Here is a 115,343-nt window from a genome sequence, read left to right on the forward strand (position 1 = left end):
ATGCTTCGTTCCGACCTGATCGTGACCGATGTAGTATACAGCCCGGCTAAATCCAAGCTGATGGAACAAGCCGAATCCGTAGGCGCAACCGCCATTAACGGTCTTGGAATGATGCTGTGGCAGGGTGCACTTGCTTTCGAGCTGTGGACAGGCCAGGAAATGCCAGTCTCTTATATTAAAGAACAGCTTTTTGCTGACAAGCTGTAAACATAGAGCTACTAACAAACGCATCAAGCAATGAATTCCTTCTATTATATACTCATTTATGTACTCAAAAGACTATGCTCGGCGAATGAACACTCTGCCATGCATAGTCTTTTTATTAATCCTTATACGGATCGAACTCATTCGCCCCAGCCATGCATACCCCAATAGGCTTCAGTTCATGCATAACTTCCACGGTCTCGGAATGAGCGTCCAGCACCTCGCGCAGCTTGCGGTAAACGAACGGGCTTTCATCCGTACCCGCTCCGCGCAGCTCGACACCATAGTTCTGAACGGCCTCCTTCATCTGCAAGTCCGTAATCTGCCCGCCGCTGCGCGTACGGGTTTTCCAGTTCATTTTACCGGCTGCCTGCGTACGGCTCATAATGCGTCCTGCACCATGAACTGTACTATAGTAGGAATCGCGATTTTCTACCGTATCCTTCCCACGTACAATCACCGAAATATCGCCCATGCTTCCGCCAATAAAACCCGTTTGACCAGGAGCCGAGGGAGTAGCACCTTTGCGGACTACAATCGTGTCACGTCCATCATGCTGCTCTTTCCAAGCGTAATTATGGTGATTATGCACGGCAAAGTCCGCTTCGGTGCCCATTATACCAAGCACCTGATCTATCACATAATCCCGTCCCGCATAAGCATAACGTCCGGCAAGCCGCATCACACGGTAGTACATATCCCCCAACTCACTATTCATGTCCAGCAGCACTGGCGGTTGATCCATATGCTCTCCCGGCGCTTTTCCGAGAAACTCCCGTCCTGCCGCCAAATTTAGAAATCCGCTTGCTGTTTTGTGCCCAAAGCCCCGGCTTCCAAAATGATTCGCAATCCAGACCTGACCTGTCGCTTCCTCCACAAATACATCAACAAAATGATTGCCGCTCCCCACCGTACCCAACTGGTCTCTTGCCAAGGATTTCAGCTTGTCATGCTCCTGTTTCCCAATCGCAGCATATACCGCCCAATCCGGGTCATCGAACAGCTCATGGTCTACCTGAACCGCATTTATACGGCCTACGCCAAAGGAAATATGACGTGCAATCTCATCCATAATGGATGAAATACGTGGCAAAATATCTGCTGCGGACAGCTTGGTCCTAACCGCCTTGTTTCCGCATCCGATATCATACCCGACACCCGAAGGTGAAATTTGTCCGTCATATACCATCACGCCACCAATCGGCTGACTGTAGCCTTTATGATGATCCGCCATCAGCAGCGCTTGAATCACATTACCTTTCTCGGCACAAGTACGGGCTTGAGATAACGCTCCTGAATCGGGTACTCCCCACACGCGCACTCCGTTGATTTCTTGATAAGCCATCGTTTCAGCCTCCTATATTTTGCTTGGAAATTTCTAGCCACTTATCCGTCCCTCAGTTATACTATTGCAACATATACTTTTAAACGTAGAACCTGTTAATAGCATTATGTACGTTTTACCAGCTTCCGAACAGGGCGTAAGTATTACAAGCACAGCAGCAGACGTCCCATAAAAAATGAAAAAGGATACCCAAGCAGCCAACAAGACTGTAGGATATCCTTTTATACTATTCATATAGATCGCTCTGCTTTACATCATCGATGATGCTTATTGTGCCGCTGAATGCGTACGTTTAAAATCTTCTTTTACCGCGGCCAGCAGCGCTTCATCTACCAGGAGCTGCAACCCCGATAAGGCTAACGCCTTCGCGCCAGTCACTAAGGCTTCCTCTCCCTTGGCAGAGCCAGCCGCTTCCCGAAATTCCACCGTATGTGCGATCAGATCATCCGGTCCGATTTTAATGTAGGCATGCGCAGTCGGAATGACATGGCTCACATTACCCGCATCCGTCGAGCCGATTCCGCCACGGGGTCCACGATCCAATTGTTCCCCTAGCGCTTCCAGCTCCCGGCCTACAACTTCATCCAGCGTATCGTTCAGAATGAAATCACGCACTTCATTTTGAAAACGTTCAATCTTCACAGTAGCCCCTGTTGCCAATGCAGCAGCTTCTGCGATATTGCGAACCTTCGCGGAAACCTCCTCCGTGCGCTGCCAAGTGCTTGCCCGAATGAAAAAGCGCGCCGATGCGTAATCCGGGATAATATTGGGCGCGTCTCCCCCATGCGTAATAATGCCGTGAATCCGTACATCGGTGGGAAGCTGCTGACGCAAGGCATTGATGCCGCTGAACAATTGAAGAACCGCATCCAGCGCATTAATCCCCTCCTCCGGTGATCCGGCTGCATGAGCCGCTTTGCCGTAAAAATGAAAGTCCAGCGGGTCAACCGCCAGGCTTGGCGAAGTCAGCCGGGTTACACCAGACGGATGAACCATCAGCGCAGCGTCAATCCCTTCGAACAGCCCATGCTTTACAAAGCTTCCCTTCGCACTGCCATTAGGCCCACCTTCCTCTGCCGGAGTGCCGAATACATACACCTCGCCTCCCGTCTCGTCAATCACCTGCGCCAAAGCGATGGCGGCAGCCGTACTCGCCGTCCCGATAATGTTATGACCGCAAGCATGGCCCAGGCCAGGCAACGCATCATATTCCGCCAGGTATCCGATTTTAGGACCTTGTCGGGTCGAAGCCTTACGAGCAACAAATCCCGTTTCGTGACCCGCTACGTTACGAGTTATCTCAAAACCCGCCTGCTGCAAAATATCCGTCAGTACCTTGGAAGCTTGAAATTCCTGATTGCCGATTTCAGGATTAGCATGAATAAACCGACTTGTCTCCGTATAGAGCGTCCGGGAACCCTCGATTTGTTCTATAATCCGCTGCTTGTGTGTATCCACCGTATTCGTTGCACTCATCGCAATCTCTCCTCTTTTTTAGAATAATATGCTTTCAATCCTATTTTTCAAATGCCCTTACTTCTTTTGCGCTTTGACATCCGCCACCAGCTTATCCAATGTAGCCTGTAGCTCCTCGGCAGACTGGTCTACCACTACGTTGGCTCCTTTGGAATCCTGTTTTACAGCCTCCGCGACCTCCGGATCATGGTACAAATCCACAATCGTTTGGTAGGTTGCATTGTCCTTATCCTCTGCACGGGCGGCAAATACGTTAACATAAGGCTTCGCTTCCTCGCTACTTGCATCATCCTTGTAAATGGACGCGTCCAGCTTGAGCCCAGCATCTGTAGCGACACCGCTATTCACAGCCGAAGCTGCTACATCAGACAACACACGCGGCGTCTGCTGGGCGACGACAGGAACGATCTCCAGCTTTTTCGGATTGCCTTCAATCTCATCCGTGGTTGGATACAAGCCTGCACCCTTCTTCAATTCAATCAGCCCGGCAGACTGGAGCAGTTTCAAAGCACGTCCCTGATTGGAGGGATCATCCGGTATAGCAATTTTGGAGCCGTCAGGAAGTTCCGATACATTTTTGAATTTTTCGGAGTACAGCGCCATCGGAGCAATGACCGTTGCACCAATGGGAACAATGTTCAGATCATTTTCCACGTTGAACTGACTGAGGAAAGCCAAGTGCTGAAAGGAGTTCAAATCCACCTCTTTATTGGCAAGCGCCTTGTTGGGCAACGTGTAATCCGAAAAGCTGATTAGCTCGATTTCAATATTTTTAGCCTCTGCTTTCTTCTTAAGCACATCCCAATATGTGTCTTCCGACCCGGAAACCCCGATTTTAACATGCACCTTGTCATTTGCACCTGAGCCTGAACCGTTAGCCGAGCACGCAGAAAGAAGAGATACACTAAGGATAGCGAGCAAACCCAAGCGAATTATTTTTTTCATATCCATTTCCCCTTTAATCGTTATGTATGATGCCTGTTTTCAAATCAGCGTCGTAAAAATTTACGTGACAGGTAGTTCCCCGCATACTGGGCAATCTGTACAAAAATGATCAGCAAAACAATCGTGACAATCATTACCGAGGTATCGAACCGTTGATAACCATAGGTCATCGCCAGATTCCCCAGACCTCCCCCGCCCACGGTGCCCGCCATGGCAGAGAAGTCAATCAATGCCACTGTAATAAACGTCAGCCCGAGAATTAAAGGTCCCAACGCTTCCCGAATCAGCACACCCGTGATGATCTGATAAGGAGTCGCCCCCAACGCCTTGGCTGCTTCAATCATCCCCGGATCAATGGAAACCAGATTATTTTCCACAATCCTCGCTACAGCAAAGGCCGCTACAATGGTCATGGGGAAAATAGCCGCCGAGGTTCCAATGGTGGTCCCCATGACTAAGCGCGTAAACGGGCTAATCGCGACCAAGAAAATAATAAACGGAATCGGCCGGATGATATTAATCAGCAAATTCAAAAGCATAAATACAAATTTGTTTTCAAACAGGCTCCCTTTGCGTGTCACATACAACAACAAACCAATGGCAAGCCCCAAAATACTGGCGAAAACCAGCGTGACGACAACCATCAGAAGCGTTTCTCCTGTAGCCTCCACCACCTTCAGCCAAAATGTATCCCAATTAACTCTCATGATCGACGACCTCCCTGACTTCCACCGTCGTTCGCAGTTCTTCCACGACCTTATCAACCTCGTCTTCGGCCCCGATCAACTCCACAATGAGGCTGCCGAACAGTGCTCCCTGTAGCTCATTAATGCTGCCGTATACGATGTTGTAATCCAGATTGTATTTGCGTGTAGCCCTCGATAGCACGGGCTCACTTGTCGCCCCATCCCGAAAAATAAGTCTGTACAGTCGTCCGGCGTGGTGCTCCCGAATCTTCCTCAGCAGCTTGGGTGAAAGCTGATCATTCAGCACTGAGCGAATAAAATTTCTCGTCGTTTTCGTCTGTGGATTGGCGAATACATCGAACACATTGCCCTGTTCTATCACCCTGCCATTCTCCATCACCGCGACACGGTCACAGATACTACGGATCACGTTCATTTCATGGGTAATGAGTAAGATCGTAATCTGATACTCCTCATTGACTTTTTTCAGCAGCTTTAATATATCTTCTGTCGTCTCTGGGTCGAGCGCCGAGGTCGCTTCATCACATATCAGAATATCCGGCGAATTTGCCAGCGCTCTGGCAATGCCAACCCGTTGCTTTTGACCGCCAGATAGCTGCTCTGGATACGAATCTGCCTTATCCTCCAGCCCTACAAATTGCAGTAGTTCCTTAACACGAGCATCAATCTGCACCTTTGGCAGTTTAGCCAGCTTCAGTGGATAAGCCAAATTCCCATACACGGTACGCGAATTGAATAAATTAAAAGTCTGGAACACCATCCCGATCCGCCTTCTTAAATCCCTTAGCTCCTTGGGGCGTATCCGGGTAATATCCTGATCATTCACGACAATTCGCCCCTCTGAGGGACGCTCCAGCAAATTTACAAGCCGTAACAACGTGCTTTTACCTGCTCCACTGAAGCCAATGACGCCGAAAATCTCTCCTTTTCCAACGGATAACGTAACGTTTTCCAAAGCACTTACCTTTCGATTGGGCAAAGAAAATATTTTGCTGACCTGTTCAAACTTAATCAAACCTGCTTACCTCCTTACATTTGCACCTCTGCGTTCCCACTTTTTTTAGTAATCCGGTTGAAATAATCGGAATTATAGCCTAAAAAAAGCTCCCTTGGCTCCGTTTATACCGAAGGTGGGATTATTTAACTATATACCGTATGGTTAACACCTTAAGACAAGAAGGAGAATCTGTCAATAAAAATGAATACATCCTTCATCCTCCTGTGATCACAGCCGCTTACACTTTTGGGCATACAAAACCAAATAAGGCCGACCGGATGTTTGCAAAGTTTGCAAAACCGGCAGCCCTGTTCACTGTTTAAGAGTATCGTTAAATCACTAACCAACTAACGTGCAGTCGTATCTTTCAAATCCGCTTCAAAGCGAAGGCCGATCTGCTGTCTTGCATCCTCCATCACTTCGGCGACTGCGAGTGAACATTCCAGTGAGTTAATGGAGCTATTGCGTTCTCCGCTTTTAATCAGATCAATAAACTCCTGAATTTCATAATACATCGGTTCGCGCGTCTGTGCTTTCGTCAAATCCTCAATTGTGCCGTCCCGATAATGAATTTTCACCTCATACGGTTGGCTAATTTTATCAATCACCATCGTTCCATTTTCACCCTGAATTTCGGCAGGTAAATATGAATCGGTAATTTTGGAATGCATCACGACGGCATCCATATCCGGATATCGCATAGCGATGCTGCCTTCCCCATCTACACCAGAGGACAGGAGCACACCAACCGCGCGAACTTCCTCCGGTTTGCCGAACAATGCCACCATAGGATACAGGCAATAAACCCCAAGGTCCATCAATGAGCCATTCGAAAAAGCCGGATTAAAGGCATTCAACACTTTTCCTTGCTTAAAAGCATCAAAACGTGATGAATATTGACAATAACTTGCAAAATAACGCCTAACACGGCCTATTTTATACATATGGTCTTTAACAATTTTAAAGTTTGGCATAAGCGTAGATTTAATGGCCTCCATTAGCAAAACATCATTGTTGCGCGCAGCCTCAATCATGCTCTGCACCTCCGTTGCATTGGAGGCAAACGGCTTCTCACACAGTACGTGCTTTCCGTGATTCATACACACAATCGCCTGCTCCGCATGCAAGGAGTTGGGACTGGCAATGTATACGGCATCCACCTGATCACTTGCAGCCATTTGCGCCAAGTCTGTAAATACCTCCGGATGGCTGTTGTTCTTGGCAGCAAAAGCTTTGCCTTTATCCTCTGTTCGTGAGTATACCGCCGTCAGTGCAAATTCGTCCGTCTCTACCGCAGCTTGAATAAACCTCTCCGTTATCCAGTTGGTTCCAACAATACCAAAACGTATCACAGTATCCCATCCTTCCCCGTGAGTAATTTACATTTAAAATATGTATCCATTCTCGCATTCTAGCCTAAGCTTGTCCACTATACAGTTGAGCATACTTCGTCCTTAGAGATAATCTATTCGACAAAAAAAGACTGCGGTCATCAGCCAAATTCATTCTGATTGTACCACAGTCCTTGTATGTTTATTGGGTTTTATACCTCTATTTTTTAGAAATCACCTTGCCTACCTCTACCAAAATGGCATCCATGGAAGCTGGGTCATGCACGTCATATTCATCAATGTTCAGACGCAGCACAGGACAGGCATCGAACTCGTTGATCCAATTGGAATACCTGCGATACATTTGCTCCCAATAAGATCGCTCTGTCTGGATCTCCATTTCACGACCGCGCTCCTCGATCCGGCTCAGTATGGATGGCAAGCTGCCTTCCAGATAGACCAGTACATCCGGGTGCGGGAAAAATGGCGTCATCACCATCGCCTCAAACAGACTGGTATACGTTTCATAATCCGTAGGGTTCATCGTCCCCTGATCGGCATGCATTTTCGCAAAAATTCCTGTGTCCTCATAAATCGAACGGTCTTGCACAAAGCCTCCACCGGACAAGAAGATGTTTTTTTGCTCCTTGAAGCGCTCGGCCAGAAAATAAATTTGCAGATGAAAGCTCCATCTTTCGAAATCATGATAAAACTTCTCCAGATATGGATTATGATCTACCTTCTCCAGTGAGGTTTTAAAGCCAAGGCGTTCAGCCAGAGCCCCCGTCAGCGTGGATTTACCCACACCTACCGTACCCGCTACCGTAATCAGGGCATTCGCAGGGATGTTGTAATTATTCATTGTATAAGCTCCTTTACATCGGAAACAATCAGTTCAAATTGTGCTCGGTTTTCTACAAAATCAATCTCATTCCCGTTAACGGTCAATATCTTGGGAAAAGGAGCCTGTTTGGCGAGAAATTGTATGCCTTTATCATAATCGAAAATAAGTTGCTCCAGATAGGCCGGGTCCATCTCCTGTTCAAAGGAGCGCGCCCGTTTGCGAATTCTGCCCAGCAACGTATCCAGATCGGCTTTAATGTAAATGATCACGTCCGGCTTAGGCATATCGTCGGTGAGCAGATGATAGATTTGGCGATATTTTTCAAGCTTCACACCCTTTAGGGTCCGCTCAGCAAAAATGAGGTTTTTATAAATATGATAGTCGGAAATAACAGGCTGTGCCTTCTCGATATATTGCAGGCCGGTATCCTCCAGTTGCTTGTACCGATTGCAGAGAAAGAACATTTCCAGTTGGAAGCTCCACTCATCTATATTTTGATAAAATTTATCGAGAAACGGGTTCTCCTCGACAATCTCTTTAATAATCGGCATATGCAGCTCCGTTGAAAGCATCGAAGCCAAAGTCGTTTTTCCTGCTCCGATCGGCCCTTCAACAGCTATAAATGGGGCTTGTTTCATGTGGTTCCGTTCCTCCTTGTACTTCGGTCCATCCCATGGATAGCTATCCTATTGTATCACAAGGAAGTAGGCTAAAGGCATATACTTTCTCCTATGTATCCTCCAATAAAACAACAAAACAGAGAGGCTATGTCTTCCTTCATAGCTACCCTGTTTCTCCTAGGACATTTCTGTCTCCCGCTTATTTAAACCACCCTTTTTCATTAAAGCGCGTAATCGCCTCAATCCGGTTGCTGACACCCAGCTTATCCAGAATGACTGAAATGTAATTGCGCACCGTCCCTGTCGTCAGGTACAGCTCACCGGCAATCTCTTTGGTGTTCTTCCCGTCAGCAATGAGCGCCAAGACGGTCTTCTCACGCTCGGTCAGCGGGTTAACTTCGGCATAAGCATCATCGACCAGCTCTGGAGCATAAATGCGACGGCCTGCCATAATACTTCGAATCGAAGAAGCCAGTTCTTCACTGGGACTGTCCTTGAGCAGATAACCGTGCGTGCCTGCCTTGATGGCCCGTTCAAAATATCCGGGACGGGCAAACGTGGTCAGGATCAGCACCTTGCAATTCAAGCCCTTAAGTTCCTCAGCCGCATCCAATCCGCTCTTGATTGGCATTTCGATATCCATGATGCATATATCCGGCTGATGCAGCTTGACCAGCTCTAAAGCCTCTTCCCCGTTGCTTGCTTTTCCGACTACTTTCATGTCCTCTTCCAAGTCCAGCAGGGAGGCCAAAGCACCCAGCAGCATACGCTGGTCTTCCGCAATGACGATTCGAATCATGGCCCCACCTCCTCATTTGGCTTTTCAGTGATATTCGGCACTTTTATGATCAGGGCCGTTCCCTGATCTGAACGCAGTTCCATACACCCGTTCACAAATTCCAGCCGTTCCTTCATCCCTTTCAGACCATTCCCCCGAAAGGCTGCATTTTCTCCCGTAACGCCGACTCCATTGTCCTGAATCCGAAGGGTCAGCTCCTTACGAGACGGCTCAATGGCAATGGAGCAGGCTGTAGCGCCACTGTGCTTAACCACATTGGTCACCGCCTCTTTCATGCACATACTGAGCACATTCTCGTTCATTAAGGACGTATGCTCCAGCTTCGGATCGCCCTCCAAGGTGAATTCAATGTGAGCAGCCTTTAAAATCTGCCGAATACGCAGTAATTCATCCTCTAATCGCATACCTCGCATCTGAGTGACCATTTCCCGCACTTCTTTTAACGCACTTCTCGCCGTAAGACGAACATCGTTAATTTCAGCGTGAGCCCGCTCCGGGTACTGATCCATCAGCTTGCCAGCCAAATCACTTTTCAGTCCGATGAGTGACAGCTTTTGACCGAGAGTATCATGCAGGTCGCGCGCAATTCTTTGCCGCTCCTCCAGCTTAATCAATTCCGATATTTTCTTATTGGCATCCTCCAATTGCACTTGAAGCCGATCACTTTTATTTCGGTTAAAAGTGGTTATCGGAATCAAGATTACACCAAGCAGATTCAGCAGAATAAAAGGAAGCTGCTTAATAAAAACAGGATCTTGAGCTACGAAGCCGTAATTGATCAATCCAATGGTACAGACCATCAGAACAATATACAGTGTAGTGAATGCGGCCTTGCTTTTGATATTACCAATCAGAAAAGCGATAAATATCGAGAAATACATATAGCTGAATAACAGCGTCATGGTTATGGATATCGCAATCTGTACACTGGTCCAGAAGTAGATCAGCCAGCCTTGAGAGACAAAAGCCAGTACATAACAAGCAAAAAACACTAAAATAATGGCGATACCCAGCACAATATGGCTTGTAGATGAGGAGCTAAAATAATAGAAGGGCAGGATATAAAAGACAACCCATACATAAGGGTTAAGTCCCGTATTTCTTTGGAAAATCTGATACCATTTTTGCATCCTGCCCACCCTTTATCATTTCACTAATTCAGCTTATATCCCTTATCTTATCATACCGTGTTTCGTACAAAGTTATTTTCTTTCCGTGCTCACAACAGGTGTAGGGACGGGTTTCGTAACGGCAGCACGTTTGCTGAGCAACGGCTTCACTTGTTTAAAGGTCAAAAAGGTTTTCGTGCTTTCATCCCAAAGCCGGAACTTCAGAGATTGCAGACTTGTGCTCACCGTGATAGTCGTCGCTTTTTGAAGCTGTGGGGTTGCATCATGCGCCTTCTCCAAATTGTAATTCGGTACTTTCGGACTCAAATGATGAACATGATGGAAGCCGATATTACCTGTAATCCATTGCAACACCTTAGGAAGCTTATAATAAGAGCTGCCTTCTACAGCTGCATTAATATAGCTCCACTCTTCATCATGCTCAAAATACGAATCCTCAAACTGATGCTGTACATAGAACAACCAGATTCCCAGCACACCTGATACAAAAAAAATAGGTGCCTGTATCAAAACAAAATTCTGCCATCCGATGGCCCAGCACAACAGAGCGTACAATACGACGAGGGATACATTCGTCAAATAGGTGTTCATTTTTTCCTTGCGTTTTGCCTTCTTTGTGTTAAAGCGATAGGAAATCAAAAAAGTGTAGATCGGACCGAGTCCGAACATACCCCCTGGACTTCGGTATACACGATAAGCCAGTCGTGTCCATGCGGAAGCTTCTACATACTCTTCCACCGTAAGCACCCACATATCACCTGTGCCCCGTTTGTCCAGATTACTGCTGGTTGCATGGTGAATCGCGTGGCTATTTTTCCATTGTTCATACGGGCAAAGTGTTATAATACCTGTAATCGTGCCCACAATGTCATTCAGTTTGCGACTTTTGAAGAACGATTGATGACCACAATCATGAAAAATGATAAATGCTCGTATAACAAATCCGGAAGTAATAATAGTAATCGGAAGAGTCAGCCAATACGATACCGACAGACTAAGATAAGCGGCATACCATAGCAGGATCAGTGGACCCAGGGTATTAATGAGTTGCAGAACGCTGGATTTCGTGTTTATTTTCTCATAGGGAGCCATGTTTTTTTTCAATTGGGCTAATGGGAGTTGTGTCATACTTAATGTTGATCCTCCTTTAAAATGACGCCCGTATCTTGATCTCGTCAGGCGTACATGTTGATCTAACCTCAGTATAAGGGGATACCTGTGTTCGCTGTAGTCATAAACGTCATTTCGGGAATATGACATTTGTCATATAGACAAATAACATGACCTCTTTGCCAAATGTTCACGGCTTTCTTTTCGGAAGATTATTTGCTAAAATATAAGATATATAACGCTGTATGTGACTGGCGAAGTCAGTGGAATCAACCACGAGGGAGCATACAATGAAAGCGTGCCGTTCGCCTGGGAGAAGTATTTGCAGAGGATTCGTCTGTCGTGACGACCTTGTGCAAATACTTTTTTTCGTTTTAAAAGACCATAACACCCTGTTGATTCCATCATGCGATAAATTTAGAGGAGGTTCGAACTATGGCTATCATTATGAAATCCAAAGAAGCAGCTGAGCAAGTGTATGCAACGATCCGTACCAAGGTAGAACAAATGAAACAGCAAGGGCATCGCCCTCATTTGGCAACACTGTTGGTAGAAGGCGATCCTGCCTCTGCCTACTACGCCCGGACCAAGCAGAAAATAGCGGAGAAGCTGGGCATCTCCTTTCATCTTCATACCTTTGACCGCCATGTAAGCGAAGCCGAACTCCTTCACCTGATTGGCAGCCTGAATGAAGCCTCCCATATACATGGTATTATGCTGGAATTGCCTCTTCCCCAGCATCTATCCGCCTCCGTCATTAAACAATCCATCGCCCCGTACAAGGATATTGATGGAATTACCCCAGGTAACAAGCTGGCTACCGTTACAGGTGAAGCCGGATTGTATCCCGCTACGCCTCAAGCCTGTATTGAGCTGCTCAAGCATTACGGTCACACGTTGGCAGGCAAAAATGTCACCCTTGTCGGCATAGGACAGACGGTGGGACTCCCCCTTTTTCACATGCTGCAAAGAGAAAATGCCACCGTTACCGCCTGTCATGCAGGCACCCGTGATATTGCAGAGCATTTGAGTCATGCGGACATTGCTTTCGTGGCAGTCGGTTGCCCTGATGTGATTACGCAGGATATGGTCCATCCCGGCCTGATTCTGGTGGATGCAGGAATTAACGAGACGCTGGGGGGAAAAATAGTGGGGGATGCCGCTTCGGACGTTGGGGAAAAGGTACATGCGATTTCTCCGGTTCCCGGCGGTGTCGGCACATTAACGACTGCCATCTTGTACAAAAATCTGCTCAAAGCGATTGATCTGCAACAATACTCCCGAGAGGTGGTTTATTCATGAGTGAACTGTCGTGGAATGATTCCATTCGACATTTTCTGAAAGAAGCTGGAAGCGCAGCGCCTACCCCCGGCGGAGGAAGTGTATCCGCACTGGCAGCGGCACTGGGCGTGGCTATGACCTCCATGACCGCCAACCTTTCCCAAGGAGAAAAATACGCGCATGTTCATGGTCAAATCACTGAAGTGATTCATAGCATGGAAAATCTGTCTGCGCGCTGTGAGGAACTGATGACCGCAGATATTCAATCCTTTGAACAATACATGACCGCATTGCGCTTGCCCAAAGAAACAGACGAAGAAAAACGCTATCGCACCCATTCCCTACAGACCGCGGTGATCGCCGCCATTGAGGTGCCGATGCGTTTGCTGGAAGTATGCCGGGACGGAATGCAGCGTGCCTACAGTATTGTGGAACTGTCCAACAAAAATGTCATTTCTGATCTCGGCATAGGCGCGATCCTGTTCGAGGCTGCCGCCCAATCCGCCCTGCTCACCGTTGAAATTAACCTTGCTTCACTGAAAGATTTGGATGCCAAACACGCCTATGAAGCGAAAACGGCTGCACTCATCGATGAAATTGGACAAATCAAAGCTCAAACCTTATTGATCGTGCGCAGCCGAATAACAGGCTAAAAAAACAACCTCCAAATCCACTCTAAGCGTGGGTTTCTGGAGGTTGTTTTATTCGAATAGATGTGTTTTGGAAAACTTTTCTATAAATTCTTCGTCTATTGATAAGGAGATATTCCCCAAGGCGTTATTTTCACCTTATATACATTGATGAAGAAATGAGGAAAAACGCATGAAAAGACGTACTCTGTTAATCAGTATGATCGCGTTGTTATTGTTCAGTTCCAGTGCATGAATCGACGTCCCGTATTCGCTCCTATGATTCCGGGAGTCTGATTCAATCCGATGGGAGCTTGTGGTTATGGGGCTATAATCAATCCGTACCGACTCGTGTAGAGGATAAGCCAAACGCTGTAAGAACATTTTCGAATATAATCCAGGAAGGCGATCTGGTATTTACCTTACAAGATCATTCCGCCTGGTATGTGCCAAGAAACAACATTTCTGAATCCGTGAAATTCATTCCTCTGGAAGGACTACAAAACATCATAGACGTGCGTATTATGAATGATCATGTACTCGCCCTAAGCGCCGAAGGAACCGTATCATCTGCTGATCGAATCGAGAATGATAGCAACTTTGGCCCTTTTCAAACTCTTTCCAGCATCGACGAGGTTACAGAATTGGATAGTTACTATGAAGAAAGACCGCAATATGAGGAACGCTGGATCTTCTTGAAGAAGGATGGAAGTGTATGGAAAAATACAAGGTCCTTGCAGGGCTTTGAGCCTGTTCCATCATTAAAGGATATTACTGCTATCTCCAAAAACATAGCCTTAAAGAAAGACGGTACTGTATGGACATGGCCCAAGGTATTTGAAAAAAATGCTACCCCATCCGAAGCTTTATCTGCATCGCAGATTCAAGCCTTATCGGACATCAAAACAATTAAGACCAATGGGAGTTCCAATCTCGCGATTGATCGACAAGGACGGTTATGGTTCTGGGGTGAAACGGTCACAGGTTACTCGGATAGTACAACCTATCACAACGAAAATAACCCTGTATTGTTAACAGGTATAAAGGATGTCAAAGACGTCTTTATCGTTGAACGCTCTATCCTTGCACTGACGACAGGCGGGAATGTATATGAAGCGTCCTTGGAAGGTGAGAAATTATCGTCCACTGTCCCTTTTAAATTACTCGCCAAAAATATTCAAAGCATCCAGGCCGGATTACGGCATGTGATCATGCAAAAAACAGACGGCACCCTATGGGGCTGGGGGGTCAACAAACATACGCAGCTTGGCATAGGGGATTATGAATTTCTCTACAGTACGCCGGTTCCGGTACAAAAGCCGATTCTCGTTCGTCTCAATGATACACCTGTCCCCCTAAGTAACGGTGTCATTACCCGCAACGGGCAGGCGTTTATTCCCCTTCGTTCTGTTTTTGACAAGCTGGGGGCCGAGGTCACTTATGATTTTAACAGCAAAATAGCGGAAATTAATCAGTCCAAGACAGGAGCCAATCCCGTCTCTCTGCAAATTAATCTTAAAAACGGGCAGACAACGTTGAACGGTAACGTTGTGAAACTCACCAATCCTCCCTTCACGGTGAACGGTATTGGTTATCTTCCACTGAGGCTGATCAGCGAAACGCTGGGGGCCAAGGTAGATTGGATGCAAAAAGAAGATACTATCGTCATTACGACGAAATAAGAAAATTGATATGTCGAATGTGCTGCAAACAAAACCAGACCCAGCAATTTAAATTTAAAAAAGAACCAGTCGAAATATGATTCATGTTTTGACTGGTTCTTTTATGGCTTTGCTAAGGTCTGTATTACAAGCTACATTCTCCATCCGTTTTGGTTGACGCTCGCAATTTCTTTAAAGCTTTCGTCACTTTCCAGGGGGCATGACAATTCGTTACAGCGCAGAATCTTTCCATCTTTAAATTCAAAAATAGCAATAAGCTCGACCCGCCCCTGTTTTCCATCTTTTTTATAATATCCACGGTATACCGTAAAGTAGCGCTTTGTAGCTCATCATCATACAAAAAGTCATAAAACGGTGAAATCATGATATTGCCGATCAGCTTTTGTAATGTAGCAATATGCTGGGCAAATTCCTCCATATTCGTAGTGACTCCATCCGTAACCTGGATATACTCGGGTGCAAAATAATCAGGAATTTTTCTACCTTTAACCTCACAACAATGTCATTATACATATGGGTTAGAAATACTTTTGCCTCTGCTCTGTTCATTCTGCTCACTCCAAGTTTTATAGTAGTTGGGACCATGCATTAAGAAACCGAATGACTACGTCTAATTCTTCTTCAGAAAAAGCATCAAATAATTGATTGTATCGTTCCTTTAATTGTTGGTGCATCCGATCATGTACAGCAGCTAACTTCCTACCTTCATCCGTTACGTTATAATATAATTCTTTATGATTGTCCGATTTTTTCGACGTGAGTACTAAATGATGTTCAATAAGAATATTCACGGCTTTGGTGACCGCTGGCTTGGATATATTCAGTTCAGCAGCCAATGATGCATTATTCATGCCTCCCTGACTACTATTGATCAGAGAGAGAATATGAAGCTGGGTAGTCGTCCATCTTCGATTCTCCTTATTTACTTCTTCCGTCAAAGTATCTAACAAAGCTTGACGTTTCTGAACACTTCTTTCTCTTGCCAGCAGAAAATGCTGAACGGCTTCAAATGTCTGTTCTTGCTTTATATGATTCATAGTTCCACTCCTTTTTTGTTAACCGGTTAATAATTTAAGTTTACTGGTTAACAAAATAACTGTCAATAGCCCATTCGTAACCTCTACATATCCCCTAATAGATCAGGTAAATCTTTATAATTTACAGCGAGCCAGTCCATTTCTTTAGCGAATCTGTATGACTGATCAAGCAATATCCAACTGTGTATAGTCATAATCTAGGCGGTCAAAATCTAGAATTGCACTTAGCTTATCATCGTTGAATAGAACATTGTCCGTCCAAAGGTCACGATGGACCCAACCGGGTGGAAGTGCATCCATCATCTCGGCATGTATCATTTCTGTTGCCTTACGCTAGGTTTCGATATCAGCATATAGCTCTTTTTTATCAGCTTCCTCCGCTTATTTCGATACTGAATCCCAAAAGGCTAAACGTTCCTTACGGCTGGGGAGCACAAATTTCGGGGTGTTTTTGCTCCCTAGCGTCCCGTCGTTTAACCAGAAAAGTCTCCTTGTTCGTGGTGATTTTCCATTTTAGATTTAACCCAACCTCGTTGGATGGGAACAGATTTCAATTATATTTAAATCGAAAAATCGATGAAATGCTTCCATTAGATCTGAATGATTTCAACAAAAAAAAGCACCTCACTTCCGGCCATAATTCCCAAGTAGTGAAGTGCTTATCAGTGGATCATACACTTATTGTTTAGCTTTATTCTCTTTTTCTCTTTCAATCAGCATATCCACGATCATATCAATCTGTCCGTTAATGGCGATCGGATCATAGCGATAGTACGTATCAAAATCGTTAAAGAACACTCTATTGTTCTTCACCGCAGGAAGGTTCCCCCACACAGCTGACGATTTCAGTTGCTTGAGCGCGTCTCCCTTTTTCTCCGGGTCATAGGTTGTCAGGAACATATAATCTGCGGCGTACTGTGGCAATACCTCCAGCGAAAGCTGTACGGTTTGTTCCTTGGAGTTTACCGTTTTCTTCGGCATGTTCAACTTAAGCGCATTGTATACGGCTTGTCCGCCCCGGCCTGCATTGTCTCCAAATATCCAAAGGGCGTTCTTGTCCGTTAGCTCATACAAACCAAAGGTAGCCTTTTCGTCAATAACTCCTTTAAGTCGTGCGCGGCCTTCCGCAGCCTTTTTATCAAATGCGGCAATAAATTGTGCGGCCTTCTCTTTTTCTCCGGTAATATCACCAAACAGCTTGACCGTATCATAAATGTTAGTCGTAGTGCCATACGGAATATACAAGGTCGGGGCGATCTTAGATAAAGCCTCATAGTTTGTATCCTTCATCACCACAATCAGATCGGGTTTGAGTTCCAGCGTCTTCTCCAAATTGGTCGGGTCACCCACTTCTTTGGTCCCCTTTTCCTTGAGCAAATCAGTTATGAAAGGATTTTGAAAGGCCGTCGGCTCCACACCCACCACATTAGCCCCTACGGACAGTAATTCTCCGCCGTAAAAATCCGTCACAATACGCTGCGGTTTGGCCGGAATTTGAATCTCCCCTTTGACCGTTTTAAAGCTTCGCATCTGACCGTCTGTCGTATCAGCGTTTTTCTCTCCAGTGGAAGCTGACTCTTGCTTATCTCCTGAAGATGAAGCGGAATGATTACCATTGCTGTTTCCGCCGCAAGCGCTAATGAATACAGACAATACGAGCATCATAGCAGCCAAAATAAAAAACGATTTTTTCTTCAACATATTAGCCCCCTATGTATTGTAAAAATGATCTTTTCAATTGCATGATAATGATTATCAATATCGTAAGAAATATATCAGGCAGCCTCCCTGCTGTCAACTTAAAATCGAAGTTTCAAAAAAGAGGGGAACTGGAGAATACCTGACCAAATCATCCGATGAGTGGTTCAGCCTTATGAATCATTTGATTCCAGTCTCTCACTGGATTTATGCAAAATACTCTTATAGATAAACCGCAAAAGGCCCTACGGTATATGCTCTAGCATACGATCGTAAGTGCCTTTTGTGCGTACCTGTATTGAAAGATGAACATCCTCTACAAGCTGGGCTTGGATGGCTCCATGCAGCTTTCTGATGAACGATGCTTGGTTTTATATTCTTCTCCCCAATCCTTCATTAAGTTAATAATCGGAGTCAGAGTTCTTCCAAATTCGGTTAGAGAATATTCGACTTTGGGAGGAACCTGCTGATAGACTTCACGGTGAACTACACCATCCTCTTCCAACTCGCGTAACTGGAGCGTCAGCATGCGCTGAGTGATCCCCGGACAGATTCGCCGAAACTCACTAAACCGCTTGGTTCCATACATTAGATGATATAAGAGTATCCCTTTCCATTTGCCTCCAATCACATCCAGTGTGTACTCCACCGGGCAGGCCTGATCCTTTCCATCGGGACATTCTCCAAAGCCGCCTTTCCGATTTCGCATAGGTATTTTTCCCCCTTGGTATCATTTTGTATACTACAGCACATTAATGTGCGTACTTCTAAAACAGTCCTGTATATTCTAATATTAAGCATGCCACTTGGTAAGCGTCAAATTCAATAAAAATTCACAAGGAGTGAGTAAACTATGGACACCGTAACAACAACTAAAAATCAAATCTTATCTGCATATGAGTTCAGACATGCTACCAAAGAATTTGACAGCCATAAGAAAATCAGCGATTCGGACTTCGATTTTATTCTTGAAACAGGTCGTTTATCCCCCAGCTCGTTCGGCTTTGAACCCTGGAGGTTCGTTGTCGTCCAAAGTAACGCCATGCGTGAGAAGCTGCTCCCGTACTCTTGGGGAGCCAAAAAACAGCTACCTACAGCGAGCCATTTTGTACTCATTCTCTCCAGACTGCCTAAAGACATGTTGGCCTCATCCGACTATATCAAGGGTGTAATGGAAAACGTACAGCAATTGCCTGCTGAAGTGGCTCAAGGCAAAGCAAAGGTATATGACGCCTTCCTGAAATCGGATTTTGGGCTGGAGGAAAATGAAAGAGCGATGTTCGAGTGGGGTTGCCGACAAACCTACATCGCACTGGGCAATATGATGACAGCGGCAGCTCAAATCGGAATTGACTCCTGTCCGATCGAAGGTTTTAATAAAAACAAAATTGAACAAATTCTTTCCGAAGAAGGCATCATGGATGCCGAGCATTTCGGCATTTCCTGCATGGTGGCTTTTGGATACCGTCTGAATGAGCTGCGTGGAAAAACTCGGCGACCTGCGGATCAAGTTATTGAATGGGTATAACTAAAGGACGAGAAGACCAAAAAGAACCGAAAGCGATATGCTCTCGGTTCTTCGATTCTTCGGTTCTTGTTCTTACTGATAGTTCACTTCTTCTGCGAAGTAAATCTCCTTCAAACGATCCTTAACGCGCTGAATTTCCTCTGCTGTTAACGGAGCCGTAGGCTTTAGCTTGAAGTTTCTTCCGGTGACATAGCTTACATCCGTGTTCCTATCCAGGTTGAATGGTGTTTTTGGAACCGGATTTCGGGTATAGTCGGTAAAATCAATAATGGACCATGCCATATCTCCATCCTCCTTGGATAAAATGATCCGCTGTGAAGCATTTTCAGTCCACAAGTAACGCAGATTGGCCGGTGAATTATTGGAGTCCATAACTGCCTTAATGCCGGAACCCCTAAACATGAGCGAAAATTCCGTATGATCATTATTCGATCCAGCTAACGATTCATAAATCTGTTTCAGCCCATCCACTCCCACAATCTCGACCTCACGGTCAGCAGGGAAGTGATTCACAAAGTTCTCCCATATTTGAGACATGTTATGGTTTTTGGCAAGCCAGTTGATGTCCAAAATAATAGACATGTAGTTTACCGTATTTAAACGTTGATACGGGTTATCTAAATATTGCTGTGCTATATACAGTTGTGGTGCCGCATCCGTTTCAGTCACATATGGGTCACCTGGATGGAGAGTCCAGCGTGAGGAATCCTTTGTATAGCGTGATCCAATGGGATCAATCGTAATCGAGTTCATAAACACGATACCGCTATTATTTGTAAGCCCCTGTGCTGGAACAATCGGATTATCCTTATTGGACCAGTAAGGCATCAAAGGTGAACCTTCACCATACATGCTGTTCACATTATACTGTGTAGCCGACCACCCCATCGCTGAAGTGATCTTAAAATGATCTTTAAGCCATTGGGCCTGCTCAGGGTTCACCGTAAAACTGGTCAGTGATTTAGGCAGATACTTCCGGTATTGGTCTGTATCCATGCTTTCAAACACTGAAGGTGATCCCAACGAACCGGATTGGTGCAGCTCATTGAGTGCATTATAACGATACATATACAACCACTCGTTCATCCGTGCTTCCCATTCAGGGAGTTCGTACAGATTATTCGGATACCCGTCCAAAATCCCAACTTCATCACCATACTGATCCACATATTCCAAAACCTTTTTAAGCTGCGGGCGATTCGTTTCTACAAAAACAAATCTATTTTCCATGGCCCAGGTCACTTTTAAGTTGGGGCCAAAGTGATCCATCAGCAATTGACGAGCCTGCTCAATTTGCTCTACCGTGGTCGTACTGCCCGCATCTTGTCCCTGTAGCATCATCGAGACAGCAAAATATTGCTTTTTGCGCTCTCCCGGTACTACAGTTAACTCGGCATCGGATATGAAGTGAATTCCCTGAGATGGTGATTCAACCTCGATCTTGAATGGAATGACAGAGTTCACTGCTGGAATCAGATGCAGACTGGCAATATGCCCATCCTCGTCAAATATCCCCCTAGAATCCTCTATCCGAAGCTTCAAGTCTGACGGCAACAAACCTGGCGGTATGACCTCTCCCTTTGCATTGTGAAATACATAGGGCATACTCCAGGCTACAGGGTCTAGAGTAGTGGCCTGTGAAATGGTGTACGTCGCCAAGTATACGGACCTGATTACACTCGGGTCCTCTACTGGAGGAGTCTTCCCTTTCACGATCAGCTTGGTCTGTGCTTTAAGTACCCGATAGGGTTTGGCAATTGTGACTTCTATCTCTACAGGAATGTAACCATCAGCAGCAGGAATATTTTCGGAACGCGCGATTTTCCCTTGTTCATCAAAAACACCTAATGTATCACTAAATGTGTAAGTGACACTTGTGACGCTGACATCGGGAATGCTTACCAAGCGTCCTTCATTGTATAGCTGAAAGGACAGCTGATACGCAGGATACGTTTCCGGTTGATTTACCAACTCCGGCGCCTTGATTACAACCTCATCCACTACAAAATCCGAAGAATGATCCGGTGGAATCACCGGTGGTTTCGGTTTCGGTCCTGGTGGCGGCGTTACTGGCGGTATTACTGGTGGTCTAGGACTAGGATCTGATGGTCTAACTGGCGGTTCCGGCTTCGGCTCTGTTGGTGTTATCGGCGAGTCCGGTGGATCCGGCCTTGGACTATGGCTTCTGGGCTCTTCGATTTCCGGATTCGCCCGCTGATGGCTAATTTCAGGCGCCAAGTCTACCACTACCTTCTTCGATTCTGGTAGGCTGATCGGCTGATTTGTCGTTGCTGCTACACTTCCTAATGACTCCAGCAAACGCTTGGCACGTTCTCTCAGATCGTCACCGCCTAGCCATATCCGATAAGCAACCAGTGTAGCATCTTGCCGTCTCACAGACTCTTTGGGGTGGAAATAGTGATTTGTATCCCCTTCCATCAGTTCCAACCGTTCCATCAGCCATACGCTCGTTTGTGCATAGTCTGATATATCAGACTGATCCACAAAACTGGATATACTGGAAGCGCGGGTATCTTCAGAAACACCGAAATACCTGGCATACCAAACTGCCATATCCTGGCGAGTCATATTGTGCTTTGCACCGAATAACTGATCACTAATTCCTTTGGTAATGTTCTCTTCCTGCAGGGTCTGCACATAAGATAGAGCCCACGGCGACACATCTGTAAAAGGAACAACACTTCTGGTGTTCGACGTTCGTTTTACGGTTTTAGCAAAGATACTCGCCCACTCCTGCCGCGAAATAAAATCTATGGGCCGGAAGCTGCCATCGTGATAACCAGTAACAACCCCTTGAGCAGCCATGGCTTCAATCGCATCAGCAGCGTAGGAATGCTCAATATCGTTAAAGGCCCTGTCTGCAAAAACAGGTACAGTATGTACGCAGAACAACCAAACAGCTAGTAAACCAGCCATGTACAGCCTAATTTGTTGTAACTCCTTTTTACATTTCATAAGATTCTAGAGCATTTCCCCTCCTTTATGATGTAATACCAGATCACTTCCCCATGTACTCCTGTTCATTTGTGAAAATTTTCTCTTTTGTTTTCAAACGAATTTTCATAACAATTGACACCAAACTGTATATACTTGAATTATCGGAATAATCTCCCTAGGTTTGAATAAAGACTGTAAAAAAAGTCGCTTTAGGTATGCTGAATTATCCTTTAAATCGTCATTATTTTAAAGCCATATATCCCGATCATTTAAAATGGTTTTCATTGGAAATCAAATTTTCACCCCTTTTCTTCCATCACTGTATGTTCTCATTGCCAGCGTAGAAATAAAAAAGATAACAATGTATATAATCCCAGATGGGTATACACTCTGTTATCTCTACTATTGCAGATCACTCTCACTTACTTATTTGCTCGTTATTTGGATCACGTATTAGCCATTCTATATCATCTGGGCTATTCTTTTGTAGCAGCACCTTGATAAACATAATAGTAACCCTCTGAAATCCCATCTTGCGGATAAGCTGCAGGATCTTCGCTTGTTACTTGACCTACAAGCTCCCGATTTATAAACGTGTGAGATCCTTCCTCTATTAGCGCTTCAGCAGACATACCACTGATAGGTCTTACTGTACTGGACCAGAATGTAACTAAATATATATCGTCAGGATTAAATTGAAAGCGTCCTTCACTTGGCGTCCCCTCATAAAACAGCTCAGACAAAGAAGTAGCTTCTGACCCTCTCATAAAAATTCGAATATCACTAGTTCCATTCCATCTATGAGGAATTCCACCTCTGGGATTGATATACTCTACAACCTCAGGCTCCTGATCGCGAAGAAAATCAGTAACTGTAAATTTGTAAACCGCATCCGTTATGCTTTCGGTTACAACTCCAGTTGTTTTCCCCGTTTTATAGCCGCTGAAATCTCCATACACATTTGGGGTTTGGCTTAAAGCGGCAAAAAACCTTTCCTGATCCATATATTCTACTCTTCCAGGTACTGCAGTCAATCTATATGTCTTCACCTCAGTACCCTTGTACTTGTCCCAAGTATATTCTGTGGTAGCTGCGTAAGATACCCCGCCGTTCCAGCCCAATGATGCTACTACTAGCAAGGCTAACATCAAGAGCAATGACCATTTTTTCAACATCTTCCCCTTAACCCCTCTCCATTTGCACTCCAATTATTTAATAAAATTATAGCTTCTCTAAAATTCTATTAACAGTTAAAATTTAGAAGAAAGTATAGATAATTTATGTCCTTTGTAAATTGGCTAGACCTAAACAAAATTAGTACTTTCTTTCTATTTCTCTTTGGTTTATTATTCATTAGTATGTATTATTATTCATTTATATGGAGGATACCTATGAACCTTAAAATGATTGAAGAGCTATCCTTGAACAACTGGCAGCCCCTGTCCACTTTGCTTTACGATGGATGGATTTTGCGCTTTGCAGATGGTTATACCAAACGTGCCAACTCGATTAACCCGATTCATTATTCAACCTTTGACCTCGATCATAAAATTGAAGAGTGTGAGAACTTATTTTCAGATCGTAACTTGCCCGCAACCTATAAAATCACTCCCTTTATCCATCCTGAGCATTTAGATCGCATTTTAGAGGAAAAGGGCTATTCCCTCATTGACCCAACAAGTGTTCAAACCTTGAAGCTGGATAACCTAAGCAGCCCCCAACTAAATTCGGTGAAAATAGATGAACATATGAATGAAGAATGGTTAGCGCATTTTTGCAGACTCAATCATGTGAAAGATCATCATAAGGGCATCATGGAACGCATGTTATCTAATATCATAACGAAGAAAGGGTTTATCTCGCTTTATGACAACAATCAAGTTATTGCTTGCGGTCTTGGAATTATAGAAAGAGAGTATCTAGGTTTATACGATATTGTGACCGATTTAAATTACAGAAATCAGGGCTTCGGGGAACAAATGATATTACATTTGCTCCAATGGGGACAAGAACACGGGGCCAGATACAGCTATTTAGCCGTTGTAGCCGATAATAAACCTGCACAACGGCTTTATGCCAAACTAGGATACTCGGAAGTTTATACGTATTGGTATAGGGTTAAAGCTTGAGCCGTTTTTCTGTTTCCGAAGTAAGCTGCTTTTACCTTGGCAAAAGAAAAACCGAGCGAACTCAGTACGTAACCTGAATCTCGCTCGGTCATGATCTCTGCATTTTAGCAGCCGTCTATTTCTTATCTAATTCTTCAATTCTCTGCCGCTTTCCTATGCCAAAGACAAAATAGCCGGCAATGACGATCGCCATGAATGATGCTCCGACAATCAATGGCGTGCGCGTGTCTGGATTGAACCACATTCCAACGATCACCAGGGATAAGAAGATAATGGTGATGTAGTTGCTAATCGGGAAAAAACGAGACTTGAAGGGATGATCTTCCATTTCGTTCTTCCACTTTTTCCTGAATTTAAATTGGCTGATCGCCATTGCAAACCACGGTACCATGCCTGGAAGGACACTGGCGCTATAAATATACAGGAACAGCTTGGAATCAGGGATTAAGTAATTAAACAGCACTCCCACCAGCAGCAAGGAAATGGTCGCAATAATACTGTTTCTGGGAACACCGCTTTCGGATACTTTCCCAAAGAACTTGGGGGCCTGTCCGTTTTTAGACAATGTATATAACATTCTTCCCGCACTGTAAATCCCGCTGTTGCAGCCTGACATCGCAGCTGTGAGAACAACAAAATTGATAATGCCCGCAGCGGCAACAATCCCTACTTTGGCAAAGGTCAGAACGAAAGGACTGCCGATCTCGCCAATTTGATTCCATGGATAGATCGTAACAATGACAAAGATCGCACCCACGTAAAAAATCAGAATACGCCAGATAATATTCTTAATGGCCTTTCGCAGCGTCATTTTCGGATTTTCTGCTTCACCCGCCGTAATGCCCACCATCTCTATACCTTGATAAGCGGCCGTTACAATACAGAGCGCAAATAGAAAACCTTTTAAACCACCTGCAAAAAAACCGCCATGGCTGTACAGATTGGAGAGACCAATCGGTTGCCCGCCGTTCCCCAGGCCAAAGAAGATCATACCCGTGCCAATAATCAGCATAAAGATAATGGCGACAATCTTAATCATGGCAAACCAAAATTCAAATTCTCCATAAAATTTCACAGCCGCCAAATTGGCTAACGCAATAATGATGACACCTGCCAAGGCTGGCAGCCATTGCGGAATGTCAGGGAACCAATAGCCCACGTACACCCCAATCGCAGTAACCTCCGCCATCCCTACAGTAACCCATAAAAACCAATAGCTCCAAGCGGTCAAAAAACCGGCCAAAGGGCTAATATATTTATGTGCAAAAGTAGCGAATGAACCTGTCACCGGTTCGAGAATCAGCATTTCTCCCATCATCCGCATGACAAAAAACATAATAATCCCGGCTAAGAGATAGGCCAACAGCACAGAAGGCCCCGCCCATTTTATCGTACTTGCTGACCCCATAAACAAGCCAACGCCAATGGTGCCTCCAAGCGCAATCAGCTCAACATGCCGTGGCTTTAGCCCTCTCGTTAATTGTTTCGATTCCAAAAGAACGCTCCCCTTCGTATATGTTCATCATCAAACTGAAAGATATGGAAAACAGCCCCTATCCCAAAAAGGATATCGAGATATCGGTCTGCCGTGATGCTGATTTTGCCAATACAGAGCTACTTCATCATCCGAGTGCGTACAAGGAAATCACGTCCAAATATGAATCAAGCCTTGCTGTTCCTGAGTCCGACCCTGTAGCAATGAAAGAATTGTATGACAAAAAAAACGGAAAATCAACACTTGTTAATTAACCAATGGTTAAAGAATAATGGTAAAAAATAGAGGACCAAATTTGTCGTTGCGACAGCTTATTCACTATGACCACGCTTAGAGCTAATATATTTCACGGAAACGTGTTTATCAACGACAAACTTCAATATTGCTCCATCAAAAATGATCATTTTCCTACAATTTATCTACAAATAATTCTTAGTTGCTTTCTTTGCATTCCTGATATGTATTTCATAGCTTGCTCAAAAAGTATTCTTTTAACGTTATAGAAAAGAAATTTTATTGGTTTGTATCTTTCACATACTTGAGCAATTCTCCAGGCTGGCAATCCAGCGCAGCACAAATACGGTCAAGTGTATCCAATGTAATGGATTTAACGTCAGCCCCACAGTCAGACACCCACTGACTTATCGTATTGGAACGTATCCCTGATTTTTTCGCCAAAGCATACATTGACATTATTAACTCCAATACCAACTGTTCGTTTCCCAGCCTCCGCAGGCATTCGTCAGATGTAAAGAAGTTTCATATATGCGAGTAATCATACGCTGAATATTCTTGCTCAGTAGCTTGTCGAACAGGTCATCAGTTATATTTTATTTGCACCATAACCACCAAAAAAAAGACCTTAGCAAAGATAACTCCTTATCCCTGTTAAGATCTTGTCTTTGTTAAGGTCTTGTCTTTGTTAAGGTCTTGTCTTAAACTGTAACGGTCCTGACATTATCTTGTGGATAACGAAGCCCATTTTTGCTCCAGCCACTGATCAAACTCAGCACCCTTGTCACCTTCATAGACGTCGTAGATGTCGACCCTCATCTTGTGCAGCTTCTCGCGAAAATCGTTATAGGTATGGTCGGCTGGCAGGCTTTTTTTAATCCGTACCAGGATCTTCGTCAGGCCCTTTACAAGCTCACCCTCTTTGCGCACAGGTGGCTGTACATTCTCGCCCCATTCCTGAAGCTTGCGGTAAGCGGCTTGCTGAACGGCATATACCGTATCATTATTCAATCGGTGTGTCAGCACGTCAATCGTCTGCTGGTTCTTCCATGCACCCAGATCATTTACCGCAGCTAGACGCGCTTTCCAATCGGAGGTTCGGTTTACAGCTACTTTAAGCTGCTCATATACTTCTGCAAATTCCTGCTGAGTTTCGTTGTTTTCCAAAATAATCTCATCCTTTTCTATAACTGAGTCAATCTATATTCGATCCTGTAGCGGTTCCACCATTAGAACACTTTGTTCACCTGTTCTTCGACCCTGTGGCTTTACTAAAAAAATCACTACATTTGCTGTTCATCATGATTGCCGTTTGTTAAATATAACATACTTGCAGGTCTTCTTCATATCTCGAACCATCTTCTTTATTTACGAACTTACATGGAAAGTTAAATTGAGCTTTTGATGCTCCGGCTCTCTTGCTTTTAGTTAGAGTAGTACTAGCTTTAATAAAAACTTATGTTCGTATACAATGAATGGGTTGGAAAATATATTCCACATGAAAAGAGGAGATTCATATGACAGATTTTTCATTACAGTTTTATGATTTTAACGTATGGGCAAATGAACAAATTTTCAAGCGATTAAAAGAGCTGCCCAAGGATGCTTATCGTCAAGAAGTTCAAAGTGTGTTTTCATCGTTATCGAATGTATTGGCCCATGTTTATCTTTCCGATCTGGGGTGGATAGAAGTTTTTTCTGGTAAAAGTATGAACCATGCATTGACGTTAGCTGAACAACTAAAAGAACAAACAGAGTCAAAAGGATTAGAGGAAATGGAGACCATGTTTTTTGAGTTATCCGAGCGATTCAAATCGTTCCTGAACCAAAAAGGAAATATAGACAAGCCTCTTGTCATTGAGAATCCTTCTGCCGACCTCATGAAAACAAGGGTATCCGAAATTGTCCCTCACATTGTGAATCATGGAACATATCACCGTGGTAATATCTCAGCCATGTTACGACAAATGGGTTACGCTTCTGTGTCAACAGATTATGGACTTTTCTTATATTTAAAAACAAGGGTTTAGCGTATATTTCCGTGCGTAATTTGACTGGCCTTCGAGTATGGAAAAACCGCCATTCGAAACTACAAAATACTCATACCCCCATATTTCACTTGACTTTTATTGCTCTACGTTCAGCAGATCAATCTGTAATGGAAAAGTTTGAGTCCATTCTTTCGCAAATTCAGAACAGCGTTAATGCAATACATCATGAATTCTCATACCAAAGAACAAGCAGTACGTGGACGATGTGGCTTTGATTCGGGCTATTCAAGACCCCGGCGAGGCAACAAGGGAATTGTTTAAATGTAAGGACAATAACATATTGAGATTGAATTTCGTCCCCAACGAACCCCTCTACTGGATCGGCTACACTCTTATACCAAGCGAGCGATGCTCTCCACATGCCTTGTGGCGGTGATCATGATGCCGTATGAAGCTGGTAGTCCCTTGACGACACGGTATTTTTCGAAGGGTTGCTTTTTCAATCCTAAAATTTTGAAGTTTCTATTTTCGCCAACTATTTGGCACCAGCATTTCTATTACGTCATTTAAGCAGATAGTCACTTTTAACACTTATTATCAAAAAAAGTTATTGCATTTATTCTCTACTAAAGCTTTTGGCCTCCAAAAGGATCCAATTGTCCTCATCTGGCGGCAAGGCCAATTTATATGTCGGATTCGCTGCTCCCAGCTGCAAAAAACCATTTCCAAAATCTAATTCCACATGAACAATTATTTTATTTCCATTTCATCAGGATATTCAGTAATATCCTTAACCCTTGCATTGAAAACAGTTTTATAGAACTCTATTGCCTCAGAAGGATTCTTCACTGTTTCAGTCATTGTTACTCCTCCTTTAAATGATCATAACATATCAATTTTATGCTTATATCTTCATTGGATTGAATTCATCAACTCATAGAAATATTTGGAATCCTGAGTCTTATTAAGACTGTACCAGGCATCTAATGTTTTTGAAGAAAACACACCCAGAGCTCTTAAGACGTGTACAGAAAATTCCAACGGAGCTGTTCCAGATGCAGTGATCAGTTTTCCATCCGTTACAGCAGACTCCATTTTGTAATACTTTTCGCCCGTGTAAGTGGGACAGATCATTTTAAGGTATTCCAGATCATTGCTTGTATGCCAACGTGAATTCAGCAATCCTGTCTGGGCAAGTCCCATTGTAGCACCACAAATCGCTGCAACCAATATACCTTCCTTTAAACACCTCTCAACGATTTTTAAGATGGGTTGGTGAATTGTTTCTGTCCATGTATCTCCACCGGGTAAAATCAATGTATCCGCGCTTTCAATGCAGCAATCATCCAGTTTGATGTCAGGCAGTATTTTCAATCCGCCCATTGTAGTTACAGGAGTCTTTTCAATTCCCACGGTAACTATTTTTGATGGGGCCAGCCCCTTTTTATAATATCTTCCCGAGTTCAGTTCGGCAGTTAAGTAACCTATTTCCCAATCTGACATTGTGTCAAACACATAAAGATATACCGTATTATTCATTTGCACGTTCTCCTTATTTTACAATTCATCAAGTGATACCAACCATCCATCGGTAATCAATGATTATCATCATTATAAAATAGCTTCACTGACATCTGCTGTCAGTGAAGCTATTAAAGTTGATAATATTCCATTAGCTCCGACGCAACAGCAACAAGTTTTTCCTTCAAACTCTGTGGTTCGATTACTTGAATGGATTTCCCGTAGGATAGGAGAAAATAAGGGACATACGTATGAATTGATTTTTCCTCAAGCAAAAAGATTGCTTGATTGGATGTCCGCTCTTTCAGATGATGCCCCAAAAACCAATGCAGGCATAAGTCATCCAATGCCTCTGTCCTGCCTTCGATAATTAAAGAAATTAAACCGTCCTTGCCCACTAAATCAGGTAACAGATTTTGCATAAAAAATTCACGAGCCGAAAAAGCCTCGGGACGCTTAAATATGATTTGAGTACGCTTGGTCTGTAAAATCCGATCTGCCCGAAAGCTACGGATCTCATTTCTTAAGTGACAAAATGCAACAGTATACCATTTATTGTTCCAGTAGACCATTCCATAGGGATCTATCACCCTATTCTTGGGTTGTTCTTCATGGCTTGAGCGATAATCCATTTCTACAGAGGATTCGTTTGCTACAGCCTGCTCCAATTCTGCCAATACCGGCTGAAGAGAAGGGTCTCCCATGCGGTTAATAACTTCAAATCCGGCTAAATGACGGCTAAGTATACTTTCCTGCTCCTGATTCGAATACATTTTCAATTTTGATGTCGCATTGCCTAATGCCTCACTCAAAGGGTATCCAGCTTCTTTTGCAAAAACAGCAGCATGAAGGAGGCCACTGAAAAAGTCTCCCAGCTCACCAAAAGAGACAGTTCCTCATTTTTTTGAAGAGTCTGTCTCTTTTTTTCGGTATAATTGAAGTATCTTATCCAAGGTTGGTGATCCCTGTGCTCCCGAAACAGCAGAGCTTTTTGTTGAGTCCGTATACAGAACTTTACGATGTACTCATCCCCAAAGATCATATGTTGCGGAGAATGGACGAACTGGTGGACTTTAGCTTTGTGTATGAGGAACTGCATGACAACTATTGTCATGACAACGGACGTACAGCTGTAGATCCGGTTCGGATGTTTAAATATTTGCTACTCAAGTCCATCTTTGACTTGTCTGACATCGACCTGGTTGAGCGCTCAAAAACGGATTTGTCATTCAAGTTTTTTCTGCATATGGCTCCAGAAGAAGCTGTCATTGATCCCAGTCTACTCACCAAGTTTCGCAAATTACGACTCAAAGGTATGAAGTTGTTAGATTTGCTCATCGGCAAAACGGTGGAAATCGCCATCGAAAAAGGCGTTATTCACAGTAAATCTATTATTGTGGACGCAACTCATACCCAAGCCCGCTACACTCAAAAAACACCGCAAGCCGTGCTACGGGAACGTTCCAAGCGTCTCAGAAAGGCCATCTACACGCTGGATGAATCCATGAAAAGTAAGTTTCCCGCCAAACCCGCCACGGATGTCCTAGAAGATGAAATCCAGTATAGCCAGCAACTGGTCGCTGTGATTGAACAGGATGGGCGATTTACCGGACTGCCGAAGGTTACAGAACCGTTGAATTTATTGAAAGAAACCGTCACCGACGATGTGGAGCATCTGCAAACGTCTGCGGATCCCGATGCCAAAATGGGTCACAAAAGTGTGGACTTCTCGTTTTTTGGTTACAAAACCCACATCGCTATGAGTGAAGAGCGAATCATAACAGCGGCAACAATTACCACCGGGGAAAAACACGACGGCAAGCAACTCCAAACCTTGATTGAAAAAAGTAAGGCGGTAGGAATGAAAGTGGAAACGGTGATTGGAGATGCAGCCTATTCAGAAAAAGATAACCTCGCCTACAGTGCGCAAGAAAACATCCAACTGGTCGCAAAACTACATCCTTTGATTACTCAGGGAAACCGAAAGAAGGAAGACGAATTTGAGTTCAATAAAGATGCAGGGATGTATGTGTGCAAGGCTGGTCATCTGGCAACTCGCCGGGCGCGGCAGGGGAAAAAAGGCCGAGGAGAAAACCAAACCGACACCTATTACTTTGACGTAGAAACATGCAAGCGATGCCTTCTTCGGGAAGGCTGCTACAAGGACGGGGCAAAAAGCAAGACGTATTCTGTAAGTATAAAAAGCGACGAACATCTGGCTCAAGCCGTATTTCAGGAGAGTGAGGTCTTTAAGACCAAGGCCAAAGAGCGATACAAAATTGAAGCCAAGAACAGTGAACTCAAGCACAGACACGGGTATGATGTGGCATCCTCCTCGGGTCTGATTGGCATGGAAATGCAAGGAGCGATGGCGATTTTCGCGGTGAATCTGAAGCGGATCTTGAAGTTAATGAGCTAAAAAGAGGAGCACTCGTAGACATGAGGAAGCAAAAAAAAGACGACATCTCATTCAAAAACAAAGGAATGAATGTCGTCTTTTTAATGGATTCTCTTTCAGCTATCTGTAAGAACCATGTTTTTCAGTGACCTCGCATGAAGGAGTGCCTTTTTTTCCTCAATATCAAATAGCAGAGGTGCTCTGATAAAATTATTCAGCAAGCTATACCCACCATTATGACCTGTGTCGGATATTATAGGCACTCCACTGGCACATAGTGCATCAATATACCGATAAACTGTCCTTATATTTATTTCTAACTTTTCGGATATTTGTTTTGCAGTCATTTTTACACCCGAATTCAGCATCCATAGAATCGCCAGCATATTATCGTTTTTTGGCATAACATGAACCCTCATCTTTCATTAAACCTCAATATTTTATAAATATCTTTGTGCCAGAAGTGACCGCAGCCTCACCCAAAGTTTTCTTCGGGATGCCAGAAGGCAAGCAGCATAAAGTGGAACGAGATGTATTTTATCGGGTACGGAAAACGTTCCATGAGCTGGATGCGGAAAAGCCCGGAGAACAACGTGCTGACTCGTATGTCACCTATATGATTGAAAGTCTGCAATACTACGCTCTAGGTGACCTTATCACGTTATCCATTGGACAAGGCAAAGAGTTGGTCGTCGTTCGGGCAGTGACACGGTTAGAGGATGGCTTACTGCGTACCCTTTATGATCTCCAAGCGGAACAGAATATTCGCTATGCCCGTTATGAAAACGATCAGGCCACCGGGATTTCGCTGACAGGAACGGTGCTGAAGGTACAGCAAGATTTTGTGCAGCTTCAACTCGACATCGATCCGAAGCAAGATCCTGTCAAAGCCTGCTGGTTTCCCGTAGCCGCCCGTTATGTTGCGGAAGAACATACTGGCTGGTACGATATGCCTGAAATCGGGGAACAAGTGGAACTGTATTTGCCTACAAATCGCGAACAGGATGCCTATGTGACGGATTCGCTCCGACAACAACGTCACGCAAATGGACAGCCGAATGTGAAGGGTATGGCAGCATGTGCAAGGTAGCGGCGTAGAAATGTCTGAGCAAGAATTGACCCTGTCCACCTCGGATGGATTTTCTATTACACTGCACGAGGATACGGGCATCACCATCAACAGTCCGGGGGATGTACAGGTTCAGGGTGGTCACGTGAAGCTCGATGCAGGTGAGGAACTTTCGCTCAAGGCTGGAACGGCGCTGTATCTAAAAGGCGGAGCCAGCAGTATGGTACTGGATGGTGAGACGGATACCAAAGCTCCAGTGATTTATCAGGAAGGTACAGTGAAGGCACCTGTTTTCGTGGCTGACCTCCCTCCTGTGCCGGAACCCCCATTGATGAGTATCAAAGCATTTGAAGCAGCTCAGTCAGCAGCCAAGGATTCATCTAGCAGCCAAGCCTCACCCCCTAAAGCAAAAGTCACCAGTCCAGCAGAGCTTCAGAAGGCTAATGCTTTGATGGGGACAGTATCCAAGCTATTAGGTTCCATTCCGGTGATGGGGAAAGTGGCTAGTGTAATGTTAAATACAGTTGGTGGACCCGCAGGTAAAGTAGCAGCAACTGTTTTGCAAGCAACTGCATCGATCCCAGTTCGGAGCAAAGGAACACCTACGACTGGAGGAAACAGCAAGGGGAGCGGAGTTCATCCGTTAAAATACTTGGCTGGTTTAGCCCTTCAAGGACTGATTAGTCAATACGAGCATGAGCAAGCGAGACAAGCCTATTATAGCAAGTGGATTTTAGGAAAAGCATATACAAGTGCGCGTCATATAGCGCATTCCGGTGGCCCACTGGAACTGGTTCAAAACCTGCTGAAAGAGTCAAATGCTATGGTACATGCGTATCAGCAGATTCCTGTAGATCTGAGACAACGTTGGAGGGCCAAGCACGATAGCTACATGGCAGCTGAAAAAGCAAAAGTATCCTATAATTTTGATGAGTATGATAAAAAATTTATGGGTACTATGTGGGTCCTCAGTAAAAATGGAGTTACCGATCAGAAAGCTGCACAAGCTTCTCTTGCCTATAACGAAGCTATCAAAAATGGAGAAATCAAATTACATCACGAACCAGAAAATGTGGATATTTTCGTAGAACAAATTAAAGCAGCAAGTTCCTCTTTTCATACTGTTGAACATGTTGATTTGTCTTATCAGAGTTAATTCAACAAATTTGAATGTAATTCCTTCTTTTCCCTATAAGTAGTAGCTATATGGCCATCATCAAAAAAAGGGAACAGCCAACTATCGACCATTCCCCATATGTATCAGCTTCCCCTTCCAATTCAGCCTCGTAAAACAATTAGATATCCTCAATCACCTTCTGAATCAACTCATTGTCCTCTTGAGCCTCCTTATCCCCTAGCACATTTACCTTTTCGGCTTGCATGCCTTTTAGAAATCGAATTACCATCTTCACTTTTGCCTTACCCAATTGGATCACCCTTTCGGTTTAGTCAGCACATGATACCTCTGACCTTGCCGACTCAGCAACAACTTCATGATAGCCAAATCGCTTACCTTCCCGATCTCCAGAATCAACCCGTCTTCGTCAATTAAAATCGTCATCATTTTTTCAACGTCTTTTTTCGCATCACCATAAATCACATTGCAGTTCTTAAATGCATAACCTGTCTTCATCGTTTCTCCCTCCTGTTTACGCTCATACTATTTAATAATGAATTATACATTCATTTTTGAGAAAAAAAAATATGGGGACTGCCTTGATGCAAAAAAAAAATGATGGACCGTCCCGCAAATAATCATCCCTACTTGTCGACAATTATTCATTCAAGCTTTTTAGTCCATGCAGCCTGTATAGACTAAGTGCTTCAAAAATCCGTTTCCGGCTATCGGCGCTCATATCCCTCTTCAATAAATCCAAAGTCATATTGATGACATTATTGGCAATGATGTTCAGCAAAATCATATTTTCATCGGTTCCGATTTCATACCTTTTATAAGTATTTTTCAAATAGGGCTTCTTGGTTTCGATCATCAGATCGATCAGTTCGTTTTTTGCATTGCTGTAAATCGTCCCTTTATTTTTTTCGAAAATAATGACGATCTGCATGCTATATTGAGTTAATAGGTTGATTTGCTCCTGAACAATGGCCGATTTTTTTTCGTTATGGGTTTCTTCAAAAAAAGTCTGGTTATCGATATGAATGCTTTCCACTAACACATTCTTCAAATAATCCACTAAAGACGGCGGAACAACCGAAAAAAATAACTCCTTTTTATTTTTAAAATAAGTATAAATATTTCCTACAGAAATTTGGATTTCATCCGCAATATCGCTCATTTTGGCATCTACAAAGCCTTTTCGAAAAAATACCTTTAAAGCGGCTGACTCAATTTCTTTTTTCACTTCATCTTTTTTCGCCTGTATAATGAGCACCCTCATTCAATAATGAATAATTCATTCATTTTTAGTGTAGTTCAGTGGCTTAGAATTGTCAAACCGGAGCAAGACAACAGAAACTTTGAAGTTACGATAGGTGATGGTTGCATTGAATAGCCGAATATAAAAAAACAGGGAAAAGACATGATGGAAGCGGGCTTGTCCCATTTTCCATTCAACCTATTCCCCGATTTTTTTCAAGTCTTAATCATGTCTTCAGCACGAGTTTGTCACAAATGCCCTAATGTTAGTTTGTTACACCATCTCTAACCAACAAAGCATTTATTTTCATAATGTACTACGCCGCAGTTCATAAAAATACTGCACAATTGGATGCTTTAACTTCATCTTCTCGGTCATATTTAATATTCGCTTTTTTCCAACTCGTCTGTCCACTAAAGCTAGAATATTCAATAAGATATCATTACTCTCTAAGCTTTCCTCTATAGAAATAGATAAAAACTTATTAGCAACAACGATAAAATTTGATTTACTTAATGAGGCCTGTGCTGACAAAAGATCCTTTGCATATTCTGATATTTTTCTACTTCTTGCAATTACTTTTAGACGATCCTCCGGAACGATCCCCTTGGTATCTTTTCTGATCGCTTCAATTTCTTCATTGTTGATAGGCACTTGGATATCTGGATCATTCTTAATTTCCTGCTCCGACTGATACCACCTGATTGGGCTAGTTATATCACTCATATTGAGTATGTTCTTTTTATCTACGGCAATATAACAAATTCCCGATTTATCAAGTAAATAACGGTAACTGGTTGCCCGGTATTCGACCCTTCCATATAACGCAGGACAGAGGAAACTCTCCAGCTGTTGCTTCAATTTGCTCCAGGACATGTATCCTCCTATGTTCTCAAAGCCTACTACCAGTATTTGCGGTTGTCAGGCTTTCTTTTTGAAAGATGAGACAGTTTATTTGAATAACTTTGTATCCTACATTCATTAACTTCATAAACTGCTTGAGTTCCTTCTTCAATCGGACAATACTCTCCACTGTACTACCACTTGCCTGTAAAGACTGCAAGTGCTTCTCTGACTGCTTTATTGCTTGCGCCGCCTTGGACTCTACCCGCCCCATGACTTTCTTCTCACTGAGGGATTCAGCCATGTTACGAATATCATCCAGATTACGCTTTTGAGTTCTTTTTCCTTGACGCTATGCTGACTGCAAACGTGCTTACCATGCTTATAGTAGTTGCCGTATACATAGCCCTTTCGATAGGACTAGCAATACCTAACTTATCAGATTACAAAATTACCGGGGTGTATAACCAATTAAATATATCTTTAGCCTCACGCTGTTCCCAAGCGAAAGTTTAAAAAAGAGCCAAGAAATATCCTTGACCCTTTTCCATCAATTCTACACATTAATACCCAATATTTTCAACTGTTCATTGATCTTAGCTTCAAGATCAGCGATTTCTTGTTTATCTTGCTCTAATAGCTTACTCACTTCGGCAAGGTCAATGGTTTGTTCTTCTTTAGACGTATCCACGTAGCGAGGAATATTTAAGTTAAACTCGTTTTCTTTGATTTCTTCAAGTGATGCCACGTGAGCATATTTATCAACATCCACACGATTTCGGTACGTTTCGATAATCTTATTGATGTTTTTATCAGTAAGTTTGTTTTGATTTTTACCTTTTTCAAACTCATTACTTGCATCGATAAACAAGATGTCTTTTGTTTTACGATTTTTCTTGAATACTAAGATAGTAGTTGGGATGGATACGCCATAAAACAAGTTGGCAGGTAACCCTATAACTGTATCAAGATAGTTTTTCTCAATGATCGTTTGGCGAATCGCACCTTCTGCTGCACCACGGAACAAGACACCATGCGGTAATACAATCGCCATGGTGCCAGTATCATTCAGATGATACAAGCTGTGTAAAATGAATGCATAATCCGCCTTAGTTCTAGGAGCGAGTTTACCATATTCCCTGAAACGTGGATCTTTGAGTTTCGTTTCGCTATTGTCCCAATGAGCAGAATAAGGAGGATTCGCAACCACGGCATCAAATGAGCGTGGGTGGTCAGTTCCTTTTGCATCTGGTCCATCAGGCCAATCGCTTTCAAGTGTGTTAGCATTAGAGAGAGTCATGTTGTTAAATGAAACACCATGCATCATCAGATTCATACGAGCCAAGTTGTAGGTTGTCGTATTCTTTTCTTGACCATAAAATTTAATCGCCCCTGGTTTATCTCCACCAGGAAGCTCACCTTGAACTGTTAACAGCAATGACCCAGATCCACAAGTCGGGTCATATACCGAAAAAGTATGTTCCGATTCTTCTAGACCGTCTGTTACGATTTTAGCCAAAACTTTAGAAACTTCATGAGGTGTGTAGAACTCTCCACCTTTTTTACCTGAACTTGCTGCAAATAGACCGATGAGGTATTCATAGATGGCGCCTAGAATATCTTTGTTGTCTACACCTTTGTAATCAATGCCATTCACAAGCTTTACAATTCGATTAAGTGATTTCGCACGTTCATTGGTAGAAGAACCTAGACGCGAATCTCCAAGATTGACGTCGTTAAATACGCCACGAAAATCTTTCGCAGCTTCTTTGTTTAATTCAGCATTCTTATTGAAATTATCAAAAATAGTTTGATAATCACTTGGAATCACCATGCTATTTTCAATCTTTTGAACTAAAGATTCCCAAGTATCAAGCGGTGCAATGGCATAGCCTAAACTTGAAGAAATATCTTCTAAGTAGTCATTCAAATCGTCACCGTTCGCTTGTTCTAAATAGGCTTTATTAATTGATTCACCAACGGCAACATCAATCACATTATTTTTAACTAAATACTGTTCTTGATGTTCTGACAGATAACGATAAAACATAAAGGCTAAAATGTAGTTCTTGTATTCAGCGGCATCCATGCTTCCACGAAGCTCATTTGCCATCGCCCACAGTTTTGTTGTAATCGTTTGTAGATTATTGCTCATATTGTTATTTTCCTCCTAGATAAACATCTGTTGTAGTAGTGCTTTCTTCTGCTCTTGCAAGTGTTCCAGCTTACGCTGATGAAGGGTGATGAGGTGGTCTAACTCTTTGAAAAAGCCCCCAATTCTAATTTGCTCTTCTTTATTAGTAGGGAAATAAAATTCAAAGCTATCAACTTCTTTTGAGGAAATATTCGGTTGCGCACCAGCTACTAATACAGATTTAAGTTGATTAGTAAAAAGTTGAGAGCGCGTAATTATAGAAATAAAAGTGTAATCAATAATGTTCAAATCAGAAAAATAACCTACTCGTTGATTTTGATACATTTTTTTGTTGTTACTATTCTTTAATATAGAAACTTTTCCTGTAGTCGCTCCAGACATTGCTAACAGAGCCGCTCCATCTGGCAAAGTATATTTACTGTCATTTAATTGCTCTTCGTAATAAGCATACTCACCCCCAACTTCTTCGTTAAAAAGAATATTAGAAATTTTTATAATTGGAACACCACTTTCTTTAAAGCATGAACTTTGAAAAGCATATCCACCTCGAAGGGGGGAAACCTCTCCCAACGTACGCTGTTCCCAAGCGTCATTGAATCCAGGGAAACGAACTTCAGGAAATTCTTCGCCATTTTTCGGGAACATTTCTTGAAGCAATCCAGTCTTTAAGTTTTTAAATTTATTTAACATACTCTGATGAAGGGTAATAATATTATCTAATCCCCTGAAAAATTCACTTATTTTCACTTGTTCCTTGAGAGTTGGCTCAGAGATAATAATATTATTTAAAATTTCCTGGCTAACATTAAATCGTGTGCTCCCACCAGCTTTACGTTCAATCTGATTTCTGTGGGTATGGTTTAATGAAAGCTCAATAAAATAAGCATCATAGCTACTTTTCTTTTTTCCTCGAATTGAAAAACCACTGTAAAGTGCATATTCCTCTTGCAAATAAGCCTTTGCCCATCCCACTTCTTCACGAATTTCAGAAGAACGAACAAAAACTAAATCTCCTTTTTCTACTTTGTTTTTTTGTTCTATTTTGTTATCAACTTTAACAGAACCCTTAATTTTCTCGTAAGTTAACAACTCTTTTGAAAGTATATCCATTACGCTAATCATTTTTCTTCCTTTACCATAACTTTGCTTTGGAGCATTTATACCATTAGAAAAAAACATCAAGTCAGATAGCTTTCGCTGTTCCCAAGTATCAGTGAATCCAGGAAATCTTATTTTAGGTACATTTTCTTTGTGTTCGCTCATTTCTGCTCTCCCTGTATGGTCTTAATGACTCGATCAAAATCAGAAACTATTCTTCGATGTTTGTTGAATTCTTTATACTCGCCAATAGCCTTTTCCTTAGCTGCACTTTGTGAAATGCGTCCATTTCCATCCAAGATTTCATAGCGATTAATGGCATCTAAGTTGTAATACTTCACTGGCTTTGTTTGTGTTTTTACTTCCATTGCTCCGTGTTGAGTGGTATGTGCAATCTCTGCACTAACCACCTTTTCATCGGCATCATACATTAAAGAATGTATTCCGTTCATTTTGAACTCCAATCTACGTACTTTGTTGAACAGTTTCGACCCATTTACCTTTCTGCCAATTCATCCGCTAGTTCGTAAATCGCGTCGCGCAAACCGTTTCGATATTTCATTTTAGGTAAGGACTGTACTTCTTCATCATGAGCAAGTGTCTTATAGTCAGAACTGGCTTGAGCGATAATGTCACGAATTTGACCCGTATCATCCAAATCTTGCAAGCCGTAGCGATGGCGACTAAACAACTCCCGCATTTGAGCACTTGTGATAATATCCGTAATTCCCCACTTCACTCGGAAGTCAAGAAACATTCTATCGAGGCTAACATTGTTCGCTTGCTGGATAATATGTTCACTGTCACTCAGCTTCACAGGATACTTGAAGTCAGAGCCTGCAGGTGGGAAGTGACCTTTAATAATTGCAACAGCTGCATTCATAATTTTAGTCGCATAATTACGATCATCCAACCCATTGGCAAATTGATTAATTTTTTCTTGTGTCTCTTTAGCTTCTTCATCTTTGCCTTCGTGAACTCGGTTTAATAATTGTTCCACGAGTTCAGTAAGATAATCATAGTCTACTTTAACATCCTTCACATGTGTCATCCGCAGTTCGATTTGATAGATAGGGATTTTCTTCTCTTTAGCAATATGTGACTTCAATTCATTGGTTAAGACGGTTGTCAACATGACTTCTTGCTCTGAAGTCATTCCCAGCTTCTCTACTAACTCATCAGGATCATCATAGTTAAATCCAACTTTTTCACCATCAACTTCATCGGGATCATATTGCTTTAATTTTGCCATTCCTCTGTTATATTCACGGAGCAAATCGAGCATCTCGTCCTTTTTCTTTTCAGATGGTGGCAACTGTTGAAAATCAGTCGTTAAGCTACCTAGCTTCCCAACCACTTCTTTCACTCCATTAAATACATCTTCAAATGGTTTGGCAATGATACCATCTTTCTGATTAGATTCACGTTGTTCTTCTTCAGACAAAATGGCTGAGTCCTTATTGGCATAAACAGCAAGCGCTTTATTCATCAACTTCTCATTTTGCGCAGGCCATCGGTAATTTACCACACGTCCCCATGGTTTCTCTTGCATATCTGCAATACGGTTCGTTCTTGAATAGGCTTGAATTAACCCAGCACCTTTCAAGGTTCTATCCACATAAAGCGTATTAAGTTCAGGTGCATCAAAACCAGTTAATAATTGATCAACCACGATAACCAAATCCAGAAAATTTCGATCGGCGGCCGATTTATTTAAGCGTGAAGTCACGTCTTGCGTATAGCCAGAAATATCATCCATTCCAAAAGATGTGTCAAATTCAGCATTATAAGCTGTAATGGCATGGTACAAACCTTGATTGGCGGCAAGCATACCGTCATTGTTTGAAGTGTTTTGACTAAATGTCACCGCAACTTTTAACCGTTGTCCGCTATTCTTCTTATTTTCTTCGTTGACACGTTGAAACTCATTAAAATACATCATTGCCATTGGCGTACTTGCTTTACCACCACCCACGTGAGTTGTAAACAAAGCATTATACTTTCCTTCATTAGAACGATTACGCCAATTTCCAAAAATGTCTTGTACTACCAATTTGATGTGATCCGGATTTTCATCGTAGAAACTTGGTTCAACAGCATCATCCATATCTTCCTGGGAGAGATTGTTGATTTTCTCTTGAATTCGTTCTTCGTTCCATTTTGGATAACGTTCACGGTAGAACGCAGGAAGATATTGTTCTTTCATTTGTTTTTCGTCAATTGTTGTCTCAAAATCCACCTTGAATCCTAACACATTACGGTCAGCAATCGCTTCACGAATGGTATAGGCATGTAATAGTGGACCAAAAATATCTTCTGTTCGAAGTCCAGTGGTAGTTTCATCAAACATCGGTGTTCCCGTATAGCCCACCCAAGCGGATTTCTTAAAAGCTTTTTGGATATTCTTGAATGAGTCACCGCCTGTTGAACGATGGGCTTCGTCCACGATAAAAACGATATTTTTATCTGGAGCTTTAAAGGTTTTGCGTTTCACCAAAGTATCTAGTTTTTGAACAGAAGTAACAATGATACTATTGTCTTTACTTTTAAGCTTACGACTCAAATCAGTCGTATTGTCTGTGTTTTGAACGCTACCAAATGTGTCTTCTGTCGCATCAGGGTCATAGGCTTCGTAATTTTCATTGGTTTGCTTAGTTAAAGCAATTCTATCCACAACAAAGACAACCTTGTCCACTTTCGGCATACGACTTGCAAGCCATGCCGTTTTGAAGCTTGTGATTGTTTTACCGGATCCAGTCGTGTGCCAGATATAACCAATTTTATTGGTGCCAAGCTCAAAATCTGAACGTTTCAAGCCCTCGATCACATTTTGTGTCGCATACACTTGATACGGACGCATCACTTTCAACATTTGTTTGTTCTTTGTTCCGTCCAAAATCATGTAGTTGGTAGCCATTTGATGCGCCATTGGAATCGAAAGCATAGAGTCAGCAAATTCTTTCCAGTTACGCACGACGGTATTGTCACTCTTGCGTTGCCAGTTAAAAGCAAAATCCTTATTAAATTTATCTGCCGTAGTATTTGCCATATACTTCACATTGTTCGGTGTAATTGCCACCAGAATTTGCAATGTGGAGAAAATATCACGATACTGATGTTCATCAGCATATTGATTCATTTGATTGAGCGCTTCATCGACATTACGGGTGTCACGCTTTTCTTCAATTTGAATAATTGGCAGACCATTAATCAGAAGAGTCGTGTCAAAATATCGAGTTTGCTTTCCTGTGATGGCTGCTGGTCGTTTAATTTGGTTGACCACTTGATAAACGGTATCTCCAGCCCCTATTTGTTTTTGATCAAAAACAGTAAGAAACACATGTCGTCCATCGTCTAAATCAATTTCGATTTGCGACACCCCATTCAAACCATACAAGAACTGCCCCGCTTCATAAGGGGTCTGAATATCAGAGATAATTTTCTTAACTTGATTAAATTCCACAACACTTAAAGGATGGTCAAGCGTGTTCTGATTGTGTTGTTCCAAGATCGCCTTGAAGTTATCCCAGAGTTGTTCTGTCGTTTTAATATTTGGTTCATATTTCCACAGTTTAGTTTTCACTATGTAATCAACATTTGATTCTTTGACAACAAAGTTGCCTATCCCTTCAAGATGTTCTGTTTTTGTAATTGTGCCACTCGTCAGGTATTGAATTAATTCTGTTTCAAATTGATTCTCGGTCATTTATTGATTGCCCCCCTAAGCTTTTCTAATACTATGGTAGTTTCCAAATTTGCCGCTCTAGTTCTTAATGCTTCCAACCGTAATTGGTTGAAATAAAGCTCACCGATCATCCGCTGTCTGTCTATTGTTGGCAAATCCGGCAACTCAAGTTCTTTCACTTGTTTCAGCGTGTATTTTAGAACTTGAGACCCCTGTAACCCCATTTGAAACTGTTTCTTAATTAGTTTATCTTCATTAAGTAAGTAAACAAGATATTTTGAATCGACCTTTTCATCAGTTACTAACTTAACGTAGTTTTGCGTGTATAGATATCCCTGATGCTTCACACCAACTATAGTAGATTTTCCCGATATCAGACTAAAAACAATATCACCTTGACATAGCGTACTGACCTTATCCAAAGTTCGTACTTGTTTGCTGTCACTACCATTAGAATCAATACCAACCAAATCATCTTCAATATCTTGTTGTCCATAATAGGTGTAAAGTGGTGCTTTATCATCAAACACTTCTATAATCCTAAATTGCGGTGAACCACTCACGAACTCTACTACGTTTTCTAATCTTCTCATTAAAATTCGTGCCTTTCTAAAATTAACTTTTATTATTTTATTTTATAAGATTGTTTTTGAAAATGCAAGCGATAATTTTATTAATTTTAAAAAATTACGTTTTTTTATGTAGAAATCATAGTGATAGTGTGATAGTAAATTTTATATAGAAAAAGTTGCCTACCCTCTTAAAGAGCAAACAACTTTTTGTTTTCGTATCCAATATTAAATTACTTGAAAGTGCTTTAAGGCATTCTTAATCATATCTACCTTATTGGTATCATGTGTTTTGCGGGAGAGCGATACAACCGCCTCCACAAGTCTCTACCTGTAGTGACAATTGTTGCTCCGTTGCTGTATACGCCAATACATCTCAACTATTAGTTTTCCCTGACCAATAGTGAACAGCACTCCACATGCCTTGTGAATGAAAATAATATATGTTCCCGCACTCAACCCTAAAGCCTTTTTTGAATGCAGGAACATATTCAAGTTGCTCTTAATCCCTCGTACATCAATGCTTCCCATCTCGATATATCACTACCACGCACTCCACATGTGTCGAGACCGCGAAAGGGATATATTCCTTTTTATTATATATATTACCTATACTATCAAAAGCTACTCCTTCCCACAACACCCCCTTTTCTCAGATAATGCCCGTTCTCCCTTCACTTCTATCAATCCCGCTAATTCCATATGAGCCTGTATTAATTTACCCGAATCCATAATCACAATTAAATTAGCTCAGTTCTTGACTTTGAAAGATAATTGCTCAAAATTACTTTCAGCTTTCCCTCCTCCCATATCTCCTGCTTCCAGTATTACACATTGAAAATTACCCAACGAATGGGTCATTCTGTAAACTAAATCTCTCTTTTAACCGATAAATACATATGCTGGACTGTTATTTAAATATCACATCTCGTAACTTTATACCTACAAACTCAGTGATACATATGGGTCTTGACTCAAAGTTGTATTCATCCATTTCTTCTATTCGTCAGACTCGAATTAAAATTGCTGCACTTTACTTTTGTAATCAGCCATCACATCTAGAAAGGAGTCATGAACTCACTTGAGCCTATTATCAGATGGGATCGGATATGAAAGCCTACGCTTTTATGGTCCCTTTCAGCCGCAACACATCGATCAACTTCAAATAACACGTACCATTAATGATCATACCTTTTTACATATCCGTGGTATGCTCTCCGAAGAACAGGGAGCCGCATGCATCGGACAAAATATGGAGCAAGAGCCGATTGTGATTCGTCAGTTGGATGATCAGGGACAATCGCTGAGAAGGCTGTTCCACGGGATTGTTACGCGTATGTCTGTGAATTGTACACGGGGAGTATATACCTTTGAACTGGAGGCTGCTTCCCATTCTTATCAAATGGATATCAAGCTGAAAAAACGTTCCTATCAGGATATTCACCGTACCTATGATGATCTGGTCACCTCGATGGTTCGTAAATATGAGTATGGAGACGCCATTGATACCGTAACTAATTATGCCAAACTGGATACTTTTGTTTTACAATATGAGGAGACGGATTGGGCTTTTTTAAAGCGTCTTGCTTCCCGCTTTGGCTCCGTACTTGTGCCAGAGGTAACCGCAGCCTCACCCAAAGTTTTTTTCGGGATGCCAGAAGGCAAACAGCACAAAGTGGAACGAGATGTATTTTATCGGGTACGGAAAACGTTTCATGAACTGGATGCCGAAAAGCCGGGAGAACGTGCTGGCTCGTATGTCACCTATACAATTGAAAGTCTGCAATACTATGCGCTAGGAGATCTCATCACGTTACCCATCGGACAAGGCAAAGAGTTGGTCGTCGTTCGGGCAGTGACAACATTAGCGGATGGCTTACTGCGTACACGTTATGATCTCCAAGCGGAACAGAATATTCGCTATGCCCGGTATGAAAACGATCAGGCCACCGGGATTTCGTTGACAGGAACGGTGCTCAAGGTTCAGCAGGATTTTGTGCAGCTTCAACTGGACATCGACCCGAAGCAAGATCCTGCCAAAGCCTGCTGGTTTCCCGTGGCGACTCGATATGTAGCCGAAGAACATAGCGGTTGGTATGATATGCCTGAGATCGGGGAACAAGTAGAACTGTATCTGCCTACACACCGCGAACAGGATGCCTATGTGACGGATTCACTTCGACAACAACGCCACGCAAATGGACAGCCGAATGTGAAGGCCTGGCAACATGTGCAAGGTAGCGGGGTAGAAATGTCTGAGCATGAATTGACCCTGTCCACCTCCGATGGATTTTCAATTACACTAAATGAAGATGGTGGCATCACCATCAACAGTCCGGGGAATGTGCAGATTCAGGGTGGTCATGTGAAGCTGGATGCAGGTAAGGAACTGTCGTTAGAAGCTGGAACAGCCCTTCATCTCAAAGGTGGAGAAAGTAGCATGGTACTGGATGGCGAGACGGACACCAAAGCCCCAGTAATTTATCAGGAAGGTACGGTGAAAGCTCCTGTTTTCGTGGCTGACCTCCCTCCTGTGCCTGAGCCACCTTTGATGAGTATCAAAGCATATGAGGCCGCACAAACTGCAACAGCCAAGAGCAGCCAAGCCCCTACTCCTAAAGCAAAAATTACGACTCCAGCAGCACTTCAACAGGCCAATGCTTTGATGGGTACGATATCCAAGCTATTAGGTTCCATTCCCGTAGTTGGAAACGTAGCCAGTGTGATGTTGAATGCTGTTGGTGGGCCAGCAGGTAAAGTGGCAGCAACAGTGTTACAAGCAACTGGAGCCATCCCTATTCGTAGTAAAGGAACGCCAACGGTTGGAGGCAGTAAAGAAACGGGGTTGCACCCGCTCAAACACTTGGCTGGTTTAGCCCTTGAGGGGCTGATTAGTCAATATGAGCATGAGCAAGCGAGACAAGCCTACTATAGCAAGTGGATACTGGGGAAAGTGTACACGAGTGCGCGTCATGTGGCGGATTCCGGTGGCCCATTGGAGCTGGTGCAGAATCTATTAAAAGAATCGAATGCCATAGTTCATGCATATCAGCAGGTTCCTGTAGATCTGAGACAACGCTGGAAAGCAAATTCCGACAGCCACATGGAACAGCAGCCGAAACCACAAGTTGAGAAGCCTAAGTCCTTGTGGGATCGCTATCTGGATCATACGGGTAGCAGTGCGATGATAAAAAGCCAAATAGCAATGGAACAGGCACACACAGCACAAAATGTGACTGTGAAGTCGACAGATAGTCTAACTGAAATAGGAAAAGGAATTTATGATGCTACAGCAGAAAGAACCCAAAAACGATACGATTCGGTTGGCGCATATTTGGATTACTTGTCGTACGGTATACCTAAAGGATTGTATCAGGCTTATATGGAGCGTGCACGTAATCAAGGCAAATCTGGTAGTAACGCTATAAATTTTGCTACATTCGGAGTAACAGAGGCTATACGTGGAGCTTTGACACCTGAAGATCCTTTGTCACCAGACCATTGGTCCAATATCATTAGTGTAGCAGCGATCACTGAGGGAGCCAGTTCATTTTTCAAGCCCAAAACCATACTAAATTCACCAGTTAAAGAACCTGTTCATGCAGGCCCTAAAATTATAAATGAAAAAACAGAGTCACCCCAACTCTCAAACCCAAAGCCCAATAAAGATACAGGGATTGAGGGGACGGGTGTAAATAGATTACCTAAAAAGATAATTGATAATTTTTATGAGAAAACTGAAAATATTAGAATTGATATTAACAAAGAAGTAGAAAAAATAAGAAATTCTGATGAATACAAAAACCTTTCAAAAACACAGAGAAACAAACTTGATAGAAAATTGGATAAGTTAACTAATGGAAACATTGCCGTAGCAGAAGTAAACATTCCTGGTATTAAAAAAGATTTTCAAGCACATAGTCAAATTCATTCCTCTGATAGTTTGGGCAATGATTTGGGGGATTTTTCTTATTCAAAAGAAACAAAATCGTTTGAAACCTATGTTGAAGATAAATTTCCTCGTTTCAATGATACGGAGGCTAAAATTCTTGAAGATATGTCTTCTCAGATAAAAGACCCTAATGTTTATGGTCAAGTAAATTTATATACAGAATTAGACGCCTGTCAAAGTTGCACAAATTTAATTATGGAATTTAGACGTAATTACCCTAATATTAAGCTTAATGTTTATTCTGAAAATATGAGATAAGGACTGATAATATGAGCATGACAAGTTATGAAAGAATAAAAAATTCTGTAGTGTTGGACTTTGAGGAATATATTGAAGAAGAGGGGTTAAGTGTGGCACAGGTTGCAGCGAAAATTTTAGAAGAAGATTGGAGAAGAGTAAACGTTAGTTTGTTTACTAAAACGTTATATTTTGTTTCTATTGCAATAGAGAGCTTAAAATACAATAAAATTGCAGATTTTATCTATTCTAAACTAGATAGTTATTTGGAGAATACAAAATTTGAAGAGACTATAGAAAAAAATGACGTTGAACAACTGTTACAAGACATTCAAATTTGTAAAAAACTAATCGATGATAATAAATATAAGGTCTTGGAAACAACTTATTCCACTAAAGCAGGAGTAGATTACATCTTAGGCTTAAAGGCTGATTAATTTAAGATACGATTAATCTTATAAGTTTAAATGGGGGCCACCACTGCCCCTTGAACCCAGTACTCATATATTAATGAAGGCCGGGTTTACACGTTGAAACAAGATCGTACAATACAACAATCCAACACTTAAAAAATTGACAAACAAGCTTGATAATCTTTCAAAGGCTTATTCCAACTTGAACCATGAGGAGGAGTGGGCCTTTTATATGTTCAAGATCAGTGACCAAATAATGTAGCAAGGCAAAATCTATACACAAACATGACTTGCCATCCCTCCCCATCAGAGTTAACATACACACACTCAAACAACGGGAGGGAAATATGTCATGTCAAATTGGCCAGATTGGTTTCTCGAAGCATTACGCCAACGTTTTTATCAATTAGAACTTGCCAGTGAGCAACAGGCTTCAAATTTACCAGAAGACGAGCATCTATTTACTCAAGTTGATCAATTCAAAACCAACCAAAACGAGGATATCCAACGTCTGCTATCTGAATGGGAAGAAGCAATAGGCTATCAGCTAAGTCAGGACAAACAGTCCATTTATATGGAAGGAGTAAAAGACGGGATTCGAATGATCCTTCCCGTCATGCAGTCCACAGTTACTCGTTAGCCATTGATCGCATTAGCCTATGATTTTGTTAGTCCAATATTTCATCTATGCTCATTCCACTCTTCAAGCTAAAAACAAAATGCGCTGGTGAGAGAATAGTTATCTTCTCCACCAACGCATTGAATAGGTTATCATCAAATTGTTCTAGTATATCTTGTCGAGAACTTAAAAATTGAATAATCTCATCTACACGTTCCTTAATTTTCGCTTGCTGATCCTCTTCCTGCTCCAATTTCAGCATCTGTTGCCGTAGCTCGTTTAGCTCACTGGAAAGTCTGTTCGTTTCTTCATCATATACCGTTTCATCGTTCTGATTCCGCAGCTTCAGATTCACTAACTCTTTCAAGTCGGATTTCAATTGCTGCATCTGCCCTTCGATGTCCAACAGCTGTTCTTGCCCCACTTTTCTGGAAAGTACCGATACAATATTTCTTTTCAGCGTCTTGCTGGGCTTGTGGTCAGATCGGCTCTCGGCGGATGGGTGACAACGAAAGCAAAGCTGATCGATGTGTCTTGGTTCGGAGGCATCGTGGAGTTCGCTGCATCCTTGCTGGCTGTACTCAGCTATAAGTCTTGACCGCAAAGCCCGGAACGAACAGAAAGCTGTCGCGAATTGAACGTCTCCAAGTCGATGCTCAATGCCTGCTCGTAACGGTTGTTTTACCTCGGCTTGCACCCCAACATTCGCAGAACTTTTGCATCATCAAATCCTTTCTAAGCTTAAGCGTTTTTTAACAAATCATAATATTCATGAAAAACCTTGACTTATAATGATAATAAGGTGTACTCTGTATTCAGGTAATATGTAATATATTTCAATTATAATATAATTAAGTAATTTTTATATTTATTTTGGAATAGAACAATTTTTAAGATAGATATTAGCTCTTACCGCAAACTAAGATATTAGTGAGTCATTAATGAGTTTTCATTTTGTCTGCAATATATAATCGATAGCAGGCATTCTTTTTACATATACATTCCTGCATCATAGAGTTTTTTAGCCTGTGGTAGTTCTACCTCTTTTGTTGCTGTTTACAGTTAATAAAAAGGGAAGGACAATTTTCAAAAGAGAGGAGGATATTTATCGCAAGTAGATATAATTTTGTCATAATCGTATGATTCAGTACTGGGATAATCAAAACTGAGAAAGGTGAGATCTATTACCATGAAAAAGTTGTATGGTTTGGCTCTTGTTCTTGTTCTAGCTCTTTCGTTTAATGTTACTGCTTTTGCAAAGGGTGACGTTACTCAGACCCAGCCCTTGACAAAAGAAGAGGTTGTTAATTCCGATGAGTTCCTTGCTGCTGTGGAGGCGGCTAAGGCTTCATTTGAATCCCAGAAATCTAAAAACGCTGATGGCCCAGTTCTCCAGGCAGCTGTTCCACCGGTATCTCACTTTAATGTATACGCTGTAGCATCTCCTTATGGCGGTCAAGAGATATATGGGTTCAATAGCAACCCGTATGGCACTAAAAATGATCACCATGGAGATTGGATTCAGTGTGTTACCTTCGAGATTGGTTATAGTAATTATAGTACTCGCTCTGGTAAACTCAATGGCATAAGTATGAAAAATGATTGGACTCAAAATTTGGATTTGGATAGTGATGGTATGATAGATGCTTTTGTCCGTTCTTGGATGTTTGAATCCCCTAGTGAAGGCGGACAATTTGTAGGTGATGTTGATTCCACAAGTTCTCCTTGGAATCATATGCAGACATGGATTAATGTTCATTAATTCCTGCTTTCAACATTTATGAATTGTAATAAAAAGAACCTTATCCCAGTGTTTTCTACGATTAAGTACATGATTTACAGGGGAAGAATGTAAAAAATGAATATTGGAGAAATTGGCCATACTGGACTCAAGCTAGTAGCTCTGCCCAACTGGAGTTATAAAATTTTTTTGAATTTTTTATCGCATCTTGCTTGATCGTAAACTTTTTTTATATTAGAAAACCCAATCAACATTATCAGAGAATCTTGATTATGCTACACGCGAGTAAGGCGCAGGTATATACATACCGTGCGTCTTTTCTCGTTGTGACGGTGTACCAAACCGTATCAGCAGAGAAAAAGTGCAAGGGTCATTGCCCAGGGATCCTGCCACGATTAGCCGAAAGCTTCGCCAGAATGCACAAATAGAAATGTCTCTATATCAAACATCCCTCCACAATGACTTGCTATCTCTCACCATCAGAGTTAACATACACACACTCAAACCACGGGAGGGAAAATACGCTATGTCAAATTGACCAGATTGGTTTCAAGAAGCATTACGCCAACGTTTTTATCAGTTAGAACTCGCCAGTGAACAACAGGCTTCATGTTCATCTGAGGAAAAAAACTTATTCACTCAAATGGATCAATTCAAAATGAATCAAAACAAGGATATTCAGCAACTGCTATCTGAATGGGAAGAAGCTATAGGTTATCAGCTAAGTCAGGACAAACAATCCATCTATATGGAAGGAGTTAAAGACGGGATTCGATTGATCCTTCCCGTCATACAACCCACAGCTATTCGTTAGCTTTTGATCACTTTAGTCTATGATTTCGTTAGTCCAATATTTCGTCTATACTCATTCCACTTTTCAAGGTAAAAACAAAATGCGCTGGTGAGAGAATCGTGATCTTCTCCACCAACGCATTGAATAGGTTATCATCAAATTGTTCTAGTATATCTTGCCGTGAGCTTAGGACTTGGATAATTTCATCGACACGTTCCTTAAGTTGTGCCTTTTGCTCATGCTCCTGCTCCAGTGTCAGCTTCTGTTGTCGTAGCTCGTTGAGTTCATTGGAAAGTCTGTTCGTTTCTTCATCATATACAATCTCATCAATCTGATTCCGTAGCTTGAGATTCACTAATTCCTTCAAGTCGGATTTCAATTGTTGCATCTTTCCTTCCAATAGCGGTTCTTGTCCTACTTTTCTGGAAAGTACCGATTCAATATTGCCTTTCAGCGTTTTAATAAATCTTTCCTTATTCTCATACATCCGATTAAATGCTCGTACAAACGCGGAATGTAAAACTTGTTCATCAACCGATTTGGCATCACATGCTGCTCTCCCTTCATTAACATACGTTTTGCATTGCCATACCACTTTTTTGGATGAATTATTGCTGTTCCAGGTTCGGCGTTTAAAAATGGTCCCACAGCATCCACAATATACTTTACTGCTCAGTGCATATTTACTGGAGTACCTTTTACTATCCCCCATCACACTCCCTTTCAGCTTGGCCCTCCGTTCCTTTTCCTTTTGCACCGCTTCAAATAGTTCCTTGGATACAATCGGTTCATGGTTGTCCTCAATTAAATATTGCTGCTCCTGTCCTTTATTCCTTATTCGTTTGTGGGTTAGAAAATCTACCGTTACCGTCTTTTGCTGAAGCAAAGCTCCGTAATATTTCTCATTGGTCAGAATTAAGGTAATGGAGGAATCCCACCACGTATCGCCACCCGTGACTGTTTTAATGTGATCTCGCATCAAACCTCTGGCTATCGCCTGATAGCTTTTCCCATCCAAATACTCCTCGTATATGCGCCGCACAATCTCTGCTTCTGGCTCGTTAATCACCAGTTCACCATGTTCATCCTTATCATAGCCGAGGAAGCGATTCGTGTTGCAGAAGACTTTGCCGTTTTGGAAGCCACGCAGTATGCCCCATCGACTATTTTCAGAAATATTCCGACTCTCGTCTTGAGCAAGTGAACTCAGAATGGTCAGCAATACCTCACCTGTGGTATCCAGTGTATTAATATTCTCTCGTTCAAAGAATACGGCGACTCCGAGACTTTTGAGTTCCCGTACATATTTCAATAAATCTAGTGTGTTTCTTGCAAATCTCGAAATCGACTTGACCAGAATCAGATCCAGTTTACCTTTTCGAGCATCCTGTATCATCCGGTTAAAGTGTGTTCTATTTTTGGTGCTGGTTCCGGTGATCCCTTCATCGGCGTAAATATCCGCCATTTCCCATTCCAAGTTGTTTTGAATGTATTGGGTATAGTAATTCACCTGATTCGTATAGCTCTCCTTTTGCTCCTCGGAATCGGTACTGACCCGGCAATAGGCAGCGACTTTCTTCTTTTGTATAGATTGAATTCCCTCTACGATGTCCATCGTTTTAATGGGAACGATCACAACTTTTTTTGCGGATGCGGCTTGTGCCATAGACGTTTCTCCCTTCGATATCTTCTTTATACGGTCACATGGTATAATGCTTTCGGCACATCATCAAGTCCATTTCTGCCCATGTTATAGCTACTTGAAAGATTTTTTATTAAGCTGATCAATCGCAATAAATTCTTCTTCTGTTATCAACTGTTGTGATCTTAATTGCTTCAATAGACTCAGACTGAGCAAGTAATCAATAGATTTTTGTTGCATATGTATGTGCTCCTTTGAAATAAAAATGGCTCACCTCTAGGGCAAGCCGATAGATAATAAAGATTAAAATAAATTCTTAAGGCTAATGTTCTTTTCTGCGGACATGCTAGGATCGCTTACTAAGGTGGCAGTCAGTGCAAAGGCTTTATTGTTCGCTCCAATACTGCTTCCTGCTTTTATGGTTACACAATTTCCTGTGCTGGCTGTTATGCTTCCCATGATAGGAGTTGATTCATCTTGATTCCGTAGGCTCCACTCTACCGACTGGTCAAACACTTCCACTCCATGATCATAGATATGACTGACGTATGATGCACTTTGGCCTGTTTTGAGAATGGGATTGCCAGTAATGGCTATCGAATAGATATGCGTTCCCGTTTCAACGACTCTCAATTCAATGGTACTCCGTACTGTAGGGTGATACGTTAAATTCGCGGTGATGCTTGCTTGTCCCAAAGCGATGCCCATAATCTGGCCTTGCTGATCTACACTAACCACACTCGGATCACTTGAAATGAAAGTTATGACTGGATTCGCCATCTCATTTCTATTATCCATAGCGGTCACATTCAATGGTATTATTTCGTTGAGCCGTACATGGGCTATCGTTCCATGGTTGATATGTAAAGCATATGTATGAGCAATCTCATATTTCCATCGATCAGCAATGTTATGTTCTACATCGTCGTAAGCAGGTGAAATACTATCCAATGTGCAGCTTAACTGAACGATTCCATTTAGGATACGATCTATTCCAACTATTTTAAATGGCTGATGGGTGATATAGAATCGTTGGTTCAATGCGATGTTTCGCGTGTCTGCATTGTCTTGTACGGTAACCAAGATGTTGCCCTCTGGCATGGAGATAACTTTACCTGTTTCCGTTGAAAACGTTCTGGCTTCTACCACAGCATCAAACCATTTCACCTGTCCACTCCAGTTTAAAGCCAACCGTTGATTACATTTTCGCATCCTGCCTCGACACGACTTTTCATTTTGATCCACTTGACTGGTAACAAAATATCGTTCATCACGACAATCCACGATATCTCCTGTGTGTAAAGGTGTTGCTGCTCGAATGATTTTTTCATCGGTCATTTGGATATTATCTGTCGCATCTCGAATCAGACCAAGCTGTCTTACACCGTTTATGTGTACAAGCTCGCCTTTCTCTCGCAGGAAGAAATCTATCATCGGCTCTAGACTCCTTGTCATTCCTTCACCTCCAGTGCAAAATCTGGCTTGCAGCGAAATAGATACAATTCCATATAATCACTCCATTCCTTGATGTCCAAAATAATAAAGATACTCGTGTAGATTTGAACATAGTCGTTTAATTGCAATGAGGATTCCAATGGACAGAAAGCTCGATGTGTCATCTCCAAGGTGTAACCATCTTCAAATGAAAAGCTTTTACGATAAGGTTGTACATCTGCCATCATTGACCGAATAGGTATGAATTCAGCATCTAAAATTTCCAACTTCGTATCGTAAAACATTAATCTGTCCCGACCTTGATTTTAGGCAGAGGAAGAGCCAGTCGAATATTTATCGGAATCCCTGTTTCATATGCGGCTGAGCGTTCACCTTCCTGCTTATTTATAAGTCCAACCGAATCCCTATTTTTATAGAGATACACCGCATAATCGACCATGACATGATCATATTCCACAGGGAGTGTTGCCACATTACAATAACCAAGAATATTACTCCTCGCTTTATTCAAATAGTGGATCAGGATATCATCCTTGGATATGTCTGTTGGTTCCATGCCTAATAACCGTTTATGTAAAATCAATGAATCACTCATGTGCTGTCTCCTGTTCCTCCTTTACCTGTGCCTTCTCGGTACGTTTCATATTCTTGACAGTTTGAGCTTTCGTTTGGGTTGCTTCTTGCTTAGTCTCATCTGGGTGAGGTTCCTCCACTTGCTCATAATGCCCACTGGCCTGTAAACGTAGCAGCAGCTCCTGATCCGTGACTTCCCATATACATCCCGTTTCTTGATTCAAAAACCACATCTTATTACCCTCCAAAAATGAAAATAAGGGCATCCAAAACGGACACCCTAAACGTGTTTCTTCTATTATAATGTGTTCTCATATCATCCACTTTCAATTAAGACTTATTGGCTGTGAGTACAGCGAGAGCTTCCGGCTTGATACATTTAGCACCGAATACCTGCAACCCTTTCACCGCATCTGAAAATTGCTTCTCTGGTCTGAACGCTTCCACCGAATCCACTTGACATGCAAACGAAATGGCGCTCTTATGACCCGCAATAATTTTATACTTGGCTCCTGTGGTATTCGGCACATTGTTTGATTTATAAACCGTCATCCCATCGATATCCCCTACATAACCCGTGCGGATAATATTCGAATCTTTGGTAAAACGAGCATCTTTCAAGAGCAAGCCATAATACCATGCAGGAACCACTACAAAACGTTCGCTTTCCGGTACATTGTTCTCATCCAATAGTACGCCTAAATCAATCAGCAAATCATAGGCTGTATCTTTCGTGGGAGTTACAGACGTTGTATCGCTACCAATCGTATTCTCAGCTTTTACCTCTGTGTAAAATCCAGCAAGATACTGGTCCACTACATTGGCCAGTCCATAAGAGGCTTCCACAATTCCACCATCCAGCAGATTCACATTCGCTTGCGCAGCATCTACATCATCCACCTGAAAATTGAAATACTTCGCCTGATCGATCACCAACGTTTTTGCGTAGCATCCAGTTCCTGCGGATTACCGATCCCTGCTATCTTGTCATAATTGCCAATCGTTACCGCCCCAATCGAATTGATTTTTACGGTGGAGCCTTGGCCTTGAATCTCACCTTCATAATCAGTGTTGACGACATTGCCATACACCAGATTCTTCTTCAGGCTTTCATTTAAACGTGCGCTCCAAATGGTAGGAATAAAATTTTGTACTGTCATATTTAATCACCTTGTCCTTTTCGTTAATTATTGTTTGTTTTGTAATGCTTGTTTGACTTGCTCCCAATGCTGATTGATCTCACTCGACGACATGCCTTTAATCGCTTCTAATGTAAATGTGCTACTCGTTGAACTAGTCGGAGGGGTATAGCCATCTCCTTTAAGTCGTTGCTCGACTTGCTGTTGTATAGCCAATTGTAACGATTGTTCCAACATAGCCAAATTCGCTGTCGTCGCTTCTTCATCTGTACCAATAAAAAAATCCACTAACGGGAGTGGAAGTTTCTTCTCGGATGCTATTTTTACCGCTTGGCTGGTTAACCGTTCACGTTGCTTCTCTAGCTTCATATTTCCACTTCGGCTCGTAGCTTCTCAACTTCGATTTCTCTCTCATCCTTCGCCGGGAATCGCTTCTTGATCTCAGCATCTACTGCACTTTCCAAATGATTGGTTTTCCATGTTTCCAGCGATTTAGCTGATCGTTTGCCCACCGTGCTATCGAACCAACTTTTTGCTTGCTGATTAGATTGGATGTATTGCTCTATCCCTTCTACGCTATACGGATTCAAACCCTGAAGATACGTTTGCCATTCCTCATTTGTTTGGTTTTCTTCAATCAACTGCTTCATTTGTTCTAAATTCATTTTCGATAATCTCCTTTATCGCCCATTCGACTCACAGAACCGAACACGCTTATGTATGTATGGAGCCTTTTAATGTCATGCTCAGGACAGCAATGTAACGCTTTAGAAATCACAAAAACGAGGAAAAGGTACAAACATACCCACTCCCCACTTTTACCTATTTTTCATCCTTTGTTTATATAGCTTTTTGACAGCCTAAAGCGTTACATCAAGCCTATTGTTTGCCTAAACTTCAAAAACGTATATGTATGCTGAAACTGTATCATATTGAATATCATGCTCAAGACAATCATGTAACGCATTAGAAAACGCAAAAGTGACGAAAAGGTGCAAGTATCCCAACTCCTTATTTTTGCCTATTTTTAACCCTTTGTTTATAGGGCTTTTCCCACCTCTAAAGCGTTACATCGAGCCGTCTTTTTGTCTGAACTTCCGAACACGTATCCTAATATTTTCTTTTCTCGCCTTACCTCTACACTTCTCACAACATTTCTGCCGATTCGAATTTGCCGAAAATGTTCCTCCACAACGTGTACAGTTTACCCTCGGCTTCGCTGTCTTAGGCTCATTCTCTACATTCCGATCAGACTTATATTCTTGAACCAGCTTCTCGTCCATTGGCAAAACTCCATTTTCAAAATAGGTACAACGGGGAAGAGAATCATATTGAGCGAAAAATACACATGGACTATCCTGTAAACAGCAATAGTTTGGGATACTGTGCTTCGCTCCGAGATAGCATGCACAATTATTCTTCACTAACCGTTTAATTGTATTTTTATTTTGCATTGGACATCTCCTTACCCGCACCAACTAATCGTTGCTGCTCCGCATGAAATTTATTGAATTCCAACTTTGGATTCTCGACAAACGGAAGCAATGTGAGCAGCGTTTCCTGTGAAACCACTTCTTTCAGTTTAACGATCACATCAGCCATCCCGACCAAGTCTGTCGGCAAATTACGAGTAAACTTCACCGCGATATCCCGGTAATCATATTGCATTCCTTCTTTAATGTGCAGAAAGGTAAAGAAATTACGTAACCGCTGCTTGATCGCCTTTTCCATCAATGCTTCCCGCATCGCCACCCGATTCTCCAGATTAAGCAGCTTGTTTCTCAGCGCTAAGGAAGACGTATTACTGGCCCAATTTTCATTAAAGTTAACCTGATCCATCATGTCGAAAATTTTGCGTTCAATATTGTCCAACTCATTTTTCACAAAAGAATCATTAATCTCCTTCGTAAGCCAGCTTACCTTTCCCCCAGCCGGAACCTGAATAATGCCCATCTTCTTCATATTCAGTAAGTCCTCGGCCTCCAGCTTGGCATTCTCAATCACGAGATAGGCGTTACGGTGATCTGCGATTTCATTGACCAAATCGGAATTCAGCGCATTATAGGCATCAAATAAAGAAATCACATCATGGAAGCCACTTTTTCTCTCCGTATTAGCTGGACAGGAGATAAGCGGAACTCTTCCAAAGATGTGATTATGCTTGCCGATATATTTCAGTTCGGGTGATTGGTTTTGCTTACTCTGATTAAGTTTGTCATCGTTGCCGATTGTATAGTGTAGAATTTCATGGTCGGTATACACGTCCAAATATACTTGTTTATCCAATCGTCTCGTGAATTTATGTAAGCCAAGTAATACATTTCGTTCTGCTGTTCCGTCTTCCAGTACATAGGCATTCAAAGGGGATAGCACCGTCGCTGAAAACTGGCCATCCGAGTCAATATAATTCAATTCATAGCTCTCACCAAAGATTTCAGATTGTTTCCGAAGCTGTAGATTATGCTCCTTGTCCCAATGACTCATATGTACGTCTATGTTATGTATGGCCTCATCCTGATCCGACTTGGACACATAGTTTACTGGCTTACCAAGCAGATAACCCACCTCGTTATCTACGAACTTTCGTGGAAAATTAAAAATAAGCTTTTGATTACTTCGACTTTCTTGCATCGCATAGTTCTTCAGAATGGCATGCTGACCATTATAGTAATCTGTATATTTCTGTTTAGCTAATGCAGCCAATTGGAGTTCATTTAGACATTCAAAAATAAGTTCTACATTTATTTTCATACCTTTGCCTCTTTTCAAAAATGGGTCATTTAATTGCTGATTGTAATAATAAAAGAACCACCTTTAATAAGGCAGTTCCTTCTACGTTAAGTTATTAACGAACTACATGGCGTACTTGAGTATATTTCTATCCTATTAGTTACCCTTAATATTATTTTCTGCTTTCTCAAAACAAAGATTTACAGTTCTTCCGTTAGAGCGTGTTCTATGCATGACATTTTGGGGAATGGTATACACATCTCCTTGGTTCAAAACTATAGTCTGGTCTTCAAAATCTATTATTAATTCCCCTTCAATTACAATAAAGAGTTCATCGCAGTCATCGTGTTTGTGCCAATGGAATTCACCATCGATTACAGCAGCTCTTAAAACATGATCGTTAACTTCACTGACCACAAAGTTCGCATAATCGTTTATGTCTTTTGTAACCTCGAATAAATTTATCTTTTTCATTTGTCCTTGCTTCATAATCCTCCTACCTTTCTCTTCAGCGGTTTTTACCATATTGCAGTCTTTCTAAACGTAGCAATCTGTCGACTAAACCAACAGCTTAATCTTGATGCTTATGAAACAATCGTTTCCGTTAGCATCATATCCAAAAAGGAGAATTCACTTATATTTCAAATCATTCCCAAGCATTATGGTGTATTAGATTATTTAGATTTCGACGTCTCTCCCAATTTACTTGCTCTAGGATTGGTTTTGTAGGATAAAAATCCGTATAACCTAATGAAATCAAAGCAATAGGGTCAATATGTGGTGGAATATTTAGTATTTCCCGTACGTCTGTTTTCTTGTAAAAACTAACCCATCCCATAGCTATTCCTTCTGCATAAGACGCCAACCACATATTTTGGATACAACAGGCGACGGATAGAATATCTGTTTCAGGAATAGAATTTCGCCCAATTACATGTCCGCCACCTCTTGTTGGATCACATGTAATACAGATCGTTATAGGTGCTTCCCTTATACCCTCTAATTTTAACGAGAGAAATCTTGTCTTTTTTTCATCTTCATAGTGTATGGACAAGGCCTGTATTTCTTTATGACATGCATGCGCCAATCGTTCTTTAACTTCTTGAGAGTCAATTACAATAAAATCCCAAGGTTGCATAAAACCAACGGAAGGTGCATGATGACCAGCCCTTAATATGTTGTTTAACTTATCTTTGGATATGGGTTTTCCATTAAATGATCGAATATCTCTCCTTTCAAAAATGGCTTTAAATATTCCTTCTCTTTCAGAATCATTTAACAATTTAATTCCTCCCTTAAAACAAAAATTCCCAACCTAAATAAGACTGAGAATGCGCCAGTACTCAGATTATTATGACAGGGCTTCAGGCTCAAGTTTACATTGAAATTGGTATTTTTATGATATAACTCTGATATTATTTATGCTTGAAATCAATATTATCTCTTGCAGTTCATTATCAATCCGTAGTCTAAACTGCCTGACCCTCAAAACAACAAACTACGATCATAAAACTTTAAACTTTTCACAGACTGAATCAATTGAACAGCCCCATATAAACTATCTGGCGCATCATCATATGTACAATTTCGATTGTAATCCTTCACCTGATGATTATATCTGAGGTTATCTGCATTGAACAGAATATGACCCTTCTTCACTTCCGGCTCCAAGCTAATAATGCGTTCATGCTTCTGCCCCTTGGAATGGACACTTTCAACTGGCGTATGTATCTTCGCTTTCCATAACTCTTCTTCAAATTTCTGCTTCATATAGCTTTGTGCCTGATTGACTTCAAAACCGAGCTTATCTACAGGATAAAGCTTTAACTTCTCAATAGCGACTTGGAACAAATCATCCGGCAGCAATTTATAGATAATGCCATCGATCACGTACATCTGCTTCGTCTTCCGATGCTGCCCAATAATTGAAACCGCAGAATAGTCATTTTTCTTCCCGGCTTTAATGGCTGGATCAATGTACATGGCTAGTTCCATATCCTCAAACTCAGGTAGCCTGTCCCAATACATGAGATTCTGAAATATGTATTCGTCTGTTGAACGCGGATCATTTTGTAACTCTTTATAGAAGCTCTTTTCACCCATGGCTTGCTTCTTGCACATCAAATAATAATAGTCCAAATACTCGCTCCACAGGATTTTCGTACCCTCCAGCATTTCCTCCTCATGAGCCGTAAAAAAAGACAAGGCAGTATTGATCCTATCCTCGTCTTGTAGATTATTATATTGTCGCTCCCACTCTGACCATAGATCATCACGCTCTGAAAATTGAAGCACGGCTGCTTTACGAACACTTCTCACACCTGGGATTTTACCCTTGAGCAGATCGGCCATAATATCTTCTTCATTCAAAATCGTTCCACAGATCAGGATATTCGTATCCCTTGTGCCAATTGGCAGAATAACATCCGTAAACGTATTTTTAATTTGTTCTCGTTTCGCTTCGGATCGTGCGGTATCTTCCTTGAGCAAATCATCCATCAATACCAGCGTAGGACGATGATGCTTATAGTGAATACCTCTCAAGCTACCGTCAATCCCACGAATCATAATACACGAATCCAGTCCACCTTTACTCTTGAGCCATATTTCATTGTTGTTCCAGCGGCACCCTTTACGAATCCCAAAATCCTCAATCAGCATCTGATTGGTTTCCAGCTCATCTTTGATCATATCAAGGAACGGCAATGCAATCTGTTCTGTCGCAGATATGATCAATGTAAACTGTGATTTATCATAAAGTGTGGCATACAGCGGAAATAAAAAAGAACTGATCGTTGACTTTCCATGCTCCCTAGGAAGGCCGAAAGCCGTAATCAATCCAGTATGGGCAAGCATATGTCTTAATTCCGTGAATAGCTCTTTGTGAAACTTGCCAAATGCTCGATCAAAGTATTTAGGAAAATAGGCTAAAGCGAAAAACTCAATATCCATCTCACCAATAAGCTTACGTAGTTCAGAGAAAGAGAACGTTTTGATCAGTTGTTTCATTTTCGGTGGTTTAAAATGCTTCTCCATATACTGCTTAAGTAGCTCAGCTTGACGCTGCTCTTCTAGCTTTATCTCTTCAATGGGTATAACTCCTTTCTCAAATTCACTATAAAATCATCACAAAAATTTCTGCACCCTTTGCTGGCGGCTCCGTTTATCTACATAGAAGAACCCCTCCATCCACGACAAAAAGAGTGGCTTCTCACCACTCGATATTTGCCAAAGCTTCAGCCATATCCTGTTGTGTTGTTAGGGTATAAATATTGGTTGTCGCTACGTGATCATGTCCAAGGATTTGCTGAATGGTCGTCAAAGGAGTTGTCTTCACCAGCTTATAGCCAAGTGTATGTCTGAGCATATGGGGTGTGACCTTCACATTGATCCGATCCCCGTATTTGTTCAGAATCAGGTTAATCGCATTTCGCTCCAAAGACCCTCGCTGCCCAATACATAGATATTCTGATTCCACTTGTGGTCTGACTTCAAGATACCGGGTAATGGCTTTTCGTACTTCCTTATTTAATGGAATAGTACGAAAGGAATTCCCTTTACCGAATACCTTCAATATTCCTTTGCGTTCGCTTATTTCAATATCTTTCAATTGGATGCCAACCAATTCGCTTACCCGTATCCCTGTTCCAATCAGCAATTCAATCATACAGATATGCATCCGATTGCCCATCCGGTGAATTTCATTCCGTAGCTTCCACAGATCCTTTTCCGCTAACCCTTTGTATTGCCTAACGACCTTATTCCTGACTGCTTCGATATGTATCTCTTCCTTAATATAGCCTTGCTGGTGCATCCACTGAGCAAATACGTTGATACTGGCAATCTTGCGGTTGATGGTGAGTATCGCTTGGTTGGTGCTTTGCAGATATTTCTTGTATTCTACGCTATCCAGTTCAATCCACTGATCCAGTCCATATTCCGTTTTCCTTTGATACCAAGCTGTGAACTGCAACACGTCCCGGATGTAGCACGAAACTGTGTTCTTACTTCGATCCTTGCTCCGTAAATATGCTTCAAACCCTTGAATATAGTCCATATTCGCCCCACCCTTCGATTGTGTGTCACATCATACCGTTGATGTGGGGCAAAGTCCACTCCATACATAACTTATCTTATGCACTGAGTTTGGGCAATTTTGGGGCTAATTCAAGGCTAAAACTGGCGTTTATCTATGCAAATACTGACGGCATAACGTTATGGCTGTGAATCATCCGGTTCCACGTATCCGTCCTCCAATCTCAACCGATTCCTCAATGGCTTCATAATCGGCATCCACGACATCGGCTTCAATCATATCCAGAAATAGCTGCTTACGCTCCTGTTCCAGTGCTTTCGTATTCACCACCAGTTCACGGCGATCATTCCATTCATTTGGTGCGCGGTTCTTCAAGTAGAAAATCATCGCTGTCGGATTTGGAGGCTGATATCGTTTTACCTTTTCGATACGAGTCTTCTTTTTTCCATTTTTGTCCTCTTCAATAATCGTTTTAACTTCTTCATATTCATATCCCGTAGCAGCTTTCAATAGTGAATTTTCCACGTGTGAAATAGGGACAGATCTGCTCCATTTGACTAGTTCAGCCAGCATCGGATGCTTATCAATATACTCGTACCAAGTCGTTTTACCAATGTCGAGTTTCTTGATAATGTCCTCTGCATTCACGCCTTCTTCGAACCATTGCTGAATCTCCGCTAACCGAGGATATACATGAGTTTCCCACTTGGTTGGACGTTCCAATGCTTCCGCAAATTTGGGATGCTTCCTGCGATAGTCACCTAACGTCCAGATATGAATATTTAATCGCTTAGCAATCTCCTCATCTGTTGCCCCCTCACGTACCCAAACAGGAATATCCCTGAGCCTTGGCACAACAAATTGATCATATTTGGTCAGTATTTTAGGTTTATTTCTTTTTGGATTGTTACTATTCTTACTCATTAACTCACCTCCATCACGAAAAAAAGCCTATGCGAATGTGCATAGACTCCTGTTTTTAAGGTTACCATTCCTTAGCAGGCTGCATCTCTGGGAATTTCCGTTGATACGTTTTAAATAACACATACTTTTGTAAACCTTTGGATTGATGCAAGGCTTGTTGTGCTAGTTCAATGGCATCTGCATAATGATTTGATTTCAACTCCAATTCGGAAAGAAGCGCGTTTTTCATCCATGGCGTTGGAATCTCATGAATGATTTTGAGAGCTTCCGTATTATTTCCTTCTTCTATACACACGATAGCTCGATAGTAATTTTTATATGCAGGTGGTTTGATCAATTCGATTTCTTCTTTAACCGTCAGAATTTCTTTTTTATAGAAAGCAAAAACGGTTTTATATAACGCTTGTTTGTGAATTCCCTTATACTTTTGGAGCAATAGTCGGATTGAGTCTTCTACTTCTTCATCGATTTCATGGGCTAGAGCATAAAATAGATGGTATTCTGGCTTACTCTTTCGCGACATTAAAAACTTTTCAATTCTCTTCAAATTAGAATCCCATAATACAGTAAAAAAAATAGGCACATATAGTATCAAAAACATCAGGATGAAAATGATTATAAAAGCTAACGCATTATTGATGTGTAAACGATCCAAAATCATCCACATGACAATGACAAATACAAATGTGACAAGATTTCTTATATTCCAGATCATCTAGCTTCCCCTTTTCATGCTGTTGAACATGTTGATTTATCTTATCAGATTTAATTCAACAAATTTGAATGTAATTCCTTCTTTTCCCTATAAGTAGTAACTATATCGCCATCATCAAAAAAAGGGAACAGACTATAATAGCCCATTCCCCATATGTATTACCCTTCCAATTCAGCCTCGTAAAACAACTCGATATCCTCAATCACCTTCTGAATCAACTCATTGTCTTCCTGAGCTTCCTCAGCCCCTAGCACATTGACCTTTTCGGCTTGCATGCCCTTCAGGAATCGAACTACCATATTCACTTTTACCTTACCCAATTGAATCACCCTTTCGGTTTAGTCAGCACATGATACCTCTGACCTTGCCGACTCAGCAACAACTTCATGATAGTCATACTGATTACCATCCCGAATCAAATAGTTGTATAATACTGTATAATAGGATTTCACCGTATAATAAACTAAATGGGAAAGGGGAGTAGACCTATGATCAAAAAAATGAATATATATCAAATTCTTAAATTTTCATGTGCTGCTGTTGTTATAATCACATCCCTTTTGTCTCTTGCTTATCCTGGTAACAATCGATTTTCGCCATCACTTACACAGCTTTTTCTCAGCCTCATGTTTTTATTTTCTGGCATCTCCGAATTTAAAGCAAATCGAAAAACTTATGCAATAGTTAGCTTCAGTGTCTCCTTGTTCGCTGCAATTGTATTTATATCTACACTTTTATTGAGAAAAGGTTAACTACGATTCTCTAATTCTGGCTCAGCAACAACTTCTTGGTAGCTCACCTTCACTCCACCTCGAATCAAATATACATCGCTATCGCTACCAACATGGGCAATATATCGCTTAACAATCACATCTACATATTTGGGATCAAGCTCACTCGTATAGCAAATCCGATCCGTTTCCTCACAAGCAATCAACGTTGAACCTGAGCCGCCAAATGGATCAAATACAATATCACCAAGCTTACTGGAATTTTTAATTGGATAGCTAATCAAGGGAATCGGCTTCATGGTGGGGTGGTACTCATTGCGAAAGGGGCGATCAAATTGCCATAATGTTGTTTGCTTACGATCACTATTCCAGTAGTGTCCACTTGTTGGCTTCCAACCGTACAATACGGGTTCGTGCATCCAGTGATAATCAGCATGTCCCATTACCATTGCTTGCTTTGCCCATATGCAGCATTGTGCCAGTTTGAATCCAGCTTCGATAAATGCCTTCCTAAAATTCAAACCTTCACTATCTGCGTGGAACACATAAATACTTGCTCCGTCATCAGCTACTTCATACATTCGAGTATAGGCAGCCAATAGGAAATCATAAAATTTGTGATTGTCCATTTTATCATTTTCAATTTTCAGAGCATTCTTGGTCTTACCTGTATAATCTACATTGTAGGGTGGATCAGTTACAATAAGCTGAGCCTTCTTACCATCCATCAATGTTGTAATATCCTGTGGATTAGTCGAGTTACCGCATATGAGCCTATGCTTACCAAGTAGCCAAATGTCACCTTTTCGAGTTATTGGATGTTCGGGCAATGTTTCTTCTAAATTGAAATCATCTTCCTCATCCACAGTTTCTTCGTGTAATGTATCCAGCAATTTCTCACACTCGCTCATATCAAATCCAGTTAGAGAAAGATCATAATCAGCCAGTTTTAATTCTTCCATTTCCTGCGCTAACAATTCAAAATTCCAATCTGCATACTCAGCCGTTTTGTTATCAGCTATTCTGAAAGCTTTGACCTGTTCTGGTGTTAAGTCATCCACCAGTATTGTTGGGACTTCCTTCAGTCCAAGCTTCTTGGCTGCTAACAGACGAGTATGTCCTGCTATGATTTCATGATTACTGTCAATCAGAATGGGATTTTTAAAACCATAACTCTGAATACTTGTTGCTACATAATCTACAGCTTTCTCATTATTTCTGGCGTTTTTTATGTACGGAATTAACGTTTCTACGTTTACGAATTTGATTTCCAATCCACTTGATCCCCCTTTCTAAACTCGTTTTTAAAAAGACTGCAATCCACATCCAGGTGTAAACCACACCAACTACAGTAATAAATCGTAATATTTCTATGATTATTGCTTGTAACATTAATAGCATTCTTGTTGCTCCTCTCCAAATGAAAAAGAAACCCTAGCTCATAGCCAGAGTTCCCGTATAATCTAATTTGTACTTGTAAATCTGCTCATTGTGTCACGTGACACATTTTACTCAAGTCCTCAATTCGTGTAGTTTAAAATTTTGCAAATAGCAGTCAGTATTCAACAAGGTAAAATTCAATATGAAATACGAAAATTTTAAAGCGATAAATACAGCCAATAATAATATGACTCTGAATTGTCCATGAATCCTACCAAGTCTATGTATGATCTATACGTGGGATAGGGGAAACTAAAACCGCGATAAAACCACTTCGCTACGCTTCGTAAACGGTAGTATCGCCTGCCACCGTTTCCCCTCCCACACCCAGCCCCTTTGCGGCATATTATAAATACTTTGTTCGCAAATTTCTATCTTTCCCTATCTCTAAAAACGGTTGATTTTATTTACTTTTTTATCTTCTAGACAGCAAATCATGGATATATGTTATATATATCATTACTCCACAATTTGCGGTCCAAGATTAAAAAAATCCTTATATGTACTACCTTTTTGGCGATATCGAAAATGAGAAAAATTTGATTTTTTTGTTACAACCGACTATCCGTAAATTTGCTAACTAACCAATATCGCTTCCCTTTATGGGGATTGTTGCTTCCATCTTCTAACTTTTTTCGGTTATCTGGAAAACTAGCAATCGCATATTTTAATTGATTCGATTGGAGGTAGGATTGTAATTGGCTAATATCCTTTTGTAATCTGCCTCGATAATCCTTGATATCAAATTTTTCAATAACTTGTTTTTGACCGTCTTTGTATATTCTTTTACCTACTATTGTTTCTAAATAGCTACATAATTCTTCTTGCTCAAATAGTTTCTCAATCAACGTGATTTTATTTTTATGTAATAAATTCGAAATGTACATCATATAGGCATCGCTTTTTTTTTCCCTCCAGTTTCTTCCCTGAAATTATTGGTTTCTCTGTTCTGATCCAGCATTGCTTTAATCCGATTTTTCGTAGCTACAGCTTGAAGATATTTAACTCTGGAAACTGTCTTCTTCGATTTATATTTGCCATCACTTGTTGCGTTGTCTTTAATGATGTAATTGGATTGCCTCGAAAATTTACCCACTAGCTTTTTCCATTCTTCAACCCCACCATGAATAAAAGCATCTGCTTCATCCAGTTTCTTTTGGACTGATCTCAAGTAATTATTCAAATCTCGATTGCTTCGATTCAGTAACACCACATGAACCTTATCCTGGTCATTCTTGAATCTCTTTCGCCCAATACACTGTAGCATCGTATCCACATCAAATATATCGCACACAATTAATTTAATTTGTTCATCCTTCAAATCAAAACCATTATCAAGCACAGTCGTCGTGAATAGATATTTACAGTCAAACCTATTTTGCTTGACCATGGACTCCACTTGATCATCATCTACATGTTTGAGATACTTTTTGTTTTTGCTGCTGCTTTTACTGCATACGAATAATGAATCGTCATACTTCACATGAAGCTCAAAAGCCTTTTGGATCGTGTCTGCAAAATATATAATTTTATCGTTAGCTTTATTGAATTTGCGCTTAATCCATTTTTCTACTGCATAAAAGTCTGTATAAAAGGATAACGATGCAATCTGATTGAATTTTATTGGAATGGAGTACGTCCATATTTTATTACCTTTTTGTTTGAGTTTATGTCTGTACTGATCCTTGATGTAAGAGAATAACACATGACCTGTTGCGGACATAAAAATCCTGATCTGTGACTGTAAATTAAGGATGGCTTGAAGGGAATCATCCGAATTATCATTAAATCCACTGTCCGTAGTAAAGTAATGCGACTCATCACACACGATGTATTTATATGGAGAAAAATCGTACTCTTTCCCTTCGTTAAGCTGATTTTCAATCGTTTGATATAATTCCACTTTGATTCTTGAGGAATCTTCGATAGCTTCCTTATTCTGATCGTACAGGTTCTTTCGATTGACCAATAAAAGTATGTTCACATTTTGCTGATCCGCTAATTGTTCCAGCTTATTTCGAATAAAATAGGATTTACCTGATGCTGTCCCACTGCTTATTAAAATGATATCTCCATTTTTCCATTCAACTTCCTCCCCGTTTATCTTCTCAGTTACATTTTGCTTTGGCTTATAATCATCAATTCTCATCAAATGCTCCTCACATCATTTCTAACATCTACATTTTAATGATTTGTTGCTTTCCATTCATCAATAGCTGCAGATAGTTCTGGCGTTTTCAGATACATGGAAAATAAAACATTCGTCTTATAGTGTCGTGCCTTCGTTATAAACGAGAATCCCTTACTCGTCAGATAATTAAACAAATGGATATCATAACAATAAAAATAGCTCATACGATTAACTCCTGTCATTGTGGAATCACACCCATACAGCAGGTGTCACCTAAGCGCCCGTGTTAACAGGCGCCTATCATGACAGACCTATGATTTAGTTTTACTCAATATGGACTATCGCCTTAAAACTTGATTTCGTGACTTTCTCAATAGTTAAAAATTCAATTGCTGCTCCATCAAAATCCAGTAAGGATAATCCCTCATCTCGACGAATGGCCTGATCTCTCGGAATGATACACTTCAATTTCCCCTGCTCATCTACAATATGAACATAGTTATGCTCGACCACCTGAATCTGTAATTTCTTGCCTAATACCTGGTCAGCTACCAACTGCGATTCTTCCTGAGACTTTTTCAATGTGCTGAAGCCGAGCGGATAATTCCTCAATATTCGTCTTGTACTTTTCTCGTCCAACAGAGAAGGCGTATTACTGATTTGTACTACGGTTTCTCGTTCAGCTTCATACCCGATAAAATACTGCCCCATGATTTCAAATAATGAATACACACCATCCAGCACATTCAATGGAAACTCCAGATCATCTATTGTAGCGATGCCAGTGTGCACGGTAAGCTTCTTACCTTCTACATTACGATTCGTGAGCCTGTTCACCTTTCGTACTTCCCTCTTCAAAACATTTTCATGCTGCTTTAGATTTTCCAGTAGCCCATCTACAAACAGCCATGCAAAGGAGTACGTTCTGTAGTTTTGATATGCGATCTCAACAGCAACACTGGCAAGTACCGAAGGATAAGGACAGATCTCTTCACACCGAGTTTTGTATTCCTCTCGTAACCTAGCGAATTCCGCGCTGATTGCTTTTCGGGTATCATTATCCCGTTCCCATTTTTTCAGTTCGTTAAACTGCTTTTGGCGATGATTAATTTTATTTTTCTGCTCGTTGTATTCTTTATAAAGTGGCTCAATACGGGCTAGATAGCTCAGAAACTTAGGCTGGCTAACCTTCCTCATATCCTGTAACAGTTGTCTCGTACTCTCGATACTGAAAATAGACTGATCCAATTTCCCATCTTTCATGTTAAACGTGTCATCTATGTACTTTTCTGCCTTGACACAAAATTGATTAAACGGCGATTTTGTCGAGTACTGATAATCCTCTGCTTTGCCACCATTAACAAAACGAAAGAAATATGGCATCTGGATAGCCAGACGATCCAGCACATATGGAATCTCTACTTCCAGCCCATTTTTGGTCGCATCAATGATTTGACCTTGGAGAAATTTTAAAACTGAGTTTTCCAAAACGCGTGCTTGAAGGCTCTCTTCCTCCAAAGCCAGATTCTGAAAATACGTATTCACATTCGTACATCTACCCGTTAGATTATGTAGACTTTTTAGCTCCATCTTGATGATACTGTCCATATTATTCAGTACAGGTGCAGCCACTTTTTTATCATCTTCATTTATGATCGTAGGCGCATCAATCACTGCCTTGAGTATGGTGGGATCATTGGTACATAGAGCTGTATCTCCGTCCACGTCACCAAGTCCAAGTCTTGCGAGTGTTAAATCACAACAGTTCAAAACAATCACATTGTCCAGATGTTGAATATATTGGTTATGTACTTGTATAAAATCTAGCTTACCGACTTCATTAAATATCGTTAGCGGTGATCGGAATAGCGCATGCATTCCCTGCTTCCGATTCATAAAAGCCTTGTTCTTCTTCAGCACACCTGTAACTGGATATCCGCTGGCATGCTCCATGAATGCAATCGGATCATTAGTTAGATAAAAGTAGCTGCCACGAATCGGGATACGACCTTTCAACATATCCTGAACTTTCTGCATCGCTTGCTTCACGATGAATTTGCGGACGTTTCCGTCATACAACATTAGTTCATTCAAATCAATAGCTTGAATGATTTCATTGATAAATTGTTTCTTCTGACCTCGTTCTATTTCATCTTCCTGTTCGTCAGGTTCTTCATCTACATCTTTCGGTTCATCGTCTTCTTGGACTAGCATATGTAGGAAAGCTTTCGTGTAAGCAATATCTCGAAGCCACTTTCCATGGGTGTCATTCTTTTGTCCATGTAGTACACGTTTGATGACATCCATTAGAGGCGTAGCTAATTGATATAAGTCGTTCAGTGTAAGATTCAACGCATGAATATATTGGTATGTCAATGGTGTGTAGGCATTCATCTGGTATGCTGGTTTCGCATAATTCGCGATCCAAAAGTTGTTATGATTATGTACTTTCAGTAATGCTTCATATTCCGTTATATTTTCAAATAAACACTTAGGCTTAGCTTCTCCCTCACTGTATTGATGCCATGCTTTGAAGCAGGATTTGGTGAGGATGAGATCAATAGGACGACCCTGTTTGTCGATGATCGGCTGTAATTCACCAAAAACATCCTTTATCTCTGTCACGTTGTTTTCGTTAAACCATTTCATCAGATCGAAACGGATAAAGTTACCTTTGATATATGGCAGTCTTCCCTGAACTGCATTAGGTGGATAGAATAGATTCAGGTGTTGTCCAATGCGCTCTGCAAACTGAAAGCTCATTAAACCTTGACCATCGAAAAACTGGACATTCTTATTCTCATACTTCGGGTACTCCACTCGCTTAAATCCGATGGACTCTTCATTGATTGCTATGATTGGGATTTCTTCTGTTTGCTCGATGGAATAGCAAGGGTATAGTTCGTCATTATACATAACCGAACGAGCAGGAAAAGGAATTGTTTCTAGCTTCACACGACGATTTTGTTTATTCCATCCATTGAAAGTTTTGAACTCTGATTGATAAGGAACAGACTTTGTACGGCCATTCCACGAGATCGTTTTATTCGGTATACGTTCTAACTTATGTAATTGTTCCTTAGATGGCTTTAATTCTTTCTTCGCTTTGAAATATTCACGTTGCTTTGCCTTTTCATCGAATACCAACTTCTGCTGCTTGGAGTCCTCAACACACTTTTCCACTTTCCAAACATCCTCGATGATCGTATCTTTTTCATAATCGGGAATGACGACAATACGAGGGATATAAAGCACTCGTTGCGCCGCTGAACGACTCACACCAAGTGCTGCTTCCCATTTATGGATGTTGGTGAGAGGTGGCATTTTACCAAGTGTGATGTGATTATACAGATCATCAACATACTTTTCTTGGATAAATTCTGTTCGTTGTGTACGTCCCATCGCAGGTGACTTGATCGAACGGACATATCTCTCTCCATTATAATAGATGCCCTCTCGCAGCATACGTTCAAACATGGCAAGTTGGGATGGATCATCTTCATCAATTTGGTCAGCTTTGAGCATGAAGATAACATCGGTAACATCGGTGAAAGGATCACGTTCTGCTACGACTCGTTTGAGTTGATCAAGATAGATACTGTCGGATACGGTGATGGTACGAGTACTGGATTGTGGTGCGTAAAGTTGATCGTCTACAATAGTGATCTCGTTAAAGTGGAACAGTTTGATTTGATATTGATTTCTTGTTGGATTACTGGACAAGTTTTGGCCTCCTGTTTGTCGGATTGGGTGATATGGTTGTGAACGTTCCAGTTTGATGGATTTTGTATCTGCATAAACAGAAACAAACGTCGTTTTTTATTATATAGAATATATGTTCGTATTTCAAGAGTTAAGTTCGAAAATTTGTTTTTAAGGATGTGGGCTTCATGTTTAGAATAGTACGTGAAATGATGCCGAAAAGACCCAGCATTGTTTGCTAGGTCATGAAACTTCTACATCACATTGTACTTTATTTATAATTTTTAGGTGCAACACGTTTTCTTCTTGTTCTTTTACCATGTGGAAAATTTCCAATACAAATTCTTTTATTTCTTCGTTCATTAGAATTTATGGCTACTACTTTTGGTTCTTCTGCTTTTGGTTCTTCATTTCTTGCCTTTATGATCTCTCTAAGGGTATCAAATATAATAAGTGTTAATATAGATTCCTTTATAACATTTAAAAATTCAGCATTATCAGAAATTTGTTGCTTTGATGCCCCAGGGAAAAAAATAATTGACGTTAAATCGTTAGATAGTATCCCTAAAGTTGATACAGTATAAATAACTCCAGCACATATATATAATTCAAATCTTACGTTAAATTTATGGAGCCCGTATAATCCCATTAGTAATAATGAAATATAAAACGATGTTTTAAAGATAACAAAATCTAGGGATGCTAACCGTTTAATATATTCCATTACATCGGCAGTGCTCCACTTAATTTCAGAAATTTTTTTTGAATTTTAGCGTTTCTCTCAAACTCTTGAAATGTAATATCATAGTTCTCATTTAGTAGCATATAGACAGATCTTTTATCAGAAAGTTTTTTATTGTTGTCTGATGTTTTTTTCGCTATGTCCGTTATAATTTTTTCTAACCCATTGTTTTCTAAGTTTTCTTTTGTAAAAATAATTTCTTTTTTGACTTGTCCTTTTGAAGCGTACTCATAAAAAAGAGATGGCTTAACTAAATTAATAACATTGAAGCTTTGCATATATATAAATAAAGGAAGAAAAACGATAAAAAAACTAAACATAAAAATACTAAAAAAAACTCCGGCTCTTTCTCTCTTCTTAGATTTTATAATAAAAAACAGAAGCAATAAAAATACGCTGATTGATAGTATATTGCTTTCAAATAGAAATGGAGATTTGGAAATTAAAAGGTAAACCATCGATGTACTTGTAAAAATAATTAAGGTTTTCAAACAATAAGATGCCACATTTCTTTCATATAAAAAATCTTTGATACTAAATATAATAAGTCACCAACCTCAATTTTTAATCTAATACTTAAAAACTCTTGAGAATATATGCTTCTTCTATGAAAAAATAAGAAGACATTGAAGACATTGTTATATAAAATATAATTCCCTCTCTATAGAAAAACTTCGACCTCCTCTTCCTTGAACCATTTCTCATTTAATACATGCATTTTGACTAGTTCTGGATTCTCTGAATATGCTAAGATAGCAAGACTTTTTTCTGCACGGCTACATGTAACATAAAATAAACGTCTTGTTCGCTCAATACTTGTATCTTTTCCTACAGATTCATTTTCTATATCTGTTTTAGTTTTTTCTTTTACCCCGAATAACTTTTCATAGCTAAACAGAAAGCCACGCGCTTCGCTATCATCAATAATTACTAGTACACGTGGGAATTCGAGGCCTTTTACTCCTTGATGAGTCATGAAATTCAACTTACCATTTATATAAGAATCATATGCCGAAATTTGGCTAAAGGGGGCATTTAAGCATTCAGCCCAAGCTTCCATAGAGCTATATTCATTTTCCTCCTTTATATCTTCTTTATTCGTCTGATCATATTTACTATTGGTAACAAACGGATAAAAAGTGTCTGGAATATTAAATAATTTTAATTTTTCCACACATTGTAAGACATCAATGCAACGTGGCTCTACATCTGCATTCCAAAGTGAGAGTAACTGATTAATCGCTTCTTGAGCCTTTTTGATTTTTAACTGTTGACCAACTTCGTTTTTTGCTATTTTTAGTAGAGGAGAATGTTTTCTCACAACACTAGCTATGGCGAATTTATCTCCAATTTTATTTGCTTCTACTATAGGCAATATAATTTGTGTAAATAAAAATAAATCAGAAAGTGTACCTTCCAATAATCCCGTCCTTAATCTATCTATCTGGTAAAGTGGCCGAAAAAACTCCAAAAAACCTAGTCGATTGGCAGCCATATGATGTTCAAGAATTAGAGATGTATAATTTGCATCGATACTAGACCATTCTTTATCAGCAGTAATTTCTGACATTCTATCTGCAACCATTTTCTCAGCCTTACCTTTTTCAGCCGTTGAAGGAAATATGAAAAAACGAGCAAAACCCGCTTCCTTATCTGTTCTTGCCTTTTGTTCCTGTCCATCAACTGTAAAACGTATTTTATTTAACAGATTAATGATTCTCGGTGGGCAACGATGGTTCATTTTTTTCACAGGCTTCTTCCAGTTTTCCGGTAAATCCACTCCTAAATCTACTTTGCCATCGGAATATATCCTTTGCATCGTATCTCCAAACAAACCTAGTGAAAAAACACCGATATTTTTTTGTTCAACTTCAAACAGTGCATTAATTAGATCTTTATTAGTATCCTGGCTTTCATCTATAAATAAGATCGGATATTGATTAGTTAGGATTTTTTGCATTAACGTCTTGTTAGTTATAAAATAAGCTCCTATGCTTATTACCTCAGTGTGGCTTAAAGATGCTTTTTCTTGATTAAGGCCATTAGGATTATAAGTGAACTTTTTAATATGTTTAATATTTTGAATTCGGTTTTCCTTTGCCTCTATACTTTGTTGGCGTTCAATAAACGTTTTGGTACCCATACGTCCTTTCTCTTGTTTTAATTTTAAATCTTCAATTTGTGATTGTAAGTTGGTATATAGCCAGTCCCTAATGTCTGCATCAAACCCCTTAATCAACCCCCATATAAATGCATGAATAGTAGAAATATTAAATAAGTGGTCGTAATCAACCCTGCGACTAATCTCATTGCATGCAGCATTAGTATACGTAATAACTGATACTTGTTGTCCTCTATGCTGCAGTTGATGATAATATTTTTCTCGAATTTGATTCAGAGCATATACAAGCGATTTAGTTTTTCCCGATCCAGCTCCTGCGAATAAGAAAAAACTCCTCAACTCTTTTAGATTCAAACAACTACTGATTTCTTCATCTACATGATTATCTATACAATTGTCTTTATTCTCCTCTATTTCGTTCATTTAGTTCATCACCATTTCTTCCACTAAAATATCAACAGAATTCTGATGAATAATACTATCCGGTTGTTTCTTTTGTAACTGTTCCTCTAGCCAAGCCAATCCTTCATTAATATACTTTGGTACTTTGATATCTTTAAGATTTTCTAAATAAATTAGCTGGAGAGCAAACTCCGCTTTTTTCCCTTTTCTTAAATCATCAAAAAATTGCTTGCCTAACCCAGCAATTGTCTCTTTTTTAGTAATCGCATTTTTGAACTTATTTATTAAACCAGTTCCTTCAAGACTTTTAAATAATGTTAAGTTTTCGAAAACTAAAGCATCTTCAAAAGTATACGGAAGAGCCTCAACCTCGGGTCCATCAGGAACCATTAAAATCTTAATGGGATATTGATAAGCAACTCTTATTGAGAAACCAGCCCTTTGATATCTTTTTACTTTTTCATTACACTTTAAATCAAATAATTCATCGATTTCAGTTCTACATGGAACCCAAGTTCTTAACGTGTCATTTCCAGTAATATATCTTTTGTTCCGAAGAGGAGGCTTAGCTAATTTACTTTTACGATCTATTGAATCCAAATCAGTTATAATTAAACTTGTCAAACCCAAGCTCTCTATTAGAGGTTTTAAAGTGTGGGCATGACTCCCTCCAATTTCCAATAAAGAAATATATTTTTGGTTCAATACGTTAAAATGTCTTCGAATAAAATGCGGAATCAGCATTCGTTCAGTTGGCCCTTCCACTAATATGGCTGCATCAGCGAAAAGCAAGTCAAAATGAGTTATTTGAAGATATCTAGTTACAAAACGTTCTGTTTCATTATTTTCACCGAATACATTCGAGAGATTAACAACAGTTGATATTGGGACTTCATTATCTGATAACGAAAATTGTTTACGGAAATAACGCAAACTTGAAAAGGGTATTTCATGAGCAATATGTCCTGAATGTGTGCTTACAATTAATTGAGTTTTAAAGAAGTCTTGCCCTTTTAAACGATCATTATTACATAAAATATCATATACATGACGAATGAAAACTTGTTGAACTTGTATATGAAGATGTGCTTCAGGTTCTTCTACCAATACAATATGTAGTGGAGGTATAAAAAAATCATTCTTAGTGCTCGGAGTACTCTTGGCTAATTTACCCACCTTCATCCATTCATCTCTAAATTGCATCATTTTAAAAATAATCGATATCAAGTTTTGGTAACCTAGCCCGTTATAATGCTCAGGAAGTCTTAAATGCATTTCCTTAAATTGTTTATTCTCCGGCATTAGATCGAATTGAACGGCGGAACTATGTTTAAGACCATCAATTGGTTTGAATTTTGTTGAAATAGTTATCTTAGGATCGGAAAAACCAGGGTAACCTAAACTCTGCAGTTCAATAAGTGCATTTTCAAAACCATCGCGTAGCTTGGAATCAAAAATATCCTGAGCTGATTCAATAGCTTGCAAAGCATCAATATCAGTTGGGTCCGGTGATTCAGTTGGATTCAAGTGAGTATTATAATATCTACGCAGTTGTGTGGAGAGATCCCCGACTAGACTACTGGTAGATTCATCTTCTTCACTTGTCTTAGCTGAATCAGAAAATCCTCGTTGTGCACCAATATAATGTACTAAAAAGAGTTTCTTAAATGGGTCTTCATTTATAGGATCACTATCAAAAGGCAAAATTTGAGGTCGTGCTAGACCACTTTCAGGATCAATATTTAAGAGTTTACTAGGATCAAGAATGTATGCTCTAACTATAAAATGTGTATGAAATTTTTTACTTAGATAATCCTTAAGATTTCTTGGCCACAAGGAAAACGAGCTTGTAGACTTTGCAGCTGACAGCGTCTCTTTCGCAGAATTAATTGATTCAACAAAATCTTTATACAGATACTCAATGTCTTTGGGCTCCAGTCTTAACCTAACCCCTAGTAATCCTCCATCCCAATCTAAGGATGGAATTAAATGAGTTACATAATGAATTTCGTTTTCTGATACTTGTAACCACACATCCAAAGTAGGTATTAGTTTTTCTATGTCCTCCATAAGAAAATCAGTCGTTTCCCCACATTTAGACAACCAGCGCTCTCCAATTCTATTAATCTCAATCCAATTTGATAATGTAAAATCATTTATAGTAAAGTCACTTTTTTTATCTAAAAACTTTCTTAATGCATCCATAGCGGAAGTTTTTCCGCTGTTATTCGCTCCTACAAATATTGTAGTTTTGTCTGTAAATTCTACTCGACAAGATTTTAATTTTTTAAAATTTTGAATCTCTACACACTCAATATGCATCCTTGCACCCCCAATTTCACTAAAATGATTAAATGAATTTGCCATTAAGGACAAAAGGACTATATACCCAAGCCCAAGGAAATGCCTTAGCCCATTTTTCTACTAAAATATGCATAAATCTTCTTTATTTCTTACACTATAGCATATTCATGGGGATATATGGAACAAAAAAAGTCCTTGAGTAATACCAAGGGCCTAATCATTTCTAAAACTAGAGTATTCTAATGCTGTTCGATTTTGTAGCGCCTTTGAACATTTCAATTTGAATCCATTCTAACCAGTCTGACATAACGTACACCTCTCCATCATTAGCGTGTGTGTATTGTTAACTCTGAATGAAGGAGAGGGCAAGTCATGCTCTATAATTCGATCAAAAAAAGACCTGATCTAATTTGACTATTAACCTAAAAGTGAAATAAACATACTATCTATTTTTAAGTCCTCATCTTTTTTGCTGAGACTCTCCTCTTTTTTTATAGGCAGTCTAAAATCATCTTCATAATATTCATGTTTAACATCTTTCAATTTCTCATCCAATAAATCAAAAGTGCTTTTAAATTTTTCATTAAAAAAGTCACACACATCTTCAACCTCACTTTTAAAACTTATTATGTCATCCTCATTGTTATCTACATTATCAGCATCAGCATAAATAGCACCTTCAATTATTTCCATCAATATATCTTTATTGTATTCGATATATAATTGATATTCCTCTGGATAAATATTAGATAGTTCGATTAATCCCCTTACACCACTTAAAGAGTCTATATGCTCAATATAGTTGAGCATTAAATCATTAACATTTAATCTTAAATATCTTTTTAGTTTATGGATAATCATTACAAACTCTTCCGGCTCATCAGCTTCTAATAAATTAATGTTAACGTCTTCAATTTTCCTAGCAAGAAAGTGATTTAGATCTTCACTTTTATAGTCATAAAATTGATTCAGATACATGATCTTATCAGTTATTTGATATTCATATATCCCTTCTCTTATTTTCATTTTATCAAAATCTCGGATTATTTTTCTTTCTAAAGTTTTTTTCAATTTATCTTTTAGTTCAATTTTATGGGTTAAATTCATGGAACGTGGATAATTAGAAAAAGAATTTTCTGTTTTATTATAAGGATTAAAGATGGTGAAAAGTTGATTAAAAAATACCATACTATTAATAATCATTTTAATTAAATCGTTATCATTTTCAATATAATGAATTAAAAAGTCATTTACCGATGGGTTTTGAAATTCTATATAGTTTTCAGTATCAAGACCTTTCTTTATTTTAATAAATGTATTTTCTAATTCTTTTAAAGAATTGAGAAATCCTCCTCTCCTTAATGATAAATTGAACCTCTGAGAATCGTAATTAATCATCTCTTTTACAGAGTGAATTAATTTTCCCTCTTTAATTGGCCCGTGAGATATTAGAACAGAATAAAGCAAATATTTAGATAATTCACTTATTTGATTTTCAAAAGCAGATCTCCATATCTCACTAGGATTAGTTAGTGAATTAAGAAAATGCTCCAAATATTTATTTGGTGTAATTATTTTTTATTAAGCCTGATTGTCATTAACTCAATAACACGCGGATTATAATTAGGATGGTTAATAATCTTGTAATAACCTTTATCGTGCACTACTGCTTTAATATAATCCTCCGATAGATTAGAAAAAACAAATGATTATAAAAATTTCAGCTTTTGCAACTCTAGTATAACTTTCTAGATCTAAAATATGTTTGGCTAAATCAATATCTGTCCGTCCTAAAACTTCGTATTTCTGTTGAGCTTGTTTGAGAATATATTCTCTTGTGGTCATTATTAACTTTTTGTTTTTATTCGCTTTTATCCGTTCCATAAAATAATAAAGTCGCTTATCCTCATTCTTAGATATCGATCTCTCTAAGAAATTACTTCCTAGAAAATCATCATAATAAAATATCTGTTTTTTATCTTCTGCAAATAATTTATTTCCTTCTTCAATGTCTTCAGATATTTCGATTAATTCAAATTCTTTAGACATATAATGCAGTATCAACATTTTAGCTAGAGTCGTTTTTCCGACACCTGGATTACCTGATATAATGGTGAAGTTAACGTCATTTAGAATGTCAATTGCTTCATTTACACTTTTGTTTTGCACGAATAACTTAATACTGTTCTTAATCGAATCTTCTAAGAATTCAGAACGGTTTTTAATATTCGATTGCAGTATTGTTTTTAAAACAGCGGTACTTGATAGCCACAACTTATAATACTTCTCTTCAATTTCACTATACTGCCCTAATAAATTATTTAGATCGCCTTTCCCAAATATATCTTCATAAGACAATATATAAGGTTCAAATATTTTTTAATTTCTGCTTTGTTTTTTGGTGTCAACCCCACGGAGGTCACCAAAATATATTTCTCGGGCTTTAAATCTTTAACTTTTGAGGATTCTTTGATTAAATTGCCTTTTAATGAATTAAAATCCTTATACCGCTTACATTGAATCAATAGAGTTTTATTTTTATCTATACTTCCTCGTAAATCAATTCCTCCATCTTTACCTTCCGTGAAACTTTCCAGATAAATATTAAGGTGCTTCTGAAGTATATCTCTAACTAAATCTTCAAATTCCACAGAAGATAAATTTAAGAAGTCATAGTTTTGCATAGTATCCCATCCTATAAAACATATTATATTTAATGTTTCGACACCTTTTGCATCTTTTCCTGTTTTTACAATTTGCTATACAAAAATAAAAATACGCACAAACAGCATGAGCATTTCGTATGCAATTAGGTAAATACAACAACATTAACTATTTCTCACTATCACTACCATACACCCACATTCCTTATGTATGAAAAAATATATGTTCCTGCACTCAACTCTAAAGCGTTTTTTGAATGCAGGAACATATTCAAATTGCTCTTAATCCCTCGTGGATTACTGCTTCCCATCTCGATATATCACTACCACGCACTCCACATGTGTCGAGACGATGGTAAGGATATACTCCCTCTTACCACCTATTATATGCTTTTTTCTACTCTACATTTCCCTCCCATATCACCTGCTTCCAAAAATACACATTGTAAATTCCCCAACCAATGGGTCAATCTGTAAACTAAATCTCTCTTTTAACCGATAAATACATATGCTGGATTTAGCTATAACAATATATGCTAGCTGGGAATCTCATAATAACATTTACCAAAGACAACTGTAGAAGGAGACACCTATGGAAAATATCGTGACTTACGGTCATATCGAAATCATGCCTTATGAATTCATTCGCCTTCATGAACTTAAAATTTTAAAAACAGTCAATGACCATGCCCGAATGATCTGTACAGGCATTATCTCGGAGAAAATGCGAGAGCTTTATGTACGTGCTTCGGATGAAGAAACTCAGGTCAAAGCTTTTGTTATAGACAAAAATGGAAATCGACAGCCCTTGTTTCGAGGTATTGCCTTAGATGTGGAGGAAAAAGTCGTTCACGGGGTTCATTACCTAACCGTCGAAGCCATATCTCATACCTACGAGTTAGATATTAAGCGGCATCAACGCTCTTTCCAGAACCCCAAGCTCACCTATACGGGTCTGATCGAAAGTATTGTATCGGACTACTCCAAAGCCGAAGCCATGGATGTCGTGTCCCACAAGAAACCCATCGGCACCTTTATCATGCAATACGATGAAACCGACTGGCAATTTCTGAAACGGATGGCTTCCCACTTCTACTCTCCACTCATTCCTGCGGTGGGCTATGGAGTGCCGAAGTTTTATTTTGGCCTGCCCATGGGACTCAGCAAAGGAGAAATACAATCTACCAATTATAAAGTCACTAAACGGGTAGCGGATTATCAAACGGCCTCGGAGAACCATATCCCCGGCGTGCGTGATGCGGATTTCATCCAGTATGAAGTTGAAACAGAGAAGCTGCTGGAGCCTGGCTATGAAGTGACTTTTAAAGGCCACCTTTTGCTGGTCGCTGAGGTGCTAACGGAGATGAAAGACGGGGTGCTGACCCATACCGCCAAGCTGTCACCACGAAGCGGCTTACGTCCTATTAAAGATTACAATCGCTCTATTATCGGCGCTTCCATTCAGGGCAAAGTGCTGAGCGTTCGTCGGGACAAAATCCGTGCCAAGCTCGATATGGATGACCAGCAGGACCCAAATACCGATTACTGGTTCCCCTACTCTACGATTTATGCATCTGCGGATAACACAGGCTGGTATTGCATGCCTGAAGACGGAGACAGCATTCGTATCTATTTTCCAAGCTATAAAGAGGAAGAAGGGTATGCGATCAGCTCAGTTAAAAGAGAACCGCCCCATTCGGTAGAGAGATCCTCTGCTTCTGGACATGCGTCAGCAACCTTAGCGCATTCGACTGTATCTTCTTCGGCTCTGTCCGCAGCAACCCCTGCACCAGATCGAATGGCTGACCCTGCTATTAAGACGTTGCGGACGAAATATGGCAAAGAAATCATGCTAGCCCCGGATCAAATCGTCATCTCAGGTAATGGGATGTCCATTGTAATTAACGATAAAACCGGCATTGATATCGTAAGCGGAAAAAATGTAAATATCAGCGCAGGCTCTGATATCGTCCTGGCATCTAGCAGTATCCAGCTTTCCGCTGGAAAAATCGAGTTATCCGGTAAAGGCAACACCATCACGCTGGAGGATACCACTACCTTATCCGGCACGGAAATCAAAATGAATTAATGAAAGGAGGGAATCAGGGAAGTGGATAAACAAGCGGCGCTAAAACAGATTTATGAACATGATTTTGTACCACTTTTGGAAGAAAACTTACAGGCTCTTGAAGCTGAATTTCAACGAAATAAAACCATCCTCACAGTAGACCTAGTGTCCGCGTTTCGTGAAATGTGTCAGCTCATTAAGAACATGCAGGACAGAAATGAGAAAGCCCCCATCGGTTATATTCATTTTTCTATGTTGCGTACATCTATTTTAGATCAGACGTACCTCTATGTTATCGAAGCCTATTCGGACGAATGGTATTTCGATCAAGTCGACTGCACAGTAACATACGATGCCTCATGGGCCTTCCGTTCTATAGCTTCCATCATCGATGTACTTGACCAGAAACGAAAACCCTATATCGGTCTGCTGAATCGCGCGGATGTAGAAAGGATAATATTGAGCTCATCTCACTATTTTCATCAGTTTGTTGCCACTCTCCTGCGCTTAGCCGTTTACCAGATGATTGAAATGCCAGAGTATCAGTCCATCCAAAAGGCGAAGTTCTTATTCATCAGAACTGGTGAGTTCAAGGATCAAAGTGAACAGGTATACGTCGAAGACCTCACACCGCTACATGAGAATGACTTAAAACAACGATTACTGGACGAAGGCGAAACAGAGCATCCTTTCGAAAATGTAAAAGGCACTACACTTCGAGATCTGCGAATTGTGGAAAAAGATCTGCGCTACAGTGATTTTGGCATGGGGGATTTTTCAAACAGCCAATTTAGGAACTGTGTGTTGCTAGGTACAACGTGGAGAAACGCCGACCTTAGAGACGTAGATTTTAGCGGTTCAATCCTAAGTGATGCCGATTTCTCAGGTAGCGATCTACGGGGTGTCCGTTTTGATGCGGTTAAAGGCAATGTTTTTCGGGAAGGTAGCTATCGAACGGGGCTGTTAGGCATTCGCTTTACAAACGCCAATCTGGATGGTGCCAGCTTAGTAGGAGCTCATTTTGGGGATCAAGTCGATTTTAAGGATGCCTCCATGCAAGGAACAATGCTTTCCAAATCAGATCAAGAACATTTCAAACTCAGCCCGTCGCAATTACAGACGGTTCAGTGGGTGGATTAACCAAGGGGGCGATAAAATGCAACGCTATTATGTAATGTTGGAAGATACCCGAATTCCTTACAAAATACAACCTTCCTCCTTACCCAGAAACACGTCCTTTGAAGAATTTCCTCCGGTACAAGTATTGGACATGACCATTCCTGTACATGGGGAGTTTTCGGATTGGTTGTCTGTATCTACAACTTTATTGTCCAACCCAATGAAACGTATCCTGGAGAAATATAATGTGCAAGCCCGCTTCAAACGAGTCTATTTGATCAACCGAAAAGACAACCAATCGGCACTATATTGGATGCCTCATGCCCCGGCCATGGATGTACTTTCCTCTTACGCTGAGTTCGACCTACAGGGTCAATATATCAAGCGGCTCGTGTTAGACCATGAGAAAGTTAAAGGAAACCATTTCTTTACGGTGCAAGGCATCAGGGAACCCTTCTTTATCATCAGTATCGAGGTAGCTGAAAGTCTGCTTCGCCGTAATTTAAGTGGATTTAGGCTCCAACCCGTGGAGCTTGCTTAGGAGGAACAACATGACAACGACATATTGGGACGAGATTTTTCTAGATCAATTTAACGAACGCAAGTTACAAGAACAGTTACAGGCTGCGAGAGAAGAAGATTGGATGCTGTTATCGGTAGATGAATGCATCAAGGGAATATCCCAGGGAAGCTTGGTGCTACATAACGATCAAAAGATACCAATACAGGCCAGAGCAGCTTTTGCCGATCAAATGACGTTTCCCCTCCCCTGCTCTTTCACAGAAACAACAGAATTCGACAAACAAGGAGGTCGGAATCCTCATCGGGTCATCTACCGAGACCAAGCACAAGGAGTTAGTTTGGGCTTACATTGGCGGGAAGAGCTGCTTCATCAGGAACAAGTGTTATGGTTGCAGCAACAACTGGCCCGTGGAGCCAAAAAGCTTCAGCCAGACATGCAACTAATTGAAGAAAACACGTTAGAACTAGAACAGGGGCTTATCGCCTGTTATGAAGCTTTATTTATCGTCGATCCTCATCCCTACTATCAAATCGTATTCGTTCGTTCATGGCAAGGACGTGCGTTCACAGGAAGTATTCAATTCAAGCTGGAGGACGCTCCGTTATGGCATCCGCTATCATATGCGATCATCCGCTTGATCCATTTTGTAGAGCATAATCATGAAATGAGTTAGATAAGGAGGAAAGTCTATGTTTCTGCCGATCATTCTCCAAGCGCTAGTCTCCGGTATGTTAAGTGGCGAATACTCCTTTGTTACACGGGGGGCAACGCTGAAATGCACTCAAGGAACCGATCCTGGTGTCCTCAACCTGATGATCGACCATGGCATATACAGTCAAAATGAACCGTTATTGAATGTTGCCGATGCCGTCTGTGGTGCCAATATCAGTAAAGAAGGAGCCTTTGGCTTTTGTAAAGTGACAGGAGACGTTTGTAAACCAACGATTCCGTTTGGTTCCAAATGGAGTGATGGGAAGGAAGATGTCCTCATCGAAGGAGAGCATGCACTGTTAAGTAAATCTACGCTGGTATGCTCTTGTGGGGGCATGATTTCCATTGAGCAAGACGGCCAGGAAGGATAGCTATTTTGTCGTAGAAAGGAATCATTTATGGGAGAAATATCAACAGGTTTACTCACCTATCAGGATATTCGATTCAGTTGGCCTTACGGTTCTGTACGCCTGAAACAAGTGAAGGTGAACCAGCAATTGGGTGATCACGCCAGACTCATCGTGACGGGGCAAATGAACCCCGAGCAGGAAGACACCATCATCCAAAAAAGCAGCAGTGACGATCCCGTTGAATTGTTATTTAAAGATGAAAACGGAAAAAAGCAACCCTTATTCAGAGGACAATTATATCATGTGGAAGTTCAACACGTACATCAAGACATGTATGTCACGATTGAAGCCATATCCCATACCTTTACTTTAGATACACAATTAAAGAATCGCTCCTTTCAGCAAGTTAATCGCAACTATACAGATATCGCGCAAGAGGTGCTTTCCGATTATCAAGGTTCGGATATGCTGGATGAAGCTTTTGGCAAGAAGCCAACGGGGCAATTCATCATGCAGTATCAGGAGACGGATTGGACTTTTTTGAAACGTCTGGCTTCTCATGTTGGGGCTGTACTTGTCCCGAATATAACCGCTCATCGCATTCAAGTTTGGATCGGTATTCCTCAAGGACGTCGACAGATTGTTTTAAAAGATGTCCCTTTTCGTATGCGGCGACAGATTGCCCCGTATTTAAACAATGCTGCGAACGGGAGAGCGAATACTTCCGCAGAGGACTATACCAGTTACACCTTCGAATGGCCTGAAATGCTGCAACTGGGCGATGAAGTCAAGCGTTCTGGTCTTACCTATGTGATTACCAAGAGGACAGGCATCATGACAAACGGCTTAATGACATGGTCCTACGAATGTGTCTTGCCACAGGGTGTAACCATCGCAAAAACGTATAATAAAACTATTACTGGCGCAGCCATTGAAGGAAAAATACTGGAAGTCAGTCGCAATCAGGTTCGGTTACATCTGGATATGGACAAACATCAAAATCCCAAAGATGCCCAGTGGTTTCCCTATTCTGCAGAAGGTAATCAGGTCTGGTATCTGATGCCGGAAAAAGGCGCTCAAGTAAAGCTGTATTTCCCAAGCGCAAATGAAGACGATGCCATGGTAGTACAGTCAGTACGGCTTGACCCTCCATCCGCTCATTCGGCGTCTGTTGCTTCTCCAAAAGGAGTAGATTCTGGCTCCATGCAACAACACCATGAACAGACTATGGCAGATCCGGGAGTCAAATCCTTCCGCAACCCCCAAGGCAAATCTTTTACGCTGGGGGATTCCGAACTGAATATGAGTGCCAAGGAAGGCATGCTGTATATCTCCATGAATGCTTCCCATGGCGTAAGTATAAGCAGCACGCAGAGTGTACAGATTCAGGCCAGCGGCCATCTAGGATTAAATGCACAATCCATTACGTTAAAGGGGACAGAAGGATTATATGTAAACACATCATCTGATGCGATTGAGTTGAAAGAGGATGTCAATGCACTTAGTTCCAAAATTGAATTAAAAGCCTCTACACATAAGATGCACTCCCCACTGGCTTCAGCATTTGAAGCACAGGTAGCCGAACACGGATTGGAGCAAGTGAAGCAGAACAGAATGGACGCAAATAGTGATTCTCGCTGGAAGGGTGTAAGAGATGCAGTAACCTTATCCTTTATAGAATTGTTAATAGATGATGTTTTGGGAGAAGGCACTGCCGATAGATTTAAATATGGTGCCGATTACCCTGAAGAACAGAAACGACACCAAATTCAATATACAAAAGATCTTATCCAATTCAATAAATCTTGGGATACTGTTATAGATGATGCAAAGCAAGTTGGACAAAGTTATGTTGATCCTATGGTTAAAGGCGCAGAGACCCTTAGTATGGATAAGCTTACTACCTCAGCCGATGAAAATTATTATGCAGGTGTTTCTCAATATCATGGTGTTACACGCGTAGGGGAAACCATTATCCATATTGCAGAACTAGTTGAAGGAGTTAAATCACTCAAAAATATTGGAAATATAGTCAAGTCTAAAAAAATACCCATTACCGAATTTTCAAGTCAGTCTTCCAAACAATCGAGTATTTCCTCTGCCCCTATAAGTGCTGGGAAGTTTAAAACGAATTCGAGTATTGTCCCTAAACCGATTCAGCCCTTAGGGGGTTGGATAGCACAAATGGGCAAAAAAATGGACAGACAAGGTGCAAGAAAGAGTCCATTCAAGTTTGCACATGATGGTCCAGACCAAAGTCGACTTGATGTTCGTAAATCTACGAATGGGCCACATGAGCCAATAACACCAGAGAGACAAAAACAGATTGATGCGTTAAAATCAGGAGAGTATACAGGGAAAGGTTCTAATGGGACGGGAAAACCTAAAACAGATTATGATAAACTAAAGGAAAGGCTCAATGAACGTTACAAAAAATTTGCTAATGATAAGAAACAAAATATACCTCAGACAAGCAAAGATTTGCTCCCGAACGAATTGAATCATGGGAAATATGGTAAATTACCTAATGTAACTGGCGATAATATAACAGGACACCATATGCCGTCTAATAAATACATGCAAGATGAGTTTGGTATTAAGACTAAAGATAGCTACTCTATGTTTTTAGAGCATCCACATCCAGGACAGGGCGGTAGACATAGAAGAACATTTACCTATGGACTAAGTAAAGCAACCAGACCAGGAGATTTTACTTTATATAAATCTTTAATGCAGCGTGATGGCCTAGCATTTGATATTAATGATTTAAGGCGGATTCTTAAAGAAGATGGTTTGTATAACAAAGCGACTAGAAAAAGGATTCAGGAATATATTGACTATTATAAAAATTATGAACACAATGGTTTAAAGATCTTTGGAAAACCCAAATAGCAGTTATGTCAAATAAAGAGGAGAAACCTTATATTGAATGATAAAATTAATATACTATATAAAATGCGCTTTATGGAAAAAGAGGGAGACAATATAGAGGTATTTGAGAATATTCTGAATGAATTGTCTCTTGAAGGAACGAATGATATAATTCTTGATCTCTGTACAATCTTCGAAGATGAAGTTGCTGAACCAACAGCTGATGACTATCTTATCGAAACCATATTTTATATTGCAGAACGTGATGATTTAGAAGAGGGCTTATACAAATTGGCTTTGGGTACTCCCAAGATGTTACCCCATGCGGAATTTTGGGCAGAGAGAATCCATCGGACACTTTTAAATTCAAAAGATTTGGTAATTTCTTACGGTAAAGTTTTGGGCAAATTAGAAAGTTCGACTAAGCAGACGCTTAAAGAAATTTTAATGATGATTAAGGATGACGATCCAGATTTATATTTAGAAAAAGCTAATTTCCTTTTAGAAAAATTAAGATGAATAAAGATTAATATGGTTGAGTATAAATTTTTGCGAGATAAGGTGATATTGCTATGAATTTACCAAAGATTATTTTAGGAATACCTGGTTATTGGAAAACAAGAGATGAATTTATAGAGGCAATGGCTCGAGAGGGAAACGGTTATATATATGCAGGTAACCATATCGGAAACCTTAAAAATCCAAAAGATTTCTTTGATGTGAACATAAGTGAATATAATCCTTATGTTGCAGAAGCTTTCGAAGTAGCTGGAAATGGCTCATTTAAAAGGGAACACATCGATCAATTAAATGAACATAAAAGTATCATTTATCTTTTGGGTGAGGGTGGTTCTATAGAAAAGGTTTTGGATATTATGGAGGTTGCTAGTGCAGTATTACATGCAGGAGGAATTGCAGTAAATGTTGAATCTTCTGGAAGAGCAAGTACAAAAGAGGAATGGTTAGAAATAACAAGCAGTAAGGACATTGCTCAAGTATTTACTGCGTTTATCCAAATGTCCCGCGAAGAAAAAACATTTTACACTACTGGTATGCAAAGCTTTGGTTATCCTGATGTAGAAACAACATCTGAAAACATAACAGGCTCGGAAGTGTCCACATTATTCAGGATATTTTGTTTATATAACATTGTAGAAAAGCCAAAGATCACTGACGGAGAAACATTTAGTACAGATCCAAACTCTCCAATATATTTATTAAAGCATAAAAAGTGCACAATGTTTGAGGAAGAAGATCCATTCTATAATCCACTCGGAGTATGGAATTTAATTCGAAATCACCGTCCTAAAAATTGAGATTTTTTATTTGATATCCAGCTATACTTGATATATTCTTAAAGGCTTATTTCAACTTGATTCATGAGGAGGAATAAGCTTTTTATATGTTCTATATAAGTTGAACTAAAGATTAGAAAACTATGGTAAGGAATTCGCTACTGCATGTCGAAGTAATAAAGTAACAACTTTAGACAGGCAGGGGAATCGCATGGAACATTCAGCATCATTTCAAGAGATCCAAACCGCGATGAAGCAAGCAAAAGATCGTCGGATGTTTGAACGCTATCAGACGCTGTATTTGTATCTACAAGGAACAGAAGTCGAGCAAATTGCTCATATCATTAACCGAAGCCCCAAAACCGTAAAAGGGTACATTCAAGCATATGACACACGCGGGCTTTCCGGACTGCAAATGAATCATTCGCCAGGAGCACCTGTCCGATTAACGAAAGAACAACTGGAAAAGTTAAAACAAACGATCGTGGACTCCGTTCCACATGATGTAGGCTTTACCGCGCGTCACAATTGGACACTGGAGATCATTGCAGCCTTCATCAAAAGGGAGTTTGGTCAGACGTATTCGCTTCGGGGTATCTCTAAAATGATGCATCGTCAAGGGCTAAGCTATACCAAGCCAACCTATACCTTGGCAGCGGCGGACGAAAAAAAGCAACGAATTTTTTCGGAAGTCACGTTTCCAAATTTAAAAAAAGATACATGACGGCAAAAATCGACCATGTATTATTTGAAGACGAATCCATGATTCGCGATTACCAAGCCATTCAAAAAACGTGGTTTCTTCGTGGCAAGCAGCGTATCATTCAAACTACAGGTAAACATCGGGGTGTCAAACTGCTGGCTACCGTCGACTATGTGACAGGCAGGATCGTATGGCAGGAAGATGAGTATTATACAGCCGAAACATTTTTGATCTTTTTGAAAAAAGTGTTAACCGAATATCCGACAGGTAAAATTGCGATGATCCTGGGCAATGCGCGAATTCACCATGCAAAGCTGCTGGCATCGTTCCTAAACGAGATGAAGGATCGACTTGAACTTGTATTTTTGCCTCCCTATAGCCCCGAACTGAATGCAGTCGAAGGGTTGTGGAAATGGCTTAAATCCGATGTGATTAACAACGTCTTTTACCACACGGTCGCTGAAATTCGTACCAACGTACAACGGTTTATGGAAGAGATTATGAAAGTACCTTTGATGATCGTTGACCGTCTTTGTGTCAGGTTCTAGCTGGTTGTTTCTTTAGTTCAATTTATATAGATCAGTAACTCAATAACATAGCGAGCCAACCGCTAAACTAAAACAATGACTTGCCATCCCTCCCAATCAGAGTTAACATACACACACTTCAACAACGGGAGGGAAAATTTACTTATGTCAAATTGGCCAGATTGGTTTCTCGAAGCGTTACGCCAACGATTTTATCAACTAGAACTAGCCAGTGAACAACAGGCTTCAAATTTACCAGAGGACAAAAATCTATTCACGCAAATGGATCAATTCAAAATGAATCAAAACGAGGATATTCAGCATCTGCTATCCGAATGGGAAGAAGCCATAGGCGATCAGCTAAGTCAGGACAAACAGTCCATCTATATGGAAGGAGTTAAAGACGGGATTCGATTGATCCTTCCCGTCATGCAACCCACAGTTACTTGTTAGCTTTTGATCACTTTAGCCTATGATTCTATTAGTCCAATATTTCATCTATGCTCATTCCACTTTTCAAGGTAAAAACAAAATGCGCTGGTGAGAGAATGGTTATCTTCTCCACCAACGCATTAAATAGGTTATCATCAAATTGTTCCAGTATATCTTGCCGTGAGCTTAAAAGTTGAATAATCTCATCGACTCGTTCCTTGATTTTCGCTTGCTGCTCATGCTCCTCCTCTAATATCACCATCTGTTGCCGTAGCTCGTTGAGTTCACTGGAAAGTCTGTTCGTCTCTTCATCATATACGCTCTCGTCCATCTGATTCCGCAGCTTGAGATTCACTAATTCCTTCAAGTCGGATTTCAATTGTTGCATCTGTCCTTCGATGTCTAATAACGATTTTTGCTCTACTTTTCTCGATAGTATCGATTCAATATTGCCTTTCAGTGTTTTAATGAATTCTTTCTTGTTCTCATACATCCGGTTGAACAATCGCACAAATGCGGAATGTAAAACTTGTTCATCGACTGATTTGGCATCACATGCTACTTTCCCTTCATTGACATACGTTTTGCATTGCCATACCACTTTTTTGGATGGATTATTGCTGTTCCAGGTTCGGCGTTTAAAAATGGCTCCACAGCATCCACAATATACTTTACTGCTCAGTGCGTATTTACTGGAGTATCTTTTACTCTCCCCCATGACATTACCTTTTAGCTTGGCACGGCGTGCCTTCTCTTTTTGTACCGCTTCAAATATTTCCTTGGATACAATCGGTTCATGGTTGTCTTCAATTAAATATTGCTGTTCTTGTCCCCGATTCTTTATTCGTTTGTGAGTTAGGAAATCTACCGTTACCGTCTTTTGTTGAAGTAAAGCTCCGTAATATTTCTCATTCGTCAATATTAATGTAATGGAGGAATCCCACCACGTATCGCCACCCGTGACTGTTTTAATGTGATCTCGCATCAAACCTCTGGCTATCGCCTGATAGCTTTTTCCATCCAAATACTCCTCGTATATGCGCCGCACAATCTCTGCTTCTGGCTCGTTAATCACCAATTCACCATGTTCATCCTTATCATAGCCGAGGAAGCGAGTGGTGTTGCAGAAGACTTTGCCGTTTTGGAAGCCTCGTAATATGCCCCATCGACTATTTTCAGAAATGTTTCGACTCTCGTCTTGGGCAAGAGAACTCAGAATGGTCAGTAATACTTCACCTGTTGTATCCAGTGTATTAATGTTCTCTCGTTCAAAGAATACAGCCACTCCGAGACTTTTAAGTTCCCGTACATATTTCAATAAATCCAGTGTATTCCTAGCAAATCTTGAAATCGACTTGACCAAAATCAGATCCAGTTTACCATTTCGAGCATCCTGTATCATGCGATTAAAGTGCGTTCTATTTTTGGTGTTGGTTCCGGTGATCCCTTCATCGGCATAGATATCCGCCATTTCCCATTCCAAGTTGTTTTGAATGTATTGGGTATAGTAATTCACCTGATTAGTATAGCTCTCCTTTTGCTCCTCGGAATCTGTACTGACCCGGCAATAGGCAGCGACTTTCTTCTTTTGAATAGATTGGATTCCCTCTACGATGTCCATCGTTTTAATGGGAACAACGACGACCTTTTTTGCGGTTGCGGCTTGGGCCATAGGTGTTTCTCCCTTCGATATCTTCTTTATACGGTCACATGGTATAATGCTTTCGGCACATCATCAAGTCCATTTCTGCCCATGTTATAGCTACTTGAAAGACTTTTTATTAAGCTTATCAATCGCTATGAACTCTTCTTCTGTAATGACATTTTGTAATCTCAATTGCTTCAATAGGCTTAGACTCAGTAGATAATCAATAGATTTTCGTTGCATATGTATGTGCTCCTTTGAAATAAAAATGGCTCACCACGAAGGCAAGCCAATAGATATAATGCTTAGAATAAATTTTTAAGGCTAATGGTCTTTTCTATTGTCATGCTAGGATCGCTTACTAAGGTAGCAGTCAGTACAAGTGCTCTATTAATCGCTCTACCACTGCTTCCAGCTTTTACCTTCACACTATTTCCTGTGCTGGCTGTTATGCTTCCCATAATAGGAGTTGAATCATCTTGGTTCCGTAGGCTCCACTCTACATACTGGTCAAACACTTCTGTTCCTTGATCATAGATATGACTGACGTATGAGGTACTTTGGCCTGTTTTAAGCGTAGGATTACCCGTTATGGTTATCACATAGAAATGTGTTCCTGTTTCGATAACTCTCATTTCAATGGTACTTTGTACTGTTGGGTGATACGTTAATTTCGCAGTGATGCTTGCTTGTCCCAAAGCGATGCCCATAATCTGACCTTGCTGATCTACACTAACCACACTTGGGTCACTAGATATATAAGTAATCGCCGGATTGGCTATCTCATTCCCATTATCCGTAGCGGTCACATTCAAAGATAACGTTTCGTTGAGCAGCGCATGAGCTATCGTTCCCTGATTGATATGTAATGCGTATGTATGAGCAATCTCATATTTCCATCGGTCTGCAATGTTATTTTCCACGTCATCATAAGCTGTATTTATGCTATCCAACGTGCAGCTTAACTGGATGATGCCATTCATCGTGCGGTCAATTCCAACTATTTTAAACGACTGATGAGTCATATAAAATCGTTGACTTAATGTAATGCCCTTCGTATCTGCGTTGTCCTGTACAGTAAACAGAATGTTTCCCTCTGGCATGGAGATAACTTTACCTGTTTCCGTTGAAAACGTTCTGGCTTCTACCACAGCATCAAACCATTGCACCTCTCCATTCCAGTTTAAAGCTAGCCGTTGTTTACACTTTTTCATTCTGCCTCGAAAAGACTTTTCATTCCGATCCACCTGACTGGTGATCAGATAACGTTCATAGCGATAATCTACTATATCTCCTGTATGTAAAGGTGTTGCTGCTCGAATAATTTTTTCATCGGTCATTTGAATATTATTTGTCGCATCTCGAATCAGACCAAGCTGTCTTACACCGTTTATGTGTACAAGCTCGCCTTTCTCTCGCAGGAAGAAATCTATCATCGGCTCTAGGCTCCTTGTCACTCCTCCACCTCCAAACCAAAATCCTGCTTGCAGCGATACAGGTACAACTCCACATAATCACTCCATTTCTTCTTATCCAAAATAATAAAAATATCTTCGCTAATTCGAATATAGCAGTTCGACAGCAATGAAGATTCCAATGGACAGAAAGCTCGATATGTCGTCTCTAGTATGTAACCATCTTCAAATGAAAAACTTTTGCGATAAGGTTGTACATCTGCCATCATCAACAGAACAGGGTTGAAGTGAGTAACATCCAAAATCTCCAGCTTCGTATCGTAGAACATCAGTCCGTCCCTACCTTGATTTTAGGTAAAGGAAGAGCAAGCCGGATACTTGTCGGAATGCCTGTTTCATAGGTGGCTAAGCGTTCACCTTCCTGCTTATTTATAAATCCAACCGAATCCCTATTTTTATAGAGATACACCGCATAATCGACCATAACATCATCATATTCCACAGGCAGTGTTGCCACATTACAATAACCAAGAATATTACTTCTCGCTTTATTCAAATAGTGGATCAGGATATCATCCTTTGATATGTCTGTTGGTTCCATGCCTAATAACCGTTTAAGTAAAATCAATGAATCACTCATGTGCTGGCTCCTGTTCCTCCTTTACCTGTGCCTTCTCGGTACGCTTCATGATCTTAGTAGCTTGAGTTTTCGTTACAGATTCATCTTTCTCAGTCTCATCTGGTTTAGGTTCCTCCACTTGCTGATAATGCCCACTAGACTGTAACCGCAGCATTAACTCCTGATCTGTGACTTCCCATGTGCAGCCTGTTTCCTGATTCAAAAACCACATCTTATCACCCTCCAAAAAATGAAAAATAGGGCATCCAAAACGGACACCCTAAACGTGTTTCTTCTATTATAATGTGTTTGCATATGATCCTATTTTCAATTAAGACTTATTGGCCGTGAGTACAGCGAGAGCCTCCGGCTTGATACATTTAGCTCCGAATACCTGCAATCCTTTTACTGCATCCGAAAATTGTTTCTCTGGTCTGAAGGCTTCCACCGAATCCACTTGCCCGGCAAACGAAATCGCACTCTTATGACCTGCGATGATTTTATACTTAGCTCCTCCTGTATTTGGCACATTGTTGGATTTATAAACAGTCATGCCATCAATATCTCCCACATAACCTGTGCGGATAATATTTGGGTCTTTGGTAAAGCGTGCATCCTTCAAAAGCAAGCCATAGTACCATGCAGGAACTACCACAAAACGTTCCGTTTCAGGTACATTGTTCTCATCCATCATCACGCCAAGATCAATCAGCAAATCATAGGCTGTATCTTTCGTTGGAATAACAGGCGTTGTATCATTGCCAATCGCGTTCTCTGCTTTAACCTCCGTGTAAAATCCAGCAAGATACTGATCCACTACATTGGCCAGTCCATAGGAAGCTTCCACAATTCCACCATCCAGCAGATTCACATTCGCTTGAGCAGCATCGACATCATCGACTTGAAAATTGAAATACTTCGCCTGATCAATCACCAACGTCTTTTGCGTAGCATCCAGTTCCTGTGGATTACCGATCCCTGCAACTTTATCATAATTGCCAATCGTTATTGCTCCAATGGAATTAATTTTCACGGTGGAACCTTGACCTTGAATCTCACCTTCGTAATCAGTGTTGACCACATTTCCGTATACGAGGTTCTTTTTCAGACTCTCATTTAAACGTGCACTCCAAATGGTTGGAATAAAATTTTGTACTGACATATTTATTCACCCTATCCTTTTCGTTTATTATCGTTTGTTTTGTAATGCTTGTTTGACTTGATCCCAATACTGATTAATCTCGTTTGGCGACATGCCTTTGATTGAATCCAATGTAAATGTGTTACCTGTTGAACCAGCCGGAGGGGTATAGCCATCACCTTTGAGCCGTTGTTCGACCTGCTGTTGGATAGCCATTTGCAGCGATTGTTCCAACATAGCTAAATTCGCTGTCGTCCCTTCTTCATCTGCACCAATAAAAAAATCCACTAACGGGAGTGGAAGTTTCTTCTCGGATGCAATTTTGATCGCTTGGCTGGTCAACCGTTCACGCTGCTTCTCTAGCTTCATATTTTCCACTTCGGCACGTAGCTTTTCGACTTCGATGTCTTTCTCATCCTTTGCCGGGAATCGCTTCTTGATCTCAACATCCACTGCACTTTCCAAATGATTGGCTTTCCACGTTTCCAGCGATTTAGCTGATCGTTTGTCCACGGTGCTATCGAACCAACTTTTTGCTTGCTGATTAGATTGGATATATTGCTCCATCCCCTCCACGCTATACGGATTCAAACCCTGAAGATACGCTTGCCATTCCTCATTCGTTTGGTTTTCTTCGATCAACTGCTTCACTTGTTCTAATTTCATTTTCGTTAATCTCCTTTATTGCCCATCCGACTCCTCAGAACCGAACACGCTTATGTATGTTTGAGCCTTTTTATGTCATGCTCAGGACAGGGATGTTACACTTTAGAAATCACAAAAACGAGGAAAAGGTACAAACATACCAACTCCCCACTTTTACCTATATTTCAACCTTTGTTTATGCGGATTTTTAATAGCCTAAAGCGTAACACTGAGCCTGTTGGGATTCGAGCTTCAGAACACGATATGTATGTTGAATTCGTTTAACATCATATCTGACACAATGATGTTACGCATTAGAAACCGCAAAAATGAGAAATAGGTACAACATACTCCCTCACCATTTACGGTTGTTTTTCAACCTTTGTTTATATGGCTTTTGGATAGCCTAAAGCGTAACATCGAGCCTGCTTTTTCTCATCTGGCGCATCCGTAACTTCGACTTTTCGTTCGCATTCTTACCTCTACACTTCTCACAACATTTTTGCCGATTCGAATTTGCCGAAAATGTTCCTCCACAACGTGTACAGTTCACCCTCGGCTTCGCTGTCTTAGGCTCAGTCTCTACATTACGTTCAGACTTATATTCTCGCTCCAGCTTCTCGTCTATTGGCAGCACTCCATTTTCAAAATAGGTACACCGGGGTAGACCATCATCTTGAGCGAAAAATAAACATGGACAATCCTGTAAACAGCAATAGTTTTGAATACCGTGCTTCGCTCCGAGATAACAAGCACAATTATTTTTCACATGCCGTTTATTCTGCATTTGATACCACCTTATCCGTACCAACTAATCGTTGCTGCTCCGCATGAAATTTATTGAATTCCAGCTTGGGATTCTCCACAAACGGAAGTAACGTGAGCAATGTTTCCTGAGAAACAACTTGCTGCAATTTAACGATCACATCAGCCATCCCAACTAAGTCCGTCGGCAAGTTACGAGTAAACTTCACTGCAATATCCCGGTAATCATATTGAACGCCTTCTTTAATGTGCAGGAACGTGAAGAAATTACATAACCGCTGCTTGATCGCCTTTTCCATCAAAGCTTCCCTCATTGCCACTCGATTTTCCAAATTCAGCAGCTTATTTCTCAACGCCAAGGAGGAGGTATTGCTGGCCCAGTTTTCATTGAAGTTAACCTGATCCATCATATCGAAGATTTTGCGTTCAATATTGTCCAACTCATTTTTCACAAAAGAATCGTTAATCTCCTTCGTAAGCCAGCTTACCTTCCCTCCAGCCGGAACCTGAATAATGCCCATCTTCTTCATATTCAATAAGTCCTCAGCTTCCAACTTGGCATTCTCAATCACGAGATAGGCGTTGCGATGATCTGCGATTTCATTGACCAAATCAGAGTTCAAAGCGTTATAGGCATCAAATAAAGAAATCACATCATGGAAGCCACTTTTTCTCTCCGTATTGGCTGGACAGGAGATAAGCGGGACTCTTCCAAAGATGTGATTATGTTTGCCGATATATTTTAATTCAGGTGATTGATTTTGCTTCATTTGATTGCCTTTATTATCACTGCCGATTGTATAGTGTAGAATTTCATGATCGGTATATACGTCCAAATACACTTGCTTATCAAACCGTCTCGTAAATTTATGTAGGCCAAGTAATACGTTTTTTTCTGCCGTTCCATCTTCCAGTACATAGGCATTCAAAGGAGATAGCACCGTGGCTGAAAACTGACCATCCGAGTCAATATAGTTCAATTCGTAGCTTTCACCAAAGATTTCGGATTGTTTCCGAAGCTGTAGATTATGCTCCTTATCCCAATGACTCATATGTACATCTATGTTATGTATGGCTTCATCCTGATCTGACTTGGACACATAGTTTACTGGCTTACCGAGCAGATAACCCACTTCATTATCTACGAACTTACGAGGGAAATTAAAAATAAGCTTTTGATTACTTCGACTTTCTTGCATCGCATAGTTCTTGAGAATGGCATGCTGACCATTGTAGTAATCTGTATATTTCTGTTTAGCTAATGCAGCCAATTGGAGTTCATTTAGGCATTCTATAATGATTTGTTCCGTAATTTGCAAATACATCCTTCCTTTCAAAATGGACTATGGTATTGTTGCATAAATAAAAGAACCACCTTTAATAAGATAGTTCCTTATTGCACTAGCATTCTTCGTTAACGTAACGTTACTTTATAGAATTATCCATGTCTGTTCTATGATTTAAGCCATGAAACGTCATATCCCATATTACTAATAATCTTTGAGTCCGTCTTGGAATTCTATAATGTTTTCTCCAGTCCATCCATTTTCTAAGCCGTATAAGATGAACTCCCTAATAGTTCTTGGATAATGTAAATTATAATTTTCTAAATTGTTTGTATCTTTATTCTTTAAGGAGACACCAACTAATAGCGGGCTTCCTGAAATAGGATCGTCCCAAGTACAAAACAGGAATGTACACGTTAAATTTTTCAAGCTCTTTAAAGATATCTTTAGAGAAATATTACTTAAATGTTGATTATACTTTTGATTAATCACATATAAGTATTCCTTTTCACCTACAATTATTTTTCTTGTCTTTTTCTTCATGGTCTAAGCACCTATTGAATTTGTTTAGTTGGATACAGCCTTTGTTAGTTTAATCTCTTCAAATGAAATTATTGAAATTCAGGCGAGCAATTAACCTTATTTGTAGTCCAATTCTAGTTACCAGTTGGCCTTATTTACGGATTATTACCAGCACCAACCACGACTGAGAAAATCCCCTCTTCATCGTGCTTCAAGATGACGATAAAGGCCCCTGACTTAGATTTAGGATTATTCGCTGCATCCAGATCGTACCAACCCCTCAACCGTTCTGAAAGGAGCTTGCTCTCATACTGGATAACATCTCGCCCCTCGTCTACCTTATACTCCTTGACCTTAACAGCGTCACTTGGAATTACAGAAGAAGCCTCGCGTATAGCTTCCTTTTCAGAGCGCCTTGGCGTATCCGTAGCTTCAAATGACAGGGTTACATTCAAAGCCGTGTTTTTCTTTGTAACTTCATCTTGGGCATAGATAGCCAGAAAACTATTGTTCTGATAAGAACTAATGCCGGCATCCTGTCCATTCTCATCTACCCCGCGGAGCTGTTCGATAGCCTCCTTCGTATCCCCAAGTCCTCCTGTCTTGGTGATCAGGGGTTCTATACTAGTGCCTTGATCTTTAACTGGCTCAGGAGCCTTACCGCTTTCTGTATCTGTCACAGCTTCATCTGCAGCAGTTGATTCAACCGTGCTTATTGTCTCTACAGCATTATCGCTGTCTTTGTTTTCTTTGGTTGGTTCCCCGCAACCTATTAACGTTACGGATAGAGCAATACATCCTGCCATAATAAGCAATCTCTTCTTGTGAATCCGCATACTCCGACCCCCGTATTTTATAGTACTTAATTCTATCTTACATCTATTAATAGTTATAAAAAATCAAACTCGCAGTCTGGAACGCTATCTGGTGTATCGCTCAATATCATCTATATCCGACTCTCTTCTCAGTTGGTTCTTATATTCATGTACGTCATTCTTTAATTTGGCCACAGCTCCCCAACCTGAGAATACAAGTAGAAGCACACTCATTAAGGCATAGGCGAATGTAAAATAATTCAAATAGAAGTTTAAAAAAATACCACCTAAAATCAACAACAACACGACCCACAGCGTCCACTTTAAGCCCTTCTTCAATAGAAATCCCCCTGTTGCAATTTCTATAATTTTCCTTTATATATAATAATACATTTGATTCACATGTCTGTAAAGTTTAAAATAATTTAGGCATGACGAGTGCCATAACCGCTTGTTATCTTGGTTAAATTATCAACTTTTATGTTTCCCCATTAGCTAATGGGATTAGAATAAAGATTGAGTTTTAACAGATCCTCAAAATAACAAACTGCGATCATAAAATTTCAGACTCTTTACCGACTGAATCAATTGAACAGCCCCATATAAACTATCTGGCGCGTCATCATATGTACAATTTCTATTGTAGTCCTTCACCTGATGGTTATATCTGAGGTTATCTGAATTGAACAGAATATGACCCTTCTTCACTTCCGGCTCCAAGCTAATAATACGTTCATGCTTCTGCCCCTTGGAATGGACACTTTCAACGGGTGTATGTATCTTCGCCTTCCATAGCTCTTCTTCAAATTTCTGCTTCATATAGCTTTGTGCCTGATTGACTTCAAATCCGAGCTTATCTACAGGATAAAGCTTTAATTTTTCAATAGCCACTTGAAACAAATCATCCGGCAACAGTTTATAGATTTCGCTGTCGATGACATACATTTGCTTCGTCTTCCTGTGCTGCCCAATAATGGAGACAGCGGAATAGTCGTTTTTCTTCCCAGCTTTAATGGCTGGATCAATGTACATGGCAAGTTCCATGTCCCCAAACTCAGGCAACCTGTCCCAATACATGAGATTCTGGAAAATGTACTCATCGGTTGAGCGCGGATCATTCTGTAGCTCTTTATAGAAGCTCTTTTCCCCCATGGCTTGCTTTTTGCACATGAGATAGTAATAATCCAAATACTCGCTCCACAGGATTTTCGTACCCTCTAGCATTTCTTTTTCGTGAGCCATAAAAAAAGACAAGGCCGTATTCATCCTATCCTCATCCTGCAAGTTATTATATTGTCGCTCCCACTCTGACCATAAATCATCTCGTTCTGAAAACCGAAGCACGGCTGCTTTACGGACACTTCTCACACCTGGTATCTTCCCTTTGAGCAGATCAGCCATGATATCTTCTTCGTTGAGAATCGTTCCGCAGATCAGAATATTGGTATCCCTTGTGCCAATAGGCAGAATGACATCCGTAAACGTATTTTTAATTTGTTCTCGCTTAGCTTCGGATCGTGCCGTATCTTCCTTGAGCAAATCATCCATCAGAACCAGCGTAGGACGGTGATGCTTGTAGTGAATACCTCTCAAGCTACCGTCAATCCCACGAATCATAATGCAGGAGTCCAGCCCACCTTTACTCTTGAGCCATATTTCATTGTTGTTCCAGCGGCTTCCTTTACGAATCCCAAAATCCTCAATCAGCATCTGATTTGTTTCTAGCTCATCTTTGATCATGTCCAAGAAGGGCAATGCAATTTGTTCTGTGGCTGATATGATCAATGTAAATTGTGATTTATCATATAAAGTTGCATACAGCGGAAATAAAAAAGAACTGATCGTTGACTTTCCATGCTCCCTTGGGAGTCCGAAAGCTGTAATCAGTCCTGTATTCGCAAGCATATGTCTTAATTCCGTGAATAGCTCTTTGTGAAACTTACCAAATGCTCGATCAAAATATTTAGGGAAATAGGCTAAGGCGAAAAACTCAATGTCCATCTCACCGATAAGCTTGCGGAGTTCAGAGAAAGAGAACGTTTCAATCAGTTGTTTCATTTTGGGCGGCTTAAAATGCTTCTCCATATACTGCTTAAGCAGCTCAGCCTGTCGCTGCTCTTCTTGATTTATCGTTTCAATGGGTATAGCTCCTTTCTCATATTCACTATAAAATCATCACAAAAATTTCTGCACCCTTTGCTGGTAGCTCCGTTTATCTACATAGAAGTACCCCTCCCTCCACGACAAAAAGAGTGGCTTCTCACCACTCGATATTTGCCAAAGCTTCAACCATATCCTGCTGTGTTGTTAGTGTATAGATATTGGTGGTCGCTACGTGGTCATGTCCAAGGATTTGCTGGATGGTCGTCAAGGGAGTCGTTTTCACCAGCTTATAGCCAAGTGTATGTCTAAGCATATGTGGCGTCACCTTCACGTTGATTCGATCCCCATATTTATTCAGAATCAGGTTGATTGCATTCCGTTCCAATGACCCTCGCTGCCCCATACATAGATATTGTGATTCCACTTGTGGTCTGACTTCAAGATATCGGGTAATGGCTTTTCGCACATCCTTATTCAATGGTATGATGCGGAAGGAGTTTCCTTTGCCGAATACCTTCAATAATCCTTTACGTTCGCTTATTTCAATATCCTTCAATTGGATGCTAACCAGTTCGCTTACTCTTATTCCCGTTCCCAGCAACAATTCAATCATACAGATATGCATCCGATTGCCCATCCGGTGAATTTCATTCCGCAGCTTCCACAAATCCTTTTCCGCTAACCCTTTGTATTGGTGAACAACCTTATTCCTGACCGCTTCGATATGTATTTCTTCCTTAATATATCCTTGTTGGTGCATCCACTGAGCAAATACGTTGACGCTGGCGATTTTACGATTGATGGTGAGTATAGCTTGATTGGTGCTTTGCAGATATTTCTTGTACTCTACCCCATCCAGTTCAATCCACTTGTCCAGTCCATATTCTGTTTTCCTTTGATACCAGACTATAAACTGTAATACATCCCTAATATAGCAGGAAACCGTATTTTCACTCCGATCCTTGCTCCGTAAATGGGCTTCAAACCCTTGAATATACTTCATTTTTCCCCCACCCTTCGCTTGTGTGTCACATCATAGCGTTGATTCGAGGGAAAGTCCACTGATTACATAACTTATCTTATGCACTGATTCTGGCTACTTTTGGGGCTAATTCAGGGCTGAAACTGGCGTTTATCTATACAAATACTGACGGCATAACGTTATGGCTGCGAAGCATCCTGCTCCACATATCCTTCCTCAATCTCAACCGATTCCTTAATAGCTTCATATTCAGCATCCACTACATCGGCTTCAATCATATCCAAGAATAGCTGCTTCCGTTCCTGTTCCAGTGCTTTCGTATTCACCAGCAATTCACGCCGATCATTCCACTCGTTGGGTGCGCGATTCTTTAAGTAGAAGATCATCGCTGTCGGATTTGGAGGCTGATATCGTTTTACCTTCTCGATACGTGTCTTCTTTTTCCCATTTTTGTCCTCTTCAATGATCGTTTTTATTTCTTCATATTCATACCCCGTAGCAGCTTTCAAAAGTGAATTTTCCACGTGTGAAATAGGGACAGATCTGCTCCATTTGACTAGTTCAGCCAGCATCGGATGTTTATCTATATACTCGTACCAAGTCGTTTTACCAATATCGAGTTTCCTGATAATATCCTCCGCGTTCATGCCTTCTTCAAACCATTGCTGAATCTCCGCTAGTCTAGGATATACATGGGTTTCCCACTTGGTTGGACGTTCCAATGCTTCAGCAAATTTAGGGTGTTTCCTACGATAGTCGCCTAATGTCCAAATATGAATATTAAGTCGCTTCGCAATTTCCTCATCTGTTGCCCCTTCACGTACCCAAACGGGAACATCCCTGAGCCTTGGCACAACAAATTGATCATACTTGGTCAGTATCTTAGGCTTGTTCCTTTTTAGTTTTTCATAAGTTTTGCTCATTAACTCACCTCCATCACGAAAAAGGGAACAGCCAACTATCGGCCATTCCCCATATGTATCAGCTTATCCTTCTAACTCAGCCTCGTAAAACAATTCGATATCCTCAATCACCTTCTGAATCAACTCATTGTCCTCCATAGCTTCCTCAGTCCCAAGCACATTTACCTTTTCGGCTTGCATGCCCTTCAGGAATCGAATCACCATATTCACTTTTGCCTTACCCAATCAAATCACCCTTTCGGTTTAGTCAGCACATGATACCTCTGACCTTGCCGACTCAGCAACTACTTCTTGATAGCTATATTGCTTACCTTCCCGAATCAAATATACATCGCTATCGCTACCAACGTGGGCAATATATCGCTTCACAATCACATCTACATATTTGGCATCAAGCTCACAGGTATAGCAAATCCGATCCGTTTCCTCGCAAGCAATCAACGTTGAGCCTGAACCGCCAAATGGGTCAAACACGATATCACCAAGCTTGCTGGAATTTTTAATCGGGTAGCTAATCAAGGGAATCGGCTTCATCGTGGGATGAAACTCATTCCGGAAGGGACGATCAAATTGCCATAATGTCGTTTGCTTACGATCACTGTTCCAGTAGTGTCCACCTGTCGGCTTCCAACCGTACAATACGGGTTCGTGCATCCAGTGATAATCTTGCCTGCCCATCACCATCGCTTGCTTTGCCCATATGCAGCACTGAGCCAGTTTGAATCCAGCTTCAATAAATGCCTTCCTAAAATTCAAACCTTCACTATCTGCGTGAAACACATAAATACTTGCTCCGTCATCTGCTACTTCAAACATTTGAGTATAGGCAGCCAATAGGAAATCATAAAATTGGTCGTTATCCATTTTATCGTTTTCTATTTTCAATGCATCCTTCGTTTTACCCGTGTAGTCCACGTTATAAGGTGGATCAGTTACAATAAGCTGAGCCTTCTTACCATCCATCAATGTTGCGATATCCTGTGGATTCGTCGAGTCACCGCATATGAGCCTATGCTTACCAAGTAGCCAAATATCACCTTTACGAGTGATCGAATGCACAGGTAATGCTTCTTCTACATTAAAACCATCCTCATCATCGGCTGTATCTTCGTGCAATGTATCGAGCAATTTCTCTGCTTCAGACCAATCAAAGCCTGTTAACTCAATATTATATTCTGCTTCTTTTAACTCATCTAATAATGTAGCCAGTGCGTCAAAGTCCCACTCCCCTGTAATTTTATTGAGCGCTATGTTCAGAGCTTTCTCTTTCGACTTGTTCACATCCACTATGACACAATCGACTTCATCGTATCCGAGTGCCTTCAACACTTTGGCACGCTGGTGGCCTCCTACAATGGTATAATCACTATTACAAATAATCGGTTCACAATAACCGAATTCCATTACACTATTCCTGATCTTTTCAAACTCTGGATCACCCGCTTTTAAATCCTTCCTTGGATTATATTCGGCATGTACCAGTTGATCGATCTTCAATTTCATCCACTTCATTTATAAGATTCTCTCCTTTATTTCTACAGCTTTCTCATTATTTCTGGATTTTTTTATGTATGGTATGGGCATTTCTACGTTTACGAATTTGATTTCCAATCCACTTGATCCCTCTCTCTACCTTCATTTTTAAAAAGGCTGCAATCCACATCCAGGTGAAAAACACACCAACTACAGTAATAAATCGTAATATTTCTATGATTATTGCTTGTAAAATTAATAGCAATCTTGTTGCTCCTCTCTAAATGAAAAAGGAACCCTAGCTCATAGCCAGAGTTCCCGTGTTATGATTCTATAATTGTAAAACTGCTCATTGTGTCACGTGACACACTCAAACTTGAAAGCTCTAGCCTCCACTCATGTAGTTTAAAATTTTAAAAATATCAGCCTACATTCAGCAAGATTAATTTGTATATGTAAATCAAAAATTTTAAAACGATATTCCTAGCCAGTTAATAATATGACCTGATTACGTGTATGAATTCTGCTGAATGTATATATAATCTATTTGTGGGATAGGGGAAACTCTCCAAATATTTTCCTTCGTTTCGCTTGAGCTGCACTTCGGACAAATATTTGCTGCCGCCGTTTCCCCTCCCACACCCAACCCCTTTGCGGCTTATTAAGTTCACTTTCGCAACTCCAATCATCCCTTTACTCTAAAATTCATGGCTGGACAAATATATTCAATCCCATCATAGCCTCCCTACGGGCTGACAAGCCCACCATATAAACTCATATACAAACATGTTTCCTATTCTCCCTCCGTTTGTTTCCAATTTTATAACGCCAAATTCCTATCCTCACTTCAATTTCTCCAATATAATAGCGGATTTTTAAAAGCTGTTTCCATGTTTCCAGTTTTGAGCACTCCTTATCATATATATACTCCTCACCAGCACATAATATTTGATCAAATATTATTTATATATTTCTCTCAAGAGTTAAAAAAACAGGAAACATGGAAACAAACTCATGATTCTCTATGTAAACAAACTATTTTTCCGTTTCCAATTGTATTTAAAATAGAAAACGAACAGGAAACAGATGCCGCAAACAGGAAACATTATATTTTGATACCAAACCAACACGGAACTGAATTGCCACTTGTTGTTCTCGCCTTTTTCCATTGAACCTTATCCTTAAGTTTTGCTTTGATATGCTTATTAAATTGAGTCACCATTTCAGGTTTAAATCCACCTTGTTTACACCATGCAGAATACATCGCATATAACCTTTTGCATTCGATGCGACTTCCACCCTGTTTTGAACCTTCACTTTCAATTTCACATTCTTCATCTATGAACAGCATAATAATATCCGATTCCATTTGATACGTTTTAACTTGATCCTTGATCGTTTGTGAATATGAAAATCCACCTTGTTGTTCGAGTCGTCTTAATCCCTCAAGCGCATAATTTAATAGTGTCGATAAAGCGGATGGAGTCGTCAATTTATGAATTAACTTCGTGTCCTTTTGTTGATCCGTAAACTTTCGAGTAAAAGGAAACACCATCAACCTTCTGAAAAAACCATCACTATGGTCATTACTCTTCGGCAATTCATTCGCACTAAACAACAATTTACAAAATGGCTCAAAGTTAAAGGGATCTTTCCCCTTTTTCTCTGCGTTTAAGCCTTCGCCACTGGCAAGCACCTTGAGGTTACCTGTTGAGTTCAATGCATCCGCAGGGATATCTGTAAAGCAATTCAGCACTTTTCCATAAAGTTCAGCAATTTTAAACCTTGATCTGTCTCCTTCTAAATCTTGAATTTTAACTTTGGATATATTAGGTTTGCCTATCATCGCTTCAATCGTTTTAATCAATACCGATTTCCCGTTGCTTCCCGTACCTGTGAATAAAAATATCTTCTCATACTCCAAGGTGGGAATCAGGAAATAGCCAATCATTTCAAATAAAGTTGCATGCGTATCCTGTTCAAGCACAGATTCGATAAACTGAAGCATAGCAGGATCATTGGCCGTAGGATCATATAGAACAGGAAATTGAATGGTGCTCCGTCTATCAGGCGTATGCTCCCTTAACTCTCCCGTTTTCCAATTCAACAAACCGTTTTTAACATTAATATAGTCGTCCAACAGATTCATTTGGGTTCCTGCAATATAACTTTGGGCCTCTATGTAATAACGTGCTTCCTTAATCCGACTATGGCGAAATTCATTGTCCAGCAGGGTAACGGATAATTGCTCCAGGTGACGCTCACCATCATTGACATATACCCCCTGATCATATCGATACAAAAACGTACCGTCAGAAAAACATTTCATATGCTGATCTAAAATATCTTTGCCGTACCAGATAGGCTGAAATTTCTTATGGGTTCCATGAATCTCAAAATATTTCATATAATTAGGTTCAATTGATTTTGGAGAATTCTCTCCTGCTGACTCATTATCACGTTTGAACACATCTGGAATATCGACATAAGATGTAAGCTTAGAATTGCTTTGACTCCGGTAATACTCTTCCTCATGAGCTAACCATTCTTCATATTGTTCGGCAAGCCACTCTTGATATACAGGATCATTCGCTTTCCGTTCTTCCTCTGCAATCCGTTGTTCAAGTTCCCAATTCTCAAAAAACGCGATCTCCTTCTTGAAATACGCTCGTTCCGAATCGGTCATATATTTTTCGTCCGTGTATGTCCACCACGTTTTGCCACCATTATACGAAAACTCCAACTCATATGGAGAATAATCAAACTGTATCCGATACTGTTTATCGATATCTTCCTTGGTGATCGGCTTCCACATACCATCTATCCAAGCCTCTACTTGTTTGCTATTCCTATTCTTCCGTACATCCACCCGTTTTCCGTTAATGGTAAATTGGTCGGTATAATACTTGTGTTTATCATCGTGCTTCTCTAAAGCTGTTGTCATATTGTTATGATCCCCCTTATTAATAGATGTTATCGACTACATGTTTAAATTCGTTATATTGCTCCATGGCTTTCCTTAACGGAGGCGAATCCTTGAATATAAATACTTTCCGATTCGAATCCTTTAAATCTATTTTTTCATCCATTTTATGAAACCGATTAAACATCAACCATCCTGCCATTCGAGACTGGGTAATGACAATTGTATGGCTTGCCATATCTGACCTCCTCATATAAATAAGTGATTGGAATGTGAAAGGAAAATCCCCCCACATCCCTCTCTACCGGCTGACAAGCCGCATCGTTAAGCTCGGAAGTCTGCTAGACAAGTGATGGAAGCTTTCGTTGTCTTAACAATATGTTTAATGGTGATCGACTTGTTCATATAGCAATTGAGGATGGAATCTCCTGCTTTGCGAGCAATACTCAATCCTTCAGCTACGCCAAGCCATCCTCGGTCATCGAACAGGGTATACGTTTGCCCCACTATTTTCTCAGCTACTTCTTTGGGATTCCATGCTTTCTTTTCGCTGCTTACCAAGGAAATTTTGTAGTCGATGAGATCATCGAGCTTCGCATCCTGTCGTTTGAGGTACTTATCAGGGATACTCATATCTTTGCCTTCAGGCCATTGTAATGTGTAGGCTTCTCGTTTCATCACCGTGGTATAGTTATGGCCTAGCCACTCAAAGGTGTGTTCATCGCTCTCTTTAACCTGCTGGATATATACTTTATCTTTGTCTTCATAATGAAGCTGTACATTTTGCAGCATTCCTTCACTGGCGACCACCCAGCAGAAAGAATAATTTTCATTGGAATTTTTCGCTTTGGAGTCCACGTAAGTCATCCGAACAGCAGCCGTTGCCAATAGAGAAGGACAATCGCATATGTGTTCTGCTGCTGCCTTCGTTTCCCGATATAGCTCTGCAAATTTAGCATCCACTTCTTTTCGCAATCGCTTTTGCCTTTCATCTGATGCGAATGGATTCAGGCTCTGCTTCTCTTGCGTTAGCTCTCTATTTATTTGCAGGAACGTATCATAAGTTGTCTTTAACGCATTGATGGTTTGATCCACATACACTGTGTCTAGGTCGAAATTTTGAAAATACTGATAGATATTCTCAAACTGATGTTTCCGAATTTTCCGATCCGTATCGTCTATCATGATTCGATTTATATATTTCTTAAATGAAAACATGGACTCGGCAAGCAGATCTAAAGCCGAGGTGTGCTTACGATCCTTGTTGTAAGTTTTTCCGTCTTTGAAAAATGTAAATTGTGGTTTCAACACTCCAAACCAATGCCGAATCACGTCTGGAATGACAACTTGGTCGAACAGACCCGATTTGGAAGCATCTATACATAGGGCTTGTAAATGCTTCATGATCGCAATTGGAAACTTGTATTGCAATAACCTTTCTTGAGCGTTAGCGATATTTTCTATCGTCGTATTGATATCGGTGATTTCTCCCGTTTTATCTTCAGAGCGAATAATAAAATCAATAACATTTGCCTTGTTCCATTCCTGTGAAGGAGCGGTGGATTTATCTGCATCGTTGACTTGTACCAGTGAATCAATAACATAGTCTGCCAACGATACTTTAACCTGAGCGGGAAAACGTTCCGCAAAATGCTGCTGGATATTCTCATTCAACAGGTCAAGCCGATTTTTACCGTGGTGTTCACTTTTTTGTTATTAACCTTAAAATTGTACTGCTGTAGATATTCAATCTGAGTCTCGACCAAATTTAATTCTGTAGACAGAACTAGTAATTCATCGCCGTCCCTGTCTGCGCCGCCAAGACGATCTGGCTCTGTCCCCAAAGGAAGCTGCACAATATTGTCGATATGACGAATAAACTCAGCATCCTCACCTTCATAATCCACAAATGTGGTTCGCGTGATTTCACTGAAGGACATGATCGGGTTCCTCGCAAATAGATTCTGGCCTAATATCGCACCGCCACAGTAACTCTGCTTGGCAGACAAAAACCCTGTATATTCCCAGGTGTGATGATCCGCTGCCGCAGCGTAAGACAAAAACGCTAAAATATCTTGTGTCACATACAGATACTTGGCTTCAACATAAAACTTCCCCAAGCCCATTTCATCTATTTTATGATCGATTACCTCCTTGATTGTTTGCCTAACTTTACGGTCGAATGCCAATTTTTTATTAAGGTGTAGAGCATGGATGGCATCGCTACACTGTTTACCAATTCCATTATCTGAATTTTCCCGATACACCAAGTGCAAAAATGCTTGCAAATAGCGGAGATCTTTCCAATCTAGTTCCTCTTTGCGATAGATGCTTAATGCCTGATATATGAGATCACCCTGCACATGGGATAAGCAAATGACATCTCTTGCTTGCAGATCCAGTGCCAGCAATAACTGATATGATGATTTCCGGTATTGTTCATGTACTGGCTTAGCAATATTGGAGATCCCAATCGCATCATAGCCATACTCGATCAATTTAGACTGATATGCGGATATCGAGGGAAATAACCAGGCTTTCTCCTCTGAACCGTCTGGCTTTTCTCCGACCACTTGCAGCTTCGCTTTAAAGGTAGACTCGGTGGTCAAGATATCAATTTTATCTACATCATGCCATGTTCCGAATATATCCTGAATCCGCTTCACGTTATGCTTATGGAAATATCCATGAAAATCTACACAGGGAAAGAAACCTTTGATTGCTGGCAAGCGTAATTGATAACCTGTAATCGTATAGTCTACCTCAAGGAAACACTCCATTTGCCGTCCTAACTCTTTTGAGACCAAACCCATACCATCAAACACATTTTCCATGACCGTATGATTTTTCACCTCGGCTAATTGCAAGCCCATTGACCATGGTGTGATGGGGAGTTCTTTTTTCTCATACGGCTCAGTTTGGCCGATTGTCCATACGGGAACCGAAACGCCATCTTTCTTTTCGACTTTCCATGCAGGCTTACTAAGGTACTCTAAAGACACTCGTCTGCTATTCTCTTTTTCCCAGCGACCAGTCGTTTTGTATTGCTCTCTATCGTTAGGTGCGATAGGAAGTTCAATTTTATGATCTTTGACCTTTTGACTGATTTTTTGGCGCTGCTTTTCATAGTGCTTTTCTTCTTCCATATAGGCTTGGAGCTTAGTGTACATGTCCTCTTCTTCGGGTGTACGATGATATGGAAGAATCATCTCTACGTCTTCCGTTATGGGTATTTCTTTGTCGGGGAGAATACAGATGGTTAGCTGCTTCATATCTACAGGGCAGAGATACACATCTGTCGTCATTAGGGCATTGCGCGTCAAGTTTTTTGATACGGTACACTTGGTCGGTTCGGTTCCAAGGGAAACATGTGCCTTCAATGCTTCAGCGTATTTCTCCAGTACAAATAGCTGGCGACATTCTTTGTTTTGAGCACCGGAAAGAACATTATCCAAAAATACATAGCTATGCCGAGTAATCTCTTGACCGTTTGACTTTGTATAGATGGCGGTAAAGCCCTTTTCCAGCAAACGTTTGAGTTTGCTATTATCCTCTTCGCTACGTCCACGTCCCGTTTCGATGGTCATGATTGGGAGGAGATTCTTCTTTTTTTTGATCGGCTTGCTATTATTGTTTTTTGGATTGGGAGTATTTTGATTGGTTATGTACTCTGTTGTAGCATCGAATTTCTTGTTCATTATTTTCTCGTGTAAAATGTAATACATGAAAGTTTCACTTGTTTGCTTAGCCTCTGCTTGAGTATAGACCAGTGAAAATTCGCCATTTTGCTCTCTTACATCGCCAAGTTGATATTGCCATATGTGGTACTGTCTTTTTTTGATCATACGTTATCCTCCGATAATTTTGTTTCTTGATATACGTAACAAATGTTCCTAAACATTATACCGAATATGTGTTCTTATTAAAAGAGCTTGCTTTGGAAAAATCGTTCTTAAAGAGGAAGGAAGCTCATGTTTTAAATCCAGCGTGAAGAGCATGATGAAGGGACCCAGCAATGGTTTGCTGAGTCCCTTTTATTAAATTCTATACCAGTACTAATCATATATTATTCTCTGTTCGTTTGATTAGATTACAGGACTATTTATAGTTTTATACCAGCATTAAAAAATAACTTTGATTTACCTACTATTAATCTAAATAGTAAGCAAGAAGAAACGAACATTTTAATGTATAGCACAATCCTTCAAGTAGATGAATCAATAGAACTGTTTATAAACCCTAATCATCGTTTACATCATTAATATTCTCAAACTCAGTTTTGGCTAATGGGGGAACATAAAATGGATTAAAACCCGTTTTACTTTCGTTTACTAAGTTTTCTGAATGATCAGGATTTATAGCTAAATTTTCGTATTCTTCGTTATCAAATATAAACAATTGTAATCTATCTTTTCCTATACTTTCATAGGCAGTAGTTATTATTTTCCCTATAGCTTTGCTATTGTTTTGGTCAAACGGCTTTGAAATATGGTCTATAACTAATATAGGGATTAATGGGTATATATCTTCTTTCAAGAGCATTTTGAGAAAACCTAAATATCCACATAGTTGTATAAGCGTGTGTCTCGCCATACTTCCTATATAATAATTAACTATTTTTCGTTCTTCTGTTTTATTTTCTTCAGAAATAGGCTCAACTACCATCGGTTGTAAAATATTACCCTTTTTCAAGTATTGTATTTTAAACCCGTCTCGTTCCAGGTCATCATTTACGACTGAAGAGATATCCTTAGCCGATTCATAAAGTTTTGTAATATATTGCGATAATTCTTTTATTTTTTGGCTATTATCAGAATTTTGTAATATTTTTAATTCGTCTTTTATTTCTTTAATTTTTTTTCTTTTTGTCTTAAGTTCCTCCGCAGGAGATTGAATACTTGTCGATAAACAGTCTTCAATTAGTACAATAGCCTTTGACTTTTCTTCTAATGTAAATAATTTAAACCTAGCATCATTGCTCTTAATTTTAGCTTTTAAGATTTCTCGCTGCTTTTTTAGTTCCTTTACAGTATTGTCACTTATCACGTATTTACTAAAGGAAATTGTGCTCTCAAGTTCAGTAACTAGATTTTTAAGCGGGGAAACTAAATAATCAAATGTATTGTTTTCATCAAGCAGTCCTTCTAATTTTGTCAGGAGCAGTATTCTGTTTTTATTATCCTTTTCGAATTGTCTAGAATCGGCAATGCTATTTTCATAAATTTTTATTTGTTCAGAAATATTGTTATACATCACTTCTAAATCTGCAACATTTTTTTCATTCTTCTTCTTAAAAATAACATGCATAGCCTTCATTTCATCAATTTTCTGCTTTATTTCATCTACATTCTTACCATTATACCAAATGTTCAAACCAAGTTTTTGAAGATTGCTGTTCACTCGATTATATATAAATTCATATTTTGCAAAATTATCTTCTAGAACCCTGATTTCTTCTAATAAATTATTCAACTCTTCTTTTAATTCATGTATTCTTCCAAGATTTTTATTAAATATAAAATTTAAGATAGGGGCTAGCTTAATTGAATATCTAACATCACTACATTTATCAAAAAAATCATGAATTGCACCTTGCCTTTTTTCACCAAGAAAATTAAACATTGTGAATGACCTATAAGTTAATTCTTCTTCTGTAAACCTTCTTATCTCTTTTAGCTGATTTATATCTTTCACAAATATAGCATTCAGTTTTTCTTTGTATTCTCTAAAATTAATGCCCATTGATTCCACTTCATCAGAATAATTCAAATAGTTAAGTTCAGGATTCCTTGTTCTAGATATACTGTATTCAATAGAATTGTATTCAAATATCAGAGTTGCTTTCTCTAACGAATCTGTATACCATGGCTTTTTTCTAATATCTTCAGATGATCCAAACATAAAATCTATAAAGCCATAAAATTCAGTTTTACCAGAGCTATTTTTCCCTTTGAAGTAGTTTATTCCTGACTTGAATTTGTAAGTAAACTCATTTCCATCTGTTCCATACATTATCAACCTAGTTATCTTAAACATTATTCATAACCTCTCTCAAAAATTGTTTTTCGGACAATTTCCTACTCTCCTCAATAGCTTTTTCTATAAATAAACTTTCTCCATATACAGGTTTATCTGTACTTTTTTCTGGTTCTGATAGACAATGTAATTGATTATTTTCCAGACCTATTCGCCCTTTTATATTAAGAAGGTGAATAGCCTTTATAATATATGGAATGCTATTACAATATTCAACGTAATCACCAGAAAGCACAGAAATACATTTATAAATAATATCTTGTGTATTGTTTCCATTGTATATATTATTCGGAATCAAACGATCCTTTTTAATTAAATAAGAAAACATGAGCACCTTATTAACACTTAATATTTTATGC

At 40.4% G+C, this 115,343-nt stretch carries 106 protein-coding genes, 6 pseudogenes and 1 riboswitch (2 of these 113 only partly in view); of the genes and pseudogenes, 26 read left to right on the top strand and 86 right to left on the bottom strand.

Going from position 1 to position 115,343, the window contains the following annotated elements; translation table 11 throughout:
- On the top strand, positions 1-207 hold the 3' end of the coding sequence (locus ASL14_RS07260; protein WP_134911058.1) for a shikimate dehydrogenase. It extends 684 nt beyond the left edge of the window; 207 of the gene's 891 nt are visible here — the last part of the coding sequence; its start codon lies off the left edge, out of view; its stop codon occupies positions 205-207.
- A gap of 115 nt (positions 208-322) precedes the next feature.
- Here ASL14_RS07260 and ASL14_RS07265 read toward each other — a convergent pair whose 3' ends face one another.
- The 11 genes from ASL14_RS07265 to ASL14_RS07315 all read right to left on the bottom strand — a co-directional run bounded on the left by ASL14_RS07265 (position 323) and on the right by ASL14_RS07315 (position 11,526).
- Positions 323-1,549, bottom strand: coding sequence for an RtcB family protein (locus ASL14_RS07265; RefSeq protein WP_134911059.1), 1,227 nt, complete (start codon positions 1,547-1,549; stop codon positions 323-325).
- A gap of 267 nt (positions 1,550-1,816) precedes the next feature.
- Entirely contained in the window at positions 1,817-3,025 is a 1,209-nt protein-coding gene (locus tag ASL14_RS07270; protein ID WP_134911060.1) for a M20 family metallopeptidase, read from the bottom strand.
- A 57-nt stretch (positions 3,026-3,082) separates the two neighbouring features.
- Complete coding sequence (locus tag ASL14_RS07275; protein ID WP_134911061.1) at positions 3,083-3,970, bottom strand: MetQ/NlpA family ABC transporter substrate-binding protein; 888 nt, start codon at positions 3,968-3,970, stop codon at positions 3,083-3,085.
- A gap of 44 nt (positions 3,971-4,014) precedes the next feature.
- Positions 4,015-4,677: a methionine ABC transporter permease gene (locus ASL14_RS07280; protein WP_134911062.1), complete on the bottom strand. Its 663-nt coding sequence runs from the start codon at positions 4,675-4,677 to the stop codon at positions 4,015-4,017.
- Positions 4,667-5,692 (bottom strand): methionine ABC transporter ATP-binding protein, encoded by a 1,026-nt coding sequence (locus ASL14_RS07285; RefSeq protein WP_134911063.1) that lies wholly within the window; start codon positions 5,690-5,692, stop codon positions 4,667-4,669. Before ASL14_RS07285 ends, ASL14_RS07280 begins: the two co-directional genes overlap by 11 nt.
- A gap of 329 nt (positions 5,693-6,021) precedes the next feature.
- Entirely contained in the window at positions 6,022-7,023 is a 1,002-nt protein-coding gene (locus ASL14_RS07290; protein WP_134914447.1) for a Gfo/Idh/MocA family protein, read from the bottom strand.
- Between the two features lie 202 nt (positions 7,024-7,225).
- Complete coding sequence (locus ASL14_RS07295; protein ID WP_134911064.1) at positions 7,226-7,867, bottom strand: deoxynucleoside kinase; 642 nt, start codon at positions 7,865-7,867, stop codon at positions 7,226-7,228.
- Entirely contained in the window at positions 7,864-8,487 is a 624-nt protein-coding gene (locus ASL14_RS07300; RefSeq protein ID WP_134911065.1) for a deoxynucleoside kinase, read from the bottom strand. Before ASL14_RS07300 ends, ASL14_RS07295 begins: the two co-directional genes overlap by 4 nt.
- A gap of 181 nt (positions 8,488-8,668) precedes the next feature.
- Positions 8,669-9,268, bottom strand: coding sequence for a response regulator transcription factor (locus tag ASL14_RS07305; RefSeq protein WP_025683815.1), 600 nt, complete (start codon positions 9,266-9,268; stop codon positions 8,669-8,671).
- Positions 9,265-10,398: a sensor histidine kinase gene (locus tag ASL14_RS07310; protein WP_134911066.1), complete on the bottom strand. Its 1,134-nt coding sequence runs from the start codon at positions 10,396-10,398 to the stop codon at positions 9,265-9,267. Before ASL14_RS07310 ends, ASL14_RS07305 begins: the two co-directional genes overlap by 4 nt.
- Before the next feature lie 72 nt (positions 10,399-10,470).
- A complete protein-coding gene (locus tag ASL14_RS07315) occupies positions 10,471-11,526 on the bottom strand; it encodes a Delta(5) desaturase DesA (RefSeq protein ID WP_134911067.1) in 1,056 nt (351 codons plus the stop codon).
- A 219-nt stretch (positions 11,527-11,745) separates the two neighbouring features.
- Positions 11,746-11,830: riboswitch (ZMP/ZTP riboswitch) on the top strand.
- Between the two features lie 113 nt (positions 11,831-11,943).
- On the opposite strand from ASL14_RS07315, the gene ASL14_RS07320 reads away from it, so the two are divergent.
- The 3 genes from ASL14_RS07320 (at position 11,944) to ASL14_RS07330 (ending at position 15,100) form a co-directional block, all read left to right on the top strand.
- Positions 11,944-12,810 (top strand): bifunctional 5,10-methylenetetrahydrofolate dehydrogenase/5,10-methenyltetrahydrofolate cyclohydrolase, encoded by an 867-nt coding sequence (locus ASL14_RS07320; protein WP_134911068.1) that lies wholly within the window; start codon positions 11,944-11,946, stop codon positions 12,808-12,810.
- Entirely contained in the window at positions 12,807-13,442 is a 636-nt protein-coding gene (locus tag ASL14_RS07325) for a cyclodeaminase/cyclohydrolase family protein (RefSeq protein WP_134911069.1), read from the top strand. The genes ASL14_RS07320 and ASL14_RS07325 overlap by 4 nt, the downstream gene beginning before the upstream one ends.
- A gap of 224 nt (positions 13,443-13,666) precedes the next feature.
- A complete protein-coding gene (locus ASL14_RS07330) occupies positions 13,667-15,100 on the top strand; it encodes a stalk domain-containing protein (RefSeq protein ID WP_223264233.1) in 1,434 nt (477 codons plus the stop codon).
- A gap of 124 nt (positions 15,101-15,224) precedes the next feature.
- Here ASL14_RS07330 and ASL14_RS07335 read toward each other — a convergent pair whose 3' ends face one another.
- The 5 genes from ASL14_RS07335 to ASL14_RS07355 all read right to left on the bottom strand — a co-directional run bounded on the left by ASL14_RS07335 (position 15,225) and on the right by ASL14_RS07355 (position 18,544).
- On the bottom strand, positions 15,225-15,518 hold the full coding sequence (locus tag ASL14_RS07335; RefSeq protein ID WP_223264234.1) for a hypothetical protein: 294 nt from the start codon (positions 15,516-15,518) through the stop codon (positions 15,225-15,227).
- Between the two features lie 148 nt (positions 15,519-15,666).
- Positions 15,667-16,137: a MarR family transcriptional regulator gene (locus ASL14_RS07340; protein WP_134911070.1), complete on the bottom strand. Its 471-nt coding sequence runs from the start codon at positions 16,135-16,137 to the stop codon at positions 15,667-15,669.
- Positions 16,138-16,302: 165 nt separating this feature from the next.
- A complete protein-coding gene (locus tag ASL14_RS27880; protein ID WP_223264235.1) occupies positions 16,303-16,455 on the bottom strand; it encodes a phosphotransferase in 153 nt (50 codons plus the stop codon).
- Between the two features lie 360 nt (positions 16,456-16,815).
- Positions 16,816-17,838, bottom strand: a complete 1,023-nt coding sequence (locus tag ASL14_RS07350) for an ABC transporter substrate-binding protein (protein WP_134911071.1) — start codon at positions 17,836-17,838, stop codon at positions 16,816-16,818.
- Between the two features lie 313 nt (positions 17,839-18,151).
- Positions 18,152-18,544, bottom strand: a complete 393-nt coding sequence (locus ASL14_RS07355) for a winged helix-turn-helix transcriptional regulator (RefSeq protein ID WP_134911072.1) — start codon at positions 18,542-18,544, stop codon at positions 18,152-18,154.
- Between the two features lie 144 nt (positions 18,545-18,688).
- On the opposite strand from ASL14_RS07355, the gene ASL14_RS07360 reads away from it, so the two are divergent.
- The gene (locus tag ASL14_RS07360; RefSeq protein WP_134911073.1) at positions 18,689-19,363 is read left to right on the top strand and encodes an NAD(P)H-dependent oxidoreductase; all 675 of its coding nucleotides are present in this window, start codon (positions 18,689-18,691) and stop codon (positions 19,361-19,363) included.
- 72 nt (positions 19,364-19,435) lie between these two features.
- On the opposite strand, the gene ASL14_RS07365 is transcribed toward ASL14_RS07360, so the two are convergent.
- A complete protein-coding gene (locus ASL14_RS07365; RefSeq protein ID WP_442953236.1) occupies positions 19,436-22,300 on the bottom strand; it encodes a DUF3863 domain-containing protein in 2,865 nt (954 codons plus the stop codon).
- 497 nt (positions 22,301-22,797) lie between these two features.
- Positions 22,798-23,496, bottom strand: a complete 699-nt coding sequence (locus ASL14_RS07375; protein WP_134911075.1) for a hypothetical protein — start codon at positions 23,494-23,496, stop codon at positions 22,798-22,800.
- A 216-nt stretch (positions 23,497-23,712) separates the two neighbouring features.
- On the opposite strand from ASL14_RS07375, the gene ASL14_RS07380 reads away from it, so the two are divergent.
- Positions 23,713-24,450, top strand: a complete 738-nt coding sequence (locus ASL14_RS07380; protein ID WP_134911076.1) for a GNAT family N-acetyltransferase — start codon at positions 23,713-23,715, stop codon at positions 24,448-24,450.
- Between the two features lie 115 nt (positions 24,451-24,565).
- Here ASL14_RS07380 and ASL14_RS07385 read toward each other — a convergent pair whose 3' ends face one another.
- Positions 24,566-25,945, bottom strand: coding sequence for an amino acid permease (locus tag ASL14_RS07385; protein WP_134911077.1), 1,380 nt, complete (start codon positions 25,943-25,945; stop codon positions 24,566-24,568).
- A gap of 20 nt (positions 25,946-25,965) precedes the next feature.
- Here ASL14_RS07385 and ASL14_RS07390 point away from each other — a divergent pair, with 20 nt between their 5' ends.
- Positions 25,966-26,199 (top strand): hypothetical protein, encoded by a 234-nt coding sequence (locus ASL14_RS07390; protein WP_134911078.1) that lies wholly within the window; start codon positions 25,966-25,968, stop codon positions 26,197-26,199.
- Positions 26,200-26,458: 259 nt separating this feature from the next.
- Here the strand turns inward: ASL14_RS07390 and ASL14_RS07395 are convergent, their stop codons facing one another.
- On the bottom strand, positions 26,459-26,656 hold the full coding sequence (locus ASL14_RS07395; protein WP_223264236.1) for a helix-turn-helix domain-containing protein: 198 nt from the start codon (positions 26,654-26,656) through the stop codon (positions 26,459-26,461).
- 246 nt (positions 26,657-26,902) lie between these two features.
- Positions 26,903-27,346 (bottom strand): HEAT repeat domain-containing protein, encoded by a 444-nt coding sequence (locus tag ASL14_RS07400; protein ID WP_134911080.1) that lies wholly within the window; start codon positions 27,344-27,346, stop codon positions 26,903-26,905.
- 350 nt (positions 27,347-27,696) lie between these two features.
- Between ASL14_RS07400 and ASL14_RS07405 the strand changes: the two genes are divergently transcribed.
- Positions 27,697-28,209 (top strand): DinB family protein, encoded by a 513-nt coding sequence (locus tag ASL14_RS07405; RefSeq protein ID WP_134911081.1) that lies wholly within the window; start codon positions 27,697-27,699, stop codon positions 28,207-28,209.
- A gap of 616 nt (positions 28,210-28,825) precedes the next feature.
- On the opposite strand, the pseudogene ASL14_RS07410 reads toward ASL14_RS07405, so the two are convergent.
- From ASL14_RS07410 to ASL14_RS07420, 3 genes and pseudogenes are all read right to left on the bottom strand, one after another.
- Positions 28,826-29,037, bottom strand: a pseudogene (locus ASL14_RS07410) (VOC family protein); the annotation flags it as partial.
- Between the two features lie 45 nt (positions 29,038-29,082).
- On the bottom strand, positions 29,083-29,709 hold the full coding sequence (locus tag ASL14_RS07415) for a type 1 glutamine amidotransferase family protein (protein ID WP_134911082.1): 627 nt from the start codon (positions 29,707-29,709) through the stop codon (positions 29,083-29,085).
- 113 nt (positions 29,710-29,822) lie between these two features.
- Positions 29,823-30,545, bottom strand: a pseudogene (locus ASL14_RS07420) (helix-turn-helix transcriptional regulator); the annotation flags it as partial.
- Between the two features lie 113 nt (positions 30,546-30,658).
- On the opposite strand from ASL14_RS07420, the gene ASL14_RS07425 reads away from it, so the two are divergent.
- Complete coding sequence (locus tag ASL14_RS07425; RefSeq protein ID WP_134911083.1) at positions 30,659-32,110, top strand: IS1182 family transposase; 1,452 nt, start codon at positions 30,659-30,661, stop codon at positions 32,108-32,110.
- 131 nt (positions 32,111-32,241) lie between these two features.
- On the opposite strand, the pseudogene ASL14_RS07430 reads toward ASL14_RS07425, so the two are convergent.
- Positions 32,242-32,493: pseudogene (locus tag ASL14_RS07430) on the bottom strand (helix-turn-helix transcriptional regulator); the annotation flags it as partial.
- A 35-nt stretch (positions 32,494-32,528) separates the two neighbouring features.
- Between ASL14_RS07430 and ASL14_RS07435 the strand changes: the two are divergent.
- Positions 32,529-34,071: pseudogene (locus tag ASL14_RS07435) on the top strand (hypothetical protein); the annotation flags it as partial.
- Positions 34,072-34,453: 382 nt separating this feature from the next.
- On the opposite strand, the gene ASL14_RS29070 reads toward ASL14_RS07435, so the two are convergent.
- The 10 genes from ASL14_RS29070 to ASL14_RS07480 all read right to left on the bottom strand — a co-directional run bounded on the left by ASL14_RS29070 (position 34,454) and on the right by ASL14_RS07480 (position 43,910).
- Entirely contained in the window at positions 34,454-34,585 is a 132-nt protein-coding gene (locus tag ASL14_RS29070) for a hypothetical protein (protein WP_257721154.1), read from the bottom strand.
- A gap of 5 nt (positions 34,586-34,590) precedes the next feature.
- Positions 34,591-34,791 (bottom strand): hypothetical protein, encoded by a 201-nt coding sequence (locus ASL14_RS07440; RefSeq protein WP_223264238.1) that lies wholly within the window; start codon positions 34,789-34,791, stop codon positions 34,591-34,593.
- 142 nt (positions 34,792-34,933) lie between these two features.
- Positions 34,934-35,521: a TetR/AcrR family transcriptional regulator gene (locus ASL14_RS07445; RefSeq protein WP_223264239.1), complete on the bottom strand. Its 588-nt coding sequence runs from the start codon at positions 35,519-35,521 to the stop codon at positions 34,934-34,936.
- Positions 35,522-35,842: 321 nt separating this feature from the next.
- The gene (locus ASL14_RS07450; RefSeq protein ID WP_134911085.1) at positions 35,843-36,412 is read right to left on the bottom strand and encodes an SF0329 family protein; all 570 of its coding nucleotides are present in this window, start codon (positions 36,410-36,412) and stop codon (positions 35,843-35,845) included.
- Positions 36,413-36,428: 16 nt separating this feature from the next.
- Positions 36,429-36,683, bottom strand: coding sequence for a hypothetical protein (locus ASL14_RS07455; RefSeq protein WP_134911086.1), 255 nt, complete (start codon positions 36,681-36,683; stop codon positions 36,429-36,431).
- 252 nt (positions 36,684-36,935) lie between these two features.
- Positions 36,936-38,534, bottom strand: coding sequence for a type I restriction-modification system subunit M (locus ASL14_RS07460; RefSeq protein WP_134911087.1), 1,599 nt, complete (start codon positions 38,532-38,534; stop codon positions 36,936-36,938).
- Positions 38,535-38,549: 15 nt separating this feature from the next.
- Positions 38,550-39,797 (bottom strand): restriction endonuclease subunit S, encoded by a 1,248-nt coding sequence (locus ASL14_RS07465; protein ID WP_134911088.1) that lies wholly within the window; start codon positions 39,795-39,797, stop codon positions 38,550-38,552.
- The gene (locus tag ASL14_RS07470) at positions 39,794-40,084 is read right to left on the bottom strand and encodes a virulence RhuM family protein (protein ID WP_223264240.1); all 291 of its coding nucleotides are present in this window, start codon (positions 40,082-40,084) and stop codon (positions 39,794-39,796) included. The genes ASL14_RS07465 and ASL14_RS07470 overlap by 4 nt, the downstream gene beginning before the upstream one ends.
- Positions 40,085-40,128: 44 nt before the next feature.
- Positions 40,129-43,338: a type I restriction endonuclease subunit R gene (locus tag ASL14_RS07475; protein WP_134911089.1), complete on the bottom strand. Its 3,210-nt coding sequence runs from the start codon at positions 43,336-43,338 to the stop codon at positions 40,129-40,131.
- A complete protein-coding gene (locus ASL14_RS07480) occupies positions 43,335-43,910 on the bottom strand; it encodes a restriction endonuclease subunit S domain-containing protein (protein WP_134911090.1) in 576 nt (191 codons plus the stop codon). The genes ASL14_RS07475 and ASL14_RS07480 overlap by 4 nt, the downstream gene beginning before the upstream one ends.
- A gap of 1,057 nt (positions 43,911-44,967) precedes the next feature.
- Here ASL14_RS07480 and ASL14_RS07485 point away from each other — a divergent pair.
- From ASL14_RS07485 to ASL14_RS27280, 3 genes are all read left to right on the top strand, one after another.
- Positions 44,968-48,096, top strand: a complete 3,129-nt coding sequence (locus tag ASL14_RS07485; protein ID WP_134911091.1) for a deaminase domain-containing protein — start codon at positions 44,968-44,970, stop codon at positions 48,094-48,096.
- Between the two features lie 11 nt (positions 48,097-48,107).
- A complete protein-coding gene (locus ASL14_RS07490; protein ID WP_134911092.1) occupies positions 48,108-48,512 on the top strand; it encodes a hypothetical protein in 405 nt (134 codons plus the stop codon).
- A 328-nt stretch (positions 48,513-48,840) separates the two neighbouring features.
- Entirely contained in the window at positions 48,841-49,128 is a 288-nt protein-coding gene (locus ASL14_RS27280; RefSeq protein WP_187644806.1) for a hypothetical protein, read from the top strand.
- A gap of 28 nt (positions 49,129-49,156) precedes the next feature.
- Here the strand turns inward: ASL14_RS27280 and ASL14_RS07495 are convergent, their stop codons facing one another.
- Complete coding sequence (locus tag ASL14_RS07495) at positions 49,157-49,513, bottom strand: hypothetical protein (RefSeq protein WP_223264241.1); 357 nt, start codon at positions 49,511-49,513, stop codon at positions 49,157-49,159.
- A 783-nt stretch (positions 49,514-50,296) separates the two neighbouring features.
- Here ASL14_RS07495 and ASL14_RS07500 point away from each other — a divergent pair.
- Complete coding sequence (locus ASL14_RS07500; protein ID WP_134911093.1) at positions 50,297-50,869, top strand: DUF4879 domain-containing protein; 573 nt, start codon at positions 50,297-50,299, stop codon at positions 50,867-50,869.
- 637 nt (positions 50,870-51,506) lie between these two features.
- The gene (locus ASL14_RS27885) at positions 51,507-51,662 is read left to right on the top strand and encodes a hypothetical protein (RefSeq protein WP_223264242.1); all 156 of its coding nucleotides are present in this window, start codon (positions 51,507-51,509) and stop codon (positions 51,660-51,662) included.
- Positions 51,663-51,690: 28 nt separating this feature from the next.
- Here the strand turns inward: ASL14_RS27885 and ASL14_RS07510 are convergent, their stop codons facing one another.
- From ASL14_RS07510 to ASL14_RS27290, 16 genes and pseudogenes are all read right to left on the bottom strand, one after another.
- Positions 51,691-53,307: a recombinase family protein gene (locus tag ASL14_RS07510; protein ID WP_134911094.1), complete on the bottom strand. Its 1,617-nt coding sequence runs from the start codon at positions 53,305-53,307 to the stop codon at positions 51,691-51,693.
- A gap of 90 nt (positions 53,308-53,397) precedes the next feature.
- On the bottom strand, positions 53,398-53,523 hold the full coding sequence (locus tag ASL14_RS29075; RefSeq protein ID WP_257721144.1) for an SHOCT domain-containing protein: 126 nt from the start codon (positions 53,521-53,523) through the stop codon (positions 53,398-53,400).
- A 63-nt stretch (positions 53,524-53,586) separates the two neighbouring features.
- Complete coding sequence (locus ASL14_RS07515) at positions 53,587-54,738, bottom strand: Ig-like domain-containing protein (RefSeq protein WP_134911095.1); 1,152 nt, start codon at positions 54,736-54,738, stop codon at positions 53,587-53,589.
- Positions 54,735-55,022: a hypothetical protein gene (locus ASL14_RS07520; RefSeq protein WP_134911096.1), complete on the bottom strand. Its 288-nt coding sequence runs from the start codon at positions 55,020-55,022 to the stop codon at positions 54,735-54,737. Before ASL14_RS07520 ends, ASL14_RS07515 begins: the two co-directional genes overlap by 4 nt.
- Positions 55,022-55,333 (bottom strand): phage head-tail connector protein, encoded by a 312-nt coding sequence (locus ASL14_RS07525; protein WP_134911097.1) that lies wholly within the window; start codon positions 55,331-55,333, stop codon positions 55,022-55,024. The genes ASL14_RS07520 and ASL14_RS07525 overlap by 1 nt, the downstream gene beginning before the upstream one ends.
- Positions 55,326-55,544, bottom strand: coding sequence for a hypothetical protein (locus tag ASL14_RS07530; RefSeq protein ID WP_134911098.1), 219 nt, complete (start codon positions 55,542-55,544; stop codon positions 55,326-55,328). Before ASL14_RS07530 ends, ASL14_RS07525 begins: the two co-directional genes overlap by 8 nt.
- A gap of 97 nt (positions 55,545-55,641) precedes the next feature.
- A pseudogene (locus tag ASL14_RS07535) lies at positions 55,642-56,471 on the bottom strand (P22 phage major capsid protein family protein).
- A 27-nt stretch (positions 56,472-56,498) separates the two neighbouring features.
- Positions 56,499-57,115: pseudogene (locus ASL14_RS07540) on the bottom strand (DUF4355 domain-containing protein).
- A gap of 778 nt (positions 57,116-57,893) precedes the next feature.
- Positions 57,894-59,201: a phage portal protein gene (locus ASL14_RS07550; protein WP_134911100.1), complete on the bottom strand. Its 1,308-nt coding sequence runs from the start codon at positions 59,199-59,201 to the stop codon at positions 57,894-57,896.
- A gap of 135 nt (positions 59,202-59,336) precedes the next feature.
- Positions 59,337-59,654, bottom strand: coding sequence for a cupin domain-containing protein (locus ASL14_RS07555; RefSeq protein WP_025685200.1), 318 nt, complete (start codon positions 59,652-59,654; stop codon positions 59,337-59,339).
- Positions 59,655-59,826: 172 nt separating this feature from the next.
- The gene (gene bluB, locus ASL14_RS07560; RefSeq protein ID WP_134911101.1) at positions 59,827-60,462 is read right to left on the bottom strand and encodes a 5,6-dimethylbenzimidazole synthase; all 636 of its coding nucleotides are present in this window, start codon (positions 60,460-60,462) and stop codon (positions 59,827-59,829) included.
- 203 nt (positions 60,463-60,665) lie between these two features.
- Entirely contained in the window at positions 60,666-62,216 is a 1,551-nt protein-coding gene (gene terL / locus ASL14_RS07565; protein ID WP_134911102.1) for a phage terminase large subunit, read from the bottom strand.
- Positions 62,217-62,391: 175 nt separating this feature from the next.
- Complete coding sequence (locus ASL14_RS07570; protein ID WP_134911103.1) at positions 62,392-63,237, bottom strand: tyrosine-type recombinase/integrase; 846 nt, start codon at positions 63,235-63,237, stop codon at positions 62,392-62,394.
- Positions 63,238-63,408: 171 nt separating this feature from the next.
- The gene (locus tag ASL14_RS07575) at positions 63,409-64,140 is read right to left on the bottom strand and encodes a transposase (RefSeq protein ID WP_134911104.1); all 732 of its coding nucleotides are present in this window, start codon (positions 64,138-64,140) and stop codon (positions 63,409-63,411) included.
- 61 nt (positions 64,141-64,201) lie between these two features.
- Positions 64,202-64,855, bottom strand: a complete 654-nt coding sequence (locus ASL14_RS07580) for a hypothetical protein (RefSeq protein ID WP_134911105.1) — start codon at positions 64,853-64,855, stop codon at positions 64,202-64,204.
- 158 nt (positions 64,856-65,013) lie between these two features.
- On the bottom strand, positions 65,014-65,175 hold the full coding sequence (locus tag ASL14_RS27290) for a hypothetical protein (RefSeq protein WP_162833931.1): 162 nt from the start codon (positions 65,173-65,175) through the stop codon (positions 65,014-65,016).
- A gap of 180 nt (positions 65,176-65,355) precedes the next feature.
- On the opposite strand from ASL14_RS27290, the gene ASL14_RS29080 reads away from it, so the two are divergent.
- Complete coding sequence (locus ASL14_RS29080) at positions 65,356-65,607, top strand: DUF3953 domain-containing protein (protein ID WP_223264333.1); 252 nt, start codon at positions 65,356-65,358, stop codon at positions 65,605-65,607.
- Here ASL14_RS29080 and ASL14_RS07590 read toward each other — a convergent pair.
- The 11 genes from ASL14_RS07590 to ASL14_RS07635 all read right to left on the bottom strand — a co-directional run bounded on the left by ASL14_RS07590 (position 65,604) and on the right by ASL14_RS07635 (position 81,113).
- The gene (locus ASL14_RS07590) at positions 65,604-66,860 is read right to left on the bottom strand and encodes a DNA modification methylase (RefSeq protein ID WP_134911106.1); all 1,257 of its coding nucleotides are present in this window, start codon (positions 66,858-66,860) and stop codon (positions 65,604-65,606) included. The two genes, ASL14_RS29080 and ASL14_RS07590, sit on opposite strands and share 4 nt — an antisense overlap.
- Positions 66,861-67,577: 717 nt before the next feature.
- Entirely contained in the window at positions 67,578-67,916 is a 339-nt protein-coding gene (locus tag ASL14_RS27890; RefSeq protein WP_223264243.1) for a hypothetical protein, read from the bottom strand.
- The gene (locus ASL14_RS07595; protein WP_223264244.1) at positions 67,913-69,175 is read right to left on the bottom strand and encodes a DEAD/DEAH box helicase family protein; all 1,263 of its coding nucleotides are present in this window, start codon (positions 69,173-69,175) and stop codon (positions 67,913-67,915) included. Before ASL14_RS07595 ends, ASL14_RS27890 begins: the two co-directional genes overlap by 4 nt.
- Before the next feature lie 306 nt (positions 69,176-69,481).
- Positions 69,482-72,880 (bottom strand): RNA dependent RNA polymerase, encoded by a 3,399-nt coding sequence (locus tag ASL14_RS07600; protein ID WP_134911107.1) that lies wholly within the window; start codon positions 72,878-72,880, stop codon positions 69,482-69,484.
- A 250-nt stretch (positions 72,881-73,130) separates the two neighbouring features.
- Complete coding sequence (locus ASL14_RS07605; protein ID WP_134911108.1) at positions 73,131-73,583, bottom strand: hypothetical protein; 453 nt, start codon at positions 73,581-73,583, stop codon at positions 73,131-73,133.
- Entirely contained in the window at positions 73,583-74,092 is a 510-nt protein-coding gene (locus tag ASL14_RS07610; RefSeq protein WP_134911109.1) for a hypothetical protein, read from the bottom strand. The genes ASL14_RS07605 and ASL14_RS07610 overlap by 1 nt, the downstream gene beginning before the upstream one ends.
- Positions 74,093-74,262: 170 nt before the next feature.
- Positions 74,263-76,146, bottom strand: a complete 1,884-nt coding sequence (locus ASL14_RS07615) for a UvrD-helicase domain-containing protein (RefSeq protein ID WP_189338240.1) — start codon at positions 76,144-76,146, stop codon at positions 74,263-74,265.
- Positions 76,147-78,447 (bottom strand): AAA family ATPase, encoded by a 2,301-nt coding sequence (locus ASL14_RS07620; protein WP_134911110.1) that lies wholly within the window; start codon positions 78,445-78,447, stop codon positions 76,147-76,149.
- 399 nt (positions 78,448-78,846) lie between these two features.
- Complete coding sequence (locus ASL14_RS07625) at positions 78,847-79,983, bottom strand: hypothetical protein (RefSeq protein ID WP_134911111.1); 1,137 nt, start codon at positions 79,981-79,983, stop codon at positions 78,847-78,849.
- Positions 79,984-80,121: 138 nt separating this feature from the next.
- Positions 80,122-80,787 carry an nSTAND3 domain-containing NTPase gene (locus ASL14_RS07630; RefSeq protein ID WP_134911112.1) on the bottom strand — a complete coding sequence of 222 codons (666 nt, stop codon included), beginning with the start codon at positions 80,785-80,787 and terminating at the stop codon, positions 80,122-80,124.
- The gene (locus ASL14_RS07635) at positions 80,751-81,113 is read right to left on the bottom strand and encodes a restriction endonuclease (protein ID WP_134911113.1); all 363 of its coding nucleotides are present in this window, start codon (positions 81,111-81,113) and stop codon (positions 80,751-80,753) included. The genes ASL14_RS07630 and ASL14_RS07635 overlap by 37 nt, the downstream gene beginning before the upstream one ends.
- 571 nt (positions 81,114-81,684) lie before the next feature.
- On the opposite strand from ASL14_RS07635, the gene ASL14_RS07640 reads away from it, so the two are divergent.
- From ASL14_RS07640 to ASL14_RS07685, 10 genes are all read left to right on the top strand, one after another.
- Positions 81,685-83,181 carry a hypothetical protein gene (locus tag ASL14_RS07640; protein ID WP_134911114.1) on the top strand — a complete coding sequence of 499 codons (1,497 nt, stop codon included), beginning with the start codon at positions 81,685-81,687 and terminating at the stop codon, positions 83,179-83,181.
- A gap of 21 nt (positions 83,182-83,202) precedes the next feature.
- Complete coding sequence (locus tag ASL14_RS07645) at positions 83,203-84,300, top strand: pentapeptide repeat-containing protein (protein WP_134911115.1); 1,098 nt, start codon at positions 83,203-83,205, stop codon at positions 84,298-84,300.
- A 16-nt stretch (positions 84,301-84,316) separates the two neighbouring features.
- Positions 84,317-84,820: an imm11 family protein gene (locus ASL14_RS07650; protein WP_134911116.1), complete on the top strand. Its 504-nt coding sequence runs from the start codon at positions 84,317-84,319 to the stop codon at positions 84,818-84,820.
- Between the two features lie 10 nt (positions 84,821-84,830).
- A complete protein-coding gene (locus tag ASL14_RS07655; RefSeq protein ID WP_134911117.1) occupies positions 84,831-85,475 on the top strand; it encodes a hypothetical protein in 645 nt (214 codons plus the stop codon).
- Positions 85,476-85,491: 16 nt separating this feature from the next.
- Entirely contained in the window at positions 85,492-85,884 is a 393-nt protein-coding gene (locus tag ASL14_RS07660; protein WP_134911118.1) for a DUF4280 domain-containing protein, read from the top strand.
- A 27-nt stretch (positions 85,885-85,911) separates the two neighbouring features.
- Positions 85,912-88,755: a contractile injection system protein, VgrG/Pvc8 family gene (locus tag ASL14_RS07665; protein WP_134911119.1), complete on the top strand. Its 2,844-nt coding sequence runs from the start codon at positions 85,912-85,914 to the stop codon at positions 88,753-88,755.
- Between the two features lie 63 nt (positions 88,756-88,818).
- The gene (locus ASL14_RS07670) at positions 88,819-89,253 is read left to right on the top strand and encodes an Imm30 family immunity protein (protein WP_134914454.1); all 435 of its coding nucleotides are present in this window, start codon (positions 88,819-88,821) and stop codon (positions 89,251-89,253) included.
- Positions 89,254-89,306: 53 nt separating this feature from the next.
- Entirely contained in the window at positions 89,307-90,050 is a 744-nt protein-coding gene (locus ASL14_RS07675) for a DUF4261 domain-containing protein (RefSeq protein ID WP_134911120.1), read from the top strand.
- A gap of 190 nt (positions 90,051-90,240) precedes the next feature.
- Positions 90,241-91,280, top strand: a protein-coding gene (locus ASL14_RS07680) for an IS630 family transposase (RefSeq protein ID WP_134911121.1) whose coding sequence is annotated in 2 segments (ribosomal slippage) — positions 90,241-90,744 and positions 90,747-91,280 — 1,038 coding nt in all. Because the reading frame shifts where the segments join, the coding sequence is not laid out codon by codon here.
- Between the two features lie 144 nt (positions 91,281-91,424).
- A complete protein-coding gene (locus ASL14_RS07685) occupies positions 91,425-91,712 on the top strand; it encodes a hypothetical protein (protein ID WP_134911122.1) in 288 nt (95 codons plus the stop codon).
- 28 nt (positions 91,713-91,740) lie between these two features.
- Here the strand turns inward: ASL14_RS07685 and ASL14_RS07690 are convergent, their stop codons facing one another.
- From ASL14_RS07690 to ASL14_RS07800, 23 genes are all read right to left on the bottom strand, one after another.
- Positions 91,741-93,363 carry a recombinase family protein gene (locus tag ASL14_RS07690; protein WP_134911123.1) on the bottom strand — a complete coding sequence of 541 codons (1,623 nt, stop codon included), beginning with the start codon at positions 93,361-93,363 and terminating at the stop codon, positions 91,741-91,743.
- A gap of 90 nt (positions 93,364-93,453) precedes the next feature.
- On the bottom strand, positions 93,454-93,579 hold the full coding sequence (locus tag ASL14_RS29245; RefSeq protein WP_335338616.1) for an SHOCT domain-containing protein: 126 nt from the start codon (positions 93,577-93,579) through the stop codon (positions 93,454-93,456).
- 62 nt (positions 93,580-93,641) lie between these two features.
- Positions 93,642-94,772, bottom strand: coding sequence for an Ig-like domain-containing protein (locus ASL14_RS07695; protein ID WP_223264246.1), 1,131 nt, complete (start codon positions 94,770-94,772; stop codon positions 93,642-93,644).
- 17 nt (positions 94,773-94,789) lie between these two features.
- Positions 94,790-95,080 (bottom strand): hypothetical protein, encoded by a 291-nt coding sequence (locus ASL14_RS07700; RefSeq protein ID WP_134911125.1) that lies wholly within the window; start codon positions 95,078-95,080, stop codon positions 94,790-94,792.
- On the bottom strand, positions 95,080-95,391 hold the full coding sequence (locus ASL14_RS07705) for a phage head-tail connector protein (protein WP_134911126.1): 312 nt from the start codon (positions 95,389-95,391) through the stop codon (positions 95,080-95,082). Before ASL14_RS07705 ends, ASL14_RS07700 begins: the two co-directional genes overlap by 1 nt.
- A complete protein-coding gene (locus ASL14_RS07710; RefSeq protein WP_134911127.1) occupies positions 95,384-95,602 on the bottom strand; it encodes a hypothetical protein in 219 nt (72 codons plus the stop codon). Before ASL14_RS07710 ends, ASL14_RS07705 begins: the two co-directional genes overlap by 8 nt.
- Positions 95,603-95,701: 99 nt before the next feature.
- Positions 95,702-96,532 carry a phage major capsid protein gene (locus tag ASL14_RS07715; RefSeq protein ID WP_134911128.1) on the bottom strand — a complete coding sequence of 277 codons (831 nt, stop codon included), beginning with the start codon at positions 96,530-96,532 and terminating at the stop codon, positions 95,702-95,704.
- Between the two features lie 27 nt (positions 96,533-96,559).
- Positions 96,560-97,177: a DUF4355 domain-containing protein gene (locus tag ASL14_RS07720; RefSeq protein WP_134911129.1), complete on the bottom strand. Its 618-nt coding sequence runs from the start codon at positions 97,175-97,177 to the stop codon at positions 96,560-96,562.
- 755 nt (positions 97,178-97,932) lie between these two features.
- A complete protein-coding gene (locus tag ASL14_RS07730) occupies positions 97,933-99,240 on the bottom strand; it encodes a phage portal protein (protein ID WP_134911131.1) in 1,308 nt (435 codons plus the stop codon).
- Between the two features lie 171 nt (positions 99,241-99,411).
- Positions 99,412-99,750 carry a hypothetical protein gene (locus ASL14_RS07735; protein WP_134911132.1) on the bottom strand — a complete coding sequence of 113 codons (339 nt, stop codon included), beginning with the start codon at positions 99,748-99,750 and terminating at the stop codon, positions 99,412-99,414.
- A 134-nt stretch (positions 99,751-99,884) separates the two neighbouring features.
- Entirely contained in the window at positions 99,885-100,565 is a 681-nt protein-coding gene (locus ASL14_RS27895) for a hypothetical protein (protein ID WP_223264247.1), read from the bottom strand.
- Between the two features lie 84 nt (positions 100,566-100,649).
- Positions 100,650-100,883, bottom strand: coding sequence for a hypothetical protein (locus tag ASL14_RS07745; protein ID WP_134911133.1), 234 nt, complete (start codon positions 100,881-100,883; stop codon positions 100,650-100,652).
- A gap of 195 nt (positions 100,884-101,078) precedes the next feature.
- Positions 101,079-102,629 (bottom strand): phage terminase large subunit, encoded by a 1,551-nt coding sequence (gene terL, locus ASL14_RS07750; protein ID WP_134911134.1) that lies wholly within the window; start codon positions 102,627-102,629, stop codon positions 101,079-101,081.
- 175 nt (positions 102,630-102,804) lie between these two features.
- A complete protein-coding gene (locus ASL14_RS07755; protein WP_134911135.1) occupies positions 102,805-103,650 on the bottom strand; it encodes a tyrosine-type recombinase/integrase in 846 nt (281 codons plus the stop codon).
- Between the two features lie 158 nt (positions 103,651-103,808).
- Positions 103,809-104,552: a transposase gene (locus ASL14_RS07760; protein ID WP_134911136.1), complete on the bottom strand. Its 744-nt coding sequence runs from the start codon at positions 104,550-104,552 to the stop codon at positions 103,809-103,811.
- A 63-nt stretch (positions 104,553-104,615) separates the two neighbouring features.
- Positions 104,616-104,777, bottom strand: coding sequence for a hypothetical protein (locus ASL14_RS27295; RefSeq protein ID WP_189338241.1), 162 nt, complete (start codon positions 104,775-104,777; stop codon positions 104,616-104,618).
- 18 nt (positions 104,778-104,795) lie between these two features.
- Positions 104,796-106,064 (bottom strand): site-specific DNA-methyltransferase, encoded by a 1,269-nt coding sequence (locus tag ASL14_RS07765; RefSeq protein ID WP_134911137.1) that lies wholly within the window; start codon positions 106,062-106,064, stop codon positions 104,796-104,798.
- Between the two features lie 1,066 nt (positions 106,065-107,130).
- Positions 107,131-108,969 (bottom strand): DNA primase family protein, encoded by a 1,839-nt coding sequence (locus tag ASL14_RS07770; protein WP_134911138.1) that lies wholly within the window; start codon positions 108,967-108,969, stop codon positions 107,131-107,133.
- A 19-nt stretch (positions 108,970-108,988) separates the two neighbouring features.
- Positions 108,989-109,186 (bottom strand): DUF5659 domain-containing protein, encoded by a 198-nt coding sequence (locus tag ASL14_RS07775; RefSeq protein ID WP_134911139.1) that lies wholly within the window; start codon positions 109,184-109,186, stop codon positions 108,989-108,991.
- Between the two features lie 86 nt (positions 109,187-109,272).
- Positions 109,273-110,622, bottom strand: a complete 1,350-nt coding sequence (locus ASL14_RS07780) for a hypothetical protein (protein WP_134911140.1) — start codon at positions 110,620-110,622, stop codon at positions 109,273-109,275.
- A complete protein-coding gene (locus ASL14_RS07785; protein WP_134911141.1) occupies positions 110,619-112,793 on the bottom strand; it encodes a hypothetical protein in 2,175 nt (724 codons plus the stop codon). Before ASL14_RS07785 ends, ASL14_RS07780 begins: the two co-directional genes overlap by 4 nt.
- Positions 112,794-113,187: 394 nt before the next feature.
- The gene (locus ASL14_RS27900; protein ID WP_223264248.1) at positions 113,188-114,984 is read right to left on the bottom strand and encodes a hypothetical protein; all 1,797 of its coding nucleotides are present in this window, start codon (positions 114,982-114,984) and stop codon (positions 113,188-113,190) included.
- On the bottom strand, positions 114,977-115,343 hold the 3' portion of the coding sequence (locus tag ASL14_RS07800; RefSeq protein ID WP_134911142.1) for a hypothetical protein. Its footprint extends 77 nt past the window's final position; 367 of the gene's 444 nt are visible here — the last part of the coding sequence; the start codon falls outside the window, past its right edge; it ends in the stop codon at positions 114,977-114,979. The genes ASL14_RS27900 and ASL14_RS07800 overlap by 8 nt, the downstream gene beginning before the upstream one ends.

Origin of the sequence: Paenibacillus sp. IHB B 3084 (assembly GCF_001447315.1) — a bacterium.
Taxonomy (GTDB): Bacteria; Bacillota; Bacilli; order Paenibacillales; family Paenibacillaceae; genus Paenibacillus.

Excerpts from the sequence above, each read along its gene's own strand:
- ASL14_RS07320 (WP_134911068.1), top strand. The coding sequence starts at position 11,944 with ATGGCTATCATTATGAAATCCAAAGAAGCAGCTGAGCAAGTGTATGCA.
- ASL14_RS07365 (WP_442953236.1), bottom strand. The coding sequence starts at position 22,300 with ATGGCTGGTTTACTAGCTGTTTGGTTGTTCTGCGTACATACTGTACCT.
- ASL14_RS07700 (WP_134911125.1), bottom strand. The coding sequence starts at position 95,080 with ATGTTCTACGATACGAAGCTGGAGATTTTGGATGTTACTCACTTCAAC.
- ASL14_RS07465 (WP_134911088.1), bottom strand. The coding sequence starts at position 39,797 with ATGAGCGAACACAAAGAAAATGTACCTAAAATAAGATTTCCTGGATTC.
- ASL14_RS07575 (WP_134911104.1), bottom strand. The coding sequence starts at position 64,140 with ATGAGTAAGAATAGTAACAATCCAAAAAGAAATAAACCTAAAATACTG.
- ASL14_RS07455 (WP_134911086.1), bottom strand. The coding sequence starts at position 36,683 with ATGGCTGAATCCCTCAGTGAGAAGAAAGTCATGGGGCGGGTAGAGTCC.
- ASL14_RS07765 (WP_134911137.1), bottom strand. The coding sequence starts at position 106,064 with ATGAAGTGGATGAAATTGAAGATCGATCAACTGGTACATGCCGAATAT.
- ASL14_RS07280 (WP_134911062.1), bottom strand. The coding sequence starts at position 4,677 with ATGAGAGTTAATTGGGATACATTTTGGCTGAAGGTGGTGGAGGCTACA.
- ASL14_RS07470 (WP_223264240.1), bottom strand. The coding sequence starts at position 40,084 with ATGAACGGAATACATTCTTTAATGTATGATGCCGATGAAAAGGTGGTT.
- ASL14_RS07530 (WP_134911098.1), bottom strand. The coding sequence starts at position 55,544 with ATGTGGTTTTTGAATCAAGAAACGGGATGTATATGGGAAGTCACGGAT.
- ASL14_RS27890 (WP_223264243.1), bottom strand. The coding sequence starts at position 67,916 with ATGATGTACATTTCGAATTTATTACATAAAAATAAAATCACGTTGATT.
- ASL14_RS07770 (WP_134911138.1), bottom strand. The coding sequence starts at position 108,969 with ATGACAACAGCTTTAGAGAAGCACGATGATAAACACAAGTATTATACC.
- ASL14_RS07515 (WP_134911095.1), bottom strand. The coding sequence starts at position 54,738 with ATGACAAGGAGTCTAGAGCCGATGATAGATTTCTTCCTGCGAGAGAAA.
- ASL14_RS07620 (WP_134911110.1), bottom strand. The coding sequence starts at position 78,447 with ATGCATATTGAGTGTGTAGAGATTCAAAATTTTAAAAAATTAAAATCT.
- ASL14_RS07685 (WP_134911122.1), top strand. The coding sequence starts at position 91,425 with ATGTCAAATTGGCCAGATTGGTTTCTCGAAGCGTTACGCCAACGATTT.
- ASL14_RS07360 (WP_134911073.1), top strand. The coding sequence starts at position 18,689 with ATGGACACCGTAACAACAACTAAAAATCAAATCTTATCTGCATATGAG.
- terL (WP_134911134.1), bottom strand. The coding sequence starts at position 102,629 with ATGGAGAAGCATTTTAAGCCGCCCAAAATGAAACAACTGATTGAAACG.
- ASL14_RS07775 (WP_134911139.1), bottom strand. The coding sequence starts at position 109,186 with ATGGCAAGCCATACAATTGTCATTACCCAGTCTCGAATGGCAGGATGG.
- ASL14_RS07640 (WP_134911114.1), top strand. The coding sequence starts at position 81,685 with ATGGAAAATATCGTGACTTACGGTCATATCGAAATCATGCCTTATGAA.
- ASL14_RS07405 (WP_134911081.1), top strand. The coding sequence starts at position 27,697 with ATGACAGATTTTTCATTACAGTTTTATGATTTTAACGTATGGGCAAAT.
- ASL14_RS07350 (WP_134911071.1), bottom strand. The coding sequence starts at position 17,838 with ATGTTGAAGAAAAAATCGTTTTTTATTTTGGCTGCTATGATGCTCGTA.
- ASL14_RS07655 (WP_134911117.1), top strand. The coding sequence starts at position 84,831 with ATGACAACGACATATTGGGACGAGATTTTTCTAGATCAATTTAACGAA.
- ASL14_RS27900 (WP_223264248.1), bottom strand. The coding sequence starts at position 114,984 with ATGTTTAAGATAACTAGGTTGATAATGTATGGAACAGATGGAAATGAG.
- terL (WP_134911102.1), bottom strand. The coding sequence starts at position 62,216 with ATGGAGAAGCATTTTAAACCACCGAAAATGAAACAACTGATCAAAACG.
- ASL14_RS07380 (WP_134911076.1), top strand. The coding sequence starts at position 23,713 with ATGAACCTTAAAATGATTGAAGAGCTATCCTTGAACAACTGGCAGCCC.
- ASL14_RS07650 (WP_134911116.1), top strand. The coding sequence starts at position 84,317 with ATGCAACGCTATTATGTAATGTTGGAAGATACCCGAATTCCTTACAAA.
- ASL14_RS29245 (WP_335338616.1), bottom strand. The coding sequence starts at position 93,579 with ATGCAACGAAAATCTATTGATTATCTACTGAGTCTAAGCCTATTGAAG.
- ASL14_RS07720 (WP_134911129.1), bottom strand. The coding sequence starts at position 97,177 with ATGAAATTAGAACAAGTGAAGCAGTTGATCGAAGAAAACCAAACGAAT.
- ASL14_RS29075 (WP_257721144.1), bottom strand. The coding sequence starts at position 53,523 with ATGCAACAAAAATCTATTGATTACTTGCTCAGTCTGAGTCTATTGAAG.
- ASL14_RS07710 (WP_134911127.1), bottom strand. The coding sequence starts at position 95,602 with ATGTGGTTTTTGAATCAGGAAACAGGCTGCACATGGGAAGTCACAGAT.
- ASL14_RS07275 (WP_134911061.1), bottom strand. The coding sequence starts at position 3,970 with ATGAAAAAAATAATTCGCTTGGGTTTGCTCGCTATCCTTAGTGTATCT.
- ASL14_RS07265 (WP_134911059.1), bottom strand. The coding sequence starts at position 1,549 with ATGGCTTATCAAGAAATCAACGGAGTGCGCGTGTGGGGAGTACCCGAT.
- ASL14_RS07450 (WP_134911085.1), bottom strand. The coding sequence starts at position 36,412 with ATGTCCTGGAGCAAATTGAAGCAACAGCTGGAGAGTTTCCTCTGTCCT.
- ASL14_RS07735 (WP_134911132.1), bottom strand. The coding sequence starts at position 99,750 with ATGAAGAAAAAGACAAGAAAAATAATTGTAGGTGAAAAGGAATACTTA.
- ASL14_RS07335 (WP_223264234.1), bottom strand. The coding sequence starts at position 15,518 with ATGGAGGAATTTGCCCAGCATATTGCTACATTACAAAAGCTGATCGGC.
- ASL14_RS07550 (WP_134911100.1), bottom strand. The coding sequence starts at position 59,201 with ATGAAAATAAATGTAGAACTTATTTTTGAATGTCTAAATGAACTCCAA.
- ASL14_RS27880 (WP_223264235.1), bottom strand. The coding sequence starts at position 16,455 with ATGATACATGCCGAGATGATGGATGCACTTCCACCCGGTTGGGTCCAT.
- ASL14_RS07415 (WP_134911082.1), bottom strand. The coding sequence starts at position 29,709 with ATGAATAATACGGTATATCTTTATGTGTTTGACACAATGTCAGATTGG.
- ASL14_RS07555 (WP_025685200.1), bottom strand. The coding sequence starts at position 59,654 with ATGAAAAAGATAAATTTATTCGAGGTTACAAAAGACATAAACGATTAT.
- ASL14_RS07525 (WP_134911097.1), bottom strand. The coding sequence starts at position 55,333 with ATGAGTGATTCATTGATTTTACATAAACGGTTATTAGGCATGGAACCA.
- ASL14_RS07595 (WP_223264244.1), bottom strand. The coding sequence starts at position 69,175 with ATGAGAATTGATGATTATAAGCCAAAGCAAAATGTAACTGAGAAGATA.
- ASL14_RS07500 (WP_134911093.1), top strand. The coding sequence starts at position 50,297 with ATGAAAAAGTTGTATGGTTTGGCTCTTGTTCTTGTTCTAGCTCTTTCG.
- ASL14_RS07615 (WP_189338240.1), bottom strand. The coding sequence starts at position 76,146 with ATGAACGAAATAGAGGAGAATAAAGACAATTGTATAGATAATCATGTA.
- ASL14_RS07480 (WP_134911090.1), bottom strand. The coding sequence starts at position 43,910 with ATGAGAAGATTAGAAAACGTAGTAGAGTTCGTGAGTGGTTCACCGCAA.
- ASL14_RS07665 (WP_134911119.1), top strand. The coding sequence starts at position 85,912 with ATGGGAGAAATATCAACAGGTTTACTCACCTATCAGGATATTCGATTC.
- ASL14_RS07785 (WP_134911141.1), bottom strand. The coding sequence starts at position 112,793 with ATGATCAAAAAAAGACAGTACCACATATGGCAATATCAACTTGGCGAT.
- ASL14_RS07305 (WP_025683815.1), bottom strand. The coding sequence starts at position 9,268 with ATGATTCGAATCGTCATTGCGGAAGACCAGCGTATGCTGCTGGGTGCT.
- ASL14_RS07705 (WP_134911126.1), bottom strand. The coding sequence starts at position 95,391 with ATGAGTGATTCATTGATTTTACTTAAACGGTTATTAGGCATGGAACCA.
- ASL14_RS07295 (WP_134911064.1), bottom strand. The coding sequence starts at position 7,867 with ATGAATAATTACAACATCCCTGCGAATGCCCTGATTACGGTAGCGGGT.
- ASL14_RS07475 (WP_134911089.1), bottom strand. The coding sequence starts at position 43,338 with ATGACCGAGAATCAATTTGAAACAGAATTAATTCAATACCTGACGAGT.
- ASL14_RS07310 (WP_134911066.1), bottom strand. The coding sequence starts at position 10,398 with ATGCAAAAATGGTATCAGATTTTCCAAAGAAATACGGGACTTAACCCT.
- ASL14_RS07270 (WP_134911060.1), bottom strand. The coding sequence starts at position 3,025 with ATGAGTGCAACGAATACGGTGGATACACACAAGCAGCGGATTATAGAA.
- ASL14_RS07690 (WP_134911123.1), bottom strand. The coding sequence starts at position 93,363 with ATGGCCCAAGCCGCAACCGCAAAAAAGGTCGTCGTTGTTCCCATTAAA.
- ASL14_RS07635 (WP_134911113.1), bottom strand. The coding sequence starts at position 81,113 with ATGCAAAACTATGACTTCTTAAATTTATCTTCTGTGGAATTTGAAGAT.
- ASL14_RS07760 (WP_134911136.1), bottom strand. The coding sequence starts at position 104,552 with ATGAGCAAAACTTATGAAAAACTAAAAAGGAACAAGCCTAAGATACTG.
- ASL14_RS07695 (WP_223264246.1), bottom strand. The coding sequence starts at position 94,772 with ATGATAGATTTCTTCCTGCGAGAGAAAGGCGAGCTTGTACACATAAAC.
- ASL14_RS07490 (WP_134911092.1), top strand. The coding sequence starts at position 48,108 with ATGAGCATGACAAGTTATGAAAGAATAAAAAATTCTGTAGTGTTGGAC.
- ASL14_RS07670 (WP_134914454.1), top strand. The coding sequence starts at position 88,819 with ATGCGCTTTATGGAAAAAGAGGGAGACAATATAGAGGTATTTGAGAAT.
- ASL14_RS07375 (WP_134911075.1), bottom strand. The coding sequence starts at position 23,496 with ATGTTGAAAAAATGGTCATTGCTCTTGATGTTAGCCTTGCTAGTAGTA.
- ASL14_RS07325 (WP_134911069.1), top strand. The coding sequence starts at position 12,807 with ATGAGTGAACTGTCGTGGAATGATTCCATTCGACATTTTCTGAAAGAA.
- ASL14_RS07570 (WP_134911103.1), bottom strand. The coding sequence starts at position 63,237 with ATGGACTATATTCAAGGGTTTGAAGCATATTTACGGAGCAAGGATCGA.
- ASL14_RS07300 (WP_134911065.1), bottom strand. The coding sequence starts at position 8,487 with ATGAAACAAGCCCCATTTATAGCTGTTGAAGGGCCGATCGGAGCAGGA.
- ASL14_RS27885 (WP_223264242.1), top strand. The coding sequence starts at position 51,507 with ATGAATCAAAACAAGGATATTCAGCAACTGCTATCTGAATGGGAAGAA.
- ASL14_RS07660 (WP_134911118.1), top strand. The coding sequence starts at position 85,492 with ATGTTTCTGCCGATCATTCTCCAAGCGCTAGTCTCCGGTATGTTAAGT.
- ASL14_RS07315 (WP_134911067.1), bottom strand. The coding sequence starts at position 11,526 with ATGACACAACTCCCATTAGCCCAATTGAAAAAAAACATGGCTCCCTAT.
- ASL14_RS07440 (WP_223264238.1), bottom strand. The coding sequence starts at position 34,791 with ATGAAGACAGGTTATGCATTTAAGAACTGCAATGTGATTTATGGTGAT.
- ASL14_RS27280 (WP_187644806.1), top strand. The coding sequence starts at position 48,841 with ATGTCAAATTGGCCAGATTGGTTTCTCGAAGCATTACGCCAACGTTTT.
- ASL14_RS27895 (WP_223264247.1), bottom strand. The coding sequence starts at position 100,565 with ATGCGGATTCACAAGAAGAGATTGCTTATTATGGCAGGATGTATTGCT.
- ASL14_RS07755 (WP_134911135.1), bottom strand. The coding sequence starts at position 103,650 with ATGAAGTATATTCAAGGGTTTGAAGCCCATTTACGGAGCAAGGATCGG.
- ASL14_RS07675 (WP_134911120.1), top strand. The coding sequence starts at position 89,307 with ATGAATTTACCAAAGATTATTTTAGGAATACCTGGTTATTGGAAAACA.
- ASL14_RS07715 (WP_134911128.1), bottom strand. The coding sequence starts at position 96,532 with ATGTCAGTACAAAATTTTATTCCAACCATTTGGAGTGCACGTTTAAAT.
- ASL14_RS07340 (WP_134911070.1), bottom strand. The coding sequence starts at position 16,137 with ATGAATCATATAAAGCAAGAACAGACATTTGAAGCCGTTCAGCATTTT.
- ASL14_RS07605 (WP_134911108.1), bottom strand. The coding sequence starts at position 73,583 with ATGGAATATATTAAACGGTTAGCATCCCTAGATTTTGTTATCTTTAAA.
- ASL14_RS07460 (WP_134911087.1), bottom strand. The coding sequence starts at position 38,534 with ATGAGCAATAATCTACAAACGATTACAACAAAACTGTGGGCGATGGCA.
- ASL14_RS29080 (WP_223264333.1), top strand. The coding sequence starts at position 65,356 with ATGAATATATATCAAATTCTTAAATTTTCATGTGCTGCTGTTGTTATA.
- ASL14_RS07390 (WP_134911078.1), top strand. The coding sequence starts at position 25,966 with ATGTTCATCATCAAACTGAAAGATATGGAAAACAGCCCCTATCCCAAA.
- ASL14_RS07580 (WP_134911105.1), bottom strand. The coding sequence starts at position 64,855 with ATGATCTGGAATATAAGAAATCTTGTCACATTTGTATTTGTCATTGTC.
- ASL14_RS07510 (WP_134911094.1), bottom strand. The coding sequence starts at position 53,307 with ATGGCACAAGCCGCATCCGCAAAAAAAGTTGTGATCGTTCCCATTAAA.
- ASL14_RS07520 (WP_134911096.1), bottom strand. The coding sequence starts at position 55,022 with ATGTTTTACGATACGAAGTTGGAAATTTTAGATGCTGAATTCATACCT.
- ASL14_RS07355 (WP_134911072.1), bottom strand. The coding sequence starts at position 18,544 with ATGCGAAATCGGAAAGGCGGCTTTGGAGAATGTCCCGATGGAAAGGAT.